The sequence below is a fragment of the Chromobacterium sp. FG89 genome, from assembly GCF_057808735.1.
Genome location: NZ_JBMDIQ010000019.1, coordinates 1 through 109,387, shown reverse-complemented (window position 1 = coordinate 109,387; position 109,387 = coordinate 1). Strand labels below are relative to the sequence as shown.

General features: G+C 65.3%; 111 protein-coding genes and 2 tRNA genes (1 of these 113 cut by a window edge). 78 read left to right on the top strand and 35 right to left on the bottom strand.

All coding sequences use genetic code 11. The annotated features are described in order from the left end of the window. From parE to ACODRW_RS18120, 3 genes are all read left to right on the top strand, one after another. On the top strand, window positions 1–252 hold the 3' end of the coding sequence (parE, locus tag ACODRW_RS18130) for a DNA topoisomerase IV subunit B (RefSeq protein WP_107800332.1). The gene continues 1,713 nt to the left of window position 1, outside the view; only the last 252 of its 1,965 coding nucleotides appear in the window; its start codon lies off the left edge, out of view; it ends in the stop codon at window positions 250–252. A 117-nt stretch (window positions 253–369) separates the two neighbouring features. Then, entirely contained in the window at window positions 370–540 is a 171-nt protein-coding gene (locus ACODRW_RS18125) for a hypothetical protein (RefSeq protein ID WP_488906358.1), read from the top strand. A 26-nt stretch (window positions 541–566) separates the two neighbouring features. Then, a complete protein-coding gene (locus ACODRW_RS18120) occupies window positions 567–1,085 on the top strand; it encodes a hypothetical protein (protein ID WP_488906357.1) in 519 nt (172 codons plus the stop codon). Window positions 1,086–1,149: 64 nt separating this feature from the next. Here the strand turns inward: ACODRW_RS18120 and ACODRW_RS18115 are convergent, their stop codons facing one another. Next, window positions 1,150–1,749 carry a short chain dehydrogenase gene (locus tag ACODRW_RS18115; protein WP_235087068.1) on the bottom strand — a complete coding sequence of 200 codons (600 nt, stop codon included), beginning with the start codon at window positions 1,747–1,749 and terminating at the stop codon, window positions 1,150–1,152. A 106-nt stretch (window positions 1,750–1,855) separates the two neighbouring features. On the opposite strand from ACODRW_RS18115, the gene ACODRW_RS18110 reads away from it, so the two are divergent. The 4 genes from ACODRW_RS18110 (at window position 1,856) to ACODRW_RS18095 (ending at window position 4,830) form a co-directional block, all read left to right on the top strand. After that, window positions 1,856–2,734 carry a LysR family transcriptional regulator gene (locus ACODRW_RS18110; RefSeq protein ID WP_488906356.1) on the top strand — a complete coding sequence of 293 codons (879 nt, stop codon included), beginning with the start codon at window positions 1,856–1,858 and terminating at the stop codon, window positions 2,732–2,734. A 95-nt stretch (window positions 2,735–2,829) separates the two neighbouring features. After that, a complete protein-coding gene (locus ACODRW_RS18105) occupies window positions 2,830–3,387 on the top strand; it encodes a chromate transporter (protein ID WP_235087073.1) in 558 nt (185 codons plus the stop codon). Continuing rightward, the gene (locus ACODRW_RS18100) at window positions 3,384–3,899 is read left to right on the top strand and encodes a chromate transporter (protein ID WP_227104672.1); all 516 of its coding nucleotides are present in this window, start codon (window positions 3,384–3,386) and stop codon (window positions 3,897–3,899) included. The genes ACODRW_RS18105 and ACODRW_RS18100 overlap by 4 nt, the downstream gene beginning before the upstream one ends. An 85-nt stretch (window positions 3,900–3,984) precedes the next feature. Then, entirely contained in the window at window positions 3,985–4,830 is an 846-nt protein-coding gene (locus tag ACODRW_RS18095; RefSeq protein ID WP_199225917.1) for a substrate-binding periplasmic protein, read from the top strand. On the opposite strand, the gene ACODRW_RS18090 is transcribed toward ACODRW_RS18095, so the two are convergent. After that, complete coding sequence (locus ACODRW_RS18090; protein ID WP_107800327.1) at window positions 4,818–5,498, bottom strand: Dph6-related ATP pyrophosphatase; 681 nt, start codon at window positions 5,496–5,498, stop codon at window positions 4,818–4,820. The genes ACODRW_RS18095 and ACODRW_RS18090 overlap by 13 nt on opposite strands. A 108-nt stretch (window positions 5,499–5,606) precedes the next feature. Here ACODRW_RS18090 and hemE point away from each other — a divergent pair, with 108 nt between their 5' ends. The 28 genes from hemE (at window position 5,607) to ACODRW_RS17950 (ending at window position 30,990) form a co-directional block, all read left to right on the top strand. Next, window positions 5,607–6,674 (top strand): uroporphyrinogen decarboxylase, encoded by a 1,068-nt coding sequence (hemE, locus tag ACODRW_RS18085; protein ID WP_107800326.1) that lies wholly within the window; start codon window positions 5,607–5,609, stop codon window positions 6,672–6,674. A gap of 567 nt (window positions 6,675–7,241) precedes the next feature. After that, window positions 7,242–9,416 carry a primosomal protein N' gene (locus ACODRW_RS18080; protein WP_488906355.1) on the top strand — a complete coding sequence of 725 codons (2,175 nt, stop codon included), beginning with the start codon at window positions 7,242–7,244 and terminating at the stop codon, window positions 9,414–9,416. Window positions 9,417–9,423: 7 nt separating this feature from the next. Continuing rightward, a complete protein-coding gene (dacB, locus tag ACODRW_RS18075) occupies window positions 9,424–10,815 on the top strand; it encodes a D-alanyl-D-alanine carboxypeptidase/D-alanyl-D-alanine endopeptidase (protein WP_488906354.1) in 1,392 nt (463 codons plus the stop codon). 98 nt (window positions 10,816–10,913) lie between these two features. Further along, a complete protein-coding gene (gene grxC, locus ACODRW_RS18070) occupies window positions 10,914–11,171 on the top strand; it encodes a glutaredoxin 3 (protein WP_107800323.1) in 258 nt (85 codons plus the stop codon). A gap of 132 nt (window positions 11,172–11,303) precedes the next feature. Beyond that, window positions 11,304–11,756 carry a protein-export chaperone SecB gene (gene secB / locus ACODRW_RS18065; protein ID WP_107800322.1) on the top strand — a complete coding sequence of 151 codons (453 nt, stop codon included), beginning with the start codon at window positions 11,304–11,306 and terminating at the stop codon, window positions 11,754–11,756. Window positions 11,757–11,769: 13 nt separating this feature from the next. Further along, window positions 11,770–12,213 carry an SH3 domain-containing protein gene (locus tag ACODRW_RS18060; protein WP_107800321.1) on the top strand — a complete coding sequence of 148 codons (444 nt, stop codon included), beginning with the start codon at window positions 11,770–11,772 and terminating at the stop codon, window positions 12,211–12,213. Window positions 12,214–12,222: 9 nt separating this feature from the next. Then, the gene (locus tag ACODRW_RS18055; RefSeq protein ID WP_488906353.1) at window positions 12,223–13,227 is read left to right on the top strand and encodes an NAD(P)H-dependent glycerol-3-phosphate dehydrogenase; all 1,005 of its coding nucleotides are present in this window, start codon (window positions 12,223–12,225) and stop codon (window positions 13,225–13,227) included. Window positions 13,228–13,426: 199 nt separating this feature from the next. Continuing rightward, window positions 13,427–14,074, top strand: coding sequence for a class I SAM-dependent methyltransferase (locus ACODRW_RS18050; protein WP_227104667.1), 648 nt, complete (start codon window positions 13,427–13,429; stop codon window positions 14,072–14,074). Window positions 14,075–14,215: 141 nt separating this feature from the next. Next, the gene (locus ACODRW_RS18045) at window positions 14,216–14,944 is read left to right on the top strand and encodes a beta-ketoacyl synthase chain length factor (protein ID WP_488906352.1); all 729 of its coding nucleotides are present in this window, start codon (window positions 14,216–14,218) and stop codon (window positions 14,942–14,944) included. Further along, a complete protein-coding gene (locus tag ACODRW_RS18040) occupies window positions 14,931–15,713 on the top strand; it encodes a lysophospholipid acyltransferase family protein (RefSeq protein ID WP_488906351.1) in 783 nt (260 codons plus the stop codon). The genes ACODRW_RS18045 and ACODRW_RS18040 overlap by 14 nt, the downstream gene beginning before the upstream one ends. Then, entirely contained in the window at window positions 15,710–15,970 is a 261-nt protein-coding gene (locus tag ACODRW_RS18035) for a phosphopantetheine-binding protein (RefSeq protein WP_488906350.1), read from the top strand. Before ACODRW_RS18040 ends, ACODRW_RS18035 begins: the two co-directional genes overlap by 4 nt. A 2-nt stretch (window positions 15,971–15,972) precedes the next feature. Continuing rightward, window positions 15,973–16,218: an acyl carrier protein gene (locus ACODRW_RS18030; protein ID WP_166451946.1), complete on the top strand. Its 246-nt coding sequence runs from the start codon at window positions 15,973–15,975 to the stop codon at window positions 16,216–16,218. Between the two features lies 1 nt (window position 16,219). Beyond that, on the top strand, window positions 16,220–16,786 hold the full coding sequence (locus tag ACODRW_RS18025; protein ID WP_488878471.1) for a COG4648 family protein: 567 nt from the start codon (window positions 16,220–16,222) through the stop codon (window positions 16,784–16,786). Beyond that, the gene (locus ACODRW_RS18020) at window positions 16,783–18,114 is read left to right on the top strand and encodes an AMP-binding protein (RefSeq protein ID WP_488906349.1); all 1,332 of its coding nucleotides are present in this window, start codon (window positions 16,783–16,785) and stop codon (window positions 18,112–18,114) included. Before ACODRW_RS18025 ends, ACODRW_RS18020 begins: the two co-directional genes overlap by 4 nt. A gap of 19 nt (window positions 18,115–18,133) precedes the next feature. Next, window positions 18,134–18,493, top strand: a complete 360-nt coding sequence (locus tag ACODRW_RS18015) for a 3-hydroxyacyl-ACP dehydratase FabZ family protein (protein ID WP_488906348.1) — start codon at window positions 18,134–18,136, stop codon at window positions 18,491–18,493. Further along, a complete protein-coding gene (locus tag ACODRW_RS18010) occupies window positions 18,490–19,239 on the top strand; it encodes a glycosyltransferase family 2 protein (protein WP_488906347.1) in 750 nt (249 codons plus the stop codon). Before ACODRW_RS18015 ends, ACODRW_RS18010 begins: the two co-directional genes overlap by 4 nt. Next, window positions 19,236–20,144, top strand: coding sequence for a lysophospholipid acyltransferase family protein (locus ACODRW_RS18005; protein WP_488906346.1), 909 nt, complete (start codon window positions 19,236–19,238; stop codon window positions 20,142–20,144). The genes ACODRW_RS18010 and ACODRW_RS18005 overlap by 4 nt, the downstream gene beginning before the upstream one ends. 48 nt (window positions 20,145–20,192) lie before the next feature. Beyond that, complete coding sequence (locus tag ACODRW_RS18000; RefSeq protein WP_488906345.1) at window positions 20,193–21,731, top strand: HAL/PAL/TAL family ammonia-lyase; 1,539 nt, start codon at window positions 20,193–20,195, stop codon at window positions 21,729–21,731. After that, window positions 21,731–22,177 (top strand): acyl-CoA thioesterase, encoded by a 447-nt coding sequence (locus tag ACODRW_RS17995; protein ID WP_488906344.1) that lies wholly within the window; start codon window positions 21,731–21,733, stop codon window positions 22,175–22,177. The genes ACODRW_RS18000 and ACODRW_RS17995 overlap by 1 nt, the downstream gene beginning before the upstream one ends. 2 nt (window positions 22,178–22,179) lie before the next feature. Beyond that, entirely contained in the window at window positions 22,180–22,809 is a 630-nt protein-coding gene (locus tag ACODRW_RS17990; protein WP_488906343.1) for a LolA family protein, read from the top strand. Next, window positions 22,809–25,154, top strand: coding sequence for an MMPL family transporter (locus ACODRW_RS17985; protein WP_488906342.1), 2,346 nt, complete (start codon window positions 22,809–22,811; stop codon window positions 25,152–25,154). Before ACODRW_RS17990 ends, ACODRW_RS17985 begins: the two co-directional genes overlap by 1 nt. Next, complete coding sequence (locus ACODRW_RS17980; RefSeq protein ID WP_488906341.1) at window positions 25,148–25,699, top strand: DUF3261 domain-containing protein; 552 nt, start codon at window positions 25,148–25,150, stop codon at window positions 25,697–25,699. The genes ACODRW_RS17985 and ACODRW_RS17980 overlap by 7 nt, the downstream gene beginning before the upstream one ends. Then, window positions 25,696–26,877, top strand: coding sequence for a beta-ketoacyl-[acyl-carrier-protein] synthase family protein (locus ACODRW_RS17975; RefSeq protein ID WP_227104649.1), 1,182 nt, complete (start codon window positions 25,696–25,698; stop codon window positions 26,875–26,877). The genes ACODRW_RS17980 and ACODRW_RS17975 overlap by 4 nt, the downstream gene beginning before the upstream one ends. Continuing rightward, complete coding sequence (locus tag ACODRW_RS17970; protein WP_488906340.1) at window positions 26,874–27,332, top strand: hotdog family protein; 459 nt, start codon at window positions 26,874–26,876, stop codon at window positions 27,330–27,332. The genes ACODRW_RS17975 and ACODRW_RS17970 overlap by 4 nt, the downstream gene beginning before the upstream one ends. Next, window positions 27,329–28,054 (top strand): 3-ketoacyl-ACP reductase FabG2, encoded by a 726-nt coding sequence (locus ACODRW_RS17965; protein ID WP_227104645.1) that lies wholly within the window; start codon window positions 27,329–27,331, stop codon window positions 28,052–28,054. Before ACODRW_RS17970 ends, ACODRW_RS17965 begins: the two co-directional genes overlap by 4 nt. Continuing rightward, complete coding sequence (locus ACODRW_RS17960) at window positions 28,054–29,277, top strand: beta-ketoacyl-ACP synthase (RefSeq protein ID WP_370646580.1); 1,224 nt, start codon at window positions 28,054–28,056, stop codon at window positions 29,275–29,277. Before ACODRW_RS17965 ends, ACODRW_RS17960 begins: the two co-directional genes overlap by 1 nt. Before the next feature lie 19 nt (window positions 29,278–29,296). Beyond that, on the top strand, window positions 29,297–29,764 hold the full coding sequence (locus ACODRW_RS17955) for a hypothetical protein (protein WP_166451958.1): 468 nt from the start codon (window positions 29,297–29,299) through the stop codon (window positions 29,762–29,764). A gap of 2 nt (window positions 29,765–29,766) precedes the next feature. Then, complete coding sequence (locus ACODRW_RS17950; RefSeq protein WP_166451959.1) at window positions 29,767–30,990, top strand: beta-ketoacyl synthase N-terminal-like domain-containing protein; 1,224 nt, start codon at window positions 29,767–29,769, stop codon at window positions 30,988–30,990. A 15-nt stretch (window positions 30,991–31,005) separates the two neighbouring features. On the opposite strand, the gene ACODRW_RS17945 is transcribed toward ACODRW_RS17950, so the two are convergent. The 11 genes from ACODRW_RS17945 to ACODRW_RS17895 form a co-directional block, all read right to left on the bottom strand. After that, on the bottom strand, window positions 31,006–31,437 hold the full coding sequence (locus ACODRW_RS17945) for an excinuclease ATPase subunit (protein WP_235087116.1): 432 nt from the start codon (window positions 31,435–31,437) through the stop codon (window positions 31,006–31,008). Window positions 31,438–31,636: 199 nt separating this feature from the next. Further along, window positions 31,637–31,957: a hypothetical protein gene (locus ACODRW_RS17940; protein WP_474454305.1), complete on the bottom strand. Its 321-nt coding sequence runs from the start codon at window positions 31,955–31,957 to the stop codon at window positions 31,637–31,639. A 234-nt stretch (window positions 31,958–32,191) separates the two neighbouring features. Then, on the bottom strand, window positions 32,192–32,569 hold the full coding sequence (locus ACODRW_RS17935; RefSeq protein ID WP_488906339.1) for a hypothetical protein: 378 nt from the start codon (window positions 32,567–32,569) through the stop codon (window positions 32,192–32,194). A gap of 118 nt (window positions 32,570–32,687) precedes the next feature. Next, window positions 32,688–32,777 (bottom strand) — tRNA-Ser (locus ACODRW_RS17930). 114 nt (window positions 32,778–32,891) lie between these two features. Next, on the bottom strand, window positions 32,892–34,124 hold the full coding sequence (locus ACODRW_RS17925; RefSeq protein WP_107800317.1) for a dicarboxylate/amino acid:cation symporter: 1,233 nt from the start codon (window positions 34,122–34,124) through the stop codon (window positions 32,892–32,894). 354 nt (window positions 34,125–34,478) lie between these two features. After that, complete coding sequence (locus tag ACODRW_RS17920) at window positions 34,479–34,757, bottom strand: barstar family protein (protein ID WP_107800316.1); 279 nt, start codon at window positions 34,755–34,757, stop codon at window positions 34,479–34,481. Then, window positions 34,748–35,200 (bottom strand): ribonuclease domain-containing protein, encoded by a 453-nt coding sequence (locus ACODRW_RS17915; protein ID WP_235087120.1) that lies wholly within the window; start codon window positions 35,198–35,200, stop codon window positions 34,748–34,750. Before ACODRW_RS17915 ends, ACODRW_RS17920 begins: the two co-directional genes overlap by 10 nt. Further along, complete coding sequence (murI, locus tag ACODRW_RS17910) at window positions 35,197–35,979, bottom strand: glutamate racemase (RefSeq protein WP_235087122.1); 783 nt, start codon at window positions 35,977–35,979, stop codon at window positions 35,197–35,199. Before murI ends, ACODRW_RS17915 begins: the two co-directional genes overlap by 4 nt. Before the next feature lie 10 nt (window positions 35,980–35,989). Continuing rightward, window positions 35,990–37,081 (bottom strand): iron-sulfur cluster carrier protein ApbC, encoded by a 1,092-nt coding sequence (apbC, locus tag ACODRW_RS17905; protein ID WP_107800313.1) that lies wholly within the window; start codon window positions 37,079–37,081, stop codon window positions 35,990–35,992. Between the two features lie 150 nt (window positions 37,082–37,231). Next, window positions 37,232–38,575 (bottom strand): CoA-disulfide reductase, encoded by a 1,344-nt coding sequence (locus ACODRW_RS17900; RefSeq protein ID WP_488906338.1) that lies wholly within the window; start codon window positions 38,573–38,575, stop codon window positions 37,232–37,234. Between the two features lie 143 nt (window positions 38,576–38,718). Beyond that, window positions 38,719–40,113 carry an L-cystine transporter gene (locus ACODRW_RS17895; RefSeq protein WP_235087131.1) on the bottom strand — a complete coding sequence of 465 codons (1,395 nt, stop codon included), beginning with the start codon at window positions 40,111–40,113 and terminating at the stop codon, window positions 38,719–38,721. Between the two features lie 576 nt (window positions 40,114–40,689). Between ACODRW_RS17895 and ACODRW_RS17890 the strand changes: the two genes are divergently transcribed. From ACODRW_RS17890 to ACODRW_RS17865, 6 genes are all read left to right on the top strand, one after another. Further along, window positions 40,690–41,952 (top strand): MFS transporter, encoded by a 1,263-nt coding sequence (locus ACODRW_RS17890; protein ID WP_107800310.1) that lies wholly within the window; start codon window positions 40,690–40,692, stop codon window positions 41,950–41,952. 151 nt (window positions 41,953–42,103) lie between these two features. Further along, complete coding sequence (metG, locus tag ACODRW_RS17885) at window positions 42,104–44,164, top strand: methionine--tRNA ligase (protein WP_253314825.1); 2,061 nt, start codon at window positions 42,104–42,106, stop codon at window positions 44,162–44,164. 255 nt (window positions 44,165–44,419) lie between these two features. Then, window positions 44,420–44,605 carry a hypothetical protein gene (locus tag ACODRW_RS17880; RefSeq protein WP_019103612.1) on the top strand — a complete coding sequence of 62 codons (186 nt, stop codon included), beginning with the start codon at window positions 44,420–44,422 and terminating at the stop codon, window positions 44,603–44,605. A gap of 174 nt (window positions 44,606–44,779) precedes the next feature. Further along, entirely contained in the window at window positions 44,780–45,406 is a 627-nt protein-coding gene (locus ACODRW_RS17875) for a VC0807 family protein (RefSeq protein ID WP_488906337.1), read from the top strand. Between the two features lie 425 nt (window positions 45,407–45,831). Then, a tRNA-Met gene (locus ACODRW_RS17870) sits at window positions 45,832–45,908 on the top strand. 148 nt (window positions 45,909–46,056) lie between these two features. Beyond that, the gene (locus ACODRW_RS17865; protein ID WP_488906336.1) at window positions 46,057–47,052 is read left to right on the top strand and encodes a 2-hydroxyacid dehydrogenase; all 996 of its coding nucleotides are present in this window, start codon (window positions 46,057–46,059) and stop codon (window positions 47,050–47,052) included. 255 nt (window positions 47,053–47,307) lie between these two features. On the opposite strand, the gene yaaA is transcribed toward ACODRW_RS17865, so the two are convergent. Beyond that, window positions 47,308–48,081 (bottom strand): peroxide stress protein YaaA, encoded by a 774-nt coding sequence (yaaA, locus tag ACODRW_RS17860; protein ID WP_107798427.1) that lies wholly within the window; start codon window positions 48,079–48,081, stop codon window positions 47,308–47,310. Window positions 48,082–48,216: 135 nt separating this feature from the next. Between yaaA and dtd the strand changes: the two genes are divergently transcribed. Together dtd and ACODRW_RS17850 are read left to right on the top strand one after the other, a co-directional pair. Continuing rightward, window positions 48,217–48,669, top strand: a complete 453-nt coding sequence (gene dtd, locus ACODRW_RS17855) for a D-aminoacyl-tRNA deacylase (RefSeq protein ID WP_107798428.1) — start codon at window positions 48,217–48,219, stop codon at window positions 48,667–48,669. A gap of 3 nt (window positions 48,670–48,672) precedes the next feature. Then, on the top strand, window positions 48,673–49,752 hold the full coding sequence (locus ACODRW_RS17850; protein WP_107798429.1) for an FUSC family protein: 1,080 nt from the start codon (window positions 48,673–48,675) through the stop codon (window positions 49,750–49,752). 56 nt (window positions 49,753–49,808) lie between these two features. On the opposite strand, the gene ACODRW_RS17845 is transcribed toward ACODRW_RS17850, so the two are convergent. Next, entirely contained in the window at window positions 49,809–51,614 is a 1,806-nt protein-coding gene (locus ACODRW_RS17845) for a LysM peptidoglycan-binding domain-containing protein (protein ID WP_488906335.1), read from the bottom strand. Window positions 51,615–51,940: 326 nt separating this feature from the next. Beyond that, a complete protein-coding gene (gene gloB, locus ACODRW_RS17840; protein ID WP_235087211.1) occupies window positions 51,941–52,705 on the bottom strand; it encodes a hydroxyacylglutathione hydrolase in 765 nt (254 codons plus the stop codon). 13 nt (window positions 52,706–52,718) lie between these two features. On the opposite strand from gloB, the gene ACODRW_RS17835 reads away from it, so the two are divergent. From ACODRW_RS17835 to ACODRW_RS17775, 13 genes are all read left to right on the top strand, one after another. Continuing rightward, window positions 52,719–53,444: a class I SAM-dependent methyltransferase gene (locus ACODRW_RS17835; protein WP_107798432.1), complete on the top strand. Its 726-nt coding sequence runs from the start codon at window positions 52,719–52,721 to the stop codon at window positions 53,442–53,444. A gap of 46 nt (window positions 53,445–53,490) precedes the next feature. Beyond that, window positions 53,491–53,934: a ribonuclease HI gene (rnhA, locus tag ACODRW_RS17830; protein ID WP_081550245.1), complete on the top strand. Its 444-nt coding sequence runs from the start codon at window positions 53,491–53,493 to the stop codon at window positions 53,932–53,934. A 70-nt stretch (window positions 53,935–54,004) separates the two neighbouring features. Beyond that, window positions 54,005–54,724, top strand: a complete 720-nt coding sequence (gene dnaQ / locus ACODRW_RS17825) for a DNA polymerase III subunit epsilon (protein WP_227104610.1) — start codon at window positions 54,005–54,007, stop codon at window positions 54,722–54,724. Further along, window positions 54,721–55,404, top strand: coding sequence for a 2-C-methyl-D-erythritol 4-phosphate cytidylyltransferase (gene ispD, locus ACODRW_RS17820; protein WP_107798434.1), 684 nt, complete (start codon window positions 54,721–54,723; stop codon window positions 55,402–55,404). The genes dnaQ and ispD overlap by 4 nt, the downstream gene beginning before the upstream one ends. 1 nt (window position 55,405) lies before the next feature. Continuing rightward, window positions 55,406–55,882 (top strand): 2-C-methyl-D-erythritol 2,4-cyclodiphosphate synthase, encoded by a 477-nt coding sequence (gene ispF / locus ACODRW_RS17815; RefSeq protein ID WP_107798435.1) that lies wholly within the window; start codon window positions 55,406–55,408, stop codon window positions 55,880–55,882. Window positions 55,883–55,988: 106 nt separating this feature from the next. Next, window positions 55,989–56,648: a ribose-5-phosphate isomerase RpiA gene (gene rpiA, locus ACODRW_RS17810; RefSeq protein ID WP_235087213.1), complete on the top strand. Its 660-nt coding sequence runs from the start codon at window positions 55,989–55,991 to the stop codon at window positions 56,646–56,648. 113 nt (window positions 56,649–56,761) lie between these two features. Next, window positions 56,762–57,463, top strand: coding sequence for a phosphate signaling complex protein PhoU (phoU, locus tag ACODRW_RS17805; protein WP_107798437.1), 702 nt, complete (start codon window positions 56,762–56,764; stop codon window positions 57,461–57,463). Window positions 57,464–57,661: 198 nt separating this feature from the next. Continuing rightward, a complete protein-coding gene (ppx, locus tag ACODRW_RS17800) occupies window positions 57,662–59,149 on the top strand; it encodes an exopolyphosphatase (RefSeq protein WP_449727711.1) in 1,488 nt (495 codons plus the stop codon). A gap of 7 nt (window positions 59,150–59,156) precedes the next feature. Beyond that, window positions 59,157–60,236, top strand: coding sequence for a magnesium/cobalt transporter CorA (gene corA, locus ACODRW_RS17795; RefSeq protein ID WP_048412489.1), 1,080 nt, complete (start codon window positions 59,157–59,159; stop codon window positions 60,234–60,236). A gap of 428 nt (window positions 60,237–60,664) precedes the next feature. Continuing rightward, window positions 60,665–61,255: a fimbrial protein gene (locus ACODRW_RS17790; RefSeq protein ID WP_488906334.1), complete on the top strand. Its 591-nt coding sequence runs from the start codon at window positions 60,665–60,667 to the stop codon at window positions 61,253–61,255. Between the two features lie 180 nt (window positions 61,256–61,435). Continuing rightward, a complete protein-coding gene (locus ACODRW_RS17785) occupies window positions 61,436–62,167 on the top strand; it encodes a fimbrial biogenesis chaperone (protein ID WP_107798440.1) in 732 nt (243 codons plus the stop codon). Between the two features lie 59 nt (window positions 62,168–62,226). Further along, window positions 62,227–64,767, top strand: a complete 2,541-nt coding sequence (locus tag ACODRW_RS17780) for a fimbria/pilus outer membrane usher protein (RefSeq protein WP_488906333.1) — start codon at window positions 62,227–62,229, stop codon at window positions 64,765–64,767. Between the two features lie 299 nt (window positions 64,768–65,066). Further along, window positions 65,067–65,891 carry a fimbrial protein gene (locus ACODRW_RS17775; RefSeq protein WP_488906332.1) on the top strand — a complete coding sequence of 275 codons (825 nt, stop codon included), beginning with the start codon at window positions 65,067–65,069 and terminating at the stop codon, window positions 65,889–65,891. 9 nt (window positions 65,892–65,900) lie between these two features. Here the strand turns inward: ACODRW_RS17775 and ACODRW_RS17770 are convergent, their stop codons facing one another. Together ACODRW_RS17770 and pncA are read right to left on the bottom strand one after the other, a co-directional pair. After that, window positions 65,901–66,806, bottom strand: a complete 906-nt coding sequence (locus ACODRW_RS17770; protein WP_227104600.1) for an SAM hydrolase/SAM-dependent halogenase family protein — start codon at window positions 66,804–66,806, stop codon at window positions 65,901–65,903. Between the two features lie 207 nt (window positions 66,807–67,013). Beyond that, on the bottom strand, window positions 67,014–67,646 hold the full coding sequence (pncA, locus tag ACODRW_RS17765; protein ID WP_488906331.1) for a bifunctional nicotinamidase/pyrazinamidase: 633 nt from the start codon (window positions 67,644–67,646) through the stop codon (window positions 67,014–67,016). A gap of 142 nt (window positions 67,647–67,788) precedes the next feature. Here pncA and ACODRW_RS17760 point away from each other — a divergent pair, with 142 nt between their 5' ends. The 4 genes from ACODRW_RS17760 to ACODRW_RS17745 all read left to right on the top strand — a co-directional run bounded on the left by ACODRW_RS17760 (window position 67,789) and on the right by ACODRW_RS17745 (window position 71,354). Beyond that, on the top strand, window positions 67,789–70,146 hold the full coding sequence (locus ACODRW_RS17760) for a heavy metal translocating P-type ATPase (protein WP_488906330.1): 2,358 nt from the start codon (window positions 67,789–67,791) through the stop codon (window positions 70,144–70,146). A gap of 193 nt (window positions 70,147–70,339) precedes the next feature. Beyond that, window positions 70,340–70,549, top strand: a complete 210-nt coding sequence (locus ACODRW_RS17755) for a heavy-metal-associated domain-containing protein (protein ID WP_488906329.1) — start codon at window positions 70,340–70,342, stop codon at window positions 70,547–70,549. Between the two features lie 140 nt (window positions 70,550–70,689). Further along, window positions 70,690–70,998 carry a type II toxin-antitoxin system HigB family toxin gene (locus ACODRW_RS17750; protein ID WP_107798447.1) on the top strand — a complete coding sequence of 103 codons (309 nt, stop codon included), beginning with the start codon at window positions 70,690–70,692 and terminating at the stop codon, window positions 70,996–70,998. Further along, complete coding sequence (locus tag ACODRW_RS17745; protein ID WP_488906328.1) at window positions 70,995–71,354, top strand: helix-turn-helix domain-containing protein; 360 nt, start codon at window positions 70,995–70,997, stop codon at window positions 71,352–71,354. The genes ACODRW_RS17750 and ACODRW_RS17745 overlap by 4 nt, the downstream gene beginning before the upstream one ends. 43 nt (window positions 71,355–71,397) lie before the next feature. Here the strand turns inward: ACODRW_RS17745 and ACODRW_RS17740 are convergent, their stop codons facing one another. From ACODRW_RS17740 to ACODRW_RS17715, 6 genes are all read right to left on the bottom strand, one after another. Continuing rightward, window positions 71,398–71,718, bottom strand: coding sequence for a DUF190 domain-containing protein (locus ACODRW_RS17740; protein WP_488906327.1), 321 nt, complete (start codon window positions 71,716–71,718; stop codon window positions 71,398–71,400). An 18-nt stretch (window positions 71,719–71,736) separates the two neighbouring features. Further along, on the bottom strand, window positions 71,737–72,504 hold the full coding sequence (locus ACODRW_RS17735) for a 3',5'-cyclic-nucleotide phosphodiesterase (RefSeq protein ID WP_488906326.1): 768 nt from the start codon (window positions 72,502–72,504) through the stop codon (window positions 71,737–71,739). A gap of 167 nt (window positions 72,505–72,671) precedes the next feature. Next, on the bottom strand, window positions 72,672–74,564 hold the full coding sequence (locus ACODRW_RS17730; RefSeq protein WP_488906325.1) for a M14 family metallopeptidase: 1,893 nt from the start codon (window positions 74,562–74,564) through the stop codon (window positions 72,672–72,674). Window positions 74,565–74,795: 231 nt separating this feature from the next. Further along, window positions 74,796–75,485, bottom strand: a complete 690-nt coding sequence (locus ACODRW_RS17725; protein WP_488906324.1) for an amino acid ABC transporter permease — start codon at window positions 75,483–75,485, stop codon at window positions 74,796–74,798. Continuing rightward, window positions 75,482–76,222, bottom strand: a complete 741-nt coding sequence (locus ACODRW_RS17720; protein ID WP_488906323.1) for an ABC transporter permease subunit — start codon at window positions 76,220–76,222, stop codon at window positions 75,482–75,484. The genes ACODRW_RS17725 and ACODRW_RS17720 overlap by 4 nt, the downstream gene beginning before the upstream one ends. A gap of 373 nt (window positions 76,223–76,595) precedes the next feature. Then, window positions 76,596–77,399 carry an ABC transporter substrate-binding protein gene (locus ACODRW_RS17715; RefSeq protein ID WP_107798453.1) on the bottom strand — a complete coding sequence of 268 codons (804 nt, stop codon included), beginning with the start codon at window positions 77,397–77,399 and terminating at the stop codon, window positions 76,596–76,598. A gap of 450 nt (window positions 77,400–77,849) precedes the next feature. On the opposite strand from ACODRW_RS17715, the gene ACODRW_RS17710 reads away from it, so the two are divergent. The 4 genes from ACODRW_RS17710 to ACODRW_RS17695 all read left to right on the top strand — a co-directional run bounded on the left by ACODRW_RS17710 (window position 77,850) and on the right by ACODRW_RS17695 (window position 80,405). Further along, a complete protein-coding gene (locus ACODRW_RS17710) occupies window positions 77,850–78,458 on the top strand; it encodes a CDP-alcohol phosphatidyltransferase family protein (protein WP_488906322.1) in 609 nt (202 codons plus the stop codon). After that, window positions 78,451–79,398, top strand: coding sequence for a phosphatidate cytidylyltransferase (locus tag ACODRW_RS17705; protein WP_107798455.1), 948 nt, complete (start codon window positions 78,451–78,453; stop codon window positions 79,396–79,398). Before ACODRW_RS17710 ends, ACODRW_RS17705 begins: the two co-directional genes overlap by 8 nt. A 7-nt stretch (window positions 79,399–79,405) precedes the next feature. Further along, window positions 79,406–80,059 carry a lysophospholipid acyltransferase family protein gene (locus ACODRW_RS17700; protein WP_227104582.1) on the top strand — a complete coding sequence of 218 codons (654 nt, stop codon included), beginning with the start codon at window positions 79,406–79,408 and terminating at the stop codon, window positions 80,057–80,059. Between the two features lie 157 nt (window positions 80,060–80,216). Then, a complete protein-coding gene (locus ACODRW_RS17695; protein WP_107798457.1) occupies window positions 80,217–80,405 on the top strand; it encodes a hypothetical protein in 189 nt (62 codons plus the stop codon). Window positions 80,406–80,467: 62 nt separating this feature from the next. Here the strand turns inward: ACODRW_RS17695 and phnE are convergent, their stop codons facing one another. The 4 genes from phnE to lgt all read right to left on the bottom strand — a co-directional run bounded on the left by phnE (window position 80,468) and on the right by lgt (window position 84,667). Further along, window positions 80,468–82,042 carry a phosphonate ABC transporter, permease protein PhnE gene (gene phnE / locus ACODRW_RS17690; protein ID WP_488906321.1) on the bottom strand — a complete coding sequence of 525 codons (1,575 nt, stop codon included), beginning with the start codon at window positions 82,040–82,042 and terminating at the stop codon, window positions 80,468–80,470. Then, window positions 82,036–82,830, bottom strand: a complete 795-nt coding sequence (locus ACODRW_RS17685; RefSeq protein WP_488906320.1) for a phosphonate ABC transporter ATP-binding protein — start codon at window positions 82,828–82,830, stop codon at window positions 82,036–82,038. Before ACODRW_RS17685 ends, phnE begins: the two co-directional genes overlap by 7 nt. Continuing rightward, on the bottom strand, window positions 82,827–83,669 hold the full coding sequence (locus tag ACODRW_RS17680) for a putative selenate ABC transporter substrate-binding protein (protein ID WP_107798459.1): 843 nt from the start codon (window positions 83,667–83,669) through the stop codon (window positions 82,827–82,829). The genes ACODRW_RS17685 and ACODRW_RS17680 overlap by 4 nt, the downstream gene beginning before the upstream one ends. A gap of 146 nt (window positions 83,670–83,815) precedes the next feature. Beyond that, window positions 83,816–84,667, bottom strand: a complete 852-nt coding sequence (gene lgt, locus ACODRW_RS17675) for a prolipoprotein diacylglyceryl transferase (protein ID WP_107798460.1) — start codon at window positions 84,665–84,667, stop codon at window positions 83,816–83,818. Window positions 84,668–84,864: 197 nt separating this feature from the next. Between lgt and ilvD the strand changes: the two genes are divergently transcribed. Together ilvD and ACODRW_RS17665 are read left to right on the top strand one after the other, a co-directional pair. Then, window positions 84,865–86,721, top strand: coding sequence for a dihydroxy-acid dehydratase (ilvD, locus tag ACODRW_RS17670; protein WP_227104576.1), 1,857 nt, complete (start codon window positions 84,865–84,867; stop codon window positions 86,719–86,721). A 749-nt stretch (window positions 86,722–87,470) separates the two neighbouring features. Continuing rightward, window positions 87,471–88,550, top strand: coding sequence for a hypothetical protein (locus ACODRW_RS17665; RefSeq protein WP_488906319.1), 1,080 nt, complete (start codon window positions 87,471–87,473; stop codon window positions 88,548–88,550). 73 nt (window positions 88,551–88,623) lie between these two features. Here the strand turns inward: ACODRW_RS17665 and ACODRW_RS17660 are convergent, their stop codons facing one another. After that, window positions 88,624–89,541 (bottom strand): LysR family transcriptional regulator, encoded by a 918-nt coding sequence (locus ACODRW_RS17660; RefSeq protein WP_107798463.1) that lies wholly within the window; start codon window positions 89,539–89,541, stop codon window positions 88,624–88,626. Between the two features lie 192 nt (window positions 89,542–89,733). Between ACODRW_RS17660 and ACODRW_RS17655 the strand changes: the two genes are divergently transcribed. Continuing rightward, window positions 89,734–90,435, top strand: coding sequence for a pirin family protein (locus tag ACODRW_RS17655; protein WP_107798464.1), 702 nt, complete (start codon window positions 89,734–89,736; stop codon window positions 90,433–90,435). Between the two features lie 208 nt (window positions 90,436–90,643). Here the strand turns inward: ACODRW_RS17655 and ACODRW_RS17650 are convergent, their stop codons facing one another. Then, entirely contained in the window at window positions 90,644–91,231 is a 588-nt protein-coding gene (locus tag ACODRW_RS17650; protein ID WP_107798465.1) for a hypothetical protein, read from the bottom strand. Between the two features lie 295 nt (window positions 91,232–91,526). Between ACODRW_RS17650 and glyA the strand changes: the two genes are divergently transcribed. From glyA to ACODRW_RS17625, 5 genes are all read left to right on the top strand, one after another. Further along, window positions 91,527–92,774, top strand: coding sequence for a serine hydroxymethyltransferase (gene glyA, locus ACODRW_RS17645; RefSeq protein ID WP_081550486.1), 1,248 nt, complete (start codon window positions 91,527–91,529; stop codon window positions 92,772–92,774). A 127-nt stretch (window positions 92,775–92,901) separates the two neighbouring features. Beyond that, window positions 92,902–93,360, top strand: a complete 459-nt coding sequence (nrdR, locus tag ACODRW_RS17640) for a transcriptional regulator NrdR (RefSeq protein ID WP_019100637.1) — start codon at window positions 92,902–92,904, stop codon at window positions 93,358–93,360. A 59-nt stretch (window positions 93,361–93,419) separates the two neighbouring features. Continuing rightward, window positions 93,420–93,959: a GNAT family N-acetyltransferase gene (locus ACODRW_RS17635; RefSeq protein WP_146176579.1), complete on the top strand. Its 540-nt coding sequence runs from the start codon at window positions 93,420–93,422 to the stop codon at window positions 93,957–93,959. 3 nt (window positions 93,960–93,962) lie between these two features. Next, complete coding sequence (ribD, locus tag ACODRW_RS17630; protein ID WP_488906318.1) at window positions 93,963–95,087, top strand: bifunctional diaminohydroxyphosphoribosylaminopyrimidine deaminase/5-amino-6-(5-phosphoribosylamino)uracil reductase RibD; 1,125 nt, start codon at window positions 93,963–93,965, stop codon at window positions 95,085–95,087. Between the two features lie 224 nt (window positions 95,088–95,311). Beyond that, window positions 95,312–95,959, top strand: coding sequence for a hypothetical protein (locus ACODRW_RS17625; RefSeq protein ID WP_107798468.1), 648 nt, complete (start codon window positions 95,312–95,314; stop codon window positions 95,957–95,959). A gap of 53 nt (window positions 95,960–96,012) precedes the next feature. On the opposite strand, the gene ACODRW_RS17620 is transcribed toward ACODRW_RS17625, so the two are convergent. Beyond that, the gene (locus ACODRW_RS17620) at window positions 96,013–96,402 is read right to left on the bottom strand and encodes a nuclear transport factor 2 family protein (protein ID WP_107798469.1); all 390 of its coding nucleotides are present in this window, start codon (window positions 96,400–96,402) and stop codon (window positions 96,013–96,015) included. Between the two features lie 291 nt (window positions 96,403–96,693). Here ACODRW_RS17620 and ACODRW_RS17615 point away from each other — a divergent pair, with 291 nt between their 5' ends. Beyond that, window positions 96,694–98,187: a carboxypeptidase M32 gene (locus tag ACODRW_RS17615; RefSeq protein WP_253314858.1), complete on the top strand. Its 1,494-nt coding sequence runs from the start codon at window positions 96,694–96,696 to the stop codon at window positions 98,185–98,187. 159 nt (window positions 98,188–98,346) lie between these two features. Here the strand turns inward: ACODRW_RS17615 and ACODRW_RS17610 are convergent, their stop codons facing one another. The 3 genes from ACODRW_RS17610 to ACODRW_RS17600 all read right to left on the bottom strand — a co-directional run bounded on the left by ACODRW_RS17610 (window position 98,347) and on the right by ACODRW_RS17600 (window position 102,635). Beyond that, a complete protein-coding gene (locus tag ACODRW_RS17610) occupies window positions 98,347–99,225 on the bottom strand; it encodes an alpha/beta fold hydrolase (RefSeq protein ID WP_488906317.1) in 879 nt (292 codons plus the stop codon). A gap of 84 nt (window positions 99,226–99,309) precedes the next feature. After that, window positions 99,310–100,926, bottom strand: a complete 1,617-nt coding sequence (locus ACODRW_RS17605) for an MFS transporter (protein ID WP_488906316.1) — start codon at window positions 100,924–100,926, stop codon at window positions 99,310–99,312. A gap of 92 nt (window positions 100,927–101,018) precedes the next feature. Further along, a complete protein-coding gene (locus ACODRW_RS17600; RefSeq protein ID WP_488906315.1) occupies window positions 101,019–102,635 on the bottom strand; it encodes a GMC family oxidoreductase in 1,617 nt (538 codons plus the stop codon). A gap of 162 nt (window positions 102,636–102,797) precedes the next feature. On the opposite strand from ACODRW_RS17600, the gene ACODRW_RS17595 reads away from it, so the two are divergent. Together ACODRW_RS17595 and ACODRW_RS17590 are read left to right on the top strand one after the other, a co-directional pair. After that, window positions 102,798–103,721 carry a LysR family transcriptional regulator gene (locus ACODRW_RS17595; protein ID WP_488906314.1) on the top strand — a complete coding sequence of 308 codons (924 nt, stop codon included), beginning with the start codon at window positions 102,798–102,800 and terminating at the stop codon, window positions 103,719–103,721. A gap of 9 nt (window positions 103,722–103,730) precedes the next feature. After that, window positions 103,731–104,594, top strand: coding sequence for an AraC family transcriptional regulator (locus ACODRW_RS17590; RefSeq protein ID WP_488906313.1), 864 nt, complete (start codon window positions 103,731–103,733; stop codon window positions 104,592–104,594). An 82-nt stretch (window positions 104,595–104,676) separates the two neighbouring features. Here the strand turns inward: ACODRW_RS17590 and guaB are convergent, their stop codons facing one another. Beyond that, a complete protein-coding gene (gene guaB / locus ACODRW_RS17585) occupies window positions 104,677–106,140 on the bottom strand; it encodes an IMP dehydrogenase (RefSeq protein WP_488906312.1) in 1,464 nt (487 codons plus the stop codon). Between the two features lie 160 nt (window positions 106,141–106,300). On the opposite strand from guaB, the gene ACODRW_RS17580 reads away from it, so the two are divergent. The 3 genes from ACODRW_RS17580 to pgsA all read left to right on the top strand — a co-directional run bounded on the left by ACODRW_RS17580 (window position 106,301) and on the right by pgsA (window position 109,235). Then, entirely contained in the window at window positions 106,301–106,735 is a 435-nt protein-coding gene (locus tag ACODRW_RS17580) for a DUF4124 domain-containing protein (RefSeq protein WP_253314863.1), read from the top strand. Next, on the top strand, window positions 106,736–108,541 hold the full coding sequence (gene uvrC, locus ACODRW_RS17575; protein ID WP_107798478.1) for an excinuclease ABC subunit UvrC: 1,806 nt from the start codon (window positions 106,736–106,738) through the stop codon (window positions 108,539–108,541). It abuts the gene before it with no gap. A 112-nt stretch (window positions 108,542–108,653) separates the two neighbouring features. Beyond that, the gene (gene pgsA, locus ACODRW_RS17570; protein WP_107798479.1) at window positions 108,654–109,235 is read left to right on the top strand and encodes a CDP-diacylglycerol--glycerol-3-phosphate 3-phosphatidyltransferase; all 582 of its coding nucleotides are present in this window, start codon (window positions 108,654–108,656) and stop codon (window positions 109,233–109,235) included. Window positions 109,236–109,387: the final 152 nt, after the last annotated feature.

Sequence of the window (109,387 nt, the reverse complement as noted above, 5' to 3'; positions counted from 1 at the left end):
CTGCGCAGCGAAGGCGTGCGAGAAAACGCCTGGAGCATTTCCCGCTTCAAGGGCCTGGGCGAGATGAACCCGGAGCAGTTGAAGGACACTACGATGAACCCGGACACCCGCCGGCTGTCGCAGGTGCGGGTGCGCGTCGGCGAACTGGAGCAGACCCTGTCCACTTTCGTCATGCTGATGGGCAAGGGCGAGGCCTCCAGCCGCCGCAGCTGGATGGAGGCCAACGGCAACGCGGTCGAGGCCGACATCTGAGCGGCCGCGCCGGCGGTTCCGCTTGACGGAAAGCCCCTGCGAGCCTTGCTTGCGGGGGCTTTTTCATTGCGGGCTATAGTGAGGCTAGGCGCGGCGTCTCAACTCAAGGGGAAAGGCATGGCCAAGCAATGGCGGGGACTGTTGGCGGGCTGGCTGGCGTTGCCCGCGCTGGCGGCCGGCTACCACTCTTCCAGCCAGGACATCGGCCCCTGGGGCGACGGCGCGAGCCAGGACGGCCTGGCGCCGCGTTTCATCCGCTTCGTCGCGCGGCAGGGGGGCTGGCGCTGACCCAAGACGTTCGGCCTCTGCCGCGGGTGATAGAAGAACTGAAACAGGGCCGCAACGCCTTGGCGCTGGTGACCGCCTCGCCGGAGCGTTCGCGTTTCGCCGTGGAGTTGTGCCGGCCGGCGTCTATCCGCATCTCCGTGCTCTATCATCGCCGCGGCCTGGTGACGCCCATCGGCCCGTCTTGGTTCCGCCAGCGCAGCCTGGGCGTCCTGCGCGGCACCCATACCCTGGACGGCTTTATCGCCCAAAGCGGCGCAGCGCCGGTGGAGGTGTCGGACATGCCGCAGGGTTTTCGCATGCTGCAAGCCGGCCGGCTGGACGCGATGATGTGCGTGCGTCCCGGCTGCGGCCACGCGCTGCGGCAGATGGGCGGCAGCCTGCCCAATCTGACCGAATACGCGCATGGCGACGAACCGATGGCGCTCTACGTGTCCAAGCGCAGCGAGCTGGCGCGCGACGCCGCGATGCTGGGCAAACTGAAGGCCGCCTGTCTGTCCGCCGCCGGCAGGCGCGAAATGGCCGAATTGCTGACGATTTACGACTAAGGCGCTGTTCAAGGCCGTAGCGCAGACGCGCTACCGACATTGAACGGTTTCTAAGGCGCCGGGCTTACCAGACGCGCAACGTCTGACCGGTCTGCACGCCTTCCACGCTGCGCACATAGGCCAGCGCCGCGCGCGCCGCCGGCACCGCCTCGAAGCCGGGGAAGAAGTCCCGGTACTGCTCCCAGGATTCTTGCAGCACATTGGGGCTGACCACATTGATGCGACGCCCGCCGTCCAGTTCCGCCGCCGCGCCGCGGACAAAGCCCTCCAGCGCCGAGTTCACCGCGCTGGCGTTGCTGCCGAAGCGGATGGGCTGCTCGCTGACGATGCCGCTGGTCAGCGTGATGGAGCCGCCGGCGTTCAGATAGTGCTGGCCGATCAAGGCCAGTTCCACCTGGCCCATCAGCTTGTCCTTGAGGCCGACGCGGAACTGCTCGGCGCTCATTTCCGCCAGGGGGCCGAAATGCAGTTTGCCGGTGGCGCTGATGATGGCGTCCACCTTGCCTATGCGTTCGAACAGCGCGCGAATGCTGTCGCCGTCGGTCAGGTTCACCAGCGCGTCGCCGCGGCGGCTGCCGGCCTTGATCAGCTGATGATGGGACAGCGCCTGGCTGACGGCCTGGCCCAGCGTGCCGTGGGCGCCGACGATGAGAATCTTTTTCATGGGGGATCTCCCGGACAAGTACAAGACCCGGCCATTCTGCGCCCGCGCGGCGTCTTGATTAATCCGCTAAGATGAACAAGATTGAAAACTGTGGGTTATGAATGGCATGGATCGCCTATTGAGCATGGAGCTGTTCGTGGCGGTGGTGGAACGCGGCAGCTTCACCGCGGCGGCGGAGGCGCATGGTTTGTCCCAGCCTATGGTGGGCAAGCATATCGCCAGCCTGGAGCAGCGGCTGGGCGGCCGGCTGCTGGCGCGCACCACCCGCCGTCAGCAACTGACCGAACTGGGCTCGCACTATTTCCAGCGCTGCCAGTCCATTCTGGCGGAAATCCGCGCGGCGGAAAGCGGGGCCGAACTGATCAGCGGCGCGCCGCGCGGCGTGCTGCGCGTCAACGCCTCGGTGACTTTCGGCTCTCTGCGCCTGGCCGGTCTGCTGGCCGAGTTCATGCAAACCTATCCGGACATCACCGTGGACCTGAGTTTGTCCGACGAGCTGGTCGACTTGGTGGCCGACGGCTACGACGCCGCTTTTCGCATCGGCCGGCTGCCGGACTCCGGCCTGGTGGCGCGGCCCTTGCAGCCCTATCGGATGGTGGTGGCGGCGGCGCCCGCCTATCTGGCGCGCAAGGGCGTGCCGCGCACGCCGGCGGATCTGGCCGCGCATGATTGCCTGGGTTTCTCGCTGTGGCGCAAGGACGACGGCTGGGAATTGCTGGGCGCAGGCGAGTGGGCGCGCGCCAGCCGCTTTCAGTCCAATCACGGCCAGGCGCTGCGCATGGTGGCGCTGGCCGGCGGCGGCATCGTGCTGCAAGCCGAGGCCTTGCTGGGCGACGATGTGGCCGCCGGCCGGCTGGTGGAGGTGCTGCCGGGCTGTTTGCCGCCGCCCAAGCCCATGCATTTGATTTATCTGCAGGACCGCCGGCCTTTGCCCAAGCTGCGAGTGTTCATAGACTTCATTCTGGAGCGCCTGGGCGCGCTGTGAGTTTTATTGACAGGGCCTGTCAGCGATTTTCGTTTGAGCTGCGGCGCGCATCGGCGTAGCGTGGACGCATGGCTGATTTGACGAGAGGAAAGGGCATGGAAGCGGATGTGCGGACGCCCAGCCGGCGTGATTTGTTCGCCGGCTTTTTCTCGATCGGGCTGACCGGTTTCGGCGGCGTGTTGCCGCAGGCGCACCGGATGATGGTGCTGCGCCGTCGTTGGTTGAGCGAGGCGGATTTCGCCGTGGTGCTGGGCCTGGGGCAAGTGCTGCCGGGCCCCAATATCGTCAATGTCGCGGTGGCGGTGGGCAGCCGCTTTCACGGCGTGAGCGGAGCCTTGGCCGCCATCGCCGGCCTGTTGCTGGCGCCCATGGTCATCGTGCTGCTGCTGGCGTCCTTCTACGGCCATTATCGGCAACTGCCGCTGGTGCAGAATGTGTTGCACGGCCTGGCCTCCGCCGCCGCCGGCTTGATCGCGGCGATGGGGCTGCGGCTGCTGGCGCGCATCGAGCGCAAGTTGTGGTGCGCGCTGGTGGCGGCGCTGACTTTCTGCGCCTTGGGCGTCTTGCAACTGCCCTTGCTGTGGTCGCTGGCCTTGCTGGCGCCCGTCGCCATCGGCTTGGCCTGGCGCGACCGGCCGAAGGAGGGCGCGTGATACTGCTGACGCTGCTATGGCAGTTTTCCTTGTTGTCGCTGATGGCGGTGGGCGGCGCCAATGTGCTGATACCCGAGCTGCAACGCCTGGTGGTGGAGCAGGGCTGGATGAACGCGCGCGAGTTCGCCGCGCTGTTCGCCATCGCCCAGGCCGCGCCCGGCCCCAATGTGCTGGTGGTCAGTCTGATAGGCTGGCAGGTGGCCGGGGTGCCGGGCGCTCTGGTCAGCATGCTCGGCATTTGCGGCCCATCGTCGGTGTTGAGTTATTACGTGGCGCGCTGGTGGCAGCGTTATCAGCAGGCGCCGCTGACCCGGGCAATCCAACGGGGACTGGCGCCGCTGACCATAGGGCTGGTGGCGGCCAGCGCCTGGCTGTTGAGCCAGGCGGCCAATGCCGACGCGGGCGCTTGGCTGCTGTGCGGCGCGGTGGCGCTGACGGCGTGGCGCACTGCGATCAATCCCTTGTGGCTATTGTCGGCCGGCGCTTTGCTGGGCGGCTTGGGCTGGCTCTAAGCAGCGGCTCAATGAAGCGCGGCTGACTTTGAACAGCGTCTAAGCGGCGGCCATAATGAACAGGGTTTTCTCGGGAGGGCGCGCATTGACGCGAATCTTGATGCTGCTGCTGTGCGTACTGGCGCTGCCGGCGCAGGGGCAAACTTTGTCTATCCGCTACGCGCTGGTGTCCGGAGAGCAAGACCCGCATCTGCCCTATATGCAGGCTTTGCTGCAACTGGCGTGCAGCGAGGCCAAACTCAGTTGCGAGCTGAGCAGCGCGCTGGACATGAATCAGGGGCGGGCGCTGGAGCAGATGGCGCACGGCGACGCCGGCGTGGATCTGTTCTGGGGCATGAGCAGCCGCGAGCGAGAACAGAAGGCCCTGCCGGTGCGGATTCCCCTGTATAAGGGCTTGATCGGCTGGCGCGTGCCGCTGGTGTCGCAAAAGCGCGCCCGGCTGTTTGAAAAGGCGTTCACGCTGGCGGATTTGAAGACGCTGAGCGCCGGGCAAGGGCAGGATTGGCCGGATACGCAGATTCTGCGCGCCGCCGGTTTGCCGGTGGTGGCCAGCCCCTTGTACCTGCCGCTGTTCGCCATGCTGCGTCAGGGGCGTTTCGACTATTTCCCGCGCAGCGTGATCGAGGTGGGCCAGGAGCTGGAGTCCGACGCCGCCAAGGGCCTGGTATTGGACCCTTACATTGTGTTGCACTATCCGGCGGCTTTTTATTTCTTCGTGTCGCCGCGCCGGCCGGAGTTGGCCCGGGCGCTGACTCAGGGCCTGGAAGCCGCAATCAAGGACGGCAGCTTCGACAAGCTGTTCCTGCGCTTCAACGGTCCGCGCCTGCGCGCCTTGAACCTGGCGCAGCGGCGCATCATCGAGCTGCCCAACCCCCTGCTGCCCAAGGAGACGCCGCTGCAGCGCAAGGAGCTGTGGTTCTATCCGCGTTGAGGGTCCAGCGGCAGCAAGTCCGTGAATACAAATCCGTCCCGCTCCACCGTCTCGCCCACCGCGTGCGGCACCGGGCGCAGGAACATCGGGCCGTCCCAGGCGAAGGAGTGGAATTCGCCGTATTCGCCGCAAGGGTCGGCGTCGGGCGGCAGCGCGTCCAGCAAGGCCTGGCCGAACTCGCGGCCGGCCAGTTCGCGCGGCAGCTTGCGCGGGTCCAGGCAGGTCAGCCTGGCCTTGAGCCCGCTGCGCAGCATGGTTTGCGCCAACTCGGCGGTGGGCAGGCCCCACAGCGGGAAGAGCGGCGCGATGCCGCTGCCGGCCAGGTTCTGCTCGCGGTAGGCGCGCACGTCCTCCAGGAACAGATCGCCAAAGGCCATATGGCTGACGCCGTCTGCGCGGCAGGCGTTGACGAAGTCGGCCATCCGGCTGGCGTAATCCTCGTTGCCGCAAGGGTAGGGGATGGCCAGCTGGCGCAGCGGCAGACCCAGCGCCGCGGCCTGCGCCTGCAGCAGTTCCACCCGCACCGCGTGCATGGCCACGCGCTGGAAAGCCTGATTGACGGTGGTGAACAGGCCGACGACTTCGACGTCGGGATCTTGGCGCAGCACATGCAAGGCCCAGGCGCTGTCCTTGCCGCTGCTCCAGGACAAGAGTACGGTTTTCTTCATGGCGCACAGCTTAGCCGTGCGGAGGCGCGCCGCCAAGCGGGGGGACTGGGCCGGGGGACTCGGGTATAATGACGCTCTATTTTTTCGTCATTCAGGACTGATTGCCGCATGACCCAGCTCAAGAACGATACCTTCCTGCGCGCGCTGCTTGGCCAGCCCGTCGAATACACCCCGATCTGGATGATGCGCCAGGCCGGCCGCTATTTGCCGGAGTACCGCGCCACCCGCAGCCGGGCCGGCAGCTTCATGGGTTTGTGCACCAGTCCCGACTACGCCACCGAAGTCACCCTGCAGCCGCTGGAGCGTTTCCCGCTGGACGCCGCCATTCTGTTTTCCGACATCCTGACCGTGCCGGACGCCATGGGCCTGGGCCTGTACTTCGCCGAAGGCGAGGGCCCCAAGTTCGAGCGTCCTTTGCGCGATGAAGCCGCCGTCCGCGCGCTGACGGTGCCGGCGCTGGACAAGCTGGGCTACGTCTTCGACGCGGTGTCCAGCATCCGCAAGGCGCTGGACGGCCGCGTGCCGCTGATCGGCTTCTCCGGCAGCCCGTTCACCCTGGCCTGCTATATGATAGAAGGCGGCGGTTCCGACGATTTCCGCCACGTCAAGGCCATGCTCTACAGCCGTCCGGAACTGCTGCATCACATCCTGGACGTGAACGCCCGCACGGTGATCGACTATCTGAACGCCCAGATCGACGCCGGCGCGCAGGCGGTGCAGATTTTCGACACCTGGGGCGGGGCGCTGACCCAGGCGGCTTATCGAGAATTCTCGCTGGCCTATATGCGTCAGATCGTCGCCGGACTGAAGCGCGAGGCCGACGGCCGCCGCGTGCCGGTGATCGTGTTCACCAAGGGCGGCGGACAGTGGCTGGAAGAGATCGCGGCCATCGGCGCCGACTGCGTGGGCCTGGACTGGACCACGGATCTGGGCGCCGCGCGCGCCCGGGTGGGCGACAAGGTGGCCTTGCAGGGCAACTTCGATCCCAACGCGCTGTTCGCCGAGCCCGCCGCCATCGAGCGCGAAGTGGCGCGCATCCTGGCCAGCTACGGCGCCGGCAGCGGCCATGTCTTCAATCTGGGCCACGGCATCTCCCAGCACGTCAAACCGGAGCATGCCGGAGCCTTGGTGGACGCGGTGCACCGCTTGTCGCGCTCCTACCATGCCGCGGGCTGAAAAACCGCTTTTCAAGCCGGCGGCATGTTTCTGCCGTTCCGGCGCGATACCCCCCGGCGGGCGCACCAAGTTGGCGCGGGCCGGCGGGCATTAAAGCCGGCTTTATCAGTGTCTAAATCCGGCATCAAGCTGCTGTTAGCGCGGCCGGCGGAAAAGGATTTGTTTTTTCAACAGAAAATTTAACTTTTCCCCTGAGGCCATCCGCGCGTCGTCGGGGTATCCTTACCTGTCCGGCCAATGGTTCTCCTGCGGCCGGATTGTATTTTTACACTGGGATGAACAAGGATATTGACAAGGCGAACCGTAGTCGTTCTCGGAGTTATGCACATTTGCTAGTCAGAGTTCAGGTTCTTGTCAAGCCGATTGCTCATGTTTTTTTGATCAATTTAAGTCTTTGAAAACAAAGAGAAAAATAATTGATTAATTTTTGCGCAATCTAACGGAAATGTTGATCTGGGGCCGTTTCGACCTCAAGGCGACAGCTTGTTCACAAAGTTATCCACAGCATCTGTGCACAGTGGCCGCAAAGCCTTGTCACAACAGCATTTGTCTTCGGGGGCGCGCCGGATGGGGCAGCAAAGCATCGTGCAAGTGGCCGTGGACGTGCCGCTGCCAGGTACGTTCAGTTACCTGACCCAGTTGTCTGTCATGGCCGGGCAAAGAGTGGCGGTTTCCTTCGGGCCGCGCCGGCTGTGTGGCGTGGTTGTCACGGATATACCTCAGCAGGGTATCGACCCGGCCAAGCTCAAGCCGCTGGAGTCCGTGCTGAGCGGACTGCCGCCGCTGCCGGCGGACTTCATGGCCCTGGTCCGCTTCGCCGCCGATTACTACCACCATCCGCTGGGGCAGGCGCTGTTCACCGCCTTGCCCACCGGTCTGCGCGAGCCCCGGGACATCGCCTTGCCGGATGAACGGCCGTACGCGCTGACGCCGCAAGGCGAGGCGGAAGCGCCGCCGGCCCGCCAGCGCGCCCGCTTGGCGCTGTGGCAGGCGCTACAGGACGGCGCGTTGACGCTGGCCGCCGCCAAGGCGGTGACGCCGCAGGCGGGCAAGGTGCTGGCGGACTGGCTGGCGGACAAGAAGGTCCGCCGCGTGGAGCCGGAAGCCACGCCCTTGCGGGTGGCGGACAGTCCCGAACTGAACGAAGAACAACAGGCCGCGCTGGACGCCTTGCGAGGCCAGGCCGGCTACCAGCCCTGGCTGCTGCACGGCATTACCGGCAGCGGCAAGACCGAAGTCTATCTGCGGCTGATCGCCGACCAGTTGGCCGCCGGCCGCCAAGTGCTGGTGCTGGTGCCGGAAATCAATTTGACCCCGCAGCTGATCACACGCTTCACCCAGCGCTTTCCGGACAGCCGCATCGCGGTGCAGCACAGCCATCTGGCCGACGGCGAGCGTCTGAGGGGCTGGCTGGACGGCTGGCAGGGGCGCGCCGACGTGATGATAGGCACTCGCTTGTCGGTGTTCACGCCGCTGCCGCGCCTGGGCTTGATCGTGGTGGACGAGGAGCACGACGGCTCCTTCAAGCAGCAGGACGGCTTGCGCTACCATGCGCGCGATCTGGCGATCTGGCGCGCGCGCCAGGCCGGCGTGCCCATCCTGCTGGGCTCGGCCACGCCCAGCCTGGAAACCATGGCCAATGTCGAGGCCGGCCGCTATCGCCGGCTGTCCCTGAGCCGGCGCGCTCACGGCGCGGCTCGGCTGCCGGAGGTGAAACTGGTCGACGTGCGCCGGCAAAAGCTGGCCGAAGGCCTGTCCGAACCGGTGATCCAGGCGTTGCGCCAACGCCTGGCGCGCGGCGAGATGAGCCTGGTGTTCATCAACCGCCGCGGCTTCGCGCCGGTGGTGGCCTGCACCGATTGCGGCTGGAGCAGTGGCTGTCCGCGCTGCTCCGCCAAGCTGGTGGTTCATCTGTTGGAGCGCAAGCTGCGCTGCCACCATTGCGGTTGGGAAGAGGCTGTGCCGCGCGCCTGCCCGGATTGCGGCAATCCCGACATCAAACCCTTGGGCGAAGGCACCCAGCGGCTGGAGTCCGCGCTGACGCGCTTGTTTCCCGAGGCGCGCATCCTGCGCATAGACCGCGACACCACCAGCCGCAAGGAAGCCTGGGACGAAATCTATCGCAAGGTCCATGCCGGCGAGGTGGACATGCTGGTGGGCACCCAGATGCTGGCCAAGGGGCACGACTTCGGCACCTTGTCGCTGGTGGTGGCGCTGGGCGCGGACGGCGGTCTGTACTCCGCGGACTTCCGCGCCTCCGAGCGCTTGTTCGCGCAGCTGATGCAAGTGGCGGGCCGCGCCGGCCGCGCCGACGCTCCCGGCGAAGTGCTGATCCAGACTCAGTGGCCGGATCATGAGCTATACCAAGCGCTGACGCGCCACGATTTCGACGGCTACGCCAAGACCCTGCTGGACGAGAGACGCATCGCCGGCTTCCCGCCCTGCGCCTATCAAGCGCTGTTGCGCGCCGACAGTCCCAGTCTGGAACTGGCCACCGCCTTCCTGGCCGAAGTGCGCCGGCTGGCCGAGCCGCTGGCGGCGGAGGTGCTGATCGCCGGCCCGGCGCCGGCGCTGATGGCGCGGCTGGCCAATCGCGAACGCGCCCAGCTGGTGCTGGAAGCGCCGCAACGGCAGGCGCTGCACGCTTTTTTGAACCCATTGCTGCCGCAGGTGGAAGCGGCGGCCAAACGCCATGGACGCGGCCTGCGTTGGTCGCTGGACGTGGATCCGCAAGACATGTGATCGCCCAATGAAAGCAAAAACGAAACAAACCCTGATGGCGGCTTGCCTGCTGCTGTCGGCATGGCCGGCCTGCGCGCTGGACCTGCATGGTCTCAAACCGGAAGAGGTGGCCGTCTGGGCCGCGCCGGTGGAAAGCGGCAAGACGCTGGCCGGCCACCGCGCCGACAGTGCGGTCAACCCGGCCTCCACCATGAAGCTGATCACCAGCTGGAGCGCGCTGAATCTGCTCAAGCCCGGTTATCGCTGGCATACCGGGCTGTGGTCCGCCGCTCCGCTGCGAGACGGCGCGCTGCAAGGCGACCTTTACTGGCTGGGCGCCGGCGACCCGCGCTTCAACAACGACAGCCTGCTCAATCTGCTGTACGGCCTGCGGCTGCGCGGCGTGCAACGGATAGACGGCAAGCTGGTGTTGGACAAGAGCGCCTTCAAGGGCGTGTCCAGCGCCCGCGACTTCGACGAAGACGCCGGCCGCGCCTTCACCGTGGAGCCGGACAGCCATCTGACCAATCTGAAAGTGGCCTGGCTCAATTTCTACGTCGACGCCGACGGCGCGCGCGTGGCGCTGGACCCGCCGCTGGCTGGCGTCAGCGTCAACGCCAAGCTGCAGGCCGGCGGCCAGGGCGGCGCGAACGATTGCTCCGACGTGCGCCGCTACGTCAGCATCGCCAACGACGTGCGCTCAGTCACCGTCAGCGGCACCTTGCCGCCCAGTTGCGACGGCGCCAAGACCTTCGTCAACGTGTTGGACCACGACGCCTTCGCCAGTCAGGACTTCGCCGCCCTGTGGCAGGCGCTGGGCGGCGCCGGGCCCAAGGGCGCGGGGCTGGGGCGGGTGCCGGCCGGCGCGCGCGAACTGGCCGGTCACGATTCCCAGCCGTTGACCGTGGCGATCAGCGACATCAACAAATACAGCAACAACACCATGGCGCGCACCTTGTTCCTGACCTTGGGCAAGGAGGGCGGCGGCGGAGAGGACACCCGCGCCAACGCCGAGCACGCGGTGCGGCGTCTGCTGGCGGCCAACGCCATTTCCGATGAAACCCTGGTGCTGGAAAACGGCTCCGGCCTGTCGCGGCGGGAGCGGGTGAGCGCGCGCCTGATGGGGCAAGTGCTGCTCAACGCCGCGCGCGGCCCCTACGCCAGCGAATTCCTGGCCAGCCTGCCCATCGCCGGCGAGGACGGCACCTTGCGCAAGCGCTTCGCCGAGCAAGGGCCGCGGCTGCGGATGAAGACCGGCACCCTCAAGGACGTCAAGGCGCTGGCCGGCTACTGGCTGGGCGCGGACGGCCGCCGGCTGGCGCTGGCGGTGATCGTCAACAGCCCGCGCGCGCCGGAGATGGGCAAGGCGATGGACCAGATCGTCGCCGATCTGATCGACCGCTTCGAGGCGTCCAAGTAAGAACATGGCGGATTGACGGTTTCGGCGCGCGCGGCGGGAGTATACTATCGGGTTTTGCGCGCTCCTCGCCGGAGCGCCCGATTCCGCGAGAGCCATCGATGAAACCCGTAACCATGTATACCACCGCGGTGTGCCCCTATTGCATCCGCGCCAAGCAAATCCTCTCCGCCAAAGGCGTGGCCGAGATCAAGGAAATCCGCATCGATCTGGACCCGGTCGAGCGCGACAAGATGATGGATCTGACCGGCCGCCGCACCGTGCCGCAGATCTTCATCGGCGACGCCCACGTCGGCGGCTGCGACGACCTGGTGGCGCTGAACCAGGCCGGCAAGCTGGACCTGCTGCTGGCCGATTGAGCCGGCTTGCCCGCGATCAAACCGCGCGCTTGCGGGCGGTTGGCCCTGAACCGCTTTCGTGCGATGATGCAGGCCTGTTTTAACCATTCCAAAACCGGCCGCTTGCGAGCGGCCTCCGTGTGAGACAAAGAGATGAGCGAACAACAAGAGCTGCAGCCGGCGTTTTCCATCGAGAAAATTTATGTGAAGGACATGTCCCTGGAAGTGCCTAGCGCGCCGCAGGTGTTCCTGGAGCAAGAACAGCCGGAAATCGACATGCAGCTGGCCAGCGAAGGCAAACAGCTGGACGACGGTTTCTACGAAGTGACCCTGACCGTGACCGTGACCGCCAAACTGCCGGAAAAAACCATGTTCCTGTGCGAAGTGGGCCAGTCCGGCATCTTCCAGATCCGCAACGTGCCGGCCGAAGACATCGACCCCATCCTGGGTGTGGCTTGCCCCAACATCCTGTTCCCCTACGCGCGCGAAGCCGTGTCCAGCGTAGTGAACCGCGCAGGCTTCCCGCCGGTGCTGTTGTCCCCGATCAACTTCGAAGCCCTGTACATGCAGCAACGCGCGCAACAGGCCGAAGCCGGCAACGCCTGAGGCGACGCAAGCAATGAAACGCCTCGTATATCCGCTGGCGCTGAGCCTGGGCCTGCTGTCCCACGGCGCCGCCGCACTTGAGTTTCGCTCGGTGAAGGAAACCGGCGTGGCGCTGTACGAGGCGCCGACGCTCACCTCGAAGAAACTGTTCGTGGTGAGCCGCTATTACCCGGTGGAAGTGCTGAGCAGCCAGAAGGAATGGTCGCGGGTGCGCGACGCCACCGGCGGCATCGCCTGGATTCCGGCCGCCGCGCTGTCCAAGCAGCGCTGGCTGCTGATCACCGCCGACAAGGCGGAAGTGCGCGCCGCGCCGGCCAACGACGGCCCGCTGGCCTACACCGTGCCCAAGGACGGCGTGGTGGAGCTGCAAGAGCCGCCCAAGGGCGGCTGGGTCAAAGTGCGCCACCGCGACGGCAGCATCGGCTATGCTCGTATTACCGACCTCTGGGGCTTGTAAGGGCTACGCATGAAACTGGCCATCCTGGGCGCTGGCGCATGGGGCACCGCCCTGGCCATCGCCTTCGCCCGTCACCATCAAGTCACGCTCTGGGCGCGCGACGCCAACCAGGTGGCCGAACTGGCCGCCAAGCGCGTCAATCAGCGCTATCTTCCCGATTGCCCGTTTCCGGACGCGCTCAAGCTGTCCGCGGAACTGCCGCGCGCCATCCACGACGCCGAACTCATCCTCATCGTCACGCCGATGGCCGGTTTGCGGCCCACCTTGCGGGCGCTGACCGCGCTGTCTTCGCAACTGCCGCCGCTGCTGTGGGCCTGCAAGGGCTTCGAGGCCGGCTCCAGCCTGCTGCCGCACCAAGTGGTGGCCGAGGAATTGCCGGCCAACCACCGCTGCGGCGTGCTGTCCGGCCCCAGCTTCGCCCGCGAAGTGGCCCAGGGCTTGCCGGCGGCGGCGGCCGTCGCCTCCGACGACGAAGCCTTCGCCCGGCAAGTGGCGCGCGATCTGCACAGCCCCTTGCTGCGTCTGTACGCCAACGCCGATCTGGTGGGGGTGGAAGTGGGCGGCGCGGTCAAGAACGTGATGGCCATCGCCACCGGCGTGGCCGACGGCCTGGAATACGGCATGAACGCCCGCGCCGCGCTGATCACCCGCGGGCTGGCGGAAATCACCCGCCTGGCCACCGCGCTGGGCGCCAGCCAGCACACCATGATGGGCCTGGCCGGCATGGGAGATTTGATACTCACCTGCACCGGCGCGCTGTCGCGCAACCGCCAGGTGGGCCTGAAGCTGGCCGAGGGCAAGCCCTTGCAGCAAGCGCTGCAGGAGCTGGGCCATGTCGCCGAAGGCGTGGCCACCTCCCGCGAAGTGCTGACCATGGCGGAGCGGCTGGAAGTGGATATGCCGATCACCGCCGCGGTCTGCGGCCTGCTCTACCAGGGGCATGATCCGCAGCGGGTGGTGCAGGAGTTGCTGAGCCGTTCGCCCAAGTCGGAGGCGGGCGACTTGTTGCAGTAGTTCCCCCGGTTTGATTGAGTGCGACAACAGCCGCCTTGGCGGCTGTTTTTTGTCCTTGCGGCGAGCGCGCCCTTCCTTTTGCCCGAGTCGATGGGGCCTAGGGCGAGAGGCTGGCTGCTTTTGTTGGATACCTTGCTTGAATCTGAGAATGCAGAATACTTTTCCGTTTGTTGAAGAAACGCGTTTTGGCAATTGGTTCTTGAATACGGCCACCTGGAAAGTGCATGTGCTGCGGCGCGCGCTGAACGATCTGGAGCGGATGATGCCGCCGCGGCGCGCGTTTGCCCGGGTGCTGGACGTGGGGTGCGGGTTTGGACATTCCTTTGACGAACTGGCCCGCAGATTCGCGCCGGACGAGATCGTGGCGCTGGACGCGGACCCGGACATCGAGAAGCGGGCGCGTCCGGCCGCCGATCGTTGCTCGAGCGCAGTGACGCTGGCCTTCGGCAACGCTTCGCGCATGGAGTACGCCGACGAGAGCTTCGACATGGTGTATTGCCATCAAAGCTTCCATCATCTGGTGGAGCAGGAGGCGGCGATGCGGGAGTTTTTCCGGGTGCTGAAGCCGGGCGGGGTGCTGCTGTTCGCCGAATCGACCAAGCGCTACATCCACTCGCTGCCTATCCGTTTGTTGTTCCGTCATCCGATGGACATCCAGAAAACCGCGGACGAATACCTGGGCTTGTTGCGCGGAGCCGGTTTCGAGCTGCCGGCCGCGCGCGTGTCCATGCCCTATTTGTGGTGGAGCCGGCCGGACTTGGGCGCGCTGGAGTGGTTTGGCTTCAAAGTGCCGCAGAAGCGCGAGGAAACGCTGGTCAACGCGGTGGCGATCAAACCGGCCGTTTAATTCCGCGGGTGCGTTTTTGTTGCGCTTGCGACAAAATGGGACGGATTCGTAACCATTGTTTAATGCCGTATGCTTGTTTGCTTGTTGGCTGAGTGTGAACAATTTAGAATACGCTCCTTTTTTTGATTGACAGGCTTGTGGATGGCGGAAGTGACAATGAGCGGCGAACCGACGTTGGCGATACAGCGTTGGGCGGCTTGGATGCCGGGCCGCGAGTCGGCCGCCGACTGGGCGCAACGGCCGTTGCAGGCGGCCGAGGCGCCCATTGCGTATCCGGACTGCCGTTTCGTCGACGCGGCGCAGCGGCGGCGCTTGAGTCCGCTGGCGCGCATCTGTCTGCATTTGGCCCAAGCGTGCGCGGCGGACGCGCCGACGGCGAAGCTGGTGTTCGCCTCTCGCCACGGCGAGGTCAACCGCACGCATTTGATGCTGGAAGACATCGCGGCGGACTCTCCGGTTTCCCCCACGGTGTTCGGGCTTTCCGTGCATAACGCGATTGCCGGCACGCTGTCCTTGTTGCGGCGCGACGAGTCGGCGGCGACGGCGGTGGCCGCCGGAGAACGTACATTGGGCTACGGCCTGCTGGAGGCGGCGCTGACGGCGGCGGAAGACCCCGCGCAACCGGTGCTGCTGCTGTTCGCGGATCTGCCCCTGCTTCCGTTCTATCAAGGCGCCGACGACGCACTGGACCAACCCCAGGGCTTGGCCTTGCTGCTGCGGGCCGGCGCGCCGCGCTGGAGTTTGCGGCAGGACGCGCGCGCGCGCGCGCCGGAAGGCTGGCCGCAGCCGGCCTGGCTGGCGCACGGACTGGCCGGCGGACGGACGCAGCTGGAACTGAACGGCTGGAGGCTGAGCCGTGAGGGGGCTTAGTTACGGCTGGCGCTTGCTGATGACGGCCTTGGCCTTCTCCTTGTTCAGCGAGGGCGCTTTGCTGCTGACGCTGGTGGTGTTTCCGGCCTTGCGTCTGGTGCCCAATCGCAACGGCCGTCGCCAGCGGCTAGCGCGGGCCATCATCCAGCGCGCTTTCGCCTTGTTCATCGGCTTCATGCGCCTCAGCGGCATCATGAGGCTGAGCATGAGCGGCGAGGGGCGGCTGGAACAGGCGCGGGGCACGCTGGTGCTGGCCAATCATCCGACGCTGATCGATGTGGTGGCGATCATCGCCCGCATGCCCAACGCCAATTGCGTGGTCAAGGCCGCGCTGTGGGACAGCCCCTTTCTGGGCGGCGTGGTGCGCGCCGCCGGCTATATCCGCAACGACGATTCCGGGAGCTTGGTCGCGGATTGCGCCGCCTCGCTGCGACGAGGCGACAATTTGCTCATCTTCCCGGAGGGAACGCGCACCGTGCCCGGGCGCGAACTCAAGTTTCAACGCGGCGCCGCCCATATCGCGCTGGCGGCTCAGGCTCCCATTCTGCCGGTGACGCTGAGTTGCAGCCCGTCCACGCTGACCAAGGACAAGCGTTGGCATCAGATCCCGCCGCGGCGTTTCGACTTCGGCCTGGACGCCGGCCGGCCGCTGGCCCTGGCGGAACTGTTGCCGGCCGAGACGCAGCCGTCGCTGGCCTCCCGCCGTTTGAGCGAGGCCTTGCAAGATTATTTCAGCCAAACATTGGCAAGGAAGGAAAGCTGGACATGAGTGCGCTGGAACATGAAATCAAGTTGTTGATCATTTCGGCCCTGGAACTGGAAGACATGGGCGCCGAGGATATCGACGCCGAAGCGCCGTTGTTTGGCGAAGGACTGGGCTTGGATTCCATCGACGCGCTGGAATTGGGCGTGGCATTGAAAAAGACATACCAGGTGAAGCTGGAAGCCAACGACCCCGCCACCAAGGCGCATTTCGCCTCGGTGGCCAGCCTGGCTCGCTTTGTCGCAACGCAACAGGAAGCATGAGAATGACCCGTGAGCAAATTCTGAATGAACTGAGGATCATTCTGCAGGACACTTTCGAAATCGAGCCGGAGCGTGTGACGGCGGAGGCCAATCTGTTCGTCGATCTGGAGCTGGACTCGATCGACGCGGTGGACCTGGCGATCAAGCTGCAGCAACTGACCGGCAAACGCATCAAGCCGGATGGATTCAAAACGGTGCGGACCGTGGATGACGTGATCACCGCGGTCGAGCAGCTGCTGGCCGCCTGAGATGCCGGCGACGCGCCTGTTGGCGGTGCTGGGCGCTTGTTGTTATCCGCTCGCCGTTTTTCTGGGCCTGCAATATTTTCCGCCCCGCGCGGTGGGCGCCGCCTTGCTGCTGCTGTTCTTGCTGCGCTACCGGCGGCAAAGCCGCGCGCTGTGGCGAGACCTGGCCGCGGCCCAGCGCGGCGCCTTGCTGGGCATGATCGTCTTGTCCGCCCTGGTGGCCCTGACCGGCAGCGCCTTGCTATTGCGTTTGACGCCGGCGTTCATCAGCCTGTCCATGCTGTGGGTGTTCGCCCACTCGCTGCGTCATCCGCCCACGATGATTGAGCGCTTCGCCCGTCAGATCACGCCGGACTTGCCGCCGGAAGGCGTGGCCTACACCCGGCGCGTGACCCGCGTCTGGTGCGGGTTTTTCGTTTTCAACGCCGCGGCGGCCCTGTACACCGCCTTGCCGGCGGGGCAGGACTTCTGGCTCTGGTACAACGGCCTGGCGTCTTATCTGTTGATGGGCGCCTTGTTCGCCGTCGAATGGCTGTATCGGCGCTGGCGCTTTCCCGAGGCGCGGGCATGAGCGCGCTGGCTCTGGAGAGCGTGTTGATCGGCGGCCGCGACCCGGACAGGGTGGCGGCTTTGCGCGACGGGCGGCCCTTGACGTGGCGCGACTTCAGCGACGCGGTGGCCGGCGTGGCCGCCACGCTGGAGCCCGGCCGGCGTTATGCGCTGATCGCCGCGGACGCCTGGCTGTTCGCCGTCGCGCTGTTTGCGGTTTGGCGCGCGGACGCGGAGGCGATGGTGCCCAACAACGCCTTGCCCGCCACCTTGAGCGGGCTGGCGGAGTCTTTCGACGAGGCGCTGGACGACGCCGCGCTGCGGGCGCGGATGGCTTCGCCGGGCGCGCCCGCAGCGGCGCGCCTGCTGGACGGCGAGCGCTGCCGGCTGACCTTGTTCACTTCCGGCTCCACCGGCGAGCCCAAGTCCATCGTCAAGCGCCTGCGGCAGCTCTCGGCCGAGGTGGCGGTGCTGGAGCGCAGTTTCGGCGCGCAAGCCGGCGACGCCTGCGTGCTGGCGACGGTGCCGCATCATCATATTTACGGGCTGCTGTTCCGTCTGCTGTGGCCGTTGAGCGCCGGCCGGGTCTTCGAAGTGTCGCCGCATTTCCTGCCAGAGGATTTGCTGGAGGCCGCCGCGGGCTTGGGCGAGGTGACCCTGATCGGCAGCCCGGCGCAGCTGTCTCGGCTGCCCGAGCTGATCGACCTGCCGGCCTTGCTGTCCCGCACGCGGCTGTGCGTGTCTTCGGGCGGCCCGCTGCCGGCCGACGCCGCCGCGGCGTTTGCCGCGGCCGGGGGCCAGGCGCCGCTGGAGATCTTCGGCAGCACCGAGACCGGCGGCGTGGCCTGGCGCCGTCAAAGCGACGGCGACCGCGCCTGGACGCCGCTGCCCTCGGTGCGCTGCTCCGTCGGCGAGGAAGGCGCGTTGCGGATCGTGTCGCCCTTCCTGCCCGACGACGCGCCCTGGCTGGCGTCGGACGCCGCCGAGTTTTTGCCGGACGGCCGCTTTCTCTTGCAAGGCCGGCGCGATCGCGTGGTGAAACTGGCGGAAAAAAGGCTGTCGCTGGGCGAGCAGGAACAAAGACTGGCCGATCATCCGTGGCTGGACGCCGCCGCGCTGCTGGTGCTGCCGGCGCGGCGCGACACGCTGTGCGCCGTCGTCGCGCTGTCGGCGCAGGGGAGGGCGCAACTCGCCGCCCTGGGCAAGTTGGCGACGCAGCAGGCGCTGCGGCGCTATCTGGCGGCCTGGTACGAGCCGGTGCTGTTGCCGCGTCGCTGGCGCTTTGTCGACGTTCTGCCGCAGACCGAACGCGGCAAGCCGGACCGAGCGGCGATGCCGGGATTGTTTTGAATTGGAAGGTATTGGCGCAATGACCCCCTCGCAGGCTTTCACGCCCTCTTATTCCGTGTTGGAACAGACGGAGGACGTCTGCCGCGTGTCCATCCCGCTGGCGGCGGACGCGGCCTGCTTTGACGGCCATTTTCCCGGCTTCCCCGTGCTGCCCGGCGTGGTGCAGCTGCATTGGGCGGCGCGCATCGCCGCCCGGACCCTGGGCTGCGCCGGCGTTTTCGCCGGCATGGATCAGATCAAATTCACCGGCATCGTCCGGCCGGGCGACGCCTTGGAACTGGTGTTGCAACTGGACGCGGCCAATGGCCGCCTGAATTTCGTCTATGAAGTGGCGGGCCGGAAAATGTCTTCCGGCCGGCTGCGGATGCAAGCGCAATGAGCTTCCGTCCCTGTCTGATCATTCCCTGCTACAACCACGGCTCCACCATGGGCGGAGTCTTGGAGCGGCTGCGGCCTTACGGCGTGCCCGCCTGGGTGGTGGACGACGGCAGCGACGAACCCACCCGGCAGACGCTGGAGGCGCTGGCGCGCGCGGAGCCCTGGGTGCGTCTGCTGCGTTTGCCGCGCAACGGCGGCAAGGGCGCCGCGGTCATGCATGGGATGCGGCTGGCCTACCGAGAAGGCTACAGCCACGCTTTGCAAGTGGACGCGGACGGTCAGCACGCGTTGAGCGACGTGCCGCGTTTTTTGGCGCGGGCGGCGGAGCGGCCCGACGCGGTGATCGCCGGCCGTCCCTTGTACGACGCCAGCGTGCCCAAAGCTCGTCTATACGGCCGCTATCTGACCCATTTCTGGGTCTGGATTGAAACGCTGTCCTTCGATATCGCCGATTCCATGTGCGGCTTCCGCTGCTACCCGCTGGCGGCGACGGAGGCCTTGCTGCGGCGAACCCGCATTCCGCGGCGGATGGATTTCGACATCGAGATCATCGTACGTCTGCATTGGGCCGGCGCGCCGGTGCTCAATCTGCCGACCAGGGTGACGTATCCAAGCGGCGGCCTCTCCCATTTCGACGCCCTGCGCGACAATGCCCGCATCAGCCTGATGCACACCCGGCTGGCCTTGGGCATGCTGCCGCGCGCGCCGCGCTTGCTGAGCCGTCGCTGGCGCGAGGCGCGCGCATGAGCTGGGCTGGCACCGCGGAGCGCGGCTCGCTGCTGGGCATGAAAATCCTGCTGGGCTTCTACCGCCTGCTGGGCGCGCGCTCGGTGCGGCTGCTGCTCTATCCCATCGTCGCCTATTTCTTTCTCACCGGCCGCGCCGCGCGCGTTGCCTCGAGGGATTTTCTGCGGCGCGCGCGCGCCGCCGACGGCGATCCGTCGCCCGTCCGCGCGCTGGACGTCTACCGCCATCTCTACAGCTTCGCCGAAGCCGCCGCCGACAAAATGGCGGCCTGGGCCGGAGGCCTGCCGCCGGAGGCGGTGGCGGCGCCGGGCAGCGACGATATGCGGGCGCTGTTGGCGAGCGGGCGCGGGGCGCTGCTGGTGGGCTCGCACCTGGGCAATCTGGAAATGTGCCGGGCGCTGGGACACGCGGCCGGCGCGCGCCGGGTCAACGCCGTGGTCTACACCCGGCACGCCGCGCGGTTTTCCCGTTTGCTGGCGGCGGCCAGCGGCGACTACGCCGTCAACCTGATCCAGGTGCAGGACATGGGCGTGGACACCGCCATCCTGCTCAAGGACAAGATAGACAACGGCGAGTGGGTGGTGATCGTCGGCGACCGCACCCCGGCCAGCGACAACGGACGAGTGCAGCGCGCCGAGTTCCTGGGCGGCTCCGCCGCCTTCGCGGAAGGGCCGTGGATTCTGGCCAGCCTGCTGGAGTGTCCGGTCTATTTGCTGTTCTGCCTCAAACGGCAGCGGCGTTACCACATTACGCTGGAGCCGTTCGAGGAACGGCTCCGCCTGCCGCGCCGCGAGCGCGGCGAGGCCCTGCGGTGGACGATTCAGCGTTACGCCGATCGCCTGGCCTGGCATGCGCGGCGCTCGCCGCTGCAATGGTTCAATTTTTACGATTTCTGGCGCGCTTAGCCGGAAGCGACAGCTGCCGCGTGGCGCGGCGAGAAAGAGTCCGTAGTGATGAAGAGCAAGGAGGCGCTCAGCGTGGGCGCCGGACGTTTGACGATTGAAGACGTGTGCGCGGCGGCGCAGGGACAAGTGCAAGTGGAGTTGGCCGGAGGCGCGTTTCCGGAACGCATCGAACGCGGCGCCGCCTTCCTGGCCGGCCTGCTGGCCGAGGGCGGCGAAGTCTACGGCGTCAACACCGGTTACGGCGACAACTGCACGGTGACGATTCCCGCCGCGCTGGTGGCGGAGCTGCCGCTGCATCTGACGCGCTACCACGGCTGCGGCCTGGGCGACTACCTGGATGAAGCGTCCACGCGCGCGGTGCTGCTGGCCCGGCTCAACTCCCTGTCCCAGGGCGTGTCCGGCGTGCGCTGGCTATTGCTGCAAAGACTGGCCGCCTTGCTGCGGCACGATGTGCTGCCGCTGATTCCGGCCGAGGGCTCGGTGGGCGCCAGCGGCGATTTGACGCCGCTGTCCTATGTGGCCGCCGTCTTGTGCGGCGAGCGCGAAGTGCGCTACCGGGGCCAAGTGCGGCCGGCGGCGGCGGTGTTGGCCGAACTGGACCTGCCGCCGCTGACGCTGGCGCCGAAAGAAGGGCTGGCCTTGATGAACGGCACGGCGGTGATGACCGGCCTGGCCTGCCTGGCCTTCGCCCGCGCCGAATACCTGACCCGGCTGAGCGCGCGGCTGACCGCGCTGTCCTGCCTGGCCTTGAAAGGCAATCGCGGCCATTTCGCGCCGGAGCTGTTCGCGGTCAAGCCGCATGAAGGCCAGAACCAGGTGGCCGCCTGGATCTACACCGATCTGGACGACGGCGGCGAAGCGCGCGAACAGATCCGCCTGCAAGACCGCTACTCCATCCGCTGCGCGCCGCACGTCATCGGCGTGCTGCGCGACGCCTTGCCCTGGTTGCGCCGCGACATCGAGAACGAACTGAACAGCGCCAACGACAACCCCATCATCGATCCGGACCTGGAGCGGGTGTTGCACGGCGGCCATTTCTACGGCGGCCATATCGCTTTCGCCATGGACGGCATGAAGAACGCGGTGGCCAATCTGGCCGACCTGATGGACCGGCAACTGGCGCTGCTGGTGGACACCCGCTACAACCACGGCCTGCCGCAGAATCTGTCCGGATCGCGCGGCGAACGGGCGGCGATCAACCACGGCTTCAAGGCGGTGCAGATCACCGCCTCGGCCTGCGCGGCGGAAGCCTTGAAGCTGACCATGCCGGCCTCGGTGTTCTCCCGCTCCACCGAATGCCACAACCAGGACAAGGTCAGCATGGGCACCATCGCCGCGCGCGACGCGCTGCGCGTGTTGCAGCTGACCGAACAAGTGGCGGCCTGCCTGACGCTGGCGGCGGCGCAGGGCGTGCGCTTGCGGCGGCAATCCGGCGAGCTGGATATCAGCCGGCTGCCGCCGGCGCTGGGCGATTTCGTGGCCGAACTGGAGACGCTGTCCCCCTTCCTGGACGAGGACCGCCGTCAGGACGGCGAACTGCGCCTGGCGATAGAGCGGATTCAGCAACGCGCCTGGAGCTTGTACTGATGGCGGCGGACCTTAAAGCGGCCGCGTCCTTGCCGGCGGCGGAGATCGAAATCGAGATTCCCTTCCACGACGTGGACGTGCTGCACGTGGCCTGGCACGGTCATTACGTGAAGTACTTCGAACTGGCGCGCACCGCGCTGCTGCGCAGCTTCGACTACGACTACCCGCAGATGCGCGATTCCGGCTACGCCTGGCCGGTGACCGAGTGCTATCTGAAATACGTGCGCCCGGCCCGCTACGGGCAGCGGGTGATCGCGCGCGCGCAACTGACGGAATACGAAAACCGCCTCAAGGTGGTTTACCAACTGCGCGACGCCCTCAGCGGCGAAAAACTGACTCAGGGCCACACCGTACAAGTGGCCTTGGACCTGGCCGACGGCATGGCGCTGCAGTTCGTCACGCCGGCGGTGTTGTGGAACAAACTGGGCATCCCATGCGAGGAATGACGATGTTGAAACCGTGGACGCGCCGCGCAGGCGGCTTGCTGGCGCTCTTGCTGGCCGGGCTTGCGCCGCTGGCGCAGGCCGAGGATTTGCTGAGCCAGATTTCCAGAAAGCTGGCGGCGAACTCGGTCTTGCACGCGGATTTTGCGCAGAGCCGGCAGATGGCCGCCTTGAAAAAGCCGCTGCAGCTGTCCGGACGCATGGTGCTGTCGCGTGAAAACGGCGTGATCTGGTCCATCGTCAAACCGTATCAACTGGGCTATGTAATGACGCCCAAGGGCGTGAGCGAACTGCTGCCCGACGGCAGCCGCCGCGAGCGGGCCAGCCGCGACATCCCCGGCATCGGCTCGGTGGAGGGCTTGTTCCGCGGCTTGCTGGCCGGGGACAGGAATTTGCTGCAACAGCACTTCGCGGTGGAGGCCAAGGGCAGTCACGCCGCCTGGACCCTGTTGCTGAAGCCCAAGCCGGGGCCTTTGCAAAAAGGCCTGGGCGTGGTGGAGCTTTCCGGCGCCGCGCAGCTGGAACGCGTGTCGCTGACCGAGCCCGGCGGCGACAGCACGCAGATCCGCTTCAGCCGGATTGATGCGCAAAGCCCGCTGAGCGCCGAGGAAAGCCGCTTGCTGGGAGGGCGTTGATGCGCAAGCGCTTTTATGGCTGGCTGGCGCTGATGCTGCTGTGCCTGGCCTCGCTGCTGCCCTATCTGGGGCGGCCCTTGCCGGTGCAGACCAATATGCTGGCGATGCTGCCGGACGACGCGCGCCAACCCGAGGTGGAGCGCGCCTTGGCGCAACTGGCGGCCAAGGCGGGCGAGCGCCTGGTGGTGATGGTGGGGCATCGCGATCCGGCCCAGGCCAGCCGCCTGGCGGAACAGGCGGCCGCCCGGCTGCGCGCCCTGCCGGCCTTGCGCTCGGTGCAAGGGAAAATAGGCGACCTTGACCCGGCGCGCCTGTTGCGGCCTTACGCCCCTTACCGCCACGGCCTGTTGACCGACGCCGACCGCGAGGGGCTGCGGCAAAACCCGCAAGCGTATCTGGAAACCCTGTTGCTGCGCCGCTTGAGCCTGCCGGGACAGGGCGCTTTCGGCCTGCCGCTGGCGGAGGATCCCTTCGGCCTGTTCGGCAATGTGTTGGCCGCGCTGCCTATGGCCAAGTCGTCGTTGCAGATCAAGGACGGCTGGCTGGCGACGGAGCGAGACGGCGTGTCCTGGCGCTTGCTGAGCGCGCCCTTGAACGGCGACGCTTACGATCCGGCGCTGCAGCAAGTCCTGAGCCGCGAAGTGGCGGAACTGCGCACGCTGGCGGACGCCGGCGGCGGCCAGCTGGCCGCCACCGGCGCGGTGCTGTTCGCCGGCGAGGCGCGCGGCGGCGCCGAAGCGGAAATGAACAGGATAGGCAGCGTGTCGATGGCGGCCGTCATCGGCCTGATGTTGCTGGTGTTCCGCCGGCTGCGCCATCTGGCCTTGTCCGGCGCGGTGATCGCCGCGGGCACGCTGACGGCGGTGGCCGCCACCCTGGCGGTGTACGGCCAGTTGCACTTGCTGACCCTGGTGATGGGCGCCAGCCTGATCGGCGTGGCGATAGACTACTCGACCCATCTGTTCGCCAGCCAGTTGCAAGACGGGCCGGATTGGGACGTGGAGCGGGCGCTGGCCGCCATTCATCCGGCCATCCGCATGGGGCTGCTGACCACCTTGCTGGGCTACGGCGCACTGGCTCTGCTGCCGTTTCCGGGGCTGCGCCAGATCGCCTTCTTCTCCAGCGCCGGCCTGGTCGGCGCCTATCTGACCGTGCTGTGGTGCGTGCCTTGCTTTGTGCGCCAGGCCGCGCCGGCGTCGGCGCGGGGCATTCTGCCGCCGATAGGCCGCGCTTTCGGCCGTTACTGCCAATTCATGCGTGGCCGCCGCCTGGCCGCGCTCTTGCTGGCGCTGGGCGCGCTGTCGCTGCCGGGGCTGGCTCGATTGCAGGCGGACGACGATGTGCATCAGTTGATTCGGCCCTCGGCTGAACTGCTGGCGCAGGAACACTTGATTCGAGAGCTGGCGGGGCAGGGCAATAGCCGCCAGTTCTTCCTGCTGGAAGCGCCCAGCGAAGCCGCCTTGCTGCGCCTGGGCCGGCAGTTGGACGGCCGCCTAGACGCCTTGGTGAGCGCCGGTCAGCTGCAAGGCTATCAATCCTTGTCCAGCTTGCTGCCGCCGCCGGAGCGGCAACAGGCCGACCACGCGCTGCTGCAAGACGCGATGCGACGCGCCGGTCGGCAAGTGCTGCAGGACGCCGGCGTGCGCGACGAGATCGCCGGCGGCTATCTGGCCGGCCTGGCGCGGCCGGGGCCGTCCTTGACGGCGGAAACGCTGCTGGCTCAGCCGCTGGCCGCGCCGCTGCGCCACCTGTGGCTGGGGCGGCACGACGGCGTCTGGCGCATGGCGGTGATGCCGGGCGACTTCCGCAAGCTGGACGCTTTGCGGCAAGCGGCGCAAGGGCTGGACGGCGTCACGCTGGTGGACAAGGCCGCCAGCGTGTCCGAACTGTTCCGCCAGTTCCGCGAGGCCTCCACGCTGATGTTCGCGTTGTCGCTGCTGGCCATCGTGGCGCTGATGCAGCGCCGTTACGGCTGGCGGCGCGCGCTGCTCTTGGCCGCTCCGGTCAGCCTGGCGGTGCTGTTCACCCTGGGCGCGCTGGGCTGGCTGGGCGTGAGCGCCAATCTTTTCGTCGTGCTCGGCTTCCTGATGGTGCTGGGCGTGGGCGTGGACTACGCGATCTTCGTGGAGGAGGGCCGCCGTCATCATCAGCAGGCGGCGTTGCTGGCGGTGGGGCTGTCGGCCTTGACCACCTTGCTGTCCTTCGGCTTGTTGGCCGCGAGCGCCACCCCCGCAGTCAGCAGCTTCGGTTTGACTCAATTGATAGGCGTGGGCCTGGCGGTGCTGCTGGCGCCTATGGTGACCCTGTTCAAGACCGGGGACACGGGAAGGGCCGAGTCATGTTGAAACTGCTGCCCTTGCTGTTCTTGCTCGCCGCTTGCGCCGGCGGCGGCCATTGCGTCCGCCTGCCGCAAACCCCGGCCTACTGTCTGCGGCAACCCGCCGAGACTTATAACGCCAGCCAGTTGGTGACGGCGAGCGGCAGCGGTTTTCGCGAACTGTCCTTGCTGCAGCTGGAGGCCGATGGGCAGCGGCTGTCGCTGGCGGCCTTGTCGCCGTTGGGCCAGCCCTTGCTGAGCGCCGGCTGGGACGGCCGACGCTGGAGCGCGAGCTCGCCGTTCGGCCGTCGGGTCAGCGACCAGGGGCCGGCGATGCTGGCCCTGGCGCAATGGCTGCACCTGCCCGAGGCCGCCGTTCTGGACGGCTTCGGCCGCGTGCCCGCCTGGTGGCTGCACGCGGCGGACGGCCAGCGTCGGCTGATGAACGGCGACCAAACCCTGCTGATCGACGCGCCGACGCCCAAGGGACGGCGTGTCCGGCTGCCGCAGCTGGGCATGACGCTGGAGATCGAATCCTTGGCGGCGATGGCGCCGGAGGCGGAGGCTCAATGACGGTTTATCTGAACGAATTGGCGATGATCAACGCGCTGGGCCGCGAGCTGCCGGAGATCCACCGGCGCTTGCTGGCCGGCGACTGCGGCGGCATGTGCGAGGAGGCCGGCGCGGTGGTGGGCCGGGTGGCGGGCGCGCTGCCGGAGATCCCGGCTGAGTTGGCCCGCTACGACAGCCGCAACAACCGGCTGCTCCTGGCCGCGCTGGAGCCCTTGCGCGCTCGCGTGGAGGCGCTGGCCGCGCGTTACGGGCGTCATCGGATCGGAGTGGTGTTGGGCACCAGCACCTCGGGCATCCTGGAGACGGAACTGGCGGTCGCCGCCGAGGCGGCCGGGCAGGCGCGGCCGGAGCGCTACGATTACGCACAGCAGGAAATGGGCAGCCCGGCCTTGTTCCTGGCCGAGCTGTTGCGGCTGGACGGCGTCGCCTATGTGGTCTCCACCGCCTGTTCCTCCAGCGCCAAGGCGGTGGCCGCCGCAGCGCGGCTATTGTCGCAGGGGCTGTGCGACGCGGTGATTTGCGGCGGGGCGGACAGCCTGTGCCAGCTGACCCGGCAGGGCTTCGCCGCCCTGGAGTCCGTCAGTCCCGTCTTGTGCCAGCCGATGAGCGCGCGACGCCGCGGCATCAATATCGGCGAGGGCGCCGCCTTGTTCATCGCCAGCCGCGAGCCGGGCCCGGTGGCCTTGCTGGGCTACGGCGAAAGCAGCGACGCCTGGCATATGTCGTCGCCGCACCCGGAAGGCCGCGGCGCGGAGGAGGCGATGAGGCGGGCCTTGCGAATGGCCGGCGCGGAGGCGGCCCAGGTGGGGTACGTGAATCTGCACGGTACGGCCACCGTCAAGAATGATGAAATGGAAAGTCTGGCGATGCGGCGGGTGTTTCCCGACGGCGTGCCGGCCAGTTCCACCAAGCCCTTGGTCGGCCACCTGCTGGGGGCCGCCGGCGCCACCGAGCTGGGCTTCGGCTGGCTGGTGCTGAGCGACAGCCGGCGCCGGCTGCCGCCGCATGTCTGGGACGGCGCGGCGGACCCGGCCCTGCCGGCGCTGAAACTGACGCAAGCCGGCGCTGCGCTGCCCGCGGGGCGGCCGCTGGTGATGAGCAACTCTTACGCCTTTGGCGGCAATAACGTGTCGCTGTTGCTGGCGGCAACAGCGACGGACGAGAACGAACACGCATGATGTTACCGGCTATCACCGAAGTCTTGCCGCACCGCGGCGGCATGTTGCTGCTGGAGGCGGTGCAACGCTACGACAGCGCAGGCCTGGAGGCGCTCGCCACGCCGGACGCGGCGGCATGGTACGCGGACGCCGCCGGCGATATGCCGGCCTACATCGGCATCGAACTGATGGCCCAGGCGGTGGCCGCCTGGGTGGGCCTGACGGCGCGCCAGGCGGGGCTGCCGGTCAAGCAGGGCGTGCTGTTGGGCACGCGTCGTTACCAGCCGGCCTGCGCGGCGTTCGCCGCCGGGCGGCCGCTGCGGGTGACCGCCAGCCCGGTCTATCGCGACGAGTCCGGCATGGGGTCCTTCCTGTGCGAGATCGCCTGCGGCGAAGACCGGCTGGCCGAGGCCACCATCAATGTGTTCGAACCGGAAGATTTCGCCTTATTTCTGCAGGAAAGCAGCGCACAATGAAAAAAAGAATCCTGATCACCGGATCCAGCCGAGGCATAGGCCGGGCAGTGGCCTTGCAACTGGCGAGAGACGGCTTCGACGTGGCCATCCACTGTCGCAGCCGCCGTGAAGAAGCGGAGGCCGTGGCAGCGGCCGCCCGCGCGGAGGGCGCGGCGGCGACGCTGATGCAATTCGACGTCAACGACCGCGAGGCCGCGCGTGCGGCCATCGAAGCGGACATCGCCGCCAACGGCGCGTTCTGGGGCGTGGTGCTGAACGCGGGCGTGACCCGCGACAACGCCTTCCCGGCGCTGGAGGGCGAAGACTGGGACCTGGTAGTGAACACCTCGCTGGCCGGTTTCTACAATGTGACCCATCCGCTGATCATGCCCATGGTCCGCGCCCGCAGCGGCGGCCGCGTCGTCACCCTGTCCTCCGTCTCCGGCGTGATGGGCAACCGCGGGCAAGTGAATTACAGCGCGGCCAAGGCGGGCCTGATCGGCGCCACCAAGGCGCTGGCGGTGGAGCTGGCCAGCCGCAAGATCACGGTGAACTGCGTGGCACCGGGCCTGATCGACACCGATATCCTGGAGGGCGCTCCGGTGGAAGAGGCCCTGAAGATGGTGCCGATGAACCGGGTGGGGCGGCCGGAGGAAGTGGCCGCCCTGGTGGCCTTCCTGATGTCCGACGGCGCCGCCTACATCACCCGCCAGGTGATAGGCGTGAACGGAGGCATTGTCTGATGCGCCGCGTCGTGATCACCGGCATGGCGGGCATCACCAGCCTAGGCCATGACTGGCCCGCCATCGCGGCCAAGATCCGGGCCGGCCGCAACGGCGTGCGCGCCATGCCGGAGTGGGACGGCTTTCCGGATTTGAACACCCGCCTGGGCGCGCCGGTGGACGACTTCGCGCTGCCGGCCCACTATCCGCGCAAGATGTCCCGCGCGATGGGACGAGTGGCGCAAATGGCGGTGTGCGCCACCGAACGCGCCCTGCTGGACGCCGGCCTGCTGCAAGACCCCTGCATCAAGGACGGCCGCATGGGCGTGGCCTACGGCTCCTCGTCCGGCAGCGTGGCGCCGATACAGGCCTTCGGCCAGATGTTGGCCACCGGCTCCATGGCCGGCGTCACCTCCACCAGCTACATCCAGATGATGAGCCACACCGCCGCGGTCAATATCGGCTTGTACTTCGGTCTGACCGGGCGGGTGATTCCCACTGCCAGCGCCTGTACTTCCGGCAGCCAGGCCCTGGGCTACGCCTATGAAACCATACGTTTCGGCCGCTGCGACATGATGATAGCCGGCGGCGCGGAGGAAATGTCGGCCGGCGGCGCGGCGGTGTTCGACACCTTGTACGCCACCAGCCAGCGCAACGACGAGCCGGCGCATACGCCGCGGCCCTTCGACCGCGACCGAGACGGCCTGGTGGTGGGCGAGGGCGCTTGCACCCTGGTGCTGGAGGAACGCGAGCACGCGCTGGCGCGCGGCGCCGCCATCTATGCCGAAATCTGCGGCTTCGGCACCAATTCCGACGGCAGCCACATCACCCAGCCGGAAGCGCCGACCATGGCGCGCGCGATGCGGCTGGCGCTGGACGACGCCGGCCTGTCCGCCGGCGCGATAGGCTACGTCAACGCCCACGGCACTGCCACCGACCGCGGCGACATCGCGGAAACCCAGGCCACCGCCGCCGTGCTGGGGCGGGCGCCGATCAGCTCGCTGAAAAGCTATTTCGGCCACACCCTGGGAGCCTGCGGCGCGCTGGAAGTGTGGTTGACGGTGGAAATGCTGCGTGAAGGCTGGCTGGCGCCCACACTGAACCTGGACCGGGTGGACCCCGCTTGCGGCGAACTGGACTACCTGACCGGGGCCATCCGCCGGGCCGATGTCGAATATGCGATGAGCAACAACTTCGCCTTCGGCGGCATCAACACATCCCTGATTTTGAAACAGGCCGGTTAAAGCGGCCAGGAGAGAAAACATGCGTCAACTACGCGCTTATATTGCAGCCCTGCTTTTGGCGATGACCGCCGTTTCGGCGCAGGCCGCGCCGGCCAGCGTGCCGGTGCGCGACGTGACCGACCAACTGGTGGCGCGCATGGACGGCAAGCCGATGACCGCGGACATGTTGCGTCGCGCCATCATCGCCGGCGCCGGCAGCAAGGGCTGGGTGGTGGTGGCCGACGGCGAAGGCAAGCTGCTGGCCAGCCTGGACGTGCGCGGCAAGCATCAGGCCAAGGTGGCCATCAGCTACGGCGCGGACCGCTACAGCGTCAAATACCTGTCCGCCAACAACCTGAACGTGGAAACCAAGAGCGAGAACAAAAACTATAGCGGCGCGGCGGAAAAAGCGCCGGTAGGCACCGTGCTGATCCACCCCAACTACAACCGCTGGGTCTCCATCATGGTGCAAGAGATCCAGGCGTCGGCCAACCAGATCGCGCCTTGAGCATGAAGCGTCGCGTCGTCGTCAGCGGCTATGGTCTGGCCAGCCCCATCGGCAACGATGAGGCAACGGCGCTGACGGCCTTGCGCAACGGCCGCAGCGGCGTCGCCGCGCGGCCGGATTTCGCCGAGCTCGGCATGAACAGCCGGGCGGCCGGCGCGCCGCGCCGCGACGACATCGCCTTGCCGCCGCGCAAGCTGCAACGCTTCATGGCGGACGCGGCCCTGTACGGCTGGCACGCCGCCCAGCAGGCGATTGCTCATGCGCGGCTGCCGGCTTCCGTCCTGCAACACCCGCGCACCGGCCTGGTCGTCGGTTCCGGCGTGGGCTCCACGGCCAAGCTGAGCGAGGCGATGGCGATTCTGGCCAGCCGCGGCATTCACCGGCTGACGCCTTATTACGTGCCGCAGATCATGGGCAACACCGTATCCGCCAATCTGGCCACCCATCTGGGCGTCCAGGGGCTCAGCCTGGGCGTGACCTCCGCCTGCGCCACCTCCGCGCACGCCATCGGCTACGCTTTCGAACAGATTCAGTTCGGCAAACAGGATGTGATGCTGGCGGGCGGAGCGGAGGAAGTGAGCTGGCAATCCGCGGTGCTGTTCGACGTGATGGGCGTGCTGGCCGACGGCGACGCGTCGACGCCGGACACCGCGTCTCGTCCTTATCACGCGGACCGCGACGGCTTCGTCATCGCCGGCGGCGCGGGCGTGCTGGTGTTGGAGGCGCTGGAACACGCGCTGGCGCGCAAAGCCCCCATCATTGCCGAACTGTCCGGTTACGCCGCCTGCAGCGACGGACACAGCATGGTGGCACCCAGCGGCGCGGGCGCAGAGCGCTGCATGCGGCTGGCGCTGGCGGACGCCGGTCTGGAACGGGTGGACTACATCAATACCCACGCCACCGGCACGCCACAAGGGGACCGCGTCGAAATCGAGGCCGTCCGGGCCGTGTTCGGCGCCGAGGCCGTGCCCGCCTTCTCCTCCACCAAGGGCCTGACCGGCCACGCGATCGCGGCGGCCGGCGCAATGGAAGCCATCTTCAGCTTGCAGATGATGCGCCACGGTTTTGTCGCCGCCTCGCCGCAATACGGCGAGCTGGACGATTGCCTGGCCGGCCTGCCGTTTGTTCGGCACGCTCGGCCGGCCCAGTTGGACAGCGTGCTGTGCAACAGCTTTGGTTTCGGCGGCGCCAACGCCTGTCTGGTGTTCTCCCGCGCGGGGCTTTGAGGCCCCGCTTCAGACTTACTTGAGCACCTGCGCCTTCAGCGCCACGCCCGCCATCAAGAAGCCGCTGCCGCACATATACTCCTTGGCGTTGCTGATCTCCTCAGACTTGTAATAACTGCGGATATTGACCACGGCGGAGCCGCCTTCCTTGCGTGCGCGCTCCTGGAACTCCAGCAGCGCGGAAATGAAGGCGCGCTGGCAGGCGGCGGCGTTGTCCTTGCCGAAGCTATTGGTCTTTTTATTGCTCACCCATTCGCCCAGCACCTTGCCTTTGCCGCCGCGGGCAAAGCGGAAGGCGATGTTAGGGTCCAGCTTTTCCTTGGCCAGATCGCTGTTCAGCGCGTCTTCGATGGACAGCATCAGTTTTTCATCCGCGGCGTGGGCGACGGCGGGCAGCGCCAGCGCGCAGGCCAGCAGCAGAGAGGCGATTCGTTTGTGCAGAGTCATGGGTTTGGCGATTCGGCTGTTAAGAGGCTGATGAACGACGCCGGCGGCGCGTCTGCCGCGCCGCCGCGTCGATATCGAGGCCCCGCAGTGTACTCGCGCGCGCAGCCCATTCCAAAGACAGTATTAACATTGAAACGGCGCGTTTCCGGACGTGACCTTACGCGCGCGCTGCCGCGGCGTCAGTCCTGCGCGGACACTTTCAAGGCCGCGCCTGCAGCGCGTCCAGGCCGTGTTGCAACCACTGCTGCGCCGGCTCCAGCGTCAGATGCAGCACATTGCAGGGGCAGGGCTGTTCCTTGGCCTGCTCCAGCAGCGCCAATACCGCGCGCAGGCTTTCGTGGCCCTTGCGCAGATCGCGTATGGCGCTGCGCAGGCTTTGTTCGCGGGCGTACAGCCGGCTTTCCAGCCGTTTCAGCGAGGCCGGCGCCACGCTGTTGAACGGACGCAATTCGGAGAGCAGCGTATTCAGGGGAAGAGAGGGAGACAGCAGGGCGCGATAGCGCCGGGTTTGGTGCGTCATCGGAAGACTCCTGTGCGAAGCCTGCCGCGCGCTGCTACGCGGATACGGCAGGCGAATGACGAGGGTAGCAGACCGGCCGCACAGACACACCGGCAGGCGCACGCGTGCGCCTCCCCGCCACCGCCTGCCTTGGTGGGGCCGGTCTGTGGCGAGTCTGACGCTTTCAGGCTGCTACACCCAAATGCCGCGGAATGAGGCGGCACGCGGCGATTGTTACTGATTGGGGATGGAGGGTCAAGCCAGCGGCTTTGGCGGGGGGCAAGGCCTGCAAGCAGGCGCGGCCGATGGCTCCGGGGAGAAGTAGCGCCGCCAGAAAGCTTCGCGGCAGGCGTTGTTGAAGCTGATATGGCCGGGCTGGATGGCGTCGCCGGACGGCTGGCTGACGACTTCGTAACGAATCCAGCACTCGGCGCAGGCGGCCTCGGCCGGGTAATCGTCCTGTTCCGTCGTCCGCTGGATCATTGCGCCATCGTCGAAAACATAGGTGGACTGCTCTGCAACGACCGTATAGCCCTGATCCGTCCAACGGTTCCGGCTTGAGCCGTCCAGGCGCGCGCGGCGCGGGGAGGGCGCGTTCAGGATGGCGTTGACGTAGTTGACCAGATGATTCATGCGGCTGCGGCTTGGACGGGTGCGGAAGGCTGTAATGGTAGGCGCAAACGGGGCGGGGGAGAAGCGGAAGAACAAAACAAAAAAGCCCTTGATTTCTCAAGGGCTTAATTGCTTGGTCTGGCGGAGAGGGAGGGATTCGAACCCTCGGTACGCTCGCACGTACGCCTGATTTCGAGTCAGGTACATTCGACCACTCTGCCACCTCTCCGACTCAGAGTGGGGCATTCTATTGGGCAAGGGATTTCCTGTCAATAGCCTTGTCGCAGCTAGCCATAAAAAACGCCGCCCGGAGGGGCGGCGCGTTCAACGGAGCAGACCATGCTCAGTGTTTTTTCAGCTCGCCTTCCCACTTGGCCACCACCGCGGTGGCGATGGAGTTGCCCACCACATTGGTGGCGGAGCGGCCCATGTCCAGGAAGTGGTCGATGCCCAGCAAGAGCAGCAGGCCGGCTTCCGGAATGTTGAACTGGGCCAGGGTGGCGGCGATCACCACCAGCGAGGCGCGCGGCACGCCGGCCATGCCCTTGGAGGTGAGCATCAGGATCAGCAGCATGGAGATTTCCTGCGCCAGCGTCAGATCGATGCCGTAAGCCTGGGCGATGAAGATGACGGCGAAAGTGCAGTACATCATCGAGCCGTCCAAGTTGAAGGAGTAGCCCATCGGCAGCACGAAGCTGGCGATCTTGTTGGAGCAGCCGAAGCGCTCCAGCTGTTCCAGGGTCTTGGGGTAGGCGGCTTCGGAACTGGCGGTGGTGAAGGACAGCAGCAGCGGTTCGCGCATCATGCCCATCAGCTTGAGCACGCGCGGGCCGATGAACATCGCGCCGGCCAGGATCAGCAGGCCCCACAGGATGCCGATGGACAGGTAGAACTCCGCCATGAACTTGCCGTAGGTGGCGAGGATGCTCAGGCCTTCCTTGGCCACGGTGGCGGCGATGGCGCCGAACACGGCCAGCGGCGCGAACAGCATCACGTAGCTGGTCACTTTCAGCATCACGTGGGCCACCACGTCAATGGTGTCGATCAGCAGCTTGGCGCGGTCGCCCAAAGCGGCCATCGCGCAGCCGAAGAACACCGAGAACACCACGATCTGCAGAATCTCATTGGTGGCCATCGCTTCAAACACGCTCTTGGGAATGGCGTGGGTGACGAAGTCCTTCACCGACAGCGCGCCGGCCTGGATGCCGCTGGTGGCGTGGGTGTCCGGCAGCGGCAGGTTGAGCGCCAAGCCCGGCTTGAGCAGGTTGACCATGATCAGGCCCAGGGTCAGGGACATCAAGGACGCGCTGATGAACCAGAGCATGGTCTTGCCGCCGATGCGGCCCACGGTCTTGGCGTCGCCCATCTTGGCGATGCCAACGATCAGGGTGGACACGACCAAGGGCGCGATGATCATCTTGATCAGGCGCAGGAAGATGTCGGTCAGGATGGAGATATTGCTGGCGAAGGCTTTGATGTCGGCTTCGCTGGCGGCGTTCTCGCGATAGAGATAGCCGGTGATGATGCCCAGCACCAGGCCGATGAGGATCAGCCCTGTGAGTTTTTTCGACTGCATTGAGAAGTTCCTACCTGTATTTGAGAGCGTTTTGATAACAACACGGCAAGTTCGCAATGAAACAATGCCGGCGCCGGTCCGGTGGAGGGAGCAGCCGCTTCGTGTGTGTCAAGGTTGCCGATGTAGTGGCCTGCCTACGTTATTGTTGTTTGATTTTATTGGCATTGCTGCCAGTTGTAGGACAGTTGTTGACCTATTTAGGGGTGGGATTATAGTGAATTAGCGAACGCTTGTCTTTGTTGTATTTCGAGTCTTGAATTTCGCAGCGGAGTGTGTGTTGCGGAAACGAATGATGATGAACTTGCCATCGGGATGAAGGGCCGCCCCGGCGCCTTGCTGCGGCGGCCCGGTGTTTCAGTGGTGGATGTCCAGCGTGACGTCGCCGCGTTCCTCGGCCACGGTTTCCAGAATTTCCAGAATGGTGGCGTAAAGGTCCACGCCCAGCGCCTTGCGCGCTTCCTCGGTTTCGCGCCAGACGATCTCGAAGGGGCCCGTCACGTCTTTGGCCAGGCTGTCGTACAGCGCGTCCAGATTGCGGCCGAAGTGGGCCGGCAGGAGCAACTGGCGGCTCAGCTCGTCAAACAGCTGGTCCAGGCTCTTGATGTGGTGCAGTTCGCAAACTTTCACTGGCATGGTGGCACCTCGATGAAGCGGTTGTAGTGATCTACGGTGACGAAACGCTGGCCGGAACCGGAGAACACGATGCGGTAAGCGCCGCGCTTGCCCCCTTTATAGTTCAGATCGGCTTCCTGCCATTGCCCCTTGGGCAGACGTTTTTCGTAATTGCCGAAACGGTCGCCGCCTATGGATTTGCCGTTGAGGCCGGGCACGCTCCACAGGCTGCGGCCGGGCTGCCAGCCGGCGTTCTTGGCCTGGCGCTTGTTGATGAATTGCGCCGGCAGCTGGCCGTTCTTGCCCAACTGGCTCAGCACCGCGCTCAACTCGTTCTGGTTGAGCTTGTTGCCGGCTTGCTGATTGACTTGGACCGCCACCAGCGAGCATTGCGGCAAGGCCCAGGCGGCGGGGGCGGCGATCAGACAGGCCAGCGCCAACAGGCGCGATAGACGTGGAATCATTGGGCTTGCTCCAGAGGCAGGGATTCAACCGGGTGGTCGGCGCCTATCAGCAGCGGCAGGATGCGGCGCATGCCGGCACTGTCGGCGTCGGTGGTGATGAAGCGGTAGGCCGGGGCGACGGCGGGCGCGGCGTCCGGCAGCAAGGAGGCCACGCGCCGGGCGATGGCCTCGGCCGGGTCGTACAAGGCGATGCCGTCGCCGGTCAGTTCGCGGATCAGCGGCTCCAGAAACGGGTAATGGGTGCAGCCCAGCGCAATGTGGTCGATGCGCTCGTCAAGTAGCGGCCGCACTACGGCCGCCACCAGTTCGCGCGTGCGCGGGCTGTCCAGCTCGCCGGCCTCCACTTGCTCCACCCAGCCCGCGCCCACGCGGCGCAGCACTTCAACGTGGCCGGCGTGGGTGTCCAGCAGTTTGCGCACCCGCTCGCTTTGCAGCGTGGCCTGGGTGGCCAGCACGGCGATGCGGCCGGTGCGGCTCATGGCCGCCGCCGGCTTGATCGCCGGCTCTATGCCCACCAGCGGGATGGAAAGCTCGCGGCGCATGGCGGCGATGCCGGCGGTGGTGGCGGTGTTGCAGGCCACCACCAGCAGGGTGGCGCCTTGTTCTTGCAGATAGCGGCCCATTCTGACGCTGCGCTCGGCGATGTCGCTGTGGCTGCGTTGGCCGTAGGGGCAGTAGGCCTGATCGGCCAGATAGGTGATGCCCCAGCCGGGCAGCGCGGCGCGGACGGCCTTCCATACCGAAAGGCCGCCGAGGCCGGAGTCGAACATCGCGATCATGATGCGTTTGTCAGTTGTTCTGGATGACGATCTTAGGGAATTTGCCGGAGAAGTCCTGGGCTTTCTCGCCCACCTTCACCGCCACTTTGCGGGCGATGGCCTTGTACAGTTCCGCCACCTTGCCATCCGGGTCGGCCGCCACCGTGGGGGTGCCGCCGTCCGCCGCCAGGCGGATGCCCATGTCCAGCGGCAGGGAGCCCAGCACGTCCACGCCGAAGTCCGCCGCCATCCGCGCCGCGCCGCCTTCGCCGAAGATGTGTTCGGCGTGGCCGCAGTGGGAGCAGACGTGGATGGCCATGTTCTCCACCATGCCCAGGATGGGGATGCCCACTTTCTGGAACATGGTGACGCCCTTGCGCGCGTCCAGCAGCGCGATGTCTTGCGGGGTGGTGACGATGACGGCGCCGGTGACCGGCACTTTTTGAGACAGCGTCAGCTGGATGTCGCCGGTGCCCGGCGGCATGTCGATCACCAGATAGTCCAGATTGTCCCAGCGGGTGTCGTTGAGCAGCTGTTGCAGCGCCTGGCTGACCATGGGGCCGCGCCAGACCATGGCCTGGTCCGCGTCCACCAGATAGCCGATGGACATGGTTTGCACGCCGTGGCTTTCCAGCGGCTTCAGGCTTTTGCCGTCCGGGGTTTCCGGACGCTGGCCCTGCAAGCCCATCATCAGCGGCTGGGACGGGCCGTAGATGTCGGCGTCCAGGATGCCGACGCGCGCGCCTTCCGCGGACAGCGCCAGCGCCAGGTTGGCCGCGGTGGTGGATTTGCCCACCCCGCCTTTGCCGGAGGCGACGGCGATCACGTTCTTGACGCCGGAGAGCAGCGGCACGCCGCGCTGGGCGGAGTGGCTGGTGATCAGGCTGCCCACGCGCACGCTGAGTTTGCGTTGCTCGGCCAGCGGCGCCAGCGCGGCTTCAAAGCGCAGGCGAACCGGTTCGTGCTGGCTGTTGGCCGGATAGGCCAACACCACGTCCAGCGACAGTTCGGCGTCGCTGATCTTGATGTTTTTCACCGCCTTGGCGGCGACGAAGGGTTTGCCGGTGTTGTCGTCGATCAGGCTGGACACGGCTTCCAGCACTTGAGCATCGCTGAGTGACATGCTGTTTTCGGTTCCCGGTGAGGACTGGAAAAGGCGGGTGAGCTTGGAGAGCATGGGGAGGACATCCGTTGAATCTTTGGCTGTCCGGCAGTTTACCCCAACTTGCCCGCGCTGGCATCGGCGCGGGCGGGCGGGGGCTGTCGGCCTGGCTTATTTGACCACGTTGCCGGCGACGTTGAGCACGTCCCAGGTGCGGGCGAAGGGCGGCGCGTAGCAGAAGTCCATCATGCCCAGTTCGCGCGCGCTGACGCCCTTGGCGATGGCCACCGCCAGCGCGTCCAGCCGATGCACCACATCGCCGTTGCGGCCTATCATCTGCGCGCCCAGCAGCCGCCGGCTGCCGGTTTCGTAGCAGAGTTTGACGTGGACTTCCGCCTGGCCCGGCACGTAGTTGGTGTGGTTCTTGTCCTTGACCAGCACGCTTTGGCAATCAAAGCCGGCGGCGCGCGCCTGGGCTTCGGACAGGCCGGTGCGCGCGGCGTCCAGCGACAGCACCCGCACCGCGGCGGAGCCCAGGGTGCCCGGGTAGGCCTGGCGGCCGCCGGCCAGGTTCTCGCCCACCAGCCGGCCCAGCTTGTTGGCCCCGGTGGCCAGCGCCACGTAGACCGGTTGGCCGGTGAGCTGATGCGGCGCGGCGGCGCAGTCGCCGGCGGCGTAGATGTCCGGCAGGCTGGTTTCGCCGTAGGCGTTGACCACGATGGCGCCGTTGCCCAGGCGCTGCAGGCCGGCGTCGGCGGCAAAGGCGGAGTTGGGGCGTATGCCTATGCTCAGCACCACCAGGTCGGCCGGGTATTCGCCGCGCTCGGTGAGCACGCTTTGCACCGCGCCGTCGCCGTCGCCGCGCAGCGCGGTGACGGCCTCGGACAGGTGCAAGGCCACGCCGTGTTCGCGCAGCTCCTGCTCCATCAGGCCGGTGATTTCAGCGTCGAAGGCGTCCGGCATCACCCGTTCCGCCAGCTGGATCAGCCGCACGCGCTTGCCCAGGCGGACCATGGCTTCGGCCAACTCCAGGCCGATGAAGCCGGCGCCGATGATGGCGACTTCGCGCACTTCCTCGCGGGCTGCGGCCGCGCGCAGCGCCAGGCCGTCTTCCATCACCCGCAGCGTATGCACGCCCGGCAAGTCCAGGCCCGGCAGCGGCGGGCGGATTTCGCTGGCGCCGGTGGCGATCATCAGTTTGTCGTAAGCGGCGTCGAAGGCTTCGCCGTCCGCCAGCCGGCGCACGCGCACCCGCTTGGAGGCGGGGTCTATGCTCAGCGCCTGGTGGCCGGTGTGCACGCGGATATTGCGCTTGGCGAAGTCTTCCACGCTGAATTCGGCCATATAGCCGGGCTCGTCGAACTCGCCGCCGACGAAGTAGGGCAGGCCGCAAGCGCCGAAGGAAATGACCTCGGACATCTCGTAGACGTCGATTTCGGCTTGCGGCGCGCTGCGGCGGGCCTTGGCCGCCGCGCTCATGCCGGCGGCTTCGCCGCCGATGATGACGATTTTCATAGTGTGTTCCCGTCCGGGTTGTTGCTGTGCCGCATTGTGGGGCAGTTGGCGGCTTTAATGGAAAAACCGCCTGGTATGCTGGATTTACAGGTTGTAAATAGGCATTCCCAGGCGGTTTTCAAGGCGGAGTCTCGCGCAGCTTGTTAAGCCATTTCTTCGTCCAGATTGATCTCGCGGTCGCTATTGAACACCTGCATATCGGTCTGGCCCAGCAGGCGGCTGGTCACGGTGCCGGCGGTGATGGAGCCGCTGACATTGAGCGCGGTGCGGCCCATGTCGATCAAGGGTTCGATCGAGATCAGCAGGCCGGCCAGCGCCACCGGGAAGTCCAGCGCGGACAGCACGATCAGCGCGGCGAAGGTGGCGCCGCCGCCAACGCCGGCCACGCCGAAGGAACTGATGGTGATGATGGCGATTAGCGGCACGATGAAGTGCAGATCCATCGGATTGACGCCCACGGTGGGGGCGATCATCACCGCCAGCATGGCCGGGTAGATGCCGGCGCAGCCGTTCTGACCGATGGTGGCGCCGAAGGAGGCCGCGAAGTTGGCGATGCCGTCCGGAATGCCCAGCAGCTTGTTCTGGGTGGCCACGTTCATCGGGATGGAGCCGGCGCTGGTGCGCGAGGTGAAGGCGAAGGTCAGCACCGGGATCACTTTTTTAGTCCAGCGCAGCGGATTGACGCCGGCCAGGCCCACCAGCAGCAGGTGCACGGCGAACATCAGCAGCATCGCGCCGTAGGAAGCCAGCACGAAGTTGATCAGGTTGACGATGTCGGCCCAGCTGGAACCGGACACCACCTTGGTCATCAGCGCGAATACGCCGTAAGGGGTCAGGCGCAGCACCAGGGTCACCATGCGCATCACGATGGCCTGGGCCACGGCGATGAAATGGCTGAAGCTGGCGAACAGCTCGGGTTTTTTGCGGGCGATGCCGGTGGCGGACAGGCCGATCAGCACCGAGAAGATCACCACCGCGATGGTGGAGGTCTTGCGCGCGCCGGTCATGTCCAGGAAGGGGTTGGCCGGCAGGAAGTCCAGCACCAGCTTGCTGAAGGACAAGTCCTCCACCGTGCTCAGGTTCTTCACCAGCGATTCGCCGCGCGCCACCTCGGCGGCGCCGGCGGTCAGACCCTCGGCGCTGAGGCCGAACAGATTGGCCATCAGAATGCCGGCGCCGGCGGCGAGCATGGTGGTGAACAAGAGCACGCCCAGGGTGGCGGCGCTGATCTTGCCCAGCGAGGAGCCGCCTTCCAGCTTCAACAGCGCGGCGATGATGGACACCATGATTAGCGGGATCACGATCATCTGCAGCAGCTTGACGTAGCCGGAGCCGATGATTTCGCACAGTTCCAGGCAGGCGGCCAGCGCAGGCGAGCCGGGTTGGGCCAGCCATTGCAGCGCGGCGCCGAAGGCGACGCCCAGCGCCAGGCCGGTGAAGACCCGCTTGGTGAAGGATACGTGAGTGCGTTGCTGCTGCCACAGCAGCGCCAACAAGGCCAGCGTGACGGCTAGCGTGGCGATGACGGTCAAGGTCATGGGAAACCCCTTAATCTATTGGTTTTGTCGTCAGGTTCCGCTGGCCGCCCGGGCCGGCTTGGCGTCAAAGCGCAGGGGCGGGTTTTGGGGTGGGGCGGCGAGCTGGGCTCAGCGTAGCGACGGCGCGGCGTCGGCATTTTGAGCGAGGTCAGACGAGCTTGGAATCCTGATAAAAAAGCTTCGCCCGGTGGGGCGCCGCTGGCGGGAGCCCGCGCGGCCGCGCCGGGGGAATACGGCGAAAAGCGGCGATTTTACCGATATTCCCCGCGCTTTACTCATATTAATAAGCATAAGCTTATTGATTGTTTTTCTATCAATCGCGCCGTGGCGCCGAGCCGGAGCGATCGACGATGGCTTGGCCGGCGCCTGCGCGCTCGTCTCGTCTTTGCTTGGCGGGGTGTGGGGTGTTTGGGTTGCAAATTGCTGTTTTTATTGTGTTTGTGGCAAAAATTGCTTTGCGCACCAGGCTTTCTGCAGGTACAATTGCGCCCCTTTTTCGCTTTATTTGGCCCTTGTCCGTCCGGCCGCATGGGCAAGCGCGCTGCTTGCCGGTCTCAGAAAGGCTGCATCTCCCTAATGTCCGCTCTACACGCAAAGCTTAGCCGTTCCAATCTATTGTTTCCGCTGGCCCTGGTTCTGTTCGAATTCGCCGTCTACATCTGCAACGACATGGTGCAGCCGGCCATGTTGGCGGTCACCCGGGAATTCCTGGTCGACGCCTCCTGGGTGCCGGCGTCCATGACCGCCTTCCTGCTGGGCGGCGCGCTGCTGTCCTGGCTGACCGGCCCTCTGTCCGACCGCATCGGCCGCCGGCCGGTGCTGCTGTTCGGCGTCGCCTACTTCACCGTGACCTGCCTGGCCACCTATCTGGTGAACTCCATCGAGGCCTTCATCGCACTGCGTCTGCTGCAGGGCATTGGCCTGTGCTTCATCAACGCCGTCGGTTACGCCGCGGTGCAGGAAGCCTTTGAAGAAAAAGCCGCGGTCAAGGTCACCGCCTTGATGGCCAATGTGGCGCTGATCGCGCCGCTGGCCGGCCCGCTGGCCGGCGCCGCGCTGATGGAGCTGGCGCCGTGGCGCACCAGTTTCCTGCTGATCGCCGCGCTGTCCTTCCTGGCCTTGCTGGGCCTGATCTGGAAAATGCCGGAAACCACCCAGCCCAGCCACGAGAAACTGCCGCTGGCGCAGATGGGCCGCGATTATCTGAAAGTGTTCGGCAACGGCCGCTTCGTGCTGTCCGCGCTGTGCATCCCGCTGCTGGCGCTGCCGCTGATGGGCTGGATCGCCATGTCGCCGGTGCTGCTGGTGAATGATCTGCACATGAGCGCGCTGGAATACGGCCTGATGCAGCTGCCGGTGTTCGGCGGCCTGATCGCCGGCAATCTGGCGCTGGTGCTGGTGGCCGGCCGCTGGCCGCTGGGCCGTTCCGCGCTGATCGGCATGTGGCCCATCGTGATCGGCCTCAGCCTGATGCTGTCCGGCGTGCTGTTGTCCGCGCATCCGCAATACTTCATGGTGGCCGGCATGACGCTGATGGCTTTCGGCGAAGGCCTGGCGTTTGGCGTGCTCTACCGTTTTGCGCTGATGTCCTGCGACGCCGCCGGCAAGGGCACGGTGTCTGCCAGCATGAGCATGTTGTCCATGGCCGGCTACGCGCTGGGCGTGGAGCTGTTCCGCATCGCTTACCAGCAGGCCGGCATGCTCGGCTTCGCCTGCCTGTCGCTGGCCTTCTCGCTGGCCTATGTGCAGGTGGCGCGCCGCACCGTGCGCGGGGCCATGCTGGAGCGCGCGCAACAGGCCGAGGCCAAGCAGCCGGAACTGGCCAATCAGGCTTCCTGAGCCCGAACCCGGCCCCGCTGGCACAGCCCGGCCCGCATGCGCGGCCGGGCTTTGTCTTGATGGCCGCCGTTTCCCGGATATCCGTCGTGACCGCCGGGGGCGACTGCCTCTATAATCGATCGTTTCAGATCGCACCTTTGGAACAATCCTAATGAGCAAACGCAAGATTCTGGTGACCAGCGCACTGCCTTACGCCAACGCGGGGCTGCATCTGGGTCACATGCTGGAACAGATTCAGACCGATATCTGGGTGCGCTTCCAGAAGATGCGCGGCCACGAATGCTATTACGTCTGCGCCGACGACACCCACGGCGCCCCCATCATGCTGGCGGCGGAAAAACAGGGCATCACCCCGGAGCAGTTGGTGGACAGCGTGCGCGAACTGCACCTGGCGGATTCCCAAGGCTTCCTGATCGGCCACGACAACTACTACAGCACCAACAGCCCGGAGAACAAGGCGCTGGCGGAGCAGGTGTATCTGGCCTTGAAAGCCGACGACAAGATCGCCTGCCGCACCATCGAGCAGCTGTTCGACCCGGAAAAGCAGATGTTCCTGCCGGACCGCTTCGTCAAGGGCGAATGCCCCAAGTGCAGCGCCAAGGATCAATACGGCGACAACTGTGAAGTCTGCGGCGCCACTTACAACCCCACCGAACTGAAGAACCCGTACTCGGCGGTGTCCGGCGCCAAGCCGGTGCTGAAAACCTCCGAGCACTATTTCTTCCGTCTGGGCGAGTGCGCCGACTTCCTCAAGCAATGGACCGGCGGCAGCAGCGTGCGCGCCGACGGCGCGACCCAGCCGCATTTGCAGCCGGAATCGCTGAATAAGATGAACGAGTGGATTTCCGGCGGCCTGCAGGACTGGGACATCAGCCGCGACGCGCCGTACTTCGGCTTCGAAATCCCCGGCGCGCCGGGCAAGTACTTCTATGTGTGGCTGGACGCGCCCATCGGTTACATGGCCAGCTTCAAGAACCTGTGCGATCGCAGCGGCCTGAATTTCGACGAGTGGTTCGGCAAGGACAGCCGTACCGAGATGTACCACTTCATCGGCAAGGACATCCTGTACTTCCACGCGCTGTTCTGGCCGGCGATGCTGAACTACTCCGGCCTGCGCGCGCCCACCGGCGTGTTCGCCCACGGCTTCCTCACCGTGGACGGGCAGAAGATGTCCAAGTCGCGCGGCACCTTCATCCAGGCCAAGAGCTATCTGGATTGCGGGCTGAATCCGGAGTGGATGCGCTATTACATCGCCGCCAAACTGAACGGCCGCATCGAAGACATCGATCTGAACCTGAACGACTTCGTCGCGCGGGTGAATTCCGATCTGGTGGGCAAGTTCGTCAACATCGCCAGCCGCTCCGCCGGCTTCATCGCCAAGCGCTTTGACGGCATGCTGGCCAGCCAGGTTAGCGACGGCGACATCCTCGCCAAGCTGCAGGCCGCTGCCGATGAACTGGCCGCCGCCTTCGAGGCGCGCGAATACGCCAAGGCGCTGCGCGACGTGATGGCGCTGGCGGACGTGGTCAACGCCTACGTGGACGCCAACAAGCCGTGGGAACTGGCCAAGCAGGAAGGCCAGGACGCGCGCTTGCAGGAAGTCTGCACTGTGTTGATCAACGCCTTCCGCCTGCTCACCATTTACCTGAAGCCGGTGCTGCCCAAGCTGGCCGAAGGCGTGGAAGCCTTCCTCGACGTGGCGCCGCTCGCCTGGAGCGACGCCGCCAACCTGCTGCTGGGCAAGAAGATCCACGCCTACCAGCACCTGATGCAGCGCATCGACCCGGTGCTGATCGACAAACTGATAGAAGCGAACAAACAGAATATGCAAGCCACCGCAGACACCCCGGCCGCCGCTCAATACGAGCCGCTGGCCGAAACCATCAAGATCGACGACTTCGCCAAGCTGGACCTGCGCATCGGCAAGGTGCTGGAGTGCAACTTCGTCGAAGGCTCGGACAAACTGCTGCAGTTCACCGTGGATATGGGCTTTGAGAAGCGCAACATCTTCTCCGGCATCCGCAAGGCTTATCAGGAGCCGGAAAAACTGGTGGGCCGCAATGTGGTGGTGGTGGCCAATCTGGCCGAGCGCAAGATGCGCTTCGGCGTGTCGCAGGGCATGATCGTCTGCGCTTCCGGCCAGGACGACAGCGAAGGCCTGTTCCTGCTGGACGCCGATCAAGGCGCCAAGCCGGGCATGCGCATAGGCTGAGCCGGTAGTTCCTAATCCTGACTGTTCTTTTTACTAGTTGGGTCCCGCGGCCCCTGCTGTCATATTGGCATGCAGGGGCCGCGTCATTTCGCGGCCCCGAAACCTTCACCGGGCTGTCATCTGAGGCTGTTACATTCACTGCAAGCCAAATGCGAAACATTCTCGTCCGGCTGGCGGAACTTTTGAAAATATGGTATGTCTCTAGATGAAATGAATTTTGAACAACCCAAAAAAAAGAAAAAGGAATGAACCATCATGAAAATTTCTCAACTGAAACCCGGCTACAAAATCCTTGAGCACAAGGACAGCGGCTCTACCATGCATTACGAAGTGGTCAGCATTCGACAGGTTGGCAAGATGTTTGAAGTGACTTTCAAGTCTGCCTTGGGCTTGGCCAGCGCCTTGTATCCCGCCAACGCCTTCATTCAGGCGGCCGCCTGATGCCACTCCCCTGCGTTTGTCCATTCCATTGCGCAGATTACAGATGAAGCCCCGCAAAATGCGGGGCTTTGTTTTTGGCCCGTCCTTTTTCTCCCCCTGCGAAAAATTCAAGTCAGGCAGTTGACGTTTCGATGCAAATTGTTCATGCTTTTTGCATTTGAAGGCGGAGGCGCCGTGCCGAAACGCGCAAAACTGATACTGGAAATCATCGTCAATTTCCTGCTGCCCTGGTTGTGCTACCGCTATGGCGAGCCGCGCTGGGGCGAAGCCGGGGCGCTGATGTTTTCCGCCTTGCCGCCGGTGCTGTGGAGCGTGATCGAGCTGTTGCGCTTCCGGCGCGTGGACGCTTTGAGCCTGCTGGTGTTGTTGGGCATAGGCTTGTCCTTGCTGGCCATGCTGCTGGGCGGCGACGCGCGCCTGCTGTTGCTGCGCGAGTCCCTGATCACCGGTTTGATCGGCTGCGGCTTTCTGCTGTCCCTGGCGCTGCGCCGGCCGCTGGTGTTCTATCTGGCGCGGGCGACCTTGGCGCGGGAATCGGAGCAGGGGAGGGAACGGTTCGAACAACTATGGCGCGCGGATGGCTTCAGGCGCGCTATCCAGCGGATGACGCTGTGGTGGGGCTTGGGCTTGAGCCTGGAGGCGGGCGGGCGCGCTTATCTGGCCTGGACCTGGCCGGTGGAGCGTTTTCTGCTGGTGGCGCCCTTCATCAGCTACGGCGTGATGGGCGGGCTGTGCCTGATGACCTTGCTGTATAGGCGGAAGATGCGCCGCGAAGCCGCCGTGGCCATGGCCGCGCTTTGAAGCAGATCGCGGGCGAATAGACAAAAAAAAGGGCCGCAAAAGCGGCCCTGAAGTTCCGTGATGAACACTTAGGAGGAAAGACACGGCTGCTTGTTTTGCGGCTTCGCTGGCAGTCGAAACCGCAGCGGCAATGTCTTCCAAAATGCACAAGATCGCGCCCGCATCGGCAGCGCCTGTTGGCAGACAGGCGGCTGACTTCTCGGGCCGCAATCGCTCGGGGAGAACGACTGCGCTGACCTTGAGTTCACTTTAGACGGTCTTTGTTGATCAGGTGTGTGGTAGTAAAGATCAACTGTTAACAAGTATGAATCGTCTTGGTGCGAACTTTCCCCGCATCAAAAATCTTTTTTCCCAAAACGCTTGACCAGAAAAACGGGGCGGGGTATAGTTCGCTCCTCTGCACGAAACGCAGCAGACAGATCAGACGCGGGGTGGAGCAGTCTGGTAGCTCGTCGGGCTCATAACCCGAAGGTCGTAGGTTCAAATCCTGCCCCCGCAACCAAGTTAAAAAACCCGAAGCCAAACGGCTTCGGGTTTTTTGCATTTCCGTTCCCGCCCGTGAGGGCCGGAGTTGCTTGCACGCTAGGCTTTTAGTTGGGAGAAGAGCTGCTTTATAGTGGTCTCATCCATCCGCATTCAGGAGCCGCAGCATGCGCATTGCCGTTTTCGACGCCAAGAATTACGACCGCCACGCGCTGGAGGCCGCCAATCAAAGCCACCATCATCAATTGCAGTTTTTCGAACCGCGCCTGAACCTGGACACCGTGGGCCTGGTTCAGGACGTGGACGCGGTCTGCCCCTTCGTCAACGACAGGCTGGACGCGGCGGTGGTGGCCAAGCTGGCGGCAGCGGGGGTGAAGCTGGTGACCTTGCGCTGCGCCGGCTACAACGGCGTGGATCTGGCGGCCTGCCGCCAGCACGGCATCGCGGTGACCCGGGTGCCGGCCTATTCGCCGCACGCGGTGGCCGAGCACGCCTTTGCCTTGCTGCTGGCGGTGGTGCGCCGCATCCACAAGTCCTATACCCGGGTGCGGGAGATGGATTTTTCCTTGGACGGACTGGTGGGTTTCGATTTGCACGGCAAGACTATGGGCGTGTTGGGCGCCGGCCGCATCGGCCAGGCCACGATGTCCATCGCACGCGGCTTCGGCATGCGGGTGCTGGCTTACGATCTGTATCCCAACGCCGAGCTGGCGGCGAGCCTGGGCTGCGAGTTCGTGTCCTTGGAGGAGGTCTGGCGGCAGGCGGACGTGATCAGCCTGCATCTGCCGCTGACGGCGGAGAGCCGGCATGTGGTCAATCGTGAGACGCTGGCGCGGATGAAGCCGGGCGCGGTCTTGATCAATACCAGCCGCGGCGGCCTGATCGATACCGCTGCCTTGCTGGAGGCCTTGAAGGCCGGGCGCTTGTCCGGCGTGGGCCTGGACGTGTACGAGATGGAAGAGGGCGTGTTTTTCGAGAACCTGTCGGAAAGCGGGCTGCAGGACGATCAGCTGGCGCGGCTGCTGACTTTTCCCAATGTGCTGGTGACTTCGCACCAAGGCTTTCTGACGCGCGAGGCGCTGATGAATATCGCCGACACCACCTTGGGCAATGCCGGCGCTTTCGAGCGGGGAGAGGCGCTGGTCAACGCCGTCTCCGCCTAGTTGGGGCTGCTAAGAAAACTGCGCAGAGAAGCTGAGCCAAGGCGCGCCGACGCAGGCAGTAAGTCCTACGACAAGAAGGCGCAACGCAGGGTCAGGGATGCTGTTAGCGGGTCTTAGCGTGTCTGTTTACGATTTCGCGAGCCAGAGCGAGACAAGGCGTTGAGGCTGAGAAAGCGGAATGTACGGGGGTACATGAGCATTTCGAAGGGTTTTTCAACGCCGTATCGCTGAAGCGCAGCAGACTTTCAGAGGTTCTTAGGGCAGGTCGCGGCGGAACACCCAGTTGAGCTCGCTGGAGGCCGCCGCATCGAAGGCGTAACCGGCGCTGTCGAAGTGCTTGAGCTGCTCCGGCTGGCTGACCTGATGCAGCGCGGCCCAGCGCGCCATCATGCCGCGCGCGCGCTTGGCGTAGAAGCTGATGATTTTGTACTGGCCGTTCTTGCGGTCCTGGAACACCGGGGTGATCAGGCTGCCGTTGAGCTTGGCCGGCTTCACCGCCTTGAAGTATTCCTCCGAGGCCAGGTTCACCAGCACCGGGTCTTTTCTTTGCTCCAGCACTGCATTCAGCGCGTGGGTGACGGTGTCGCCCCAGAACTCGTACAGGTTTTTGCCGCGCGGGTTGCTCAGGCGGGTGCCCATCTCCAGCCGGTAGGGCTGCATCAGGTCCAGCGGCCGCAGCGCGCCGTAGAGGCCGGACAGGATGCGCAAATGGTTTTGCAGATAGCTCATCTGCCCCGGCTCCAGGCTGGCGGCGTTCAGGCCTTCGTAGACGTCGCCCTTGAAGGCCAGCACCGCCTGTTTGGCGTTGGCCGGGCTGAACGGCGCTTGCCAGTCGTGGTAGCGGCCCACGTTCAATTGGGCCAGCGCGTCGCTGATGCTCATCAGCTTGCCGATTTCCAGCGGGCTCTTGGCGCGCAGCACCTGAATCAGTTCGGCGCTGTGATGCAGAAAGTCCGGCTGGGTGTAGTGATCGGTGGCGGCGGGGGTGTCGAAGTCCAGCGTCTTGGCTGGGGAGATGACCATCAGCATGAGGCGAATCCTTATTGAGCAGCCGTCATTGTACTGGACTGCGCCGGGCTTGGCCCGTCGTCGTGACCGGCGGCGCGCTTGGCTCTAGAATGCAGGCCGGGATTTGAATCTATGATGGTCTGGCAAGGAGAGGGCATGAGGGTATTGGTGCAAAGGGCGAGGCAGGCGTCGGTGACGGTGGAAGGGCGCGTGACCGGGGAGATCGGCCCCGGCCTGCTGTTGCTGGTGGGCATTGAGGAGGAAGACGGGGCGGAGGATATCGCCTGGCTGACGCGCAAGCTCAGCCAACTGCGGATCTTCAACGACGAGGCTGGCGTGATGAACCGCTCGGTGCTGGATTGCGGCGGCGAGGTGTTGGCGGTCAGCCAGTTCACCCTGTTCGCCAGCACCAAGAAGGGCAATCGACCGTCGTATTCGCGCGCGGCGCGGCCGGAGCGCTCCAGCCCCCTGTTCGATCAATTTGTCGCCTCGATGGCGCAGACCTTGGGCAAGCCGGTGCCCACCGGGGTGTTTGGCGCGGACATGCAGGTGGCGCTGGTCAACGATGGTCCGGTGACGATCTGGCTGGACAGCAAGACGATGGAGTGAGAGATGGAAGGCAGCCGCTGGCGCTCCTGGCGCATTCTGCTGACGCCGTATTATCTGAACCTGTACGCCCGGCAGGCGCATGTGCTGCGGGTGGCCGCGGCGTTTTTGGTGGGTTTGGCCTTGAACCTGCTGTTCGAGATACCGCATGGCAGCTGGATGCTGGTGACCATTCTGATCGTGCTGGGCAGCGTGCCGCACTGGGGCGGGGTAAGGCGCAAGGCCTTGCAGCGCATGGGCGGCTCTTTGCTGGGGGCGGCGGCCGGCCTGGTGGCCATGGCCTTGTACCGCCATTCGCCGCTGTCCTGCTATCTGTGGATGACGGCGCTGGTGATGCTCAGCGCCTGGTTCGCGCTGGGCAAGGGCGAGTATCTGGCGCTGCTGGTGGGGCTGACCATGGTGATTGTCGCCGGCCTGGGCAACGAGCCGGTGGAGGCCGCGCTGTGGCGCGGCTTCAATGTGCTGGCCGGTTCTCTGCTGGGCTTGGTGGCCGCGGGTCTGTTTCCTTTGCGGGCGATAGACAGCTGGCGTTTTTTGCTGGCGGACAATTTGCGCGAAGCGGCCACCCTGTACAGCAAGATCGCGCGGCGGCGCGAGGTGGACGCCGGCTTGGCGCTGGAGCGTTTCAACAGCCGCTTGATCCGGATGCGGGCCTTGGTGGCGGCGGCGGTGCAGGAGTCCGGCCTGCCCGCGGCGGGTTTCGACGCCATCCAGCGGCGTCAGCGCGCGCTGTGCAGCTTGCTGGACCGTATGGGCGAGGTGGCCCAGAACACGCCGGCCCTGAGCGACGGCGCCGAGCAGCGCCGCGCCATCGTGCGCACGCTGATGCGCGCCGCTCACGGCATGCGCTTCAATCAGCCGGCGATGTTGGCGGAGGTGCTGAGCGAGGCGGTCAGTCCGCTGGCGCTGGACAAGCCTTCGTATTGCCACTGGCTGACTGCGGAGTTCAATCTGGTCGCCGAGCATTTGCGCGAGGATTTGGCGCTGCTGCTGCCCAGCCTGATGCAGGTGCCGCCGCCCAGCCGCGGGGTGCTGCTGATGGTGTGGCACTGGCTGAGCAGCGCCAGCCAGGGGCGCAGCCGTTAGCAGTGGACATGAAAAAAGCCAGGGCTCGCCCTGGCTTTTTTTTGCGGCCCAAGTCCTTACAGGCCCTGGATGCGCACTTTCTGGCCCGGCTGCAGCCGGGTCAACTGGCGGGAATCGTTCCAGCGCTGGATGTCGTTGTGATTGACGCCGAAGCGGCGGGCGATGCTGAATAGGGTGTCGCCGCGCTGCACCACGTATTCCGCCGGCACGCTGCCGGTGGCGCGCTGGTTGATCTGCAGGCCGCTGACTTTCAGCAAGGCGTCTTGCTGAGCCTGGCTGGCGCGGCTGTCCGCCAGCAGGGTCACGCTCTTGTCCAGGGTTTTGTTGACGTTGAGCACCTGGCCGACCAGAACGGTGTTGGAGTCCAACTGATTGGCCGTTTTCAAATCGTCCAGACTAAGGTTGAAGCGACGGGCGACGCTGTACAGGGTGTCTCCCGCGGCCACGGTGTAATTGCCGTCGGCGTCGGCCGTGGCCGTTGTCGCGGCCGCCACGAGGACGGTTTTGGCCGGGGCCGGCGGGGCTTCCGGCGCTGCCGCCAGGGCGGGAGCGGGCTGGCCGGCGGCCGGCGGCGTCTGAACCTGAGCGACGGGGGTGGCTTGCGGGACGGCTTGGGCCGAGGCGACCATCACCGCCGGCGCGGCGCGCGGCGTTTCCGCCTGCGCCAACAGGGTGGCGCTGTCGCCGCTTTCCGGCAAGGCGGTGTCGGTGGCGTCCAGCGGACGGATGTCGCGCTGATCCTTGCTCATCGCCACCAGCACCGGCTGGCCGGCCTTGAGCGAGCTGCTGCTCAGATTGTTGGCGCTCATCAATTGGCCGGCGCTCATGCCGTGCTCGCTGGCGATCAGGCTGACGTTGGCGTCCGCGGGCGGAGTGTAGACTTCCCAAGTGAGCAGCGGCTTGTCCCACTTGGCCAGATTGGCTTGGAACTTGTCGGCCTTGGCCGCCGGGATCAGCATCTGGCGGCCGTTTTTGTGCGCGTATACCGGCAGGTTGAAGGCCGGGTTCAGTTCTTTGAATTCCCCGATGGACACGCCGGCCAGCTTGGCGGCGATGTCGATATTCATGTGCTTGCCGGTGGAAACCGCGACGAAATAAGGCTTGTTGGGGAATTTGTCCAGGCGCACCCCGAACTTGGCCGGATCGTTGAGGATGTTGCGCACCGCCAGCAACTTGGGCGCGTAGTTGCGCGTTTCGTTGGGCATGCGGATGTTTTCGTACGTCACTTCCTGACCGCTGGCCTGCAGCCGGGCGATGGCGCGGGAGACGTTGCCCTCGCCCCAGTTATAGGCGGCCAAGGCGATATTCCAGTCGCCAAACTGTCCGTACAGGTTTTCCAGGTAGTCCAGCGCGGCGCGGGTGGCTTCCATCACGTCGCGGCGGCCGTCGTACCACCAGGTCTGTTCCAGACCGTAGTGGCGGCCGGTGGCTGGCATGAATTGCCACAGGCCGGAGGCGCCGACATGGGATTTCGCGGTGGGAACGAAGGCGCTTTCCACCAGCGGCAGCAGCGCCAGTTCGGTGGGCATGCCGCGGCGCTCCACCTCGTTCATGATGTGAAACAGATATTTTCTACTGCGGTCCAGCGTGCGGCGGAAGTATTCCGGCTTGCTGGCATAAAAGCGTTCCTGGCGGCGCACGATGTCGGCGTTCACTTCCGGCAGTTGGAAGCCTTCGCGCGCGCGCTCCCAGACATTGTCGCCGTTGCGAAGCAGGCTGGAGTTCAGCAGCATCATGTCCAGGCCGGAGGCCAGGCCCTCGTCCACGCCGACGGATTGGCGAAACGCCCCGTCCGCGTGCGCGGCGGAGGCAAATAAAAAAGCAAATGACAGCGAAAGTGCCAACGGGGTGAAGCGATTCATTTGGCGGGCCCGGAATTCTGATTTCGGCTGATGCTAAACAGCCAACATAGGGGTGTCAACCAAAAAACCAAATAACTTCATGTGCTTTGCTGACATATAGGTCATGCAGACTGTCCTGCGCCAGTTATTTTTAACAGTGGCGCTCAGGATTCAGTTCCTTGTCATGGTTTGAGGGGCCGTTCGCGGTAGGCCGCGCGTAGGCGATACGGCCTTGAAAACCGTTTTGAAATACGAATGGACCGCGACGCGCCTTCCGTTTTTCCCGTCGTTTTCCCTGCCGTTTTCGCCGTGTTTCGCCTTGGCTCGCAAGATTGTGAACAAATCCCTCAGAAGCGATTTTTCCACTCGCGCAGCGCGGAAAAGACCTCGACAACATCATTAAGCGGCTGGCCGCTCCAGTGCGCGGCGGACTGGCGCACCGCCGGTTCATGCGCGCGCAGAAAGGGATTGCTGGCGCGTTCCAGGCTGATGGTGGAGGGCAGGGTGGGCAGGTTCTGCTCGCGCAGCTTCAGGTCTCGGCTCATGCGGATGGCCAGCACCGGGTTGCCCGGCTCCACCGTCAGCGCGAAGCGCAGATTGGCCAAGGTGTATTCATGGGCCGGATAGACCTTGGTGGCGTCCGGCAGCGCGGCCAGCTTGGCCAGCGAATCGTGCATTTGCCGCGGCGTGCCTTCGAACAGCCGGCCACAGCCGGCGCCGAACAGGGTGTCGCCGCAAAACAGCGCGTCGTCGATCACATAGGCCAGGTGGTTCAGCGTGTGGCCCGGAACTTCCAGCACCGCGGCCGCGCCGAAGGAGAGCTCGACGCGGGCGCCGTCCATCACCGGGCGGGAGACCGAGGCGATGTCGGCCGGGCCGTAGACGGCGGCGTCCGGCCAGCGCGCGGACAGCTCGGCCACGCCGCCGATGTGGTCGGCGTGGTGATGGGTGATCAGGATGGCTTCCAGTTGCAGTCCTTCCCGTTCCAGGAAGGCGGCCACCGGCGCGGCTTCGCCCGGGTCGACCACGACAGCGCGGCCGCTGTGATGCAAAACCCAGATATAATTGTCACTGAAGGCCCCTACCGGGCTGACGGTGTATTTGGCTGGCATAAGGCTTCTCTCGATGAAGAATTCGTTTAGCGACTGGCTGAGCTCCAGCGAATTGGGCTGTTATCTGCTGGAGCGCGAGCAGGCTTATTTCGACCGCGCCGTCGCCGACGTGTTCGGCTTTCATGCGGTGCAGCTGGGTTTGCCGGAAGTCGATTTCCTGCGCGCCAACCGCATTCCCTGGCAGTGCCGCGTTTCGGACTCCGGACCGGCGCAGATTCTGTGCGCTCCGGAGCAACTGCCGTTCGAAAGCCGCAGCCTGGACCTGCTGGTGATGCCGCATGTGCTGGATTTTACCACCGTGCCGCATCAGGTACTGCGCGAAGCCGAGCGCGTGCTGATGCCGGAGGGCCGCCTGATCCTCACCGGCTTCAATCCGGTGTCGCTGTGGGGCGTGCGCCGACTGGTCCAAGGGCGCGAGAACGCGCCGTGGAGCGGCAACTTCCTGTCGCTGGTGCGCATCAAGGACTGGCTGACCCTGCTGGAGCTGGAGCCCGCGAGCGGAGGCTTCATGGGCTACGCGCCGCCGTTCTCCCGCTGCGACTGGGTGCAGCGTTTCCGCTTCATGGAGCGGGCCGGGGACCGCTGGTGGCCGTTGGCCGCCGGCGTGTACGGCATCGAGGCGATCAAGCGCCAGCGCGGGATGCGCTTGATCCTGCCCAATTGGAAGCAGGGCAAGGCCAAGGCCGGCCTGGCGGTGGCCGCCGGCAACGAGCGCCATCACAGCCACCGGGAACCATGAAACAACACAGCAAGCGGGGCGCGAGCCCCGGCAATGACGAGACAGCATGACGACTGAAGACAAGGTAGAGATGTATACCGACGGCGCCTGCAAGGGCAATCCGGGACCGGGCGGCTGGGGCGCTTTGCTGCGCTTCAAGGGCAAGGAAAAGGAAGTGTGCGGCGGCGAGGCCAACACCACCAATAACCGCATGGAGTTGCTGGCGGTGATCAAGGGCCTGGCCACCTTGAACCGGCCGTGTCAGGTGGTGGTGTACACCGACTCCCAATACGTGCAAAAAGGCATTTCCGAATGGATCCACGGCTGGAAGGCGCGCGGCTGGAAGACCGCGGCCAAGGAGCCGGTGAAGAACGCCGATCTGTGGCAGCAACTGGACGCCGAACGCAACCGCCATCTGCATGTGGAGTGGCGCTGGGTCAAAGGCCACGCCGGCCATGAGTTCAACGAAAGGGCCGATCAGCTGGCCAACCGCGGCGTAGAGCTGGCCTGAGCCGGCCGCGCCCGCCCTTCTTCTGGAGTCAGAGCGACGCCGCCGCCGGCGGCCGTCGCCAGGATAGCGCATGAGACAAATCATTCTCGATACCGAAACCACCGGTCTCGAACACGCCCAAGGCCATCGCATCATCGAATTCGCCGGCCTGGAAATGATCAACCGCAAGCTGACCGGCAAGCATCTGCATCTTTACATCCACCCGGAGCGAGACATCGATCCGGACGCCCAGCGCGTGCACGGCATCTCGCTGGAGTTCCTGGAAGGCAAGCCCAAGTTCCGCGAGGTGGCCGAGGAAATGGCCGACTTCCTGCGCGACGCGGAACTGATCATCCACAATGCGCCGTTTGACGTCGGCTTCCTCAACGCCGAATTCGAAAGAGTGGGCCTGCCGTCGATCAAGAACCTGTGCGCCAATGTGATTGACACCCTGCGCGAGGCGCGCGACCAGTTCCCCGGCAAGCGCAACAGCCTGGACGCCTTGTGCGACCGCTTCGAGATCGACCGCTCCAACCGCACCTTGCACGGCGCGCTGGTGGACTGCGAGCTGCTGTCCGAAGTCTATCTGTGGATGACCCGCGGCCAGGAAAGTCTGGTGATGGACATCGACGTCGATCTGCCCGGCGGCCAGCACGGCGCGATGGATTTCGAGCGCAAGCCGCTGATCGTCAAGCGCGCCAACGAGCGGGAGCTGGCCGATCATCAAAGTTATTTGAACGATCTGGACAAGTCGGTGAAGGGCAGCTGCCTGTGGCGCAGCCTGGAGACGCCGGCCGGAGAGGGCGCGTGAGCCGCTATCTGGCCTTGGTGCCGGCCGCCGGCCACGGCAGCCGCTTCGGCGCGCCCAGCCCCAAGCAATACCTGCAATTGAACGGCAGGCCGCTGATGTGGCACACCCTGCAGGCGCTGGCCGCGGTGCCCGCCGTGGAGACGGTGGCGGTGGTGATCTCTCCTTGCGACGAGTGGTTCGACGATTTCGACTGGGACATCCCCAAGCTGCAAGTGTTGCGCGCGGGCGGCGTCAGCCGCGCCGAGAGCGTGCGCAACGGCCTGGAGGCGCTGGACTGCGCCGACGACGACTGGGTGCTGGTGCACGACGCCGCGCGCTGCTGTCTGACCGCGGACGCGGTGGAGCGGCTGCTGGCCGAGGTGGGCGACGATCCGGTGGGCGGCCTGCTGGCCCTGCCGGTGCCGGACACCGTCAAGCGCGCCGACGCCGAACAGCGCGTGGCGGTCACCGTTTCCCGCGCCGGCCTGTGGCTGGCGCAAACTCCGCAGATGTTCCGCCGCGGCAAATTGCGGGAAGCGCTGCAAGGCGGGGATCTGGCGGATGTGACCGACGAAGCCTCCGCCATTGAGCGCTGCGGCGGCAAACCGCGGCTGGTGGAGGGCGACGCCCAGAATTTCAAAGTGACTTATCCGCGCGATCTGGCTTTGGCGCGCGCGGTGCTGGCGGCAAGAAAGGATTGATATGTTTCGAGTTGGACAGGGCTACGACGTGCATCAGATGGTGGCCGGCCGGCCGTTGATCCTGGGCGGCGTGCGTATTCCGCACGATAAGGGCCTATTGGGCCACTCCGACGCCGACGCCTTGCTGCACGCGATTACCGACGCCTTGCTGGGCGCGGCGGCGCTGGGCGACATCGGCCGCCATTTTCCGGACACCGATCCCGAATTCAAAGGCGCGGACAGCCGCGCGCTGCTGCGCGAAGCGGCCAAGCGCGTGCGCGCCGCCGGCTGGCGCCCGGTGAACGTGGACAGCACGCTGATCGCGCAGCAGCCCAAGCTGGCTCCGTACATCGACGCGATGCGCGCGGCCATCGCCGAAGACCTGGGCCTGGAGATCGGCGCGGTCAACGTCAAGGGCAAGACCAATGAAAAGCTCGGCTATCTGGGCCGCTGCGAGGCGATAGAGGCGCAAGCCGCCTGCCTGCTGATGCCCGTGTAAAACCGCGCCGAGATTCGCCGTTCGAGATTGATGACAGGTGTCCGGCGGCCCGCCCCGTGCCATAATCCGCCCGGCGCAATACCATCCCAACACAGGAGGCATTACCATGTTGACTCAGGACCAACTGAAGCTTGCCGTGGCCAAGAAGGCCATCGAATTCGTGCCGGACGACAGCATCGTCGGCGTCGGCACCGGCAGCACCGTCAATCTGTTCATTGAAGAGCTGGCCGCCATCAAGGGCCGCATCCGCGGCGCGGTGTCCAGCTCGGACGCCTCCACCGCCCGCCTCAAGGCTCACCACATCCCGGTGTTCGACCTGAACGAAGTGGACGCGCTGCCGGTGTACATCGACGGCGCCGATGAAATCAACCACCACCTGCACATGATCAAGGGCGGCGGCGCCGCGCTGACCCGCGAGAAAATCGTCGCCAGCGTGGCCGATCAATTCATCTGCATCGCCGACGAAAGCAAATACGTCGCCATGCTGGGCGGCTTCCCGCTGCCCATCGAGGTCATTCCGATGGCGCGCAGCTATGTGGCGCGCGAACTGGTCAAGTTGGGGGGGCACCCGGAACTGCGCCAGGGCGTGAGCACCGACAACGGCAACGTGATCCTGGACGTGCACGGCTTGAAGATCCAGAAGCCGGTGGAACTGGAGGAGATCATCAACCATCTGGCCGGCGTGGTCACCTGCGGCCTGTTCGCGCGCCGTCGCGCCGACGTGCTGGTGTTGGGGCGGCAGAACGGCGTGGAAGAAATCCGTTAAGGGCCGTCCGCCTTCGAGCAGGCCGCCCGCAGGCGGGCAGATGAATTGTCACATCGGCGTCATCTGCCCGCATTAACATAGCGTTTTTTGACTGGTTTTGGTTTGGGGCAGACATGGCAGAGCATATTTCCAAACAGTTCGATATGGAGCTGGAAACCATCCGCACCCGCGTCCTGCAGATGGGCGGACTGGTGGAGCAGCAGATTTTGTCCGCGGTGGAAGCCCTGCTGGCCGGCGATATTGACAAGCTGGACAAGGTGATCGCCGAGGATGCGCTGGTCAATGCGATGGAAGTCACCATCGACGACGACTGCTTGCACATCATCGCCCGCCGCCAGCCGGCGGCCAGCGACTTGCGCATCGTGTTCACCGTGATCAAGGTGATCACCGATCTGGAGCGCATCGGCGACGAAGCCAAGAAGATCGCGCGCATGGGCAAGACCATCTACCAGTCCGAACGCTATCAGGTGCCGCGCTTCCGCGAGATCGAGAAAATGGCGGACGCGGCGCTGGGCATGCTGCGCCGCGCGCTGGACGCCTTCGCCCGCCTGGACACCAGCGCCGCGCTGGAACTGGCCGAAGCCGACCAGGAGCTGGACGAAGACTTCGCCGCCGAACTGCGCCAGCTGATCACCTTCATGATGGAAGACCCGCGCACCATCAGCATGTCCATCGACACCTTGTTCATCTCCAAGGCGATAGAGCGCATCGGCGATCACGCCACCAATATTTCCGAATACGTGGTTTACCTGGTCAAGGGCAAGGACATCCGCCACACCACGCTGGAAACCAAGAAGCGCGAAACCCTGGGCTGAGCCGGCCCGCGCCGGCCACGGCGACTTGACATGACGGTTTGCCTAAAATGGCGGTAACATTCGGTGTTACCGCCATTGTTGCGTCCGGCGTCCGTGCCAGTCCCCCGGCGATCCAACCTGATGATGAATCCCCCCGTTTCCGCCGGCGCTGCCGCGCGGGCGCGGGCCTTGATAAAGAGAGAAGGGGTGTCTTTGACACTGACCACGCCCCCAAACAACGTGCTCGCCACCATCGATATGGGCTCCAACAGCTTCCGCCTGCAAGTGTCGCGGGTGGTGGACGACCAGCTGTACGCGCTGGACGTGATGAAGGAGACCGTGCGCCTGGGCGCGGGCCTGACCGCCGACAAACAACTGGACCAGGAAACCCAGGACAAGGCCCTGGCCTGTCTTGCCCGCTTTGGCGAGCGCCTGCGCGGCTTCACCCCGGCGCAAGTGCGCGCGGTGGGCACCAACACCCTGCGCGTGGCCAAGAACGCGGCGGACTTCATCGCCAAGGCCGAGCCCTTGCTGGGTTTTCCCATCGAGGTGATCGCCGGCCGCGAAGAGGCGCGGCTGATCTATCTGGGCGCCGCCCATTCGCTGCCGGACACCAAGGAGCGGCGCATGGTGGTGGACATTGGCGGCGGCTCCACCGAGTTCATCATCGGCAGCCATTACAAAGCCCTGGTCACCGAAAGCCTGCCCTTGGGCTGCGTCAGCTACACATTGCGCTATTTCGGCGACGGCAAGCTGACCCAGGCCAATTTTCGGGACGCCATCCTGGCTGCGCGCAACGAGATTCAGCGCATCGCCCACCAATACCAGCGCGAAGAATGGCAGCTGGCGGTGGGCACCTCCGGCACCGCGCGTTCCCTGCGCGACGTGCTGGAAATCAACGACTGGAGCACGGCCGACATCACCTTGTCCGGCATGGAAAAGCTCAAGGCGCTGCTGATCCGCCAGGGCGGCATCGCCGCCATCGACGTCAACGGCCTCAAGGCCGACCGCGCGCCGGTGCTGGCCGGCGGCCTCGCCATCATGATCGCGGTGTTCCAGGAACTGGCCATCGACAAGATGACGGTGGCCGAAGGCGCTTTGCGCGACGGCGTGCTATACGATCTATTGGGCCGTCAGCGTGAAAAGGACATGCGCGATACCACCGTCACCCAGTTCAAGCGCCGCTACCATGTGGACACCGCCCAGGCCGAGCGCGTCACCGCGCTGGCCGAGCGCCTGTACCGGATGGTGGCCGGCGAGGACGTGGACCAGGCCATGCTCAAGCGCCTGCTGTGGGCGGCCAAGCTGCACGAGATCGGGCTGACCATCTCGCACACCGCCTATCACAAGCACTCTTCCTACATCCTGCAGCACGCCGACATGCCCGGCTTCTCCAAGCGCGAACAGGCCACGCTGGCCGCCATCGTGCTGGGCCACCGCGGCGACATGGGCAAGATGCGGCAATACATGGAAGACTCCAGCCTGTGGCAGGCGGTGGTGTCGCTGCGGCTGGCGGTCTTGTTCCACCGCAGCCGCAACAGCATCGCGCTGCCGGAAATGCTGGACCTGCGCCAGCACGCCACCGGCTTCGCGCTGACGCTGAACAAGGTCTGGCTGAAGGGCAGCCCGCTGACGGCGAGCGGCTTCAAGCAGGAGATCGGCCAGTGGAAGAACGTCGGCTTCGTGCTCGACATCGTGCAAGTGTGATCCGCCCATGCGCCACGCCACGCTGAAAAAACGCATTCCCACGCTGGGCGAGGCGCCCGGCACCCTGCTGTCGGTGGGCGAGGCGAAATTGCCGGAAGCCTCGATCTCGCTGTTCGAATACGGCCCGGAGCAATTGCAGGAAACCGTGTTCCAGACCGTGGCCGAGGGCCTGGCCCACCAGCCCGGCGGCGGCGTCTTGTGGCTCAACGTCTACGGCCTGCACCAGCCCGAGGTGATGCGCGCCATCGGCCAGCGCTTCGGCCTGCATTCCCTGGTGCTGGAAGACATCATGAACGCGCGCCAGCGGCCCAAGGTGGAGGACTACGGCGATTATTTGTTCGTCGCCAGCCGGGTGTTCGACTACCACCAGCACAGTGAAAACGGCGCCGGGCGCTTGTTGTCCGATCAGATCTATCTGGTCATCGGCCGCCGTTTCGTGCTGAGCTTTCAGGAGCGGCCCACCGGCGTGTTCGAGGAGGTGCGGGAACGGCTGCGCCGCGGACGCGGCCTGCTGCGCCACAAGGACGCCGACTACCTGGGCTATTCCTTGCTGGACGCGATGATAGACGACTACTTCGGCGTGCTCACCGAGTTCAACGAAAAAGTGGAGCGCATGGACACCATGCTGCTGCGCGGACGCGATCAGGGCGTTTTGCTGCAGATCCAGCGGCTGAAGCGGGATTGCCTGAAGCTGCGCCGCGCGTTGATGCCGATGCGGGAAATGCTGATTTCGCTGAACCGCGGCGAGCATGGCTTTTTCAAGCCGGAGACCTTGGTCTATCTGCGCGACGCTTACGATCACACCATGCATGTGATCGAATCGCTGGAGATGTCGCGCGAGATGGTGGGCGACATGCTGGACCTCTACCTGTCCACCCAGTCCCATCGGCTCAACCTGCAAATGCGGGTGCTCACCGTCTTGACCATGATCTTCATGCCGCTGACGCTGATCGCCGGCATCTACGGCATGAACTTCGAATACATGCCGGAGCTGAAATGGCATTACGGCTATCACCTGGTGCTGGTGGCGATGCTGGGCATCGCCGGCGGGCTGGGGTGGTTGTTCTGGAAGCGGCGCTGGCTCTGAGAAGCGGTCCCGCCTAGGCCGGACCAGCCCAGCGTGTTCCCTGAGAAACGGCAGACGCCTGTACGGCGGCTGCCGTTTTTTTCCGCCCGCGCGTTGAGCGCTTGAAAAGCGCGGCGAGTCCTCTTTCGGCCCAGCTTGCCTTGGGCTTTTCTCCTTCCCCTGAGGGGTATTTATTTTTATATGGAGTTTCCCAATAAAAATCCATTAATTTTGCATATTAATATTATGCGATTTTAAGATGATTACCTCATGGTTAGCATTTCATATAACCATATGACAATAAAATAGGATAAATCCTATATTTCATAAGTATTTGAAAACCTAAAATCCTCTTCAGATTGTTTGACAGTCTTGGCATTGGCGTGTTTTCGCCATTCGAACGTCGCAGGCTTTGGTCTGCGGCTTTTTCAATCTGAGGGAGGTTTTGCATGAAATTGTTAAACAGCAAGCAAGGGAAATTCGTTGTGGCGGCGCTGGCCGCCTTTGTCGTCAGTCCGGTCTTTGCCGATACCCTTTCCGGCCAGATCGACTTTACCGGCCGAGTGATTTCCGATTCTTGCCGGCTCAGCTCGCCCAATGGCGACGCCAACAGCATCAAGGTGGACATGGGCACGGTGTCGGTGGAGGACATCGGCACGCTGGCCAATCCCAAGTTCACCGGCGCCGGCAGCCGGCAGGTGAACTTCAACATCATTTGCAAAACCGCCAGCAAAGTGACGATGAAGCTGGCCGGCGCGGCGCCGGAAGTGATGAGCGGCAACAACATCCTGCGCGTCAACAACGGCACCTCGTCTCCGGGCTTTGCCCGGGGCGTCGGCATCGCGGTGTTCGACAGCGCCGCGGTGGCCAACCCCTCCGCCTACAACCTGACCAGCGGCGTTCTCTTGCAAGAGGACCAGCCGGGTCAGCCCGATGATATCCGTCGCGTCAGTTTCGCCGCCGCCTATGTCGGCTCCGGCGGGGCCATGTCGCCCGGCATCGCCAACGCCAGCCTGCCGTTTACCCTGACTTACGACTAAAGCGCCGGCGCGGCGTCGTCAGGCGTCCGCGCCATGCCCGCGGCGCGGGACTGGCCGCGCCGCGGGCTCTCCTGAACAGGCTCTGCCAGGACGACGGCGCGCCGTCCTCCCTTTCCTCATCGCGTTCCCGGCCGCGTCAGCCGCCTTGGGACCATTGTTGGATATCTCGTGGCCTCACTCATGAAAATCATTCTGTTCCTCTCCCTGGCCTTGCTCATCAGTCCGGTTTGGGCCGGCATCGCGCTTAACGGCACCCGCGTCATCTTTGACGGCAATGACAAGGAGGCCTCCATCATCGTCAGCAATCTGGGCGAGGAGATCCTGGTCCAGTCCTGGCTGGAGTCGGCGGAAGGCCAGCCGGACGAACTGCCGTTCGCGGTGACGCCTCCGCTGGCGCGCTTGCCGCTTAAACAGCAGCAGTTGTTGCGGGTGTTGTATGAGGGCGCCGGAGCGGCGCCCGACCGGGAGTCGGTATTTTGGCTGAACGTGCAGGAAATCCCCCAGGCGGCGCGCGGAGACAATGTGCTGCAACTGGCGGTGCGCCAGCGCGTCAAGGTGTTCTTCCGGCCTCAGGGGCTGGGCAGCGACGCCGCCTTGCAAGCACCGGAAGGCTTGCGCTGGAGCCTGCTCCAGGCCGACGGCAGGCCGGCCTTGCGCGTGGACAACCCCAGCCGCTATCACGTGACGGTGGTGGATTTGACGCTCAAGGCCGGCGCCGGAGCGCAGGAGCTGGCGAGCGCCTATATGGTGGCGCCGGGCGGCAGCGGGCAATGGCCGCTGAAACCGTCCGCCGCCGGCAGCGCGCAACTGCGCTACGGCATCATCAACGACTTCGGCGGGCTCGTGGAGTACGAGGTCGCGCTCGAAGCCGGCCGGGAAGGCCGCCCTCAGCAGCGCCCCCAGGAACCTTGACCATGTCGCTTCCATCTTCCTCGGCCATCTGCCGGATCCCCTCCGTATAAAGCCCAATCATGCGCATACGTCCAAATCGTCAGCCCTGGAATAAAACCTCGATCCGACGCCGTTCCGCGCTGAAGCCCGGCTGCCTGGCCCTGTTGATGGCGCTGGCGGAACTGGCCCGGGCGGAGGCGGCGGAAGGAGAGGCGCAGTCCGCGCCTGTCTTGCTGGCCTTCAACACCAACTTCATCAACGGCTCCGGCCGGATGCCGGATTTGAGCGCGGTGCTCAGCGCCGGCAACGCCTTGCTGCCCGGCAACTATCGCGTGGACGTGCTGGTCAACGGCAATCTGACCGGCCGCCGCGACGTGCTGTTTCGCCAGGCGGCCAGCGGCAAGGTGGAAGCCTGCATCGACGCCGGTTTGCTGCAGGCGGCCGGCGTGCAGCTGCAAAGCCTGACGCCGCCCTTGTCCGCGGACGATCCGGCCTGCCTGGACCTGCCGGCGCTGATGGACCTGGCGGCGGCGGACTACGACGCCAATCGGCTGCAACTGAGCTTGAGCATTCCCCAGGCCTTTCTCAGCCGCGGCGCGCGCGGTTATATCGACCCGGCGCTCTGGGACGCCGGCGTGGCCGCCGCCTACGTCAACTACCAGTTCAACGGCAATGAGAGCCGCAGCAGCGAGCCGGGCGGGGTCAACCGCCGCAACGCTTTCCTCGGCCTGCAAAACGGCGTCAATCTGGGCGCTTGGCGTTTGCGCAACGACAGCACCTTCAACTGGGCCGACGGCCAGTCCATGAGCGCGCGCAGCAACCGCAGCGTGTTGCAGCGCGACTTGATCGGCTGGAAAAGCCAGCTGGCGCTGGGCGAGCAATACGCAGACTCCACCTTGTTCGACAGCGTGCGCTTCCGAGGCGCGCAGCTGGCCAGCGACGACGCGATGCTGCCGGACGGCGAGCGCGGCTACGCGCCGGTGGTGCGCGGCCAGGCGCAGAGCAACGCGGTGGTGGAAGTCCGCCAGAACGGCTATACGCTGTACCGCGCCAATGTGCCGCCGGGGCCGTTCGAGCTGACCGATATTTTTCCGTCCGGCTCCAACGGCGATCTGGAAATCACCGTCACCGAGGCCGACGGCAGCAAGCGGGTGACGCAGCAGTCCTTCTCCAGCCTGCCCCTGATGCTGCGCAAGGGCCGTTGGCGCTACAGCGCCGCCTTCGGCGAGTATCAGGGCAGCCAGAACGTGCATCCCAGCTTCGCCGCCGGCACGCTGGTCTACGGCGCGGGCGACGACAGCACGGTGGCGGCGGGCTTCCAGCTCACATCGAATTTTCAGGCCGTCAACCTGGGCGTGGGCGCCAACACCCCGCTGGGCGCGCTGTCCTTGGACTTCACCCAGTCCAACAGCCGGGTCAGGGGCGCGCGGCGGCAAGGGCAGAGCTTGAGACTGCTTTACGCCAAAACCTTTACCCGCACCCTGACCAACCTGACGCTGGCCGCGTATCGCTATTCGACCTCCGGCTATCGCAGTTTCAACGACCACGCCAACGATCTCGCCGGCAATAGCCAGGGACAGTTCGGCCGCAGCCGCTCGCGCATCGATCTGAGCACCCAGCAGGACCTGGGCCGCGAGCGGCGTTTCGGCAGCCTGTATCTGAATCTGAGCCAGCAAAGCTACTGGGGACAGAACGGCAGCAGCGGCAGCGTGGGCCTGGGCTACGGCAACAACTGGAAACTGCTGGGCTACAACTTCACCTTGAGCCGGAGCCGCGACAGCCGGCCCGGCGGCGTCAGCAGCAACCAGGTGATGCTGACCTTTACCGTGCCGCTGGGGCCCAAGCCGCGCTCGCCGCGGATGTACGCCAACCTGAGCCACACCTCCGGCAACGGCTCCACGCTGCAAACCGGGGTCAGCGGCCATCTGGGCGAGAACACCACCTATTCCGTGCAGCTTGGCCATGCCGGGCGCAACGGCAGCACCTCGGGCGGGCTCAGCGTCAACCACAACGCCGATTTCGTGCAATTGAGCGCGGCCTACAACGCGGCGCGTCATTACCAGTCCGCCAGCGTCGGCCTATCCGGCGCCATTGTCGCCCATGGCGGCGGCGTCAACCTGAGCCGTCCGGTGGGCGACACCTTCGCGCTCTTGCAAGTGGACGGCGTGACCGGACCGGCGCTGCGCACCGGCAACGGCGGCGAACTGGGGCGCAACGGCTACGCGGTGCAACCCTACGCGCAGCCCTACCGCGTCAACACCCTGAGCCTGGATACCCGGCAGCTGGGGGCCGACGTGGAACTGGACGACACGGTCAAGCTGGTGGTGCCGCGGCGCGGCGCCGTGGTCAAGGGCGTGTTCAAGGCCAGAAGCGGCCAGCGTGCCCAGTTCACCCTGCTGCGGCAGGACGGCGCTCCGGCGCCGTTTGGCGCCAGCGTGGAGGACGCCGACGGCAAACCGCTGGGCATCGTCGACCCCAGGGGCAAGGTGCTGGCCTTGCTGAAGCGGGAGACCGGCCGGCTGACGGTGAAATGGCGGGGAGGCCAGTGTACGGCCGATTACCGGCTGCCGCCGGCCAAGGCCGGCCGCTATTACCAGCGGCGGACTCTGAACTGCGGCTAGCCCGTAGGAGCGGGCCGACTTTGCAATATGATCGAGTGGAGCATCAGCGAATGAAGCACATCAAAATCCGGCGGAGCATCGGCGTCATGCTGCTGAGCTTCCTGCTTGGAGGCATGGCCAATGCGGGGCCTTGCGAGCCTACAGGCTCGGTTCCCCGGTTCAGTTTCGCGTTTAACCGGACTTTTACCTCGCCGGATGACAATGCGGCGGGGGCCTTGTACCCGAACGCCCATAGATGGGAGTTGGGCGATACTTATGTGGCGCGCTGCGCTTGTGCCGGGGCGGAGACACCTTTCAAGGTGTTCTACACCACCAGGACCGAGTTGCCCAAGGGAGAGCACAGAACGGTCAATGGCGTGCCGTTGCAGTTCTATGTCTTGAACCGCAATCTGCAAGTGGGGGTGGAGGTCTTTCTCGCCGGGGAGGTTCGACAGTATAAAGTGGTGCCGTGGGACAGTTTGAGCAATGAGATGACTGGTCAGCGGCGCTGTAGAAACGGCGAGTCAATCGACTCGCGGCCCTTTGAGACCGGCAGCCGGGGGCGAGTGCATTTGCTGATCAGCCGCCCCTTTGTCGGCACCTTGACTGTGCCTGAATTCAAAGTGCTGGATGTGTTCGGGGTGCAAGGTTACGCCACTGCGCCGGGCAGCGTTCCCATGGTCAGCCTGTTCATGAGCATGGGCGTGACGGTGCCGCAGAACTGCAAGCTGGCCGCGGGGCAGCAAACCACTATCGATTTCGGCCCCTTGATCGCCGGGCAATTGGCCCGTTCCGGCGCGGCCAGGCAAAGCGCGGTGAGCCGCACTTTCCAGATTCAATGCACCAATATCTCCGCCGGGGTCAAGATCAATCTGGCGCTGGAAGGACGGCCGCACGGCCGGGACGCGCGCTATCTGGAAACCACGCATCAGAACGTGGCGGTGGCGATGGAGAGCGCCGGCAAGCTGGTGCCGCCCAGCCTGCCTGGCGGGACGCCGGCCGGCGGGCAATTGATTCCGATCGCGCTGGATTACGACAATCTGCGCGCCTTGTTCGGCTTGACCGCCTGGCCGGTGAAGATGGTGGAGAACCCGACGCCGGGCGGGTTCCAGGGTAGCGCCACTTTGAAGTTCGATTTCGAGTAGCGGCGGCGTTCAGGGCCGGCTCAGCTCCACCGACCACTCCGGTCCGGAGCCGATGCCGCGCTTGGCGGCGTAGTTGTCCATATTCAGCGCCAGCGACACGTCCAGCAGGCTGTTCAGATAGACCAGCGGCTGGCCGCTGGGCACTTCGCCGAAGGTGCGGCGATAAGGCGCCACCACCTCGTCCACCGGCTTGCCCTGCTTGAAGATACGCACTTTCACCGCGTCGCCGGGGCGGAAGCCCTGGGCTTCGAACAAGGTTTTGGGGATATTGGTCCACACATTACCGTATTGCGGGTCCAGCACCGGAATCATGCCCTTGAGCCGTCCGTCGGCGGCTTCTGCGCGCTGATACGACAGCTTGACCACGGCGGCGGCCGGCAGCGGCGGGCCCACGTCCTCGAAACGGATTTTGCCGGCGGCCAGCCGCGCGCCGGTGTAGGCGTAGACGTCGCGGCCATGGAAGGTGTAGGAGTCGGCCGAACCTTGCAGGCGGTTGGTTTTTTCGTCGATGCGGCGCAGTTCAGCCACGCCGTCGCGTTCGGCGATCAAGGTCAGCAGGCCGTTGTTGGGATTGACGAAGTAGCGGCCGTCCCGTGTTTTCAGCACCACGGACTGGCGCTCGGTGCCGACGCCCGGGTCCACCACCGACACGAACACCGTGCCCTTGGGCCAGTAGTTGGCGGTCTGGTACAGCCGGTAGGCGCCGCTCCAGATATCGTAATCGGGGATCTCGTGGGTCAGGTCGGACAGCGTCAGCTTGGGGTCCACCGAGTAGGCGACGCCGCGCATCGCCGACACCGCGCCGTCCTTGAGGCCGAAGTCCGTCATCAGCACCAGCGGCGCGTCCGCGCGCGCCAAGCCGGCCAGCAGCAGGCCGGCGGCCAGCCAGAGGCGGGCGTGTTGGAATAGCTTCATTCTTTTTCTCCTAAGTGTTTTTGTTTCCAGACGCCTGCCAGCGCCGGGCTTGCTTAGCACCTGTCCACGATCTCGCGAGCCAGAGCGAGACAAGGCGTTGCGGCTGAAGAAGCGGAATGTACATACGGTACATGAGCATTCTGAAGGCGGTTTCAACGCCCTTGTCTAAACAATCCCGCCGACGCGCAGCAGATCGTAAACAGCTTCTTACACCTCGTCCGAGCGCAGCCTCTGCACGCCGGCGGCCAGCATCTGCGCCCAGGCGCTACTCAGCGAGCCGTTCAGATTGATGCCGCGGCAGGCGTCGTCCACCACCGTGGTTTCCAGGCCGGCGGCGCGCGCGTCCAGCGCGCTCCAGGCCACGCAGTAGTCGGTGGCGAGCCCGGCCAACCATACCCGTTTGACGCTGCGCTCGGCCAGGTAGCCGGCCAGGCCGGTGGGGGTTTGACGATCCGCTTCGACAAAGGCGGAATAGCTGTCCAGAGCCGGGTTGCAGCCCTTGCGGATGATCAGTTGGGCCTGGCTGGTGTCCAGCTCCGGGTGGAATGCCGCGCCATGGCTGCCGGCCACGCAGTGATCCGGCCACAGCGTCTGCTCGCCATACGGCAGCTGGATGCTGTCGAAAGGCTGCTTGCCGGCATGCCGGCTGGCGAAGGACACATGTTTGGCCGGGTGCCAGTCTTGGGTCAGGATCACCCGGTTGAAGAACTGCATCATGTGGTTGATCAGCGGCACGATCTGATCGCCGTCGGCCACCGCCAGTTCGCCGCCGGGACAAAAACTGTTTTGCACGTCCACCACGATCAAGGCGCAATCGTCGCCGTAGCGTTTCAGGGGCATAGCGTTTTCCTGCAAGGGTTCTCAGCCTATCTTGTTACCACGCGGCCGCCGGCGTGGTAAAGCCCGCCACGGTGACAAGAGTGAAAAAAGGGTTTGCCACAAATACCCTGTGGGGGTATATAATTCGGCTCAGGAGGTCATCATGACAGCAAGCACCGTGGATTTGCCGATTGAGGGCATGAGTTGCGCGGCCTGCGCCGCCAGGATTGAAAAACAGTTGAACCGGCTGGACGGGGTGGAGGCGGCGGTCAACTTCGCCAGCGAATCGGCCAAGGTCTCGTTCGACCCGGTCAAAACCCCGCCGCAAACCTTGGTGGACACCATCGCCAAGACCGGTTTCGCCGTGCCGCGCCGGCAGGCGGAACTGGACATCCAGGGCATGACCTGCGCCGCCTGCGCCGGCCGCATCGAGAAGGTGCTGAACCGGTTGCCGGGCGTATCCGCCCAGGTCAACTTCGCCAGCGAGAGCGCGCGCGTCGATTACGTGGCTGGGCTGGCCGACGAGGCGGCGCTGATCGCCGCGGTGAGCCGCGCCGGCTACCAGGCCGCGCCCAAAGCCGGGCCGGGCGACGACACCCTGGCCGCCGAGCATGCGCGCCGCTACCGGCGCGAGCGGCTGTGGTTCGTGTTTTCCGCCTTGTTGACGCTGCCCTTCGTCATTGAAATGGCGGCGATGTTCAGCGGCGGCCACCATGGCTGGCTGCCGCGTTACTGGCAGCTGGCCTTGGCCACGCCGGTGCAGTTCGTCGTTGGCTGGCGTTTCTACAAGGGCGCCTGGGCGGCGTTGCGCGGCGGCGGCGCCAATATGGACGTGCTGGTGGCTCTGGGCACCAGCATGGCCTGGCTGCTATCGGCGGCGGTGACGTTGTTGGGCCTGGAGGACCAGCATGTTTATTTTGAAGCCAGCGCCTCGGTGATCACCCTGGTGCTGCTGGGCAAGCTGCTGGAGGCGCGCGCCAAGGGCAAGACTTCGGCGGCGATCGAAGAGTTGATCCGGCTGGCGCCCAAGACCGCCCGCGTTGAGCGCGAGGACGGCCGGGTGGAAGAGGTGGCGGTCACCGCGCTGCGCCAGGGCGATGTGGTGGTGGTGCGCCACGGCGAAACCCTGCCGGTGGACGGCGAGGTGGTGGACGGCGCGGCGGCGCTGGACGAAAGCATGCTCACCGGTGAAAGCCTGCCGGTGGCCAAGCGGGTGGGCGACAGCGTCTACGCCGCCACCCGCAATCAGGACGGCATGCTTAAAGTGCGCGCCACCGGCGTGGGCGGCGACACCCAACTGGCCGAGATCGTGCGTCTGGTCAGCGCGGCCCAGGGCTCCAAGGCGCCGATCCAGCAATTGGCGGACGTGATTTCCGGCGTGTTCGTGCCGGTGGTGGTGGGCATCAGCCTGCTGACCTTCGTCGTCACCGGCCTGTGGCTGCAGGACTGGTCGGCGGCGCTGATCCACGCGGTGGCGGTGTTGGTGATCGCCTGCCCGTGCGCCTTGGGCCTGGCCACGCCGACGGCGGTGATGGTGGGCGTGGGCAACGGCGCGCGGCGCGGCATTCTGTTCCGCAACGCCACCGCGCTGGAACTGGCCAGCCAGGTGGGGGTGTTGCTGGTGGACAAGACCGGCACGCTGACCGAGGGCAAGCCGCAAGTGAAACAAGTGCTGCCCTTGGAGGCGGACGCGGACCTGGTGCTGCAACTGGCCGCCAGCGTGGAGGCCGGTTCGGAACACCCGCTGGCGCGCGCCATCCTGCAGCAGGCGCAGCAGCAGGGCCTACCCTTGCTGCCGGTCAGCGGCTTCGCGGCCCAGGTGGGGCAGGGGGTGCAGGCTGAGGTGGCCGGCCACGGCCTGGTGCGCGCCGGCGTGCCCGGCTGGCTGGGCGAGCAGGCGCTGTCCGCCGCCTTGCCCCTGCAGCAGGCGGGCAACACTGTGGTGGCGGTGGCGCGCGGCGAGGAGCTGCTGGGGCTGTTGGCGATCGCCGACCGCATCCGGCCCAGTTCGGCCCAGGCGGTGGCGCAGTTGCAGGCCATGGGCATACGGGTGGCGATGCTGACCGGCGACAACCCGGCCACCGCCGCCGGCATCGCCGCGGAGGCGGGCATCCGCGATTACCGCGCCGAGGTGAAGCCGCAGGACAAGGCGGCGGAGGTGCGGCGCTGGCAGGCGCAGGGTTTCAAGGTGGCGATGATGGGCGACGGCGTCAACGACGCGCCGGCGCTGGCCGCCGCTGACGTCAGCCTGGCGATGGGCGCCGGCTCGGACGTGGCGATCGAGGCCGCCGATATCACGCTGATGCACGGCGACCTGATGCACGCGGTGGACGCGATCCGGCTGTCGCGCGCCAGCCTGCGCAAAATCCGGCAGAATCTGCTGTTCGCCTTCATCTACAACGTGATGGGGATACCGCTGGCGGCGCTGGGCATGTTGAACCCGGTGATCGCCGGCGCGGCGATGGCGATGAGTTCGGTATCGGTGGTGAGTAATTCGCTGTTGTTGCGGCGCTGGAAATAGGGCGGCATCGGAATGAGAACGTGTTTACGATCTCGCGAGCTAAGGCGAGACAAGGCGAAAACAGCTGAGAAGGCGGAGTGTACAGACGGTACATGAGCATTTCGAAGTTGTACTCACCGTGTCACGTTTCACGACGCGCAGCAGATCGTAAACAGGTTCTGAGGGACGGTTTAAATTTTTTCAGGAGAAAGCAATGTCCGAATTGATCATGAAAGTGGATGGCATGACCTGCCAGGGTTGCGTGAAAAGCGTCAGCGGCGTGCTCAGCGGCATGGCCGGCGTCAGCGAGGCCGAGGTCAGCCTGGAGGCCAAGCAGGCCAAGGTGGTGTTCGACGCGGAGATCGTATCGCCGGAGGAGTTGGCGGCGGCGGTGGAGGACGCGGGTTTCGACGTGACGCGCTGAGCCTTAAACGGCGGCGTAGCGGAACAGGGCATGGCTTGCGGGCCATGCCCTGTTTCTTTGGGCGCCAGCATGTGGCCAAAGGATGCGGCCAGTCTTCTGCTTGGCTTGTTATGGTCCCATGTTGGGACTATCATGCAGCCATGAAGATCATCGCCACGCGCGCCTTGAAGACTTTTTGGGCGCTGCATCCCCCTGCCGAGCAAGCGCTGAAAGCGTGGGTGGATGAGGCGAGCCAGGCGTGCTGGACCTGTCCGCAAGACATCAAGGACCGTTACCGCAGCGCCAGCTTCGTCAGGGCCAATCGGGTGGTGTTCAATATCAAGGGCAATGATTATCGCTTGATCGTTGCCGTCGCCTACCGGGTGGGCATCGTCTACATCAAGTTCATCGGCACTCACGCTCAGTACGATGCCGTCGATGCCGCCACCGTGGAAATGGAGTCTCCATGAATATCCGTCCTATCCGCAGCGAAGCCGACTATCAGGCCGCGCTCAAGGAAATATCCGCACTGGTGGAGATGGACCCGGCGCTGGATTCGCCGGAAGGCGAGCGTCTGGACATTCTGGCCACGCTGGCCCAGTCCTATGAGGCCAAGCACTTTCCCATCGACTTGCCGGACCCGATCGAGGCGATCAAATTCCGTATGGAGCAGGGTGGTTTGACGGTGGCGGACATGCAGGTTTATCTGGGCAAGCGCAACCGCGTCTATGAAGTGTTGAATCGCAAGCGGCCGCTCAGCCTCGCGATGATCCGCCGCTTGCATGAAGGCTTGCATATTCCCGCCGAGGTGCTCATCCGCGGTTGATCGATTCGAACCGTCTTCCTTTCTGCTGAGACGGGGCAGGTTCTTATTCCTCTTCCCCCAGCACGCCGAACTCCACCTGCGTCTTCACGTAAAACACCTTGATACCGGCGGCGGCGAGCGCGGCCAGCAGTCGTTCGGCCTCGTCGGCGCTGAGCGCCAGCGTGACTTCCTCGGGCTGGTCCGCCAGTTCGAAGAAGTGAGCGGAGTGCAGCCGGCGGTGGCGGCCGTAACCTTCGCTGGCGGCAAACAGCGTGGCGCCGCGGACGCCCATCCGCCGCGCCTGTTGCAGTATCCATTCCGCCAAGGGCAGGCCGTCGTGGCTGTGGCCCTGCTGAGTGAAGAAAGAGAGTTGATAGCCTTGCATGGCGCGGGCCTCCTGCGGCTACAGTTCGATCACCATGCCTTCGCGCAGCGGGCAGACGCGCAGGCCGTTGGGGTATTCGGAGCGCAGCTGTTCCAGCAGGTGCTCGCGGCAGCCGGGGTCGATGTGGCTGATCCACAGGTGGGTGTTGGCCGGCAGCTGCGGCAGGAAGGGCAGCAGCAGCAAGGGCGTCATATGGCCTTGGCGCGAGGCCTCGCCCTGGCGTTCGTCGGTGTAGGTCAGTTCGCAGATCACGTCGGTCAGCGAGGGCACATTGGACACCCATTGCCAGAAAGCCGGGCAGGGGCCGCTGTCGCCGCTGAAGGCCAGCGCGCGCCAACTGCCTTCTATCAGCCAGCCCAGCGCCGGCACGCTGTGATTGGCCGGCAGCGCGGTGGCCAGGCCTTCGCCCAGCGGCAGCGCGTAGCCGGGTTCCACCGCCTGCAGCCGCAGCCAGGGCTGCTCGACGCTGGGCTGACGGGTGTAGTCCGGCCACAGCTCGCCGTTGAACAGATGGGCGCGCAGCGCGTCCAGGGTTTCCTGCTGGCTGTAAACGGTGAGGCCGGGCCCGCGGCGGCTGGCGTGGACGTCGGCCAGCAGCGGTAGGCAGCCGCAGTGATCGGCGTGGCTGTGGGTGAGCAGCACCTGACGGATGGACAGCATTTCGTCCGGGCGCAGGCTGGTGACGCCGGTGCCGCAGTCTATCAGGGTGTCCTCGTCGATCAGGAAACTGGTGGTGTGGCCGGGATGGCCGATGCAGGCGGCGGCGCCGAGAATCTTGATGTGCATGGGTTTCTCCTGGTTGCGGCCGTTGACCGGCCTGGCCGGTCCGCCGCTGCAAACATGGAAACGATCCGCTGCCCGCCCCGCCTTGAGTGGGCGCCTGCGCCGTGAGGTCCGGCCGGCTTTAATCTATTCATTGTAGACAAGCCGGCGGACGCTTGCGCGGGACGGGATCAGCGCACGATGCCTACCGGGTAGAGGAAGCGGTTGCTGTCGGCGAACGGGGTCTGCTCATAGAACCAGTTGAGCCGGGCGTTGCGGTCCTTGGCGAACTTGGGGTCCTTGAGCCTGGCCTGGAAGGCCTGGCGCAGGGCCGGGCTTTCCGCCAGCATGCGCCGCGCCATCGGCTCCATCACATAGGCTTCCGGCGCTTCCGCCGAGGTGAGGTTGGCGTTGAAGAAGCCCCAGTGCAGGAAGGAGTCCGGGCTGGCGGGTTCCAGCAGCAGCATCGCCAGCGTGCCCAGCGGCTGTTGCGGGTCCACCACCACGGAACCGGCCGGATAGGTGACTTTGCGCTGCAGCGGGCTGGGCTTGCCGTCTATCAGCAAGCGGCCTTCATAGCCGGGGATCTTGTCGGCGGATTCGCGATCGGGCTCGAACGGGGTGCCCAGCTTGATGTCGTCCAGCCGGTAGACGGTGACGTCCAGGGTTTCCGGCCGGCTCAGTTCGCGTAGCTGGATGCCGTGGGCGCGCAGGCGGGCGATCACCTCATGCCATTGCGCCGGCACCACATAGGCCTTGGGCCGCGCGGCGATCAGGTCCGGCACGGTCAGCGGGGTGATGGGCAGGCGGTAGTCGCGCGGCTGATTGCTCCAGCGCATGATTTTGTCGCCGGTGACGGGGGAGGGCACTTTGTCGAATTTGACGCCCTTGAAGTCCACCAGCTTGGGCTTGCCCTCGGCCTCCTTCCAGGTCAGCGTCACCGGGTCCGGCCGCGCGGCGCGGTCCTTGGCGATGGCGGCGCGCAGGCCGTCGTAATGTCGGGACACGCTGTCGAAGATGGCGCGGTAGAGCACGTAGTTGCCCAGCACTTGCTGCTTGTAGGGCTTGAGCGCGTGCAGTTCCACCAGGATGGCGGGGATGCCGCGCGCGTCCGCGTATTGGTTGGAGAAGCGCGCCAGGTCGCTGTAGTACGGGTAATAGCCCTTGTCTGGGTTCTCGTTGTCGTTCATCGAGATGCAGACATTGGGCTCGTGGCCGTAGCGGCGCAGTTCGCGGTAGACCTCGGGCGTCATCACCTGGTCCATCCAGCGGCTGGACGCGGGCGACCAGCCCTGGCCGTTATTGCAATAAGTGACGTCGTACTGGTAGTTGACGCCGTCGGTGCTGTGGGTGTCGATGAAGAAGTCCGGCTGGTAGTCGTTGAGCGCGCGCGCCACATTGCGGATTTCCGGGCTGTCCAGCTTGGTGAAGTCGCGGTTCAGATTGAGGTTGCGGCCGTTGACGCGCCAGCCGGTCTGTTCCGGCCCGTTCTGGTTGATGCGGCCGTATTTGCCGTAGCGCATGTCGCCGTCCACGTTGACGGTGGGGACGAAGAGCAGGTTGACCTTGGACAGCAGCGCGTCGTCGCGGATCAGCAGGTCGCGGATCAGCATCAGTCCGGCGTCCTTGCCGTTGGCTTCGCCGGGGTGGATGCCGGCTTGCACATAGATCAGCGGCTTGCCGCTGGCGCGCAGGCCCTGCGGCGATTTATCGGCGGCGGCGGACACCACCGCCATCATCATGTCGCGGCCCTGGTCGGTTTTTTCCGTCATCGGGCTGAGCTTGAGCAGCGCCGGCTTGGCGGCGGCCAGCTTTTGCAGGTAGGCGATGGTTTCCGGATAGGCCGGCGTGTGCTTGAAGCCGCTGGCTTCCAGCGGGGTGGCCCAGGCGTCGTCCGCCTTGGCGGCGAAGCGCTGACTGTCGCCCTGCCAGGGGATGTCCGGCGGCAACACCCGCTGGCGCGCGGCGGACAGGTATTGGCTGTCGTCGATGTAGTCCGGCGCGGCCGGCATGGCGTGCGCGGGCGGGCTGAGGTGCAGGGCGGCGAAGGCGGAAACGATGGCGAAGCGTAGCGGCAAGTGCATGATGATTATCCTGATTGTCCGAGACCGAAATAGGCTACGCCCGGCGGCCCGACGGACGCACGGGCTGTTGCGAGGCGGCTTGACGCGGATCAAGCGCTTGCTCGCCGCGTTTCCCGCCGGAGCGCATCCAGTTCAAATCCAAAAGCCGGAGCCCCGCGCTACAGGACTCCGGCTCCTACGCTGTTCTGCTCGATGAGGTCGGCTCCAGTGCCGGGGCGGTTTTCCCCGGGCTCAGGCCCGGGCCGGCAGGCTCCAGCGCTTGTCGCTCCAGCGGCCCAGCAACTGCAGGCCGCCGCAGACCAGGAAATAAGCCAGCGCGATGAAGGCGAAAATCTCCAGCGGGTAGACCTGCTCGCGGTTGTTGACCTGGGTGGCGACGAAGGTGAATTCGGCCACGCCCACCACATAGGCCAGCGAGCTGTCCTTGATCAGGGTGATCCACTGATTGACGAAGGAGGGCAGCATCATGCGCAGCGCCTGCGGCAGCACGATCAGCCGCAGCGTCTGCCAGCGGTCCAGCCCCAGAGACAGTCCGGCCGCCCATTGGCCGGGGCCGATGGCGGCGATGCCGGCCCGCACCGACTGGCTTAGATAGGCGGCGTTGATCAGCGCCAGCGCCAGCACCACGGTGAGCACGCCGGGGATGTCTACGCCAAACAGGATGGGCAGCAGGAAATAGCACCAGAAGATCAGCATCAGCACCGGGATGGCGCGCAGCAGCGCCACCAGCACGCCGAGCGCGCGGCGCGGACCGGGCCCGCCCATCACCAGGGCGATGCCGCCGGCCAGGCCCAGCAGGCTGGCCAGCACGCCGGCGGCGGCGCTGATGGCCAGGGTCAGCAGCAGGCCGCCGGGCTCGCCGTTGGCCAGATTGCCCCACAGCAGATAATCGAGATTGTCCTGAATCACCGGCGGCATCATCGCGGCGCCCTCCATGCCGGCTCGCCGCGCTGGCTCAGCGCCTGGGTCAGCAACACCAGCAGCAGATAGGCGGCGGTGGCGACGGCGAAGGCCTGGAAGGCGAGCAGGGTTTCGGTTTCCACCTGACGCGAGGTGTAGGACAGCTCGGCCACGCCTATGGCCATCGCCAAGGAGGTGTTCTTCACCACCGCGGTGTATTGGCCGACCAAGGGCCGGCGCGCCAGCGCCCAGGCCTGCGGCAGCACCACCCAGCGGAATTCCTGCCAGCCGTTCATGCCCAGCGCGCGCGCGGCCTGGCGCTGGCCGGCGGCGACGCCGCGCAGCCCGGCCTGCAGTTCGCCGCAGATGAAGCTGGCGCTGTACAGGGTCAGGCCCACCAGCGCGGCCAGGAATTCGAAGGACGGCCACGGCAAGGCCAGACCGCCCGGCAAGGGCAGGCTGCGCGGGGTGTTCAACCACAGCATGGCGACTTCAGGCAGCAGGCCGGCCACGCCGAAATACCACAGCAGCAATTGCACCATCAGCGGAGTGTTGCGGTGCAAGCTGACCCAGAGGCCGACGCCGCGGCCGAGCGCGCGCCAGCGCGACTCCAGCGCCGCGGTCAGCAGCATGCCGAGCGCGGTGGCGGCGGCGCAGACCAGCAGGGCCAGCCAGCCGGTGAGCAGCGCGCCCTTGAGCAGCCAGCCCAGGTAGTGGGGCTCCAGCCAGTGGTGGCCGAGCCAGGAGGGGGGATTCATTGCTTGCTGTCCTGTATTGCGATTGCGCTCCGCCTTTCAGCGCCGGCGGCGTCTGAAATGGCGAAACCGCCGGGCGCGCCCGGCGGCTGGGGATACGGATGGGAAAACGCGGGTCTTGGAACGTGTTTACGATCTCGCGAGCTAAGGCGAGAGCAGGTGAAAATGGTTGAAGAAGCGGAATGCCCTGGTGGTACATGAGCATTCTGAAAGCATTTTCAACGCCGTATCGCCGACGCGCAGCAGATCGTAAATAGGTTCTTAGAGCCGCTAACAAAACCTCGCAGAGAACCTGAGCCAAGGCGCGCCGACGCAGGCAGTACAAGTGGTACGACAAGGAGGCGCAACGCAGGATCAGGGGTTTTGTTAGCGGGTCTTAGCTGGCTTCGCCGATCTTGAAGTCCCTAGGCAGCGGCGCCTTGGTGGCCGGGCCGAACCACTGATTGTAGATCTTGGCGGCCTGGCCGGATTTTTCCAGTTCCAGCAGGCTGTCGTTCACAGCTTTCAGCAGACGCGCCTCGCCCTTGGGCAGGCCGATGGCCTGGTATTCGCGGGTCAGGGTGAACGGCGCCAGTTCGAACTTGGCCTTGTCCGGCGCATTGGCCAGCAAGGCGGCCAGCTTGGAGCCGTCCTGGCTGATGGCCTGGACGTTGCCGTTGCGCAGCGCGGTGAAGGCCAGGGGGGTGTCGTCGTAAGCCACCACGGTGGTTTTCGGGTATTTGTCGCGCAGATTCACTTCCTGGGTGGTGCCCTTGTCCACGCCCACGCGCAGGCCGGCCAGTTGTTCCGGCTTTTGCAGCGATCCCTTGCGGGCGATGAACTGCTGGCCGGAGGCGAAGTAGGGCAGGCTGAACGCCACTTGCTTCTTGCGCTCGTCGGTGACGGTGAAGTTGGCGGCCACCAGATCGGCCTTGCCGGACACCAAGAGCGGCACGCGGTTGGCCGGATTGGTGGGGATCAGGCTGAGTTTTACGCCCAGTTTCTTGGCGATGTGTTGGGCTACGTCCACGTCCAGGCCAGAAATCTGACGGGTCTTGGCGTCGAGGAAGCCGAAGGGCGGGTTGCTGTCGAAGGCGGCGACGCGCAGCACGCCTGCTTTCTTGATGTCGTCCAGACGGTCGGCCCAGGCGGCGGTGGCGGTGGCGCTCAAGGCGATGGCCAATGCGATGGCGTGTTTCATGATGATGCCCCTAGTCTGAAGACGCGCCGCGGGTTTCAATCGCGCCTGTTGGCGGCGCGGTTTCAGAAGATGCCGGCGCATCGTGATTCTGAGAAATTTCCTGCCATGGATAAACCCATGACATGCGATGAGCTGATGCTAAGGCATCTTGCAAATTCTTGGAAATTATTAAAAATTAGTCTTATATATTAATTTGTTTTGATTGTGTGATTTTCCTCATTGGAACAGTGCCTTGTTCGCATTGAGGCCGCGGCGGCGGCGAGCCGGTATTTTTGTTCGAGGTAGGATTGCCAAACAATTTCCTTTGCCGCGCTTTTCTGCAATCGGCATAATCGCGTTTTCCGTGCGTTCCCCATTGGCGGACGCGTCGACGGATTTGCAACTTTTCTTGACGACTGTGATGACTGGCGCGAAAGCGCGTCGGGACGAAGCAGACGAGCCGAAGCCGAAATGCCCAGCATCTATCAACTCAAATCCCGTTTTCAGGACCTGCTGCGCCCCTTGCTGCGCGGCCTGGTCTCCCTTGGCGTCACCGCCAACCACGTCACGCTCGGCGCCATGCTGGCCTCCATCGGCTACGGCGGCTGGCTGGCCTGCCGGCCGGAGCGGCCCTTGCCCTGGCTGCTGCTGCCGGTGTTCCTGTTCCTGCGCATGGCCTTGAACGCCATCGACGGCATGCTGGCGCGCGAGCACGGCCAGAAGTCGCGCTTGGGCGGCATTCTCAACGAGGTGGGCGACGTGGTGTCCGATGCGGCGCTCTATCTGCCCTTCGCCCTGCTGCTGGCCCAGCCTGCCTGGGCGGTGCTGGCGGTGTCGTTGGCGCTGCTGACCGAGTTCGTCGGCGTGCTGGGCCCTAGCCTTGGCGCGAGCCGGCGCTACGACGGGCCGATGGGCAAGAGCGACCGCGCCTTTGTTTACGGCGCCTACGCGCTGCTGCTGGGCCTGTGGCCGCAGGCGGCGGCCTGGGGCGGCTGGGTGTTTGGAGTGAGCGCCGCCTTGATGGCGCTGACCTGCGTCAACCGGACGCGGGCCATTTTGAAAGAGGGCGAAGATGTTTAAACCGCTGTTGCCGCAAGCATTGATCTGGGCGCTGGGCGCCGTATTCGCGCTGCTGGTGATCGCCAGCGTCGCCATCCGCGTGCTGGAGAGCCGCTCGCCGCAGAAGAACTGGCTGGAATTGAAGCTGCGCATCCGCACCTGGTGGTGGATCGTCGCCTGCTTCTCGCTGACCTTGCTGGGCAATGTGCCGCTGGCGCTGGTGGTGTTCGCGCTGATCAGCTTCCTGGCGCTGAAGGAATACCTGACGCTGTGCGCCACCCGCACCGCCGATCACGTGGTGCTGTTCTGGGCCTATCTGAGCATCCCGCTGCAGTATTACTGGCTGGGGGTTCACTGGTACGGCATGTTCATCATTTTCATCCCGGTCTACATCTTCCTGTTCCTGCCGATGCGTATGGTGCTGATCGGCGAGACCCAGGGCTTTCTCAAGGCCGCCGCCTCGCTGCAATGGGGCTTGATGATTTGCGTGTTCTGCCTGAGCCATATGGCCGCGGTGCTGACCCTGCCCCAACTGACCCATATCGGCGAACCGGCCCAGGGCGCGATGCTGCTGTTCTACCTGGTGGCGCTGACCCAGCTCAACGACGTGGCGCAATACCTGTGGGGCAAGGCCTTCGGCCGGCGCAAGGTGGCGCCCAAGGTGTCGCCCAACAAGACGCTGGAGGGCTTCCTCGGCGGCGCGCTGACCACCTGCCTGCTGGGCTGGTTGCTGGGGCCGCTGCTGACGCCGTTCTCGCCGCTGCACGCGGCGCTGGCCGGCCTGCTGATCGGGGTGATGGGCTTTATCGGCGACATCGTGATTTCCGCGGTGAAGCGCGACATCGGGGTCAAGGACTCCGGCCGCCTGCTGCCCGGCCACGGCGGGGTGCTGGACCGGCTGGATTCGCTGACCTATACCGCGCCGCTGTTCTTCCACTATGTCCATTACTTGTACTTCTGAGCCGATGATGAGCCGATTGCTGCGCATTCTGTTCGTACTGCTGCTGGCCCGGCCGGTGGTGCGTCTGTGGCTGGGGGTGACGGTGCGCCACCAGGAGCGGCTGCCCTTGCGCGGCCCCGCCATCGTGGTGGCCAACCACAACAGCCACCTGGACATCCTGGCGCTGTACAGCCTGTTTCCGCTGGGCCGCATCCCCGAGGTGCAGCCGGCGGCGGCGGCGGACTACTTCCTGAAAAACCGCCTGTTCGCCTGGTTCGCCACCCAGGTGGTGGGCATCATCCCGGTGGTGCGCGGAGGCGTGGCCAAGGGTCTGGACCCGCTGGAAGGCTGCCGCGAGGCGCTGCGCCAGGGCCGCATCCTGATCCTGTTTCCGGAAGGCTCGCGCGGCGAGCCCGAGGTGCTGTCCGAGATCAAGTCCGGCATCTGGTATCTGAGCCGGGATTTCCCCGAGGTGCCGGTGGTGCCGGTCTATCTGCACGGCCTGGGCCGGGCGATGGGGCGCGGTCAATGGCTGCCGGTGCCCTTCTTCGTCGACATCGCCGTTGGTCGGCCGTTACAGTGGCTGGAAGAGAAAGCCGCTTTCCGCGACCGTATCCGCGAAGCCTTGTTGTACTTGAAGCAAAAAACGCTGCCCGCCGCGCCGGCGGAGCAGGAGGGCTGAGACGCCGCCGTCCGCCCCTTGGCGGGCTTGGGGGAGACGCCCTATTGCGGCAGCCGGCCATGGCTGGCAATCTGAACGGGCGACGTTCGTGGACGTCGCCTGGCGAGGCAGGCTGGAACAATAAGAAGATTCGATGTGTGGGAAGAGGAGAAACGTGATGAGCAAGAAAGGATGGTATCTCGGCTCCTTGTGCATGGCCGCGGCCGCTTGCGCGGTGGCTTTGCTGGGCATGGCGTTGGCGGACGCCGGCTCGGCGGCGTGGCCGTTCGTCTTGGCCAAGGGGCTGGCTTTCGCCGCGCTGGCGATGTTTCTCTGCGGCCTGGCCGCGTGCAGGGAAGCTCGATAGACGTGGGATGAAGGCGCGAGACGACGGGGCGGCAGGCTTAGGCTTGCCGCCCCGTCCTCGTTTCAGCCCATGCGCCGGCGCAGCGCGCGGCTCAGCTGTTCCACGCCCCAGGACAGCGCCACCATCGCCAGGATGACGGCCGCGGCGGCTTGCTGTTGGAACAGCGACAGCGCCAGATACAGCTGCTGGCCCAGGCCGCCGGCGCCGACGATGCCGAGCACGGTGGCGATGCGGATATTGTTTTCCCAGCGGTACAGCGTATAGGCCAGCCATTGGCTGGCCACCATGGGCAGCGGCCCGTAGCAGAAGGCGGCGATGCGGCCCGCGCCGGCGTTGAGCAGCGCCTGTTCCGCTTGCGGCGGCGCGTTTTCCAGCGTTTCCGCGAACAGACGGCCCAGCACGCCGGCGGTGTGCAGCGCCAGCGCCAGCACCCCGGCGGCCGGCCCCAGACCCAACGCCAATACCGCCAGCGCCGCCCACAGCAGATCCGGAATGCCGCGCAGCATATTCAGCAACAGCCGCGTCGCGCGCTTGGCGGCTGCGCCCAGCCGGCCGGCGGCGGGCAGCGCCAGCGGCATGGCCAGCAAGGCGGCCAGCACCGTGCCCAGCGCCGATATCGCCAAGGTTTCCACCACGCCTTGTCCCAATGGCCGCAAGTTTGGGGCGGAGAGGTCCGGAGGCAGGAATTCCATGGCGAAGCGCGGCAGGCCGCGCCAATCAAAGCCGTTGGCGCGCCAATCCGGCCACAGCCAGCACAGGCTGAACGCGGTCAGAGCGCCGCCGGCCAGCAATAGGCGGCGTCCGCCGCCGTCGCGCTCCAGCGCGCGCCGCGACCAGCGGCTGACGCCCTCGCTCAAGCCCACCAGCAGCAGGAATACCAGGAGCAGGGCGCCGACCTCGCCGCCGTTGAGCATTTTCAGGCTGCTGTCCAGCAATTGGCCGATGCCGCCGGCGCCGACGAAGCCCATCACCGCCGATGCGCGGATCGCGCATTCCCAGCGGTAAACGCTGTAGCTGATCAATTCCGGCAGGGCCTGAGGCCACAGCGCCCAGCACAGCCGCTGCCAGCGGCTGGCCCCGGCCGCCGCCAGAGCCTGGGCCGGCGCGCGCGGCTGGGATTCCAGGATCTCCGCGTAAACCTTGCCCAGCATGCCGCCGTAGGCCAGGCCCAAGGCCAGCACCGCCGGCAGACTGCCCAGGCCGGCGGCGCGGACGAAGAGCAGCGCCCAGACGATGTCCGGCACGCCGCGCAGCCACACCATCAGCCCGCGCAGCAGGCTTTGCGCGGCCAGGACGGTGCGGCGCGGCCGGACCGCGGTGAGCTGGTGATCGTCCAGCGCGCGGCTGGTGGCGAAGGCCAGCGGCGCGCTCAGCAGCATGGCCAGGCACAGGCCGGCGCTGGCCACCGCCAGCGTGGTGGCGGTTTCCTTGGCCACTTCTTTCAGAAAGTCGCTGTCGTGGGCCGGCGGCAGAAAGCCGGCGGCGAAACGCGCCAGGCTGAGCCAGGTGTCGCCGTTGAACAGCGTGCTCAGCGTGAACTGGGTCAGCGGCAGCGTCGGCAGCAGCAAGGCCAGGGTCAGCAGCAGCCAGCCCAGCCGCGAGCGGGCGGCCGGGTCGCGCGGCGCGGGTCTCAGCATTGCAAGCCTCTGAGCGCGGCGGGCGCGGCCGGCTCCACCGCGGTCTCGGGCATCTCGCCGGCGTAGAGCTCGGCCAGCAGCTGGGTATGGACTTGCTCGCGCGGCAGATCGAAGGCGACGGCGCCGTCGCGCAGGCCGATGATGCGCGGGAAGTGCGCCAGCGCCAGCTGTACCGAGTGCAGGCTGGCCAGCAGGGTGGCGCGGCGGGCGCGGGCGTCCTCGCACAGCAGGCGTATGCTGTCGTCGGCCAGCCTGGGGTCCAGCGCCGACACCGGCTCGTCGGCCAGCATCAGGTCTGGCCGCTGGTACAGCGCGCGGGCGATGCCGACGCGCTGACGCTGTCCGCCGGACAGCTGATCGCAGCGCTGCCATAGTTTGTCGGCCAGACCCAGCCGTTCCAGCTCGGCGACGACGCCGGCGGCGTCGTCCGGCCACAGCAGGCGGCGCAAGGCCGCCAGTTCGCCGCCCTGGCCCAGCCGGCCGGCGGCCACCGCGTGGATCACGCGCTGGCGCGGCGGCAGCGGCGGCGTCTGGTAGATGTTGCCTATGCGCGCGCGCAGCGCGCGCAAGGCGAGGCGCGGCAAGCGCCAGGGATCGGCGTCCAGCAGCCGGACCGCGCCGCAGTCCGGGCGCAGGCCGGTGTTGGCCAGCAAGAGCAGGGTGCTTTTGCCGGCGCCGGACGGGCCGATCAGGGCCGCCTGTTCGCCGGCGGCAAGTTGCAGATCGATGCCGCGCAGGATGACGGCGCCGTCCAGGCTCAGGCCGACGCCGCGCAGCTCCAGGCTCATTTCAGCAGCCCGGCGGCCGCGGCGGCGGCTTCTATGCCCTTATAGTTGTCCGGCTTGGTGGGGATGAAGCGGCTGGCGCGTTGCAGATCCAGCACGGCTTTCTGATCTGGGTTCTTGGCGTCCAGCTTGAGGAAGGCCTGGCGGATCTTGTCCTGCAAGCCCTTGTCCATGCTGCCGCGCACCGTCCAGTTGTAGTCGTAGTAGGCCGGGGTGGTGGCGATCACGCGCACCTTGGCGGTATCCACCTTCTTGCTTTCCACCAGCTTCTGCCACACCGAGCTGTTCAACACGCCGGCCTCCACCTTGCCGGCGGCCACCCAGGCCACGGTAGCGTCGTGAGCGCCGGAATAGGCGACGTTCTTGAAGAAGCTTTCCGGCTTGAGGCCGTCCTTCTGCATGAAATAGCGCGGCATCAGGTGGCCGGAGGTGGAGGAGGCGGAACCGAAGGCGAAGCTGTCGCCCTTCAGCTCCTTCAGGCTCTTGGCCGGGCCGCTGGTGATGAAGGTGGAGGTGAATTTGCTGTCCTCCTCGCGCTGCACCAGTGGCACCACCTTGCCGCGCTGGCTGGCCTGCACATAGGTGAAGCCTCCCAGCCAGGCCATGTCCAGCTTGTCCGAGGTCAGCGCGGTGACCACGCCGGCGTAGTCCGACACCGGCACGAACTGCACTGGGATGCCCAGCTCTTTTTCCAGGTATTGGCCCAGCGGCGCGAACTTGCGCTGCAGCTCGGTGGGGGATTCGTCCGGGATGGCGGAGACCTTGAGCACGGTCGGGGCGGCGTGGGCCAGGGCGGCGGCGGCCAACAGCGCGCCGGCCAGCGTCAGTTTGATGGCGGTCATGGCAGTGTTTTCCTCTATTGCGGACGAAAAGCCGCAAGGGCTGGCGCCGGCGGGCCGGCGATTCAAAAAGGCCAGTCATTAAGACTGGCCTTGAAGCGGCGGACTAAAAACCGCCGCGTATAGCAAGCATTCTAGCCTAGCCCGGCTTAGGCCGCCTTGCGCTTGCCGAACAGGTAGAACAGCGCCAGGCCGATCACGATCATCGGCAGGCTCAGCCACTGGCCCATGCTGATCACGTCGGACTGGCCGAAGATGCCGGCGTCCGGGGTGCGGAAGTATTCGCTGCCGAAGCGCGCCAGGCCGTAGCCCATCAGGAACAGCGCCGACACCTGGCCGCGCGCGCGGGTCTTGGCGCTGAAGCACCACAGCAGCGCGAACAGCGCCAGGCCTTCCAGCGCGAACTCGTACAGCTGCGACGGGTGGCGCGGCAGGCCGCCGTATTTGAGCAGGGTCACCATCAGGTCGGACGATTGCTGCGCCTGGATCAGATCGTCCATCTTGGCCTGCGGAAACAGCATCGCCCACGGCAGTTGGGGATCGGCCACCCGGCCCCACAGCTCGCCGTTGATGAAGTTGCCGATGCGGCCGGCGGCCAGGCCCAGCGGCACCAGCGGCGCGATGAAGTCGGTGACTTCCCAGAAGCTGCGGCCGTGCTTGCGCGCAAACAGCGCCACGCCGATCAGCACGCCGATGAAACCGCCGTGGAAGGACATGCCGCCTTTCCACACCATCAGAATCTCCAGCGGATGACTAAAATAATAGCCGGGCTGGTAGAACAGCACCTCGCCCAGGCGGCCGCCCAGCACCACGCCGACGGCGCCGTACATCAGCAGATCGTCCAGCAGCTTGGAGGTGAGGAAAGCGTGGCCGCGCTTGATGCGGTAGTTGCCCAGGATCAGGAAGCTGGCGAAGCCCAGCAAGTACATCAGGCCGTACCAATGAATGGCCAACGGGCCCAGCTGGATGGCCACGGGGTCGAACTGCGGATGAATGATCATTTGTCAGCCGTGTGCGTTTGCGGTAAAAGAATGTGGACGGATTATATGGGAAAGCGTTCCCACGCGTCGCGCGGCCCACCCGCCGCCCGACGCATTTTTGCCTTGAGCTCCCCGGCACCCGGAGCCAGGCGGCCCGGCCTTAAAGCAGGCCAGGCCCGGAGCGCCTTTCCCCTCATGTAGAAATTAAGGAATCAGCAATGCCCCAATACCGCTCCCGCACTTCCACCGCCGGCCGCAATATGGCGGGTGCCCGCGCCCTGTGGCGCGCCACCGGCATGAAGGACGACGACTTCGGCAAACCCATCATCGCCATCGCCAACAGCTTCACCCAGTTCGTGCCCGGGCACGTGCACCTGCACAATATGGGTCAACTGGTGGCGCGGGAAATCGAACGCGCCGGTGGTGTGGCCAAGGAATTCAACACCATCGCCATCGACGACGGCATCGCCATGGGCCACGGCGGCATGCTCTATAGCCTGCCCAGCCGGGACCTGATCGCGGACAGCGTGGAATACATGGTCAACGCCCACTGCGCGGACGCGCTGGTGTGCATCTCCAACTGCGACAAAATCACCCCCGGCATGTTGATGGCCGCGATGCGTCTGAACATCCCGGTGGTGTTCGTCTCCGGCGGCCCGATGGAAGCGGGCAAGGTGCAATGGGGCAACGACATCCGCAAGCTGGACCTGGTGGACGCGATGGTGGAAGCCGCCAACAGCGCGGTGTCCAACGAGGACGTCGAGCGCGTGGAGCGCTCCGCCTGTCCCACCTGCGGCTCCTGCTCCGGCATGTTCACCGCCAACTCCATGAACTGCCTGACCGAGGCCTTGGGCCTGTCCCTGCCCGGCAACGGCAGCCTGGTGGCCACGCACGCGGACCGCAAGGAATTGTTCCTGCGCGCCGGCCGTCTGATCGTGGATATCACCAAGCGCCATTACGAACAGGACGACGCCAGCTTGCTGCCGCGCGCCATCGCCTCCAAGGCCGCGTTCGAGAACGCGATGAGCCTGGACGTGGCCATGGGCGGCTCCACCAATACCGTGCTGCACCTGCTGGCGGCGGCGCAGGAAGCCGGCGTGGACTTCAAGATGGCGGACATCGACCGCATTTCGCGCTCGGTGCCGTGTCTGGCCAAGGTGGCGCCGGCCACCCAGAAATACCATATGGAAGACGTGCACCGCGCCGGCGGCGTGGTGGCCATCCTGGCCGAGCTGGACCGCGCCGGCCTGATCCGCCGCGAGGTGCCCACCGTGCACAGCGCCACGCTGGGCGAGGCGCTGGAAGCCTGGGACATCTGCCGCCACGGCGAAGACAGCGAAGCGCGGCGCTTCTACCGCGCGGCGCCGGGCGGCGTGCCCACCACCATCGCCTTCTCGCAGTCCATGCGTTACCCGACGGTGGACGACGACCGCGCCGAGGGCTGCATCCGCGACCGCGAGCACGCTTATTCCCAGGACGGCGGCCTGGCCGTGCTGTCCGGCAATATCGCCGAGCGCGGCTGCATCGTCAAAACCGCCGGCGTTGACGACTCCATCCTCAAGTTCAACGGCCGCGCCCGTATCTTCGAAAGCCAGGACGCGGCGGTGGAGGCCATCTTGGCCGACCGCATTGTGGCCGGCGACGTGGTGGTGATCCGCTATGAAGGCCCCAAGGGCGGTCCCGGCATGCAGGAAATGCTCTATCCCACCAGCTATCTGAAATCCAAGGGCCTGGGCAAGGAGTGCGCCTTGCTGACCGACGGCCGCTTCTCCGGCGGCACTTCCGGCCTGTCCATCGGTCATGTATCGCCGGAAGCGGCCGAGGGCGGCGCCATCGGCCTGGTGGAAGAGGGCGACCGCATCGAGATCGACATCCCCGGCCGCTCCATCCGTCTGGCGATCAGCGACGAAACGCTGGCGGCGCGGCGCGCGGCGATGGAAGCCAAGGGCCGCGACGCCTGGAAACCGCTGGGCCGCGACCGCGTGGTCAGCCCGGCCTTGCGCGCCTACGCGGCGATGACCACCAGCGCCGACACCGGCGCGGTGCGCGACGTGACGCAAGTCGAACGCCGTTGATATTTGTCATATTTCCTTAACCGGTTTCCGGATAGGATTCGGGCCGTGCGGTTTTTTGCCGCGCGGCCCATTGTTTTTTGGGGCGCAGCAACCATCTGCTCCTCATTCGTCCGCCGCCGCTTTCCACTGGCGCGGCCCCATCTCTCCCCAGCCTCCCGGTTTTCGGCGGCGTCTTAGTCTTGTTCATTTGTTTTCGAATCCAACAGTTCCTTCCCGCTTGTTTTCCTAAATTTTCACAAACGAAATCCGTTCTAATGCCATTAATCATATGCTTGGTCTGTTTAAATCTAAATGGCATTGTTTGAGACTAAGATTCGGCTGGGGCGGGGCAGGGGCGAGATGGGGGTGAAGAAGAAAACGGAGACGCTGATCGGCGCCGGCAGGCAAGTTCCCTAGCTACACGGATTTTAATAATTCTATTGATTTAACAGAAGCTTAGCGTTTGCTTAGCATGGAGCGTCGCCGGAAAAAGGCAAAAAAAATGCGCGGTACCGTTAGGTCCGCGCCAAGTCTACAAAGGAGAAATAGAGGAGAAACTATCAAGAAGCAATTGCTGCATCTCAACGAGAACGAATTATCCAGATTGCGGTATCGAGTGTCAACATGTTGTTTTTCGCAAATGTGTGAAATTATAATTTTCTGTCGCTGATCTGGTACATCGCTACTGGAATCGCCGCTGTCGCGGCGCACCATGGGCGCCGCAGCTGTGCCAAAATAGCGGTTTTCCGATTGCCGCAGGATTCCCCTTCATGGACGCCGTACGCCACACCCTTCCCGATCCTCGCCAGTACCACCCGCAAGTGGCGCTGACCAATATGCTGATCCACAACGCCCAGTCGGCGCTGAACGCCAAGACCGAGTCCGACCGGGAAATGTGGTTCTCCGCGGTGCGCGACGCGATGGCCGAGATGCTGGCGCGCGGCGAACTGCTGTCCATCTCGGTGGCGCTGGCCATGGTGCCGTCCCAGCAATGCTATCAACTGGTGTGGGACGCGCTGCGCGACGCGGTGGAAAACACCGGCGGCGGCCGCGCCATCGTCTTCGCCATGCCGCTGGTGCTGGTGGCCGGCAGCAAGAACCAGACCACGCTGCCGGGCGAGATCGCAGATGTGGCCGGCCTGAACCAATTGCTGCGCGAGCACGGCGTGTTCGCCGCCGACGCCGACGTCGCTCTGGGCGGCGCGTTATTGCATCCGGACAGCGTGGTGGGGCTGGACTCCGCCCAGCTCTATAAGCTGAACCGCGATCCGGCCCATGCGCGCGCGCTGCTGCCGCAACAGCCGGCGCCGGTCACGGTGAAGGAAGAGGGCGTGTTCCTGCGCTACCTGCTGGGCGTCGCGATCCAGCCGGAAGGCGCGGAGCCGCCGCTGCGCCTGGGCGGCGCGGTGGGCGCTTGGGGCATGCCGCTGATGAAATTCCTGGGCGAGCAATTGAAGGCCGAGGGCGTGACGCTCTTTCCCATCGCCCGCCCGCCGATGCCGGCGATGCAGGCGATGGTGGCCGGCAACTACGCTCGCTTCGAGGTGGCGATGCAGGTGTTCGCCAGCAGCCAGATCCGCAGACTGCGCGAACTGAACAAGGAGCCGGTGGCCATCCTGTCCGCCCACGACAACGGCGAACTGCACATCACCCTGTCCGCCGAAGGCGACGAGCGCAATTGGGAAGCCTTCGTCTGGCCGCTGGCGGCGCTGGACACTGTGCCGCTGATCGAGGAAAGCTTCCGTGAACTGATGGCGGAATGCCATGTGCGCGAAGTGCATGTGCTGGCGGAGCTGCATCCGGACAGCAAGGACGGTGTGCCGCTGTTCTTCACCGCCGACGATTTGTAAGCCTCGTCCCGCCTTGTCCGGTGATCACGCCCCGCCTCGAGCGGGGCTTTGTCATTGCGCTTATCGTTAGCCGCTAACGGCAATCCGCCCACGGCGCGACGGCCAGCCGCGCCGCCAGGTAGTCGATCAAGGCCTGCACCCGCGCCGGCCGGCTGCGGCCCGGCGGCGTCAGGATGTAGAGCGCGATCGGGTCCACCTGCCAATCCATCATCACGGTTTCCAGCTCGCCGGCCTGCAAGTCCCGCCAGGCCAGAAACTCCGGCTGCAAGGCCAGGCCCAGGCCGGCGCGCAGCGCCGGCGTCAGCGCCTCGGCGTTGTTGACCCGCAGCGACGTAGGCATTTCCAGCGCGAATTCGCCTTGCTCCGCGTGGCGGAAGCGCCAGAACTCGCCGCCGGGCGCGTTGCTGTACAACAGCGCGCGATGCGCGGACAGCTCGCGGGGATGGCTGGGCCGGCCGTGGCGTGCGAAATACGCCGGCGAGCCCACCAACAGAATGCGCACTGAGCACAGGCGACGCGCCAGCAGGCTGGAATCGGCCAGCGAGGCGATGCGCAGCGCCAGGTCCAGGCGCTTGGCCACCAGGTCCACCTGCTCGTCGCTGAAATGGAAATCCAGCTCCACTTCCGGATGCCGCGCCATGAACTCCGGCAGCAGCGGCGCCAGATGAGACAGCCCGAAGGACATCGGCGCAGTCACCCGCACCAGCCCGCGCAAGCTGGAGGATTGCTCGGCGATGTCGGCCTCCACCGCCTCGCCTTCCGCCAGGATGCGGCTGGCCCGCTCCAGCGCGGCGTGGCCGGCCTCGGTCAAGGACAGCCGCCGCGAGCTGCGGTGCAACAGCATGGTTTTCATCCGGGCTTCCAGGCGGGAAATCGCCTTGGACACCGTGGCCTGGGACAGCGTCAGCTCCGCGGCGGCGCGCGCGAAGGAGCCGCATTCCGCCACCTTGGCGAAAATCGCCCAGGCTTCCAGATCGGGCAGTCGTTTCATAAATAGGCAGGAGTTGGATAGATTGATTCCAATTTTAGCGTTTAAAAATCAGTATGGCGCATTGATTGCATCAAAAATGGAAAGAATGCTATTCGATCCCTCGGCTTATCAGCCCCTGGCCCGCTGCGTATAGTGGCTGCATCGGACGCGTCGCCGCGCAGGCGGCGCCTCGCCACAATATCGGAGGACCATATGATCGAGCATCGTCCCTTCGCCGCCTTGGGCGGCGCCCATCATGGCTGGCTGGACGCCAAGCACCATTTCTCCTTTGCCGAATACCACGACCCGGCGCGCATGCACTGGGGCGCGCTGCGAGTGTGGAACGACGACGTCATCGCGCCGGGCGCCGGCTTCCCGCCGCATCCGCACGCGGACATGGAAATCGTCACCTATGTCCGCGAAGGCGCGATCAGCCACCGCGACAATCTGGGCAACCAGGGCCGCACCGAGGCCGGCGACGTGCAAGTAATGAGCGCCGGCCGCGGCATCGTGCATTCCGAATACAATCTGGAAGCCGTCGATACCCGCATCTTCCAGATCTGGATCATGCCGGAGCGACGCGGCGGGGACCCGTCCTGGGGTAGCAAGCCCTTTCCCAAGGCGGACCGCTCCGGCGCCTTCGTCGCGCTGGCCAGCGGCATGGATGGCGACGATCAGGCCTTGCCCATCCGCGCCGACGCCCGCGTGCTGGGCGCCACCCTCAAAGCCGGCGAAAGCGCGGACTATCCGCTGGGCGCGGAGCGCCGCGGCTATCTGGTGCTGGCCCGCGGCCGGGCGGAAGTCAACGGCGTGGCGCTGCAAGCCCGCGACGGCGCGGCGATTAAGGATGAAGCGCTGTTGCGCATCGTCGCCAGCGAAGACGCCGAGCTGATTCTGGTGGATAGCCGAGAGTGAGGGAATGAAAGACAAAGCGCCGGGTGTCCGGCGCTTTTTTCAAACCACGCGCAGTTTGCGCGTTGGCGGTTTCTTCGATGATGGTGGGTTGGATTCCACCTTGACTACAGTTCCTTTGGAACAAGCCTCACCGAGATCATGGCTTAGCTTAGCCAAGCTGTGGGCGGTGCTCTGGGACACATAGACCCGCTTCTTGGCATTGGGTGATTTAACGCTGTTTTTCATAGCCGATATACCCCGTATCCTCAAGCCCCGCGTTGTGGATGGCGCTAAAACCCAGTTCTTGTATGAGCAGGTGATTACAGTGACAAACTCTATCATAGAACCTGCCAAGCCCCGGAGCCGGCTTGTAAAAGTACTGCCTTGTTTCAGATACAAGCCGACTATGGTAGACAACAATTTCAAGTAAATGTTGCCCAAAACTGAAAATTTGGCGGGGGTTGTCCAGGCGCCATGAGGCCGGCTCGTAGATATGGTCGCGGCTGATAGCGTCGGCTCGCATGAACTTTACCAACCGGCTTGTGCGCATATCGGGTTCAAAGTCATGCGCCCAAGTCCGGATAAAGTCACGTACCTCCTGCTCATCGTCTCCAGGCACTTCTCCCGCCAGGCTGGCAAAATACATTAGGTAGCGGTAGGCGCTAAAAACAAATGGCACGACTTCGAAGAAGCCATCGGCATGATGGGCTAAGGGGACACGGTAGATATTCCCCACCCACGCGGAGCGCTGATCCGGCGTGGGCGCACCTGCGAACCACTCCGTGGGCATGGCTTGGTTTTGCTCCAGCCAAAACATTCATCTTTCTCCACTGAGACGAACCATTGGAAGAGGGCGCTTGCCACAAGAGTGAGATGCAAGCAAGGTCGTAGCCCTTGCAAAGCGATCCATGGGCGCTTGGCATTGTTGCTTTATCCAATGCTGGGCTGCAAATCGCTGTGGCTTTGTCCCTTTACCGGTGGGGTGTGGGGGCGATGGAAGTGGCGCGCAGGGGCTTGTCGTTGCCTCTCGCAATTGCTTCACGTTAAGGATTTCGCTCCGGCATTTCGTGTAGAATGCCCGCATCGTTAACCCTTTGATGGATGAGTCAAAGATGTTCGCTGCTGACCAGACGATTGCCAAATTCGACCCCGAACTCGCCGCCGCCATTGCGGCCGAGTGTCAACGCCAGGAAGATCACATCGAGTTGATCGCCTCGGAAAACTACACCAGCCCCGCGGTGATGGAAGCCCAGGGCTCCCAACTGACCAATAAGTACGCCGAAGGCTACCCGGGCAAGCGCTTCTACGGCGGTTGCGAACACGTGGACGTGGTGGAACAGCTCGCCATCGACCGCGTCAAGCAGCTGTTCGGCGCGGAATACGCCAACGTGCAGCCGCACTCCGGCAGCCAGGCCAACCAGGCGGTGTACTTCTCCATCCTGAAGCCGGGCGACACCGTGATGGGCATGAACCTGGGCCACGGCGGTCACCTGACCCACGGCTCCCCGGCCAACCTGTCCGGCAAGATGTTCAACATCGTCGCCTACGGTCTGAACGACAAGGAAGAAATCGACTACGACGACATGGAACGCGTAGCGATGGAAACCAAGCCCAAGCTGATCATCGGCGGCGCTTCCGCTTACGCGCTGCGTTTCGACTTCGAGCGCATGGGTCAGATCGCCAAGAAATGCGGCGCTTACTTCATGGTGGACATGGCGCATTACGCCGGTCTGATCGCCGCCGGCGTTTACCCGAACCCGGTGCCGTTCGCCGACTTCGTGACCTCGACCACCCACAAGACCCTGCGCGGTCCGCGCGGCGGCATCATTCTGGCCAAGGCCGAGTTCGAGAAGAGCATCAACAGCAATGTGTTCCCGACGCTGCAAGGCGGCCCGCTGGAGCACGTGATCGCCGCCAAGGCCGTGGCCTTCAAGGAAGCGCTGCTGCCCGAGTTCAAGGTGTATCAGGAACAAGTGCTGAAGAACGCCGCCATCATGGCCAAGACCCTGGGCGAGCGCGGCGTGCGCATCGTATCCGGCCGCACCGAGAGCCATGTGTTCCTGGTGGACCTGCGCGCCAAGGGCCTGACCGGCAAGGCGGCCGACGCGCTGCTGGGCCGCGCCCACATCACCGTGAACAAGAACGCGATTCCGAACGACCCGGAAACCCCGTTCGTGACCTCCGGCATCCGCATCGGCTCCCCGGCCATCACCACCCGCGGCTTCAAGGAAGCCGAAGCCATCCAGGTGGCCAATCTGGTGGCGGACGTGCTGGACAACCCGAACGACGACGCGCTGATCGCCCGCGTGGCCGAGCAAGCCACCGCGCTGTGCCATCGTTTCCCGGTGTACTCCAAATAAGCCAAGCTGGTCTCGGCCGCTGAAAGACGCCCCCAGGGGCGTCTTTTTCATGGGCGGGCGATAGCGGCATTAACTTGACTGCGCATTGCTGATAACATCCCTACATTGGAACCCTTAGGATTAAGTCATGAAATGCGCGTTCTGCGGCAATGCCGATACTCAGGTAATCGACTCCCGCGTCAGTGAGGACGGCAGCAGCATCCGGCGGCGGCGGCGCTGCCCGGTGTGCGAGAAGCGTTTCACGACCTTTGAAACCGCCGACGTGCGCATGCCGCAGGTGGTGAAAACCGCCGGCCACCGTTCGGAATTCGACATCGAGAAAGTGCGAACCAGCTTCCTGCGCGCGCTGCACAAGCGCCCGGTGCCCACCGCCTTGGTGGACGAGGCGATAGACCGCATCTGTCACAAGCTGCTGCAATTGGGCGAGCGCGAAGTCTCCAGCCGCGAGATCGGCGAAATGGTGATGAACGAACTGGCGCGCCTGGACAAAGTGGCTTATGTGCGTTTCGCCTCGGTGTACCGCAGTTTTCAGGATGTGTCCGAGTTTTCCGACGCCATCAAGGAAATCCAGAAGTCTTCGCATTGACCGACCGGCGGGCGGCTGGAGTAGACTGCTCTATTCTTCCGTCATCGCGGGTGCCCTCCATGGTAGAACCCCTGCCTTCCAATGTTTCGCTGCGCGCGCCGGAGCTGTCCGACGCGCCGGCGCTGTTCGCGCTGATCAACGCCAACCGCGACGCGTTGCGGCCGTGGATGCCGTGGGAGCCCCTGACCCGCTCCGAGGCGGACTCCCGCGCTTTTCTGGAATCCGCCGCCGTCGGCCGTCAGATCGGCAAGGCCTATACTTGGCTGGTATTGCGCGACGGCGCGCTGGCCGGCGTTTGCGATCTGCACGCCATCGACGATTTGAACCGCCACGCCTTCGTCGGCTATTGGCTGGACCGCCGCCAGGTGGGGCAGGGCGTGATGCAGGCGGCGCTGCGCCTGTTGCTGGCCGAAGCCTTCGGCCCCTTGGGTCTGCACCGGGTGGCGATAGACGCGGCGGCGGACAATCATCGCAGTTGCGCGGTGGCGGAGCGGCTGGGCTTCCGCTACGAAGGCGTGCTGCGCGAGTACTTGTTGTTGCAGGGCCGCTATTGCGACGCCAGGCAGTACAGCCTGCTGGCTCAAGAATGGAAGCAATGAATCATGAATTATTCCGCCGATGACCATCGTCACATGCAGCGCGCGTTGCGGCTGGCCGCCGCGGCCACCCGCCGCGCCGCGCCCAACCCGGGCGTGGGCTGCGTGCTGGTGCGCGACGGCGCGGTGATCGGCGAGGGCGCCACCCTGGAAGTGGGCGGCGATCATGCGGAAATCCAGGCGATCAAGGACTGTCTGGCGCGCGGCCTGTCCCCGCGCGGCGCCACCGCCTACGTCACGCTGGAGCCGTGCAGCCACCACGGCCGCACCCCGCCGTGCGCGCGGCGTCTGATCGACGAGGGCGTGGCCCGGGTGGCCGCGGCGATGGTGGACCCCTACCATGAAGTGGCCGGCCGCGGCCTGGCCATGCTGCGCGCCGCCGGCATCGCCGCCGACGCCGGGCTGATGGAAGCCGAGGCGCGGCAAGTGCATCGCGGTTTTCTGTCGCGCGTCGAGCGCGGCCGCCCCTGGGTCACGCTCAAGGCCGCCGCCACGCTGGACGGCAAGACCGCCTTGCTCAACGGCCGCAGCCAATGGATCACCGGCCCGGAGGCGCGGCGGGATGTGCATCGCCTGCGCGCCGAGCATTGCGCGGTGCTCACCGGCAGCGGCACCGTGCTGGCCGACGATCCGCAACTGACGGTGCGGGAAGTCCCCTGCGAGCGCCAGCCGCTGCGGGTGGTGCTGGACAGCGATCTGCGCACGCGGCCGGAACAGCGCATCTATCAGGACGGCGCCACCTTGCTGGCTACCTGCGATCACGAGGCCGCGCGTTTGGAGCCCTACCGCGCCGGCGCGGAGCTTCTGAGCTTGCCGCGGCTGGCCGACGGCCATGCCGATCTACCGGCTTTGCTGGCGGCCTTGGCGCAACGCGGCGTCAATATGCTGATGGTGGAAGCCGGAGCCGGCCTCAACGGCGCGCTGTTGCGCGCCGGGCTGGTGGATGAGATCGTGCTCTACCTGGCTCCGTCGCTGGCCGGCGACGCCGCGCGCGGCCTGTTCGCCTGGCCGCCGCTGGAAGACCTGGCCGACAAGCAGCGGCTGAGCATACGCGACGCGCGCATGGTGGGCGCGGATTTGCGCCTGAGCCTGACGCCGGTCTTGGCGGCTGCTCAAGGTCCCGCGAACTAGGGCGAGACAAGGCGAGGATGGCCTCCGCGCTTGGGAAAATGACCGCATCGCCGCGAATCCCGTCTGGAGTCTGCAACATTTCTGTCCGAAAATAAGAGCAGTTCGCCTGCTGTGCGCATGACGCGTGAAGGCGGGCGCGAACGCACGCTCAGGACGGGCCGCCAAGAACGGCTCGCTTTCGCATTCGGGGCAGTCGCGGCATCCGGGAGGGCTGGGGAAAGGGCATGAGCGATTTGAAGGCGGCGCTGGAAGCTTATATGCGATTGTTGGCGCGTCAGGGCGCGCCGGCTCAGGTGATCGACGAAAGGCGTCGCATTCTGGAACTGCTGCTGCCCTGGCTGGACGGCGTCGAGCGCAACGCGGAAGGTTTCCGCGGTCCTTGCGAACGCCTGCTGCAGGCCTGCTCGCCGGACGAGCAGGTGCTGGCGCTGACCTGTACCCGCGAGTTCTATTACTTCTGGCTGGGCGATACCAAGAAAGTGGTGGAGATCACCGCGCGCAGCGGCTTTTCGGTGCGCAATGTGCGGGTGTGGCTGGAGACGGATTGGGAAGGGCTGCTGACGCGGATGGAGCGCGACGGCTTCTCCCGCTTTCCGCCGTCGCTGGGCTTGTACTTGGGCAAGCTGTTCGAGGACGGTATGTCCGAGCCGGACATCCATCTGCGCGAGCGCCTGCTCAAATCCCTGCTCTATCTATTGGACGGCCAGCCCATACAGGGCGACAGCTTCCGCATGATGGTGGACGCGGTGTTATTGCATCTGCGCGAGGCGGAGCTGAAAAACACCTTTCTGTTGCTGGTGCGCGAGTACTTCTATTACTGGCACCAATTCCCGCAAGCCCAGGCGCGCAACGCCGGCCAGCCGGCGGCTTGAGGCGGACCGCCGAGCCCGCTATTTCATCCCCAGACGCTTCCGTTCCCGCGGTCTCAAGCCGGCTGCGCGGCTTCCAGCCTGGCCCGGCCCGGCAAGCCCGCGCGCCAGGCCGGCGGCGCTTCGGCGCTGGCCCAGTATTCCTCGATCTGGCTGATCAGCCCGTGTTCCAGCGTGAACAGGGAATTGGCGAAGAAGCGCGCCTCGCCGTGGTCCACCTGCGCCACCACGTGCCAGCGGCCGTCGGCCAGCAGATTGTCCTGCAGCAGGCGTATGCTCCAGCCCTCCGGATAAACGCGGTTGACGTGGACGATGGCGTCCGCGCCGCGGAAGCACTCGCCGCTGCAGTGCCATAGCATCACGGCGTCGTCGCGCAGCAGGCGGCGCGCGCGCTCCCAGTCGCGGTCCTGGTAGGCGAGAAAGAGTTGGGCGGCGATGGATGGCATGATTTTACCTCATGCTAGTCATGGGATATTGATAATGTACAAAATCAAAATCCTTGTCAATACGCGGCTTTGGCGGATTTTGGGGCGGAAGTTGTCAGATCAAATAGTCTGATGGCATCATGCTTTGACAAGTGGAGCGTGTTTACGATCTCGCGAGCTGGGGCGAGACCAGGCGTTGCGGCTGAGAAAGTGGAAGGAGTAGCGCTACATGAGCATTCTGCAGCGGTTCTCAACACCGTATCGCCGACGCGCAGCAGATCGTAAATCGGTTCTTTATAGAGAGGAGACAAGATGACGCACACATCCGCCTACCAGGCTTTAACCCACACTTTCGCCCGCCTGCACCGCTTTAGCCACCTCGGCGCCATCGCCGGCTGGGATCAGGCGGCGATGATGCCGAGCAAGGGCAACGACGCCCGCGCCGCCGCGCTGGCGGAGCTGGGGGTGCTGACCCACGGCATCATCACCGCGCCGCAGCTGAAGGAGCAGCTGGACGCGGCGGAGCAGGAAAACCTGGACGAGCTGCAACGCGCCAATCTGCGCGAGATGCGCCGCGAATGGGCGCAGGCCAATCTGCTGCCGGCGGAGCTGGTGGAAGCCAAGACCCTGGCCGGCGCGCGCTGCGAGCACGCCTGGCGCAGCCAGCGCCCGGCCAATGACTGGAAGGGCTTTCTGGAAAACCTGCGCGAGGTGGTCAAACTGTCGCGCGAGGAGGGCCGCTTGCTGGCCGAGGCCAGCGGCGGCAGCCGTTACGACGCGCTGATGGACAAGTACGAGCCGGGGATGAAGAGCGCGGAGATCGAGCGCATTTTCACCGAGGTGAAGTCCTGGCTGCCGGGCCTGATCGAACGCGCGCGCGCCAAGCAGGCGTCGGAAACGGTGATCGAGCCGGTGGGGCCGTTCGCGGTGGCGCAGCAGCGCGCCTTGGGCGTGGAGGCGATGAAGCTGCTGCGCTTCGACTTCGACGGCGGCCGGCTGGATGTCAGCAGCCATCCCTTCTGCGGCGGGGTGCCGGAAGACGTGCGCATCACCACCCGCTACCGCGACGATGATTTCGTCCAGAGCCTGATGGGCATTGTTCACGAAACCGGCCACGCCCGTTACGAGCAGAACCTGCCCAAGGACTGGCTGGAGCAGCCGCTGGGCCGCGCGCGTTCCATGGGCATTCATGAGAGCCAGAGTCTGTCCTTCGAGATGCAGCTGGGCCGCAGCCCGGCCTTCCTGCAGTTGATCGCGCCGCTGATCCGCAGCCATTTCGGCGAGCAGCCGGCGTTTGCGCTGGAAAATCTGCAAGGCCTGTACAGCCGGGTGCAGCCGGGTTACATCCGCGTGGACGCCGACGAGCTGTGTTATCCGGCGCATGTGATTCTGCGTTTCGAGATCGAGCGCGCGCTGATGGACGGCGATATCGAGGCCGAGGACATCCCGGCGCTGTGGGACGAGAGGATGATGGCCTATCTGGGCGTGGACACCCGCGGCAATTACACCAACGGCTGCATGCAGGACATCCACTGGACCGACGGCGGCTTTGGCTATTTCCCCAGCTACACGCTGGGCGCGATGTATGCGGCGCAGTATTTCGCCAGCCTGCGCCGCGCCGAGCCGGAGCTGGACGCGCAGGTGGCGGCCGGCAATCTGGAGCCCATCTTCAACTGGCTGAACACCCATATCTGGAGCCAGGGCAGCCGCTGGAGCACGGACGAACTGGTGCGGCGCGCCACCGGCGAGACGCTGAACCCGGCGCATTTCAAGGCGCACCTGGAGCGGCGTTATCTAGGCGTTTGAGTTTGTGGAAGGCAGATGAAAAGCGCGGCTTGGCCGCGCTTTTTTTTGATCCGCTAATCAAACCCCTGATCCTGCGTTGCGCCTCCTTGTCGTACCACTTGTACTGCCTGCGTCGACGCGCCTTGGCTCAGGTTCTCTGCGAGGTTTTCTTAGCGGCTCTTATTGGGATTGGCTGAAAAACGCGTGGACCGCCACGGCCAGCGCTGCCGGCTGTTCCCATTGCAGCATGTGGCCGGCGTCGGCAATCACGGTTTCCTGGAGTTGGGCGAAACAGGTGCGCCGCTGCGCCATGCTGGCGGCCACGCTCTTGGCCAGCGGGTGGTCGTCGGTGTCGCCGCCCAGCGCCCACAGCACCGGCGCGCTGATGCGCTGCCAGCAAGCCATCGCTTCTTCCAGCCGGTACAGCACCGGGTTGACCATTTTGTGGCGTGGATCGGCGCGGTAGTAGAGGCCGTCGTCGCGCTGGCGGGTCAGTTCGCACGCCAGCCATTGGGCGCGCGCCGGCGTCAGCCTGGGGTTGCGTTCCAATAGTTTGGCGGCGACGGCGTCCAGCGACTGCAAATCGCCGAACTCCGGCGCGGTACGGGTTTCGCGCAGCCAGCGCGCGTAGCGGCCCGGCGCTTCCGCCGGCTTGGAGGCGGCCAGGCCAAAGCCTTCGGCCAGCACCAGCTTTTCTATGCGTTCGGGGCGGATGCCGGCGTAGATGCCGGCAATCATAGCGCCCATGCTGTGGCCCAGCAGCTTGACTGGCTGTTGCGGCGACAGCGCGTCCAGCAGCGCGTCGAGATCGGCCAGGTAGTCGGGGAAGTAGTAGCTGCCGTCGTTCCAGTCGCTGTCGCCAAAGCCGCGCCAGTCCGGCGCCGCCACTTGCCAGCCGTCCGGCAGCGCGTCCACCAGGAATTGAAAAGTGGCCGAGCTGTCCATCCAGCCGTGCAGCAGCACCAAGAGCGGCGCGTCGCGCGGGCCCCAACGACGCAGATGATAGCGGTGGCGGTTGAGGGTCAGGATTTCGGGCTGGCTGAGGCGTTGAATCGGCATGGCGGCGCGAGCGGTGGGATGAAAGCCCCAGTCTACCCAGAAACACGGCGAACCGGGAGGTCCGCCGTGCGCGTGGGAAGGGGCTTATTGATGGATGTCGGCGCGGTGCGTCTCCTTCAAGCCCAACAGGCAGACGATGAAGCTGACGCTGTAGACGATGACCGGATACCACAGGCCGTAGAGGATGTCGCCGGTGTAGACCACCAGCGAGAAGGCCACGGTGGGGAACAGGCCGCCTATCCAGCCGTTGCCGATGTGGTAGGGCAGCGACATCGAGGTGTAGCGGATGCGGGTGGGGAACAGCTCCACCATGGTGGCGGCCAGCGGGCCGTAGACCATGGCGGCGATCAGGCTGAGCAGCACCAGCACCGCCACCACCATCGGGTAGTTGATCTTGTCCGGGTCGGCCTTGTCCGGATAGCCGGCCTGTTTCAGCGCGGCCAGCAACGCGGCCTTGTCGAAGCCGGTCAGCGTCTGTTCGCCCACTTTGATCTGGGTTTCGCCGCCGGCGGGCGCCGCCTGGCGCTGATAGGGCACGCCGTTCTTGGCCAGCAGGGCCTTGGCCTGGTCGCAGCTGCTGCTGAGCTTGGCCTTGCCCACCGGATCGAACTGGAAGCGGCAGCTGGCCGGGTCCGCCACCACCACCACCGGCGCCTGGCGCGCGGCGTTGGCGATGTCCGGGCTGGCATAGGCGGTCAGCCATTTGAAGGCGGGAAAGGTCAGCAAAGCCGCCAGCAGCAGGCCGGTCAGCATCACCGGCTTGCGGCCGATGCGGTCGGACAGATAGCCGAAGTAGAGGAATAGCGGCGCGGCGATCAGCAGCGACATCACCAGCAGCTGGGTGGCGATCTGCGAATCGACCTTGAGGATCTGGGTGAGGAAGAACAGCGAGTAGAACTGCGCGCAATAGAAGGTGACCGCCTGGCCGCCGTTGATGCCGAACAGCGCGGTGAGCACGATGCGCAGGTTCTTCCAGTTGGTGAAGGATTCGGTCAGCGGCGCTTTGGAATGCTTGCCTTCGGCTTTCATTTTCAGGAAGGCCGGCGATTCGTGCATGGACAGCCGGATCCAGGTGGAGATGGCCAGCAGCGCCAGCGACAGCAGGAAGGGCAGGCGCCAGCCCCAGTCGTCGAAAGCCGGGCCGGTGAGTTTGCGGCAGGCCAGGATCACCAGCAGGGACAGCAGCAGGCCGGCGGTGGCGGTGACCTGGATCCAGCTGGTGTAGGCGCCGCGTTTGTGATCCGGCGCGTGTTCGGCCACGTAGATGGCCGCGCCGCCGTATTCGCCGCCTATCGCCAGGCCCTGCAGCATGCGCAGCACCACCAGCAGGATGGGCGCGGCGATGCCTATGCTGGCGTAGCCGGGCAGCAGGCCCACCAGGAAGGTGGACACACCCATGATCAGGATGGTGGCGAGGAAGGTGTATTTGCGGCCTATCATATCGCCCAGCCGGCCGAACAGCAGCGCGCCGAAGGGACGCACCAGGAAGCCGGCGGCGAAGGTCATCAAGGCGAAGATGAAGGCGGTGGTTTCATTGACGCCGGCGAAGAACTGCTTGCTGATCACCGCCGCCAACGCGCCGTACAGGAAAAAATCGTACCACTCGAAAACGGTGCCCAGCGACGAGGCGAAGATCACTTTGCGCTCGGAGCCGCTGATCGTGTGTCCCGCCGTGGCGGCGGGCGTCAGGGTGCTGCTCATGGTGCTGTCTCCTCTTGGTGTGGCTTTGCGACAAGTTGTGGGGCGGGAAGTGGGCTTCCTCTGTTTGGGTGGATTCCGATGTCGCGCGGCGCTCAGTCCGGCGCGGCGCGGTCTTGCAAAATCATGCGGGCGGCTTTTTCCGCGATCATCAGCGTGGGCGAGTTGGTATTGCCCGAGGTGATGGCGGGCATGATGGAGGCGTCCGCCACTCTTAGTCCGGATAGTCCGTGAACGCGCAGTCTGGCATCGACCACCGCCTGGGTATCCTGTCCCATTTTGCAGGTGCCGACCGGATGAAAGATGGTGGTGCCGATGCGGCCGGCGGCGGCGGCCAGCTCCGCATCGCTCTGGGCGGCGAGGCCGGGCAGGTATTCTTCCGGCCGGTAGCGCGCCAGCGCCGGCGCGGCGACGATGCGCCGGGTCAGCCGCAGCGCGGCCACCGCGACGGCGCGGTCCCGCGGGTGGCTGAGGTAGTTGGGCTGAATCAGCGGCGCGGCGTCCAGGCCGGCGCCGCCAATGGCGACCCGGCCGCGGCTGAGCGGACGCAGGTCGCACACCGAGGCGGTGAAGGCGGGGAAGGGGTGCAGCGGCTCGCCGAAGCGTTCCAGCGACAGCGGCTGCACATGGTATTCCAGGTTGGCGCGCGTCTGTTCCGGGCCGGATGCGGCGAAAGCGCCCAACTGACTGGGCGCCATCGCCAGCGGGCCGCTGCGCCGCCACAGGTATTCCCAGCCCATGGCCAGCTTGCCGCTCCAGCTATTGGCCAGCTGGTTCAGCGTGCGCGCGCCGCTGACCTTGAACACCATGCGCAGTTGCAGATGGTCTTGCAGGTTGGCGCCGACGCCCGGCAGCGCATGGCGCACGGCGACGCCGTGTTCTTGCAGCAGCGCGGCGGGACCGATGCCGCTGCGCTGCAACAAAAGCGGGGAGCCGACGGCGCCGGCGGCCAGGATGATTTCGCCGCGGCAGCGCGCCTGCCAGCGTTGCCGCTGTTGCAGGAATGCAATACCGGCGGCGCGGCCGTCCCCCAGCAGCAGGGTTTCCGCCTCGGCATGGGTCAGCACGGTGAGGTTGGGGCGCTGGCGCACCGGGCGCAAAAAAGCCTTGGCGGTGTTCCAGCGCAGGCCGCCGCGCTGATTGACTTCGAAATAGCCGCAGCCAGCGTTGTCGCCGCCGTTGAAATCGTCCACCGGGGCGATGCCGCTCTGCTCCGCGGCGTCGCGGAAGGCGTCCAGGATCGCCCAGGACAGCCGCTGCCGTTCCACCCGCCATTCGCCGCCGTGGCCGTGCTGGGCGCGGGCGCTGTCGAAGTGGTCTTCCATGCGCAGGAAGTCCGGCAGCACCTCGTCCCAGCTCCAGCCGGGGCAGCCCTGGGCCGCCCAGCCGTCGTAGTCCGCGGCCTGGCCGCGCATATAGATCATGCCGTTGATCGAGGAGCAGCCGCCCAGCACCTTGCCGCGCGGGTAGTTGAGGCTGCGTCCGCCCAGGCCGGCCTCGGGCGCGGTGCGCAGGCACCAGTCGGTGCGCGGATTGCCGATGCAGTAGAGATAGCCGACCGGGATGTGTATCCACGGATAGTTGTCCTCGCCGCCGGCTTCCAGCAACAGCACGCGGTGTCGCGGATTGGCCGACAGGCGGTTGGCCAGCAGGCAGCCGGCGCTGCCCGCGCCGACGATGATGTAGTCGAATGTGTCCGCCAATGCCTGCATGCCGCGCTTTCCTATGACGTCTGTATCGCCACCATATAAGATCAAGCCGGGCCGGCCTGGAAATAGCCAGAGTGGAACAACAGCTGTTAGTTTTCTAACAGCCGCGCAATTGAAGCCTGTCATATTTGTGTGCAAGCGCACCATAAACACGGGGAGGGCTTGATGTTCGACTGGAACGACATCCGTTATTTTCTGGCCTTGCAGCGCAGCGGCAAGCTGCTGGCTGCGGCCCGGCAGCTGCGCACCACGCATGCGACGGTGGCCCGGCATATCGAACAGTTGGAGCGGCAGCTGGGCCTGCCGCTGTTCGTGCAGCAGCCGGATGGTTATCAACTGACCGCGGCCGGCCGGCAGTTGCTGCCCCTGGCCGAGCAATTGGAAAACACCGCGTCGCGGATGCAGGACGAGGCGCGGGTGGGCCATGTGGAGGTGGCCGGCCTGGTGCGGCTGGGCGCGCCGGAGGGCTTGGGCTCGCTGTTTCTGGCGCGGCACCTGCCGCGGCTGACGGAGCGTTACCCGGCGCTGGAGATCGATCTGGTGTCGGTGCCGCGCTTCGTCAGCATCACCAACCGCGAGGTGGACATCGCCATCGCGCTGGAGCGGCCGCAGGCCAATATGGTGGTGACGCGCAAGCTGACCGATTACTGCCTGGGTCTGTACGCGACGCCGGCCTATCTGGACGCGCATGCGCCCATCCGCGAGCGCGAGGACCTGGCCGGGCATCCCATCGTCGGCTATGTCGACGATCTGCTGTTCTCGCGCGAGCTGATGTTCCATCGCGGCCTGTGCCGCAACCCCTTGATCCCTCTACGCTGCACCAGCGTGGTGGGCCAGCAGCAGGCGGCGCTGGCCGACGGCGGCATCGCGGTATTGCCGTATTATCTGACCTACGACGACGCGCGGCTGCGCCAGTTGTTGCCGGAACTGCGCATCATCCGCTCTTACTGGATCAGCGGCCGCAGCGACATCCGCCGCACGCTGCGCTACCGCGTGGTGTGGGACTACGTGGTGGAGCTGTGCCAGCGCATGCAATGGTTGCTGCTGCAACAGCCAACTCAGCAAAACGAATCAATCGATGCGGGATAAGCTCACTTCATGAGAACGCTCTATCGCAACGGCGGCCCGGATTCGCCGTATTTGTGGCGGATGCTGCGGGTGCTGGACTATCTGTGGCGCCATCTGGATGGGCCGGTGCCGCTGGAAAGATTGGCGGAGGAGGCCTGCTTGTCGCCCTTTCACTTTCACCGCGTGTATCGCGGCCTTATGGCCGAAACGGTGGGAGAGACCCGGCAGCGGCTGTTGCTGCATCGCGCGGCCGGGCAGTTGGACGGCGGCTCGCTGCCTTTGTCGAGGGTGGCGACGCGCGCCGGCTACGGCGGCACCGCGGCCTTCGTCCGGGCCTTTGCCAGGGCTTACGGCGAGAGTCCGGGCCGCTATCGCCAGCGCAGAGCGTTCATTTCTAGGCAAGACTGGGAGACCGTTATGCATGAAGTGACATTGCTCAAGCAGGATAAGGGGCTGAGGGTGCTGATGCGCCGCCATATCGGCAGTTATATGGAGATCGGCCAAGCCTTCGGCGCTTTACAGGCCATCAGCCCGGCTTGCGCGGCCGGCGACGCGCCAGGCCGCACATTCGGGATGTATCTGGATGATACGGAACAGACGGAGGAGGCCAAGCTGCGCTCCATCGCCTGCGTGACGGTGCCGGACTCCTGGCAGGACCGGACGCTGCCGGATGGGTTTGAATGGGGGGAGATCCCAGCCGGAGAGTACGCTTGCGTGACGTATCTGGGACCGTACGCGGAACTGTCCACGGCCTGGTCCTGGCTGTACCGGCACTGGCTGCCCGGCAGCGGGCGCGCGCTCGGCGAGGTGCCGTGCGTGGAGGAGTATTTGAATTCGCCTTACGACAATCCGCCCACCGCCTTGCGGACTCGGCTGATGTTGTCGCTGGCCTGACCGCGCTGGTGGTTCAGCCATGAAAAAACCCGCGCCGTTTGGCGCGGGTTTTGCCGTAAAGGATGCCTGACGACGTCGGGTCTTAACGGGATACGTGGTAGTTCGGCGCTTCCTTGGTGATCTGCACGTCGTGGACGTGGGATTCCTGGATGCCGGCGGAAGTGATTTCCACGAACTCCGCCTTGGCGTGCATGTCGGCGATGGTGGCGCAACCGAGGTAGCCCATCGAGGAGCGCAGGCCGCCCACCAACTGGTGGATCACCTGGCCGATGGAGCCCTTGTACGGCACGCGGCCTTCGATGCCTTCCGGCACCAGTTTTTCCACATTGCCCTCGTTGTCCTGGAAGTAGCGGTCGGACGAGCCCTGGCTCATCGCGCCCAGGCTGCCCATGCCGCGGTAGGACTTGTAGGAACGGCCCTGGAACAGCTCGACTTCGCCCGGGGCTTCCTCGGTGCCGGCGAACATGCCGCCCAGCATCACGCAATTGCCGCCGGCGGCCAGCGCCTTGGAAATGTCGCCGGAGAAGCGGATGCCGCCGTCGGCGATCATCGGCACGCCGGTGCCCTTCAGCGCTTCGGACACATTGTGGATGGCGGTCAGCTGCGGCACGCCCACGCCGGCTACGATGCGGGTGGTGCAGATGGAGCCGGGGCCGATGCCGACCTTGACGCCGTCGGCGCCGGCGTCAACCAGCGCCATCGCGGCGGCGGCGGTGGCGATGTTGCCGCCGATCACGTCCACTTCCGGGAAATTCTTCTTGACCCAGCGCACGCGCTCGATCACGCCCTGGCTGTGGCCGTGGGCGGTGTCGACTACGATCACGTCCACGCCGGCCTTCACCAGCGCGATCACGCGCTCTTCGGTGTCGCCGCCGGTGCCGACCGCGGCGCCTACGCGCAGACGGCCCTGGTTGTCCTTATTGGCGTTGGGGTGTTCGCTGGTCTTAATGATGTCTTTGACGGTGATCAGACCCTTCAACTCCCAGGCCTCGTTGATCACCAGCACGCGCTCCAGGCGGTGGGTGTGCATCAGCTCGCGGGCTTCGTCGATGCTGGCGCCTTCCTTGACGGTGATCAGGCGCTCGCGCGGGGTCATGATGGAGCCGACGCTCTGGTCCAGACGGGTCTCGAAGCGCAGATCGCGGTTGGTGACGATGCCGACCACTTTGCCGTCTTCGATCACCGGCAGGCCGGAAATCTTGTGATGGCGGGTCAGCAGCACCAGATCGCGCACCAGCATGTCCGGGGCGATGGTGATGGGATCCTTGACCACGCCGCTTTCATGGCGTTTCACCTTGGACACTTCGCTGGCCTGTTTCGCGGGATCCATGTTTTTGTGCACGATGCCGATGCCGCCTTCTTGAGCCATGGCGATGGCGAGACGGGCTTCGGTCACCGTGTCCATGGCGGCGGACACCAGGGGCAGGTTCAGGGTGATGTTGCGGGTAAGCTTGGTGGAGAGAACTACGTCGCGCGGCAGAACTTCAGAGTGGGCCGGGACGAGGAGAACGTCGTCGAAAGTATAGGCTTTCTCGATGATACGCATCTTGGCGTTTCCTTTGCGGCAAAGCGGCATTATACCGAGGTATTGTCGCTATTGCAAAAAAAGGGGCTTTCCGCCCGCAACCCTGTTACCTTTTTGCTCGCAGGCCGCGCAGGCCTTACAATTTGAGTATCTGCAGCGCATTCGGGTCAGGGAGTCGATGATGAAGTCAACCTTAGTATGGACCTTTTTGCTGGCTTTGCTGGGCTCCTCCGCCGCCAGCGCGGAAGTCTATGTATGGAAGGACGAGGCCGGAAAAACCGTGTATTCGGACCAGCCGCCGGCCAGCGTCAACGCCCGCCGCATGAATACGCGCGCGCCGGCGCCGGCATCGGCTCCGGCCAAGGAAAGCAAGAAAGCGTCGGGCAAGGACGCCGGCGGGGAAAACGCCAAGATTGCGGCGGAAAACGCCAAGATCGTGGAGGCCAACGCCAAGATCCGCGAGCAGAATTGCCAGAACGCGCGCAATCAGCTGGCCTCGGTGCAGACCAATAGCCGCATCCGCATGCCGGGTTCCAATGCGCTGGCCACCGACGCCCAGCGCAACGAGCTGATTAGCCAGGCGCAGGCCAATGTGCAAACCTGGTGCGGAAAATAAGTGACGAAACCGGTTTTTGACTACAAGGCGGTACTGGCTTCCCTGCCCAATCTGCCCGGCGTGTATCGAATGCTCGACGCGTCGGGCAGCGTGCTTTATGTCGGCAAAGCGATAGACTTGAAACGGCGGGTCAGTTCCTACTTTCAGAAAAACGACCAGTCGCCGCGCATCCAGCTGATGGTGCGCCAGATCGCCAGCATCGAGACCACGGTCACGCGTTCCGAGGCGGAAGCGCTGATTCTGGAAAACAACCTGATCAAGGCGCTGACGCCGCGTTACAACATCCTGTTCCGCGACGACAAGTCCTATCCCTATCTGATGCTGAGCGGTCACGCCTTCCCGCAAATGGCCTATTACCGCGGCGACCCCAAGCGGCCGCACCAGTACTTCGGTCCCTATCCCAACGGCTACGCGGTGCGCGAGAGCATCCAGATCCTGCAAAAGGTGTTCCGGCTGCGCACTTGCGAGGACGCGGTGTTCGCTAATCGCTCCCGTCCCTGTCTGCTGTATCAGATCAAGCGTTGTTCCGGCCCCTGCGTCGACCATATCTCCAAGGATGATTACGCGCGCGACGTGGCCAGCGCGGTGGCTTTCCTGCAGGGCCGTCAGAGCGAGCTGATCGACGGCCTGACCCAGCGCATGATGACGGCGGCCGAGGCGATGGAGTTCGAACAGGCGGCGGAGCTGCGCGACCAGATCCAGGCGCTGGCGCGGGTGCAAGAGAAGCAGTTCGTGTCCAGCAACTCCAGCCAGCAGGATTGCGACGTGGTGGCCGCGGTGCAGCAGGAGGGCATGCTCTGCGTCAATCTGGTGATGATACGCGGCGGCCGGCATCTGGGAGACAAGAGCTTTTTCCCGGTCAGCGGGGAGGAGGGGGAACTGGCGGACAGCCTGGAAGCCTTCCTGGCCCAGCATTATCTGGGCGCGCCCTTGCCGCCGGCCATCATCATCAACGGCGAGATTTCCGAGACCCTGCGCCAGCATCTGGAGCGGCAGGCCGAGCGCAAGCTGGCCATCGCCAGCAATCCCATCGGCGAACGACGGGTGTGGCTGGAAATGGCGGAGAAGAACGCCGCGCTGGCCATCATGCAGCGGGCTAGCAGCAAGGCCACCCAAAACCAGCGGCTGGCCCAGCTCAACGAGGTGCTGGAATTGGAGGGCGCCGGCCGTTTCGAGTGCTTCGACATCAGTCACACCATGGGGGAGGCCACGGTGGCGTCCTGTGTGATCTACGACAAGGGCGCGATGCAGCCCGGCGAATACCGGCGCTACAATATCGAAACCGCCAAGCCCGGCGACGATTACGCGGCGATGCGCGAAGTGTTGTCACGTCGCTACGGCAAGCTGGCGGCGGGCGACGGCAAATTGCCGGACGCGGTGTTCATCGACGGCGGCAAGGGGCAGGTGGGCGTGGCTTTGGAAGTGTTCGCCGAAATCGGCCTGAACCTGCCCATCGTCGGCATCGCCAAGGGCGAGGAGCGCAAGCCGGGCCTGGAGACCTTGATCCTGCCTTATCTGGACAAGAGCCTGCAGCTGCGGCAGGACCATCCGGCGCTGCATCTGATCCAGACGGTGCGAGACGAAGCCCACCGCTTCGCCATCACCGGCCACCGCGCGCGGCGCGCCAAGGCGCGCACCGCGTCCACGCTGGAGGAGATTCCGGGCGTGGGCGCCAAACGCCGGCAACAGCTGCTGATGCGCTTTGGCGGCCTGCGCGGCGTGACCGCCGCCAGCATGGACGACCTGGCCCAGGTGGACGGCATCAGCCGCACCCTGGCGGAGAAGATTTACAACGCGCTGCATTGATTGCCGGCGCGCCATCGTTTATACACTGTAACCATTGCCGTGCGTCCCGTTGTGGCTTGGGGCGGACGCGCAGTTTTTGACCGAGCCGCAAACAATAAGATTACTGACACCGATGCCCTTCAATTTGCCGATATTCCTAACCTGGCTCAGGGTTGCCCTGATCCCCATCTGCGTAGCGGTCTTCTTTTTGCCGGATTCCGTGCTGCTGCTGGAAAGCCGCAACCAGGTAGGCGCCGCCATCTTCGCCTTGGCGGCCATCACCGATTGGCTGGACGGCTATCTGGCGCGCAAGTTGGGTCAGACCTCGGCCTTCGGCGCTTTCCTGGATCCGGTGGCGGACAAGCTGATCGTCGCCGCGGCCTTGATCCTGCTGGTGCAGATGGGGCGCACTGAGGGCTGGATGGCGATGATCATCATCGGCCGGGAGATCGCCATCTCCGCGCTGCGGGAATGGATGGCGGAGATGGGCACCCGCAAAAGCGTGGCGGTGGCCTATATCGGCAAGTTGAAAACCGCGGCGCAAATGGTGGCGATTCTGCTGTTGCTGTATGCCGGCCCGCTGCTGCCGGGGGTTTCGACATTAATTTTGGGCAATGCCTTCATGGTGGTGGCGGTGATTTTGACTTTGTGGTCAATGGTTTATTACCTGAGGATGGCCGCCAAGGAGTTTTCCGGGAAAAAAATTGATGTTTGAAGTGTTGACAGTGACTGATAAATCCTTATAATTCGCATCTCTCAGCGCTGCTCCAGCAGCAGCGAAGAGAAAGCAGAAGTGTTGCAGCAGTTTTGAATGCGGGAATAGCTCAGTTGGTAGAGCGCAACCTTGCCAAGGTTGAGGTCGCGAGT

What these genes read in the sequence shown, in the direction of transcription:
- ACODRW_RS17970 (WP_488906340.1), top strand. Translation starts at nt 26,874, where the DNA reads ATGATGTTACCGGCTATCACCGAAGTCTTGCCGCACCGCGGCGGCATG.
- ACODRW_RS17845 (WP_488906335.1), bottom strand. Translation starts at nt 51,614, where the DNA reads ATGAATCGCTTCACCCCGTTGGCACTTTCGCTGTCATTTGCTTTTTTA.
- lgt (WP_107798460.1), bottom strand. Translation starts at nt 84,667, where the DNA reads ATGATCATTCATCCGCAGTTCGACCCCGTGGCCATCCAGCTGGGCCCG.
- ACODRW_RS18110 (WP_488906356.1), top strand. Translation starts at nt 1,856, where the DNA reads ATGGATCGCCTATTGAGCATGGAGCTGTTCGTGGCGGTGGTGGAACGC.
- ACODRW_RS17935 (WP_488906339.1), bottom strand. Translation starts at nt 32,569, where the DNA reads ATGAATCATCTGGTCAACTACGTCAACGCCATCCTGAACGCGCCCTCC.
- ACODRW_RS17850 (WP_107798429.1), top strand. Translation starts at nt 48,673, where the DNA reads ATGGAAGGCAGCCGCTGGCGCTCCTGGCGCATTCTGCTGACGCCGTAT.
- ACODRW_RS18035 (WP_488906350.1), top strand. Translation starts at nt 15,710, where the DNA reads ATGAGTGCGCTGGAACATGAAATCAAGTTGTTGATCATTTCGGCCCTG.
- ACODRW_RS17610 (WP_488906317.1), bottom strand. Translation starts at nt 99,225, where the DNA reads ATGCCGATTCAACGCCTCAGCCAGCCCGAAATCCTGACCCTCAACCGC.
- ACODRW_RS17760 (WP_488906330.1), top strand. Translation starts at nt 67,789, where the DNA reads ATGACAGCAAGCACCGTGGATTTGCCGATTGAGGGCATGAGTTGCGCG.
- ACODRW_RS17895 (WP_235087131.1), bottom strand. Translation starts at nt 40,113, where the DNA reads ATGACCTTGACCGTCATCGCCACGCTAGCCGTCACGCTGGCCTTGTTG.
- secB (WP_107800322.1), top strand. Translation starts at nt 11,304, where the DNA reads ATGAGCGAACAACAAGAGCTGCAGCCGGCGTTTTCCATCGAGAAAATT.
- rnhA (WP_081550245.1), top strand. Translation starts at nt 53,491, where the DNA reads ATGACGACTGAAGACAAGGTAGAGATGTATACCGACGGCGCCTGCAAG.
- ACODRW_RS17965 (WP_227104645.1), top strand. Translation starts at nt 27,329, where the DNA reads ATGAAAAAAAGAATCCTGATCACCGGATCCAGCCGAGGCATAGGCCGG.
- ACODRW_RS18055 (WP_488906353.1), top strand. Translation starts at nt 12,223, where the DNA reads ATGAAACTGGCCATCCTGGGCGCTGGCGCATGGGGCACCGCCCTGGCC.
- ACODRW_RS17785 (WP_107798440.1), top strand. Translation starts at nt 61,436, where the DNA reads ATGAAAATCATTCTGTTCCTCTCCCTGGCCTTGCTCATCAGTCCGGTT.
- ACODRW_RS17580 (WP_253314863.1), top strand. Translation starts at nt 106,301, where the DNA reads ATGAAGTCAACCTTAGTATGGACCTTTTTGCTGGCTTTGCTGGGCTCC.
- ACODRW_RS17715 (WP_107798453.1), bottom strand. Translation starts at nt 77,399, where the DNA reads ATGAAACACGCCATCGCATTGGCCATCGCCTTGAGCGCCACCGCCACC.
- glyA (WP_081550486.1), top strand. Translation starts at nt 91,527, where the DNA reads ATGTTCGCTGCTGACCAGACGATTGCCAAATTCGACCCCGAACTCGCC.
- ACODRW_RS17695 (WP_107798457.1), top strand. Translation starts at nt 80,217, where the DNA reads ATGAGCAAGAAAGGATGGTATCTCGGCTCCTTGTGCATGGCCGCGGCC.
- ACODRW_RS17655 (WP_107798464.1), top strand. Translation starts at nt 89,734, where the DNA reads ATGATCGAGCATCGTCCCTTCGCCGCCTTGGGCGGCGCCCATCATGGC.
- dtd (WP_107798428.1), top strand. Translation starts at nt 48,217, where the DNA reads ATGAGGGTATTGGTGCAAAGGGCGAGGCAGGCGTCGGTGACGGTGGAA.
- ACODRW_RS17625 (WP_107798468.1), top strand. Translation starts at nt 95,312, where the DNA reads ATGAGCGATTTGAAGGCGGCGCTGGAAGCTTATATGCGATTGTTGGCG.
- ACODRW_RS18090 (WP_107800327.1), bottom strand. Translation starts at nt 5,498, where the DNA reads ATGAAGAAAACCGTACTCTTGTCCTGGAGCAGCGGCAAGGACAGCGCC.
- nrdR (WP_019100637.1), top strand. Translation starts at nt 92,902, where the DNA reads ATGAAATGCGCGTTCTGCGGCAATGCCGATACTCAGGTAATCGACTCC.
- ispF (WP_107798435.1), top strand. Translation starts at nt 55,406, where the DNA reads ATGTTTCGAGTTGGACAGGGCTACGACGTGCATCAGATGGTGGCCGGC.
- ACODRW_RS17660 (WP_107798463.1), bottom strand. Translation starts at nt 89,541, where the DNA reads ATGAAACGACTGCCCGATCTGGAAGCCTGGGCGATTTTCGCCAAGGTG.
- ACODRW_RS17705 (WP_107798455.1), top strand. Translation starts at nt 78,451, where the DNA reads ATGTTTAAACCGCTGTTGCCGCAAGCATTGATCTGGGCGCTGGGCGCC.
- dnaQ (WP_227104610.1), top strand. Translation starts at nt 54,005, where the DNA reads ATGAGACAAATCATTCTCGATACCGAAACCACCGGTCTCGAACACGCC.
- ACODRW_RS18060 (WP_107800321.1), top strand. Translation starts at nt 11,770, where the DNA reads ATGAAACGCCTCGTATATCCGCTGGCGCTGAGCCTGGGCCTGCTGTCC.
- ACODRW_RS18025 (WP_488878471.1), top strand. Translation starts at nt 16,220, where the DNA reads ATGCCGGCGACGCGCCTGTTGGCGGTGCTGGGCGCTTGTTGTTATCCG.
- ACODRW_RS17665 (WP_488906319.1), top strand. Translation starts at nt 87,471, where the DNA reads ATGGACGCCGTACGCCACACCCTTCCCGATCCTCGCCAGTACCACCCG.
- ACODRW_RS17925 (WP_107800317.1), bottom strand. Translation starts at nt 34,124, where the DNA reads ATGCAGTCGAAAAAACTCACAGGGCTGATCCTCATCGGCCTGGTGCTG.
- ACODRW_RS17730 (WP_488906325.1), bottom strand. Translation starts at nt 74,564, where the DNA reads ATGCACTTGCCGCTACGCTTCGCCATCGTTTCCGCCTTCGCCGCCCTG.
- ACODRW_RS17755 (WP_488906329.1), top strand. Translation starts at nt 70,340, where the DNA reads ATGTCCGAATTGATCATGAAAGTGGATGGCATGACCTGCCAGGGTTGC.
- pncA (WP_488906331.1), bottom strand. Translation starts at nt 67,646, where the DNA reads ATGCCCCTGAAACGCTACGGCGACGATTGCGCCTTGATCGTGGTGGAC.
- dacB (WP_488906354.1), top strand. Translation starts at nt 9,424, where the DNA reads ATGAAAGCAAAAACGAAACAAACCCTGATGGCGGCTTGCCTGCTGCTG.
- ACODRW_RS17635 (WP_146176579.1), top strand. Translation starts at nt 93,420, where the DNA reads ATGGTAGAACCCCTGCCTTCCAATGTTTCGCTGCGCGCGCCGGAGCTG.
- ACODRW_RS17990 (WP_488906343.1), top strand. Translation starts at nt 22,180, where the DNA reads ATGTTGAAACCGTGGACGCGCCGCGCAGGCGGCTTGCTGGCGCTCTTG.
- ACODRW_RS17710 (WP_488906322.1), top strand. Translation starts at nt 77,850, where the DNA reads ATGCCCAGCATCTATCAACTCAAATCCCGTTTTCAGGACCTGCTGCGC.
- ACODRW_RS17940 (WP_474454305.1), bottom strand. Translation starts at nt 31,957, where the DNA reads ATGACGCACCAAACCCGGCGCTATCGCGCCCTGCTGTCTCCCTCTCTT.
- yaaA (WP_107798427.1), bottom strand. Translation starts at nt 48,081, where the DNA reads ATGCTGATGGTCATCTCCCCAGCCAAGACGCTGGACTTCGACACCCCC.
- rpiA (WP_235087213.1), top strand. Translation starts at nt 55,989, where the DNA reads ATGTTGACTCAGGACCAACTGAAGCTTGCCGTGGCCAAGAAGGCCATC.
- ACODRW_RS18030 (WP_166451946.1), top strand. Translation starts at nt 15,973, where the DNA reads ATGACCCGTGAGCAAATTCTGAATGAACTGAGGATCATTCTGCAGGAC.
- ACODRW_RS17745 (WP_488906328.1), top strand. Translation starts at nt 70,995, where the DNA reads ATGAATATCCGTCCTATCCGCAGCGAAGCCGACTATCAGGCCGCGCTC.
- ACODRW_RS17920 (WP_107800316.1), bottom strand. Translation starts at nt 34,757, where the DNA reads ATGCCAGTGAAAGTTTGCGAACTGCACCACATCAAGAGCCTGGACCAG.
- ACODRW_RS17650 (WP_107798465.1), bottom strand. Translation starts at nt 91,231, where the DNA reads ATGTTTTGGCTGGAGCAAAACCAAGCCATGCCCACGGAGTGGTTCGCA.
- phoU (WP_107798437.1), top strand. Translation starts at nt 56,762, where the DNA reads ATGGCAGAGCATATTTCCAAACAGTTCGATATGGAGCTGGAAACCATC.
- ACODRW_RS17595 (WP_488906314.1), top strand. Translation starts at nt 102,798, where the DNA reads ATGTTCGACTGGAACGACATCCGTTATTTTCTGGCCTTGCAGCGCAGC.
- ACODRW_RS17975 (WP_227104649.1), top strand. Translation starts at nt 25,696, where the DNA reads ATGACGGTTTATCTGAACGAATTGGCGATGATCAACGCGCTGGGCCGC.
- ACODRW_RS17980 (WP_488906341.1), top strand. Translation starts at nt 25,148, where the DNA reads ATGTTGAAACTGCTGCCCTTGCTGTTCTTGCTCGCCGCTTGCGCCGGC.
- ACODRW_RS17725 (WP_488906324.1), bottom strand. Translation starts at nt 75,485, where the DNA reads ATGATGCCGCCGGTGATTCAGGACAATCTCGATTATCTGCTGTGGGGC.
- ACODRW_RS17890 (WP_107800310.1), top strand. Translation starts at nt 40,690, where the DNA reads ATGTCCGCTCTACACGCAAAGCTTAGCCGTTCCAATCTATTGTTTCCG.
- ACODRW_RS17835 (WP_107798432.1), top strand. Translation starts at nt 52,719, where the DNA reads ATGAAGAATTCGTTTAGCGACTGGCTGAGCTCCAGCGAATTGGGCTGT.
- ACODRW_RS18125 (WP_488906358.1), top strand. Translation starts at nt 370, where the DNA reads ATGGCCAAGCAATGGCGGGGACTGTTGGCGGGCTGGCTGGCGTTGCCC.
- ACODRW_RS17865 (WP_488906336.1), top strand. Translation starts at nt 46,057, where the DNA reads ATGCGCATTGCCGTTTTCGACGCCAAGAATTACGACCGCCACGCGCTG.
- ACODRW_RS17915 (WP_235087120.1), bottom strand. Translation starts at nt 35,200, where the DNA reads ATGATTCCACGTCTATCGCGCCTGTTGGCGCTGGCCTGTCTGATCGCC.
- ACODRW_RS18080 (WP_488906355.1), top strand. Translation starts at nt 7,242, where the DNA reads ATGGGGCAGCAAAGCATCGTGCAAGTGGCCGTGGACGTGCCGCTGCCA.
- ACODRW_RS17590 (WP_488906313.1), top strand. Translation starts at nt 103,731, where the DNA reads ATGAGAACGCTCTATCGCAACGGCGGCCCGGATTCGCCGTATTTGTGG.
- gloB (WP_235087211.1), bottom strand. Translation starts at nt 52,705, where the DNA reads ATGCCAGCCAAATACACCGTCAGCCCGGTAGGGGCCTTCAGTGACAAT.
- ACODRW_RS17960 (WP_370646580.1), top strand. Translation starts at nt 28,054, where the DNA reads ATGCGCCGCGTCGTGATCACCGGCATGGCGGGCATCACCAGCCTAGGC.
- ACODRW_RS18115 (WP_235087068.1), bottom strand. Translation starts at nt 1,749, where the DNA reads ATGAAAAAGATTCTCATCGTCGGCGCCCACGGCACGCTGGGCCAGGCC.
- ACODRW_RS17620 (WP_107798469.1), bottom strand. Translation starts at nt 96,402, where the DNA reads ATGCCATCCATCGCCGCCCAACTCTTTCTCGCCTACCAGGACCGCGAC.
- ACODRW_RS18015 (WP_488906348.1), top strand. Translation starts at nt 18,134, where the DNA reads ATGACCCCCTCGCAGGCTTTCACGCCCTCTTATTCCGTGTTGGAACAG.
- grxC (WP_107800323.1), top strand. Translation starts at nt 10,914, where the DNA reads ATGAAACCCGTAACCATGTATACCACCGCGGTGTGCCCCTATTGCATC.
- ACODRW_RS18020 (WP_488906349.1), top strand. Translation starts at nt 16,783, where the DNA reads ATGAGCGCGCTGGCTCTGGAGAGCGTGTTGATCGGCGGCCGCGACCCG.
- murI (WP_235087122.1), bottom strand. Translation starts at nt 35,979, where the DNA reads ATGATCGCGATGTTCGACTCCGGCCTCGGCGGCCTTTCGGTATGGAAG.
- ACODRW_RS17720 (WP_488906323.1), bottom strand. Translation starts at nt 76,222, where the DNA reads ATGAATCCCCCCTCCTGGCTCGGCCACCACTGGCTGGAGCCCCACTAC.
- ACODRW_RS17770 (WP_227104600.1), bottom strand. Translation starts at nt 66,806, where the DNA reads ATGAAGCTATTCCAACACGCCCGCCTCTGGCTGGCCGCCGGCCTGCTG.
- ACODRW_RS17750 (WP_107798447.1), top strand. Translation starts at nt 70,690, where the DNA reads ATGAAGATCATCGCCACGCGCGCCTTGAAGACTTTTTGGGCGCTGCAT.
- ACODRW_RS17600 (WP_488906315.1), bottom strand. Translation starts at nt 102,635, where the DNA reads ATGCAGGCATTGGCGGACACATTCGACTACATCATCGTCGGCGCGGGC.
- ACODRW_RS17950 (WP_166451959.1), top strand. Translation starts at nt 29,767, where the DNA reads ATGAAGCGTCGCGTCGTCGTCAGCGGCTATGGTCTGGCCAGCCCCATC.
- ACODRW_RS17700 (WP_227104582.1), top strand. Translation starts at nt 79,406, where the DNA reads ATGAGCCGATTGCTGCGCATTCTGTTCGTACTGCTGCTGGCCCGGCCG.
- ACODRW_RS17615 (WP_253314858.1), top strand. Translation starts at nt 96,694, where the DNA reads ATGACGCACACATCCGCCTACCAGGCTTTAACCCACACTTTCGCCCGC.
- ACODRW_RS17955 (WP_166451958.1), top strand. Translation starts at nt 29,297, where the DNA reads ATGCGTCAACTACGCGCTTATATTGCAGCCCTGCTTTTGGCGATGACC.
- apbC (WP_107800313.1), bottom strand. Translation starts at nt 37,081, where the DNA reads ATGTCACTCAGCGATGCTCAAGTGCTGGAAGCCGTGTCCAGCCTGATC.
- ACODRW_RS17945 (WP_235087116.1), bottom strand. Translation starts at nt 31,437, where the DNA reads ATGACTCTGCACAAACGAATCGCCTCTCTGCTGCTGGCCTGCGCGCTG.
- ACODRW_RS17605 (WP_488906316.1), bottom strand. Translation starts at nt 100,926, where the DNA reads ATGAGCAGCACCCTGACGCCCGCCGCCACGGCGGGACACACGATCAGC.
- ACODRW_RS17985 (WP_488906342.1), top strand. Translation starts at nt 22,809, where the DNA reads ATGCGCAAGCGCTTTTATGGCTGGCTGGCGCTGATGCTGCTGTGCCTG.
- hemE (WP_107800326.1), top strand. Translation starts at nt 5,607, where the DNA reads ATGACCCAGCTCAAGAACGATACCTTCCTGCGCGCGCTGCTTGGCCAG.
- metG (WP_253314825.1), top strand. Translation starts at nt 42,104, where the DNA reads ATGAGCAAACGCAAGATTCTGGTGACCAGCGCACTGCCTTACGCCAAC.
- ACODRW_RS17740 (WP_488906327.1), bottom strand. Translation starts at nt 71,718, where the DNA reads ATGCAAGGCTATCAACTCTCTTTCTTCACTCAGCAGGGCCACAGCCAC.
- ACODRW_RS18105 (WP_235087073.1), top strand. Translation starts at nt 2,830, where the DNA reads ATGGAAGCGGATGTGCGGACGCCCAGCCGGCGTGATTTGTTCGCCGGC.
- ilvD (WP_227104576.1), top strand. Translation starts at nt 84,865, where the DNA reads ATGCCCCAATACCGCTCCCGCACTTCCACCGCCGGCCGCAATATGGCG.
- ACODRW_RS18010 (WP_488906347.1), top strand. Translation starts at nt 18,490, where the DNA reads ATGAGCTTCCGTCCCTGTCTGATCATTCCCTGCTACAACCACGGCTCC.
- ACODRW_RS17790 (WP_488906334.1), top strand. Translation starts at nt 60,665, where the DNA reads ATGAAATTGTTAAACAGCAAGCAAGGGAAATTCGTTGTGGCGGCGCTG.
- ACODRW_RS17995 (WP_488906344.1), top strand. Translation starts at nt 21,731, where the DNA reads ATGGCGGCGGACCTTAAAGCGGCCGCGTCCTTGCCGGCGGCGGAGATC.
- ACODRW_RS17735 (WP_488906326.1), bottom strand. Translation starts at nt 72,504, where the DNA reads ATGCACATCAAGATTCTCGGCGCCGCCGCCTGCATCGGCCATCCCGGC.
- ribD (WP_488906318.1), top strand. Translation starts at nt 93,963, where the DNA reads ATGAATTATTCCGCCGATGACCATCGTCACATGCAGCGCGCGTTGCGG.
- ACODRW_RS18000 (WP_488906345.1), top strand. Translation starts at nt 20,193, where the DNA reads ATGAAGAGCAAGGAGGCGCTCAGCGTGGGCGCCGGACGTTTGACGATT.
- ACODRW_RS17900 (WP_488906338.1), bottom strand. Translation starts at nt 38,575, where the DNA reads ATGAAAATCGTCATCATCGGCGGCGAAGCCGCCGGCATGAGCGCGGCG.
- pgsA (WP_107798479.1), top strand. Translation starts at nt 108,654, where the DNA reads ATGCCCTTCAATTTGCCGATATTCCTAACCTGGCTCAGGGTTGCCCTG.
- ACODRW_RS18045 (WP_488906352.1), top strand. Translation starts at nt 14,216, where the DNA reads ATGGCGGAAGTGACAATGAGCGGCGAACCGACGTTGGCGATACAGCGT.
- ACODRW_RS17780 (WP_488906333.1), top strand. Translation starts at nt 62,227, where the DNA reads ATGCGCATACGTCCAAATCGTCAGCCCTGGAATAAAACCTCGATCCGA.
- phnE (WP_488906321.1), bottom strand. Translation starts at nt 82,042, where the DNA reads ATGCTGAGACCCGCGCCGCGCGACCCGGCCGCCCGCTCGCGGCTGGGC.
- ACODRW_RS17880 (WP_019103612.1), top strand. Translation starts at nt 44,420, where the DNA reads ATGAAAATTTCTCAACTGAAACCCGGCTACAAAATCCTTGAGCACAAG.
- ACODRW_RS17680 (WP_107798459.1), bottom strand. Translation starts at nt 83,669, where the DNA reads ATGACCGCCATCAAACTGACGCTGGCCGGCGCGCTGTTGGCCGCCGCC.
- guaB (WP_488906312.1), bottom strand. Translation starts at nt 106,140, where the DNA reads ATGCGTATCATCGAGAAAGCCTATACTTTCGACGACGTTCTCCTCGTC.
- corA (WP_048412489.1), top strand. Translation starts at nt 59,157, where the DNA reads ATGCGCCACGCCACGCTGAAAAAACGCATTCCCACGCTGGGCGAGGCG.
- ACODRW_RS17685 (WP_488906320.1), bottom strand. Translation starts at nt 82,830, where the DNA reads ATGAGCCTGGAGCTGCGCGGCGTCGGCCTGAGCCTGGACGGCGCCGTC.
- ACODRW_RS18005 (WP_488906346.1), top strand. Translation starts at nt 19,236, where the DNA reads ATGAGCTGGGCTGGCACCGCGGAGCGCGGCTCGCTGCTGGGCATGAAA.